Annotated in this window: 111 protein-coding genes and 2 tRNA genes (1 of these 113 running past the window's edge); 41 read left to right on the top strand and 72 right to left on the bottom strand. The window is 69.5% G+C overall.

The genetic code is table 11. The features are described 5' to 3' along the window. A protein-coding gene (locus H036_RS23170) for a Bcr/CflA family efflux MFS transporter (RefSeq protein ID WP_232421889.1) crosses the window boundary here: on the bottom strand, window positions 1–523 show its 5' portion. Its footprint begins 758 nt before the window's first position; 523 of the gene's 1,281 nt are visible here — the first part of the coding sequence; the start codon lies at window positions 521–523; its stop codon lies beyond the left edge, outside the window. Window positions 524–619: 96 nt separating this feature from the next. After that, entirely contained in the window at window positions 620–2,077 is a 1,458-nt protein-coding gene (gene miaB, locus H036_RS0116070; RefSeq protein WP_017935826.1) for a tRNA (N6-isopentenyl adenosine(37)-C2)-methylthiotransferase MiaB, read from the bottom strand. A gap of 57 nt (window positions 2,078–2,134) precedes the next feature. On the opposite strand from miaB, the gene H036_RS0116065 reads away from it, so the two are divergent. Further along, window positions 2,135–2,530: a hypothetical protein gene (locus H036_RS0116065; RefSeq protein ID WP_017935825.1), complete on the top strand. Its 396-nt coding sequence runs from the start codon at window positions 2,135–2,137 to the stop codon at window positions 2,528–2,530. A 4-nt stretch (window positions 2,531–2,534) separates the two neighbouring features. Here H036_RS0116065 and H036_RS0116060 read toward each other — a convergent pair whose 3' ends face one another. The 12 genes from H036_RS0116060 to H036_RS0116005 all read right to left on the bottom strand — a co-directional run bounded on the left by H036_RS0116060 (window position 2,535) and on the right by H036_RS0116005 (window position 15,877). After that, complete coding sequence (locus tag H036_RS0116060; RefSeq protein ID WP_017935824.1) at window positions 2,535–3,284, bottom strand: methyltransferase domain-containing protein; 750 nt, start codon at window positions 3,282–3,284, stop codon at window positions 2,535–2,537. A gap of 30 nt (window positions 3,285–3,314) precedes the next feature. Continuing rightward, the gene (locus H036_RS0116055; RefSeq protein WP_017935823.1) at window positions 3,315–4,166 is read right to left on the bottom strand and encodes a phosphate ABC transporter ATP-binding protein; all 852 of its coding nucleotides are present in this window, start codon (window positions 4,164–4,166) and stop codon (window positions 3,315–3,317) included. A gap of 76 nt (window positions 4,167–4,242) precedes the next feature. Beyond that, entirely contained in the window at window positions 4,243–5,193 is a 951-nt protein-coding gene (locus H036_RS0116050; RefSeq protein WP_017935822.1) for an Ig-like domain repeat protein, read from the bottom strand. 43 nt (window positions 5,194–5,236) lie between these two features. Continuing rightward, window positions 5,237–5,866, bottom strand: a complete 630-nt coding sequence (locus H036_RS25445; protein ID WP_017935821.1) for a hypothetical protein — start codon at window positions 5,864–5,866, stop codon at window positions 5,237–5,239. 73 nt (window positions 5,867–5,939) lie between these two features. Beyond that, window positions 5,940–7,190, bottom strand: coding sequence for a hypothetical protein (locus tag H036_RS0116040; RefSeq protein WP_157417472.1), 1,251 nt, complete (start codon window positions 7,188–7,190; stop codon window positions 5,940–5,942). A gap of 157 nt (window positions 7,191–7,347) precedes the next feature. Further along, a complete protein-coding gene (locus H036_RS0116035; protein ID WP_157417470.1) occupies window positions 7,348–8,277 on the bottom strand; it encodes a sortase domain-containing protein in 930 nt (309 codons plus the stop codon). After that, entirely contained in the window at window positions 8,274–11,099 is a 2,826-nt protein-coding gene (locus H036_RS0116030) for a hypothetical protein (RefSeq protein WP_020485881.1), read from the bottom strand. Before H036_RS0116030 ends, H036_RS0116035 begins: the two co-directional genes overlap by 4 nt. Further along, window positions 11,096–12,763 (bottom strand): substrate-binding domain-containing protein, encoded by a 1,668-nt coding sequence (locus H036_RS0116025; protein ID WP_017935818.1) that lies wholly within the window; start codon window positions 12,761–12,763, stop codon window positions 11,096–11,098. Before H036_RS0116025 ends, H036_RS0116030 begins: the two co-directional genes overlap by 4 nt. Further along, window positions 12,760–13,809, bottom strand: a complete 1,050-nt coding sequence (gene pstA / locus H036_RS23165; protein WP_157417468.1) for a phosphate ABC transporter permease PstA — start codon at window positions 13,807–13,809, stop codon at window positions 12,760–12,762. The genes H036_RS0116025 and pstA overlap by 4 nt, the downstream gene beginning before the upstream one ends. Next, on the bottom strand, window positions 13,806–14,897 hold the full coding sequence (gene pstC, locus H036_RS0116015; RefSeq protein ID WP_017935816.1) for a phosphate ABC transporter permease subunit PstC: 1,092 nt from the start codon (window positions 14,895–14,897) through the stop codon (window positions 13,806–13,808). Before pstC ends, pstA begins: the two co-directional genes overlap by 4 nt. 213 nt (window positions 14,898–15,110) lie before the next feature. Further along, window positions 15,111–15,584, bottom strand: a complete 474-nt coding sequence (locus tag H036_RS0116010; RefSeq protein ID WP_017935815.1) for a hotdog fold domain-containing protein — start codon at window positions 15,582–15,584, stop codon at window positions 15,111–15,113. Window positions 15,585–15,613: 29 nt separating this feature from the next. Then, window positions 15,614–15,877 (bottom strand): metal-sensitive transcriptional regulator, encoded by a 264-nt coding sequence (locus H036_RS0116005; RefSeq protein WP_017935814.1) that lies wholly within the window; start codon window positions 15,875–15,877, stop codon window positions 15,614–15,616. 108 nt (window positions 15,878–15,985) lie between these two features. On the opposite strand from H036_RS0116005, the gene H036_RS0116000 reads away from it, so the two are divergent. Next, a complete protein-coding gene (locus H036_RS0116000) occupies window positions 15,986–16,471 on the top strand; it encodes a MarR family winged helix-turn-helix transcriptional regulator (RefSeq protein WP_017935813.1) in 486 nt (161 codons plus the stop codon). A 75-nt stretch (window positions 16,472–16,546) separates the two neighbouring features. Here the strand turns inward: H036_RS0116000 and H036_RS0115995 are convergent, their stop codons facing one another. The 4 genes from H036_RS0115995 to H036_RS26095 are packed head-to-tail and all read right to left on the bottom strand — an operon-like array spanning window position 16,547 to window position 21,371. Continuing rightward, window positions 16,547–18,337: an ABC-F family ATP-binding cassette domain-containing protein gene (locus H036_RS0115995; RefSeq protein ID WP_017935812.1), complete on the bottom strand. Its 1,791-nt coding sequence runs from the start codon at window positions 18,335–18,337 to the stop codon at window positions 16,547–16,549. 49 nt (window positions 18,338–18,386) lie between these two features. Then, window positions 18,387–19,355, bottom strand: coding sequence for a 4-(cytidine 5'-diphospho)-2-C-methyl-D-erythritol kinase (locus H036_RS0115990; protein WP_017935811.1), 969 nt, complete (start codon window positions 19,353–19,355; stop codon window positions 18,387–18,389). Next, complete coding sequence (gene rsmA, locus H036_RS0115985) at window positions 19,345–20,199, bottom strand: 16S rRNA (adenine(1518)-N(6)/adenine(1519)-N(6))-dimethyltransferase RsmA (RefSeq protein ID WP_017935810.1); 855 nt, start codon at window positions 20,197–20,199, stop codon at window positions 19,345–19,347. Before rsmA ends, H036_RS0115990 begins: the two co-directional genes overlap by 11 nt. Before the next feature lie 50 nt (window positions 20,200–20,249). Next, window positions 20,250–21,371 (bottom strand): resuscitation-promoting factor, encoded by a 1,122-nt coding sequence (locus H036_RS26095; RefSeq protein ID WP_017935809.1) that lies wholly within the window; start codon window positions 21,369–21,371, stop codon window positions 20,250–20,252. 313 nt (window positions 21,372–21,684) lie between these two features. Here H036_RS26095 and H036_RS0115975 point away from each other — a divergent pair, with 313 nt between their 5' ends. After that, the gene (locus H036_RS0115975) at window positions 21,685–22,437 is read left to right on the top strand and encodes a TetR/AcrR family transcriptional regulator (RefSeq protein ID WP_017935808.1); all 753 of its coding nucleotides are present in this window, start codon (window positions 21,685–21,687) and stop codon (window positions 22,435–22,437) included. A 12-nt stretch (window positions 22,438–22,449) separates the two neighbouring features. Here the strand turns inward: H036_RS0115975 and H036_RS0115970 are convergent, their stop codons facing one another. Genes H036_RS0115970 through rsmI form a run of 3 tightly spaced genes read right to left on the bottom strand, consistent with a single transcriptional unit; the run spans window position 22,450 to window position 25,000 of the window. Continuing rightward, window positions 22,450–23,271 carry a TatD family hydrolase gene (locus tag H036_RS0115970; protein ID WP_026146105.1) on the bottom strand — a complete coding sequence of 274 codons (822 nt, stop codon included), beginning with the start codon at window positions 23,269–23,271 and terminating at the stop codon, window positions 22,450–22,452. Further along, on the bottom strand, window positions 23,268–24,125 hold the full coding sequence (locus tag H036_RS0115965) for an alpha/beta fold hydrolase (protein ID WP_017935806.1): 858 nt from the start codon (window positions 24,123–24,125) through the stop codon (window positions 23,268–23,270). The genes H036_RS0115970 and H036_RS0115965 overlap by 4 nt, the downstream gene beginning before the upstream one ends. Then, window positions 24,125–25,000 (bottom strand): 16S rRNA (cytidine(1402)-2'-O)-methyltransferase, encoded by an 876-nt coding sequence (rsmI, locus tag H036_RS0115960; protein ID WP_036488699.1) that lies wholly within the window; start codon window positions 24,998–25,000, stop codon window positions 24,125–24,127. Before rsmI ends, H036_RS0115965 begins: the two co-directional genes overlap by 1 nt. A gap of 24 nt (window positions 25,001–25,024) precedes the next feature. On the opposite strand from rsmI, the gene H036_RS0115955 reads away from it, so the two are divergent. Together H036_RS0115955 and H036_RS0115950 are read left to right on the top strand one after the other, a co-directional pair. Beyond that, window positions 25,025–26,815 carry a dolichyl-phosphate-mannose--protein mannosyltransferase gene (locus H036_RS0115955; protein WP_017935804.1) on the top strand — a complete coding sequence of 597 codons (1,791 nt, stop codon included), beginning with the start codon at window positions 25,025–25,027 and terminating at the stop codon, window positions 26,813–26,815. After that, complete coding sequence (locus H036_RS0115950) at window positions 26,815–27,189, top strand: DUF3054 domain-containing protein (RefSeq protein ID WP_017935803.1); 375 nt, start codon at window positions 26,815–26,817, stop codon at window positions 27,187–27,189. The genes H036_RS0115955 and H036_RS0115950 overlap by 1 nt, the downstream gene beginning before the upstream one ends. Here the strand turns inward: H036_RS0115950 and H036_RS0115945 are convergent. Next, entirely contained in the window at window positions 27,186–28,790 is a 1,605-nt protein-coding gene (locus H036_RS0115945; protein ID WP_017935802.1) for an amidohydrolase, read from the bottom strand. The genes H036_RS0115950 and H036_RS0115945 overlap by 4 nt on opposite strands. Next, entirely contained in the window at window positions 28,787–30,304 is a 1,518-nt protein-coding gene (locus H036_RS0115940) for a purine-cytosine permease family protein (RefSeq protein ID WP_017935801.1), read from the bottom strand. The genes H036_RS0115945 and H036_RS0115940 overlap by 4 nt, the downstream gene beginning before the upstream one ends. 114 nt (window positions 30,305–30,418) lie before the next feature. Here H036_RS0115940 and H036_RS0115935 point away from each other — a divergent pair, with 114 nt between their 5' ends. Further along, entirely contained in the window at window positions 30,419–31,453 is a 1,035-nt protein-coding gene (locus H036_RS0115935) for a LacI family DNA-binding transcriptional regulator (protein WP_017935800.1), read from the top strand. A gap of 6 nt (window positions 31,454–31,459) precedes the next feature. Here H036_RS0115935 and H036_RS0115930 read toward each other — a convergent pair whose 3' ends face one another. From H036_RS0115930 to H036_RS0115920, 3 genes are all read right to left on the bottom strand, one after another. Then, window positions 31,460–33,238, bottom strand: coding sequence for a DUF429 domain-containing protein (locus tag H036_RS0115930; RefSeq protein WP_026146103.1), 1,779 nt, complete (start codon window positions 33,236–33,238; stop codon window positions 31,460–31,462). Between the two features lie 99 nt (window positions 33,239–33,337). Continuing rightward, on the bottom strand, window positions 33,338–35,782 hold the full coding sequence (locus H036_RS0115925) for a glycoside hydrolase family 3 N-terminal domain-containing protein (RefSeq protein WP_017935798.1): 2,445 nt from the start codon (window positions 35,780–35,782) through the stop codon (window positions 33,338–33,340). 49 nt (window positions 35,783–35,831) lie between these two features. Beyond that, on the bottom strand, window positions 35,832–37,154 hold the full coding sequence (locus H036_RS0115920; protein WP_017935797.1) for an MFS transporter: 1,323 nt from the start codon (window positions 37,152–37,154) through the stop codon (window positions 35,832–35,834). A 62-nt stretch (window positions 37,155–37,216) separates the two neighbouring features. On the opposite strand from H036_RS0115920, the gene H036_RS0115915 reads away from it, so the two are divergent. Next, window positions 37,217–38,269 (top strand): LacI family DNA-binding transcriptional regulator, encoded by a 1,053-nt coding sequence (locus H036_RS0115915; protein ID WP_017935796.1) that lies wholly within the window; start codon window positions 37,217–37,219, stop codon window positions 38,267–38,269. A gap of 130 nt (window positions 38,270–38,399) precedes the next feature. Here the strand turns inward: H036_RS0115915 and H036_RS0115910 are convergent. The 7 genes from H036_RS0115910 to H036_RS0115880 all read right to left on the bottom strand — a co-directional run bounded on the left by H036_RS0115910 (window position 38,400) and on the right by H036_RS0115880 (window position 43,833). Further along, window positions 38,400–38,475, bottom strand: a tRNA-Ala gene (locus tag H036_RS0115910). Between the two features lie 65 nt (window positions 38,476–38,540). Then, window positions 38,541–39,419, bottom strand: a complete 879-nt coding sequence (gene sepX / locus H036_RS0115905; RefSeq protein ID WP_157417466.1) for a divisome protein SepX/GlpR — start codon at window positions 39,417–39,419, stop codon at window positions 38,541–38,543. Window positions 39,420–39,503: 84 nt separating this feature from the next. Continuing rightward, window positions 39,504–40,142 carry a GNAT family N-acetyltransferase gene (locus H036_RS0115900; protein ID WP_017935795.1) on the bottom strand — a complete coding sequence of 213 codons (639 nt, stop codon included), beginning with the start codon at window positions 40,140–40,142 and terminating at the stop codon, window positions 39,504–39,506. Then, window positions 40,142–40,660: a MogA/MoaB family molybdenum cofactor biosynthesis protein gene (locus H036_RS0115895; protein ID WP_017935794.1), complete on the bottom strand. Its 519-nt coding sequence runs from the start codon at window positions 40,658–40,660 to the stop codon at window positions 40,142–40,144. The genes H036_RS0115900 and H036_RS0115895 overlap by 1 nt, the downstream gene beginning before the upstream one ends. Then, window positions 40,657–41,166 (bottom strand): cyclic pyranopterin monophosphate synthase MoaC, encoded by a 510-nt coding sequence (moaC, locus tag H036_RS0115890; protein ID WP_017935793.1) that lies wholly within the window; start codon window positions 41,164–41,166, stop codon window positions 40,657–40,659. Before moaC ends, H036_RS0115895 begins: the two co-directional genes overlap by 4 nt. Continuing rightward, window positions 41,166–42,413: a molybdotransferase-like divisome protein Glp gene (glp, locus tag H036_RS0115885; RefSeq protein WP_017935792.1), complete on the bottom strand. Its 1,248-nt coding sequence runs from the start codon at window positions 42,411–42,413 to the stop codon at window positions 41,166–41,168. The genes moaC and glp overlap by 1 nt, the downstream gene beginning before the upstream one ends. A gap of 25 nt (window positions 42,414–42,438) precedes the next feature. Then, window positions 42,439–43,833, bottom strand: a complete 1,395-nt coding sequence (locus H036_RS0115880; RefSeq protein WP_017935791.1) for a UTP--glucose-1-phosphate uridylyltransferase — start codon at window positions 43,831–43,833, stop codon at window positions 42,439–42,441. Between the two features lie 23 nt (window positions 43,834–43,856). Here H036_RS0115880 and H036_RS23160 point away from each other — a divergent pair, with 23 nt between their 5' ends. The 4 genes from H036_RS23160 (at window position 43,857) to H036_RS0115855 (ending at window position 45,948) form a co-directional block, all read left to right on the top strand. Then, window positions 43,857–44,483 (top strand): 5-formyltetrahydrofolate cyclo-ligase, encoded by a 627-nt coding sequence (locus H036_RS23160; RefSeq protein ID WP_232421888.1) that lies wholly within the window; start codon window positions 43,857–43,859, stop codon window positions 44,481–44,483. A 39-nt stretch (window positions 44,484–44,522) separates the two neighbouring features. Then, complete coding sequence (locus H036_RS0115865; protein WP_017935788.1) at window positions 44,523–44,771, top strand: FmdB family zinc ribbon protein; 249 nt, start codon at window positions 44,523–44,525, stop codon at window positions 44,769–44,771. Window positions 44,772–44,869: 98 nt separating this feature from the next. Next, complete coding sequence (locus H036_RS0115860) at window positions 44,870–45,526, top strand: SAF domain-containing protein (RefSeq protein WP_017935787.1); 657 nt, start codon at window positions 44,870–44,872, stop codon at window positions 45,524–45,526. Between the two features lie 62 nt (window positions 45,527–45,588). Further along, window positions 45,589–45,948: an MscL family protein gene (locus tag H036_RS0115855; protein WP_017935786.1), complete on the top strand. Its 360-nt coding sequence runs from the start codon at window positions 45,589–45,591 to the stop codon at window positions 45,946–45,948. A gap of 50 nt (window positions 45,949–45,998) precedes the next feature. Here H036_RS0115855 and H036_RS0115850 read toward each other — a convergent pair whose 3' ends face one another. The 6 genes from H036_RS0115850 to H036_RS0115825 form a co-directional block, all read right to left on the bottom strand. Continuing rightward, complete coding sequence (locus H036_RS0115850) at window positions 45,999–46,226, bottom strand: hypothetical protein (protein ID WP_017935785.1); 228 nt, start codon at window positions 46,224–46,226, stop codon at window positions 45,999–46,001. Continuing rightward, a complete protein-coding gene (locus H036_RS23155) occupies window positions 46,223–47,566 on the bottom strand; it encodes an LCP family protein (protein ID WP_081615576.1) in 1,344 nt (447 codons plus the stop codon). The genes H036_RS0115850 and H036_RS23155 overlap by 4 nt, the downstream gene beginning before the upstream one ends. Before the next feature lie 181 nt (window positions 47,567–47,747). Continuing rightward, a tRNA-Arg gene (locus H036_RS0115840) sits at window positions 47,748–47,820 on the bottom strand. Between the two features lie 138 nt (window positions 47,821–47,958). Then, complete coding sequence (locus H036_RS0115835) at window positions 47,959–48,216, bottom strand: DUF7218 family protein (RefSeq protein ID WP_017935783.1); 258 nt, start codon at window positions 48,214–48,216, stop codon at window positions 47,959–47,961. Window positions 48,217–48,218: 2 nt separating this feature from the next. Further along, a complete protein-coding gene (locus H036_RS25440) occupies window positions 48,219–48,368 on the bottom strand; it encodes a hypothetical protein (protein ID WP_017935782.1) in 150 nt (49 codons plus the stop codon). Between the two features lie 329 nt (window positions 48,369–48,697). Next, window positions 48,698–49,885, bottom strand: coding sequence for a saccharopine dehydrogenase family protein (locus tag H036_RS0115825; protein ID WP_017935781.1), 1,188 nt, complete (start codon window positions 49,883–49,885; stop codon window positions 48,698–48,700). 139 nt (window positions 49,886–50,024) lie between these two features. Between H036_RS0115825 and H036_RS0115820 the strand changes: the two genes are divergently transcribed. Then, on the top strand, window positions 50,025–50,393 hold the full coding sequence (locus H036_RS0115820) for a hypothetical protein (RefSeq protein WP_017935780.1): 369 nt from the start codon (window positions 50,025–50,027) through the stop codon (window positions 50,391–50,393). 162 nt (window positions 50,394–50,555) lie between these two features. Continuing rightward, entirely contained in the window at window positions 50,556–51,263 is a 708-nt protein-coding gene (locus tag H036_RS0115815; RefSeq protein ID WP_017935779.1) for a response regulator, read from the top strand. A 216-nt stretch (window positions 51,264–51,479) separates the two neighbouring features. On the opposite strand, the gene H036_RS0115810 is transcribed toward H036_RS0115815, so the two are convergent. The 8 genes from H036_RS0115810 to H036_RS0115775 form a co-directional block, all read right to left on the bottom strand. After that, complete coding sequence (locus H036_RS0115810; RefSeq protein WP_157417463.1) at window positions 51,480–53,750, bottom strand: methyl-accepting chemotaxis protein; 2,271 nt, start codon at window positions 53,748–53,750, stop codon at window positions 51,480–51,482. After that, window positions 53,747–54,223 (bottom strand): chemotaxis protein CheW, encoded by a 477-nt coding sequence (locus H036_RS0115805; RefSeq protein ID WP_017935777.1) that lies wholly within the window; start codon window positions 54,221–54,223, stop codon window positions 53,747–53,749. The genes H036_RS0115810 and H036_RS0115805 overlap by 4 nt, the downstream gene beginning before the upstream one ends. Beyond that, window positions 54,220–56,517 carry a chemotaxis protein CheA gene (locus H036_RS23150; protein ID WP_017935776.1) on the bottom strand — a complete coding sequence of 766 codons (2,298 nt, stop codon included), beginning with the start codon at window positions 56,515–56,517 and terminating at the stop codon, window positions 54,220–54,222. Before H036_RS23150 ends, H036_RS0115805 begins: the two co-directional genes overlap by 4 nt. Window positions 56,518–56,666: 149 nt before the next feature. Then, a complete protein-coding gene (csrA, locus tag H036_RS0115795) occupies window positions 56,667–56,900 on the bottom strand; it encodes a carbon storage regulator CsrA (RefSeq protein WP_017935775.1) in 234 nt (77 codons plus the stop codon). Window positions 56,901–56,942: 42 nt separating this feature from the next. Next, entirely contained in the window at window positions 56,943–57,365 is a 423-nt protein-coding gene (gene fliW, locus H036_RS0115790; RefSeq protein ID WP_157417478.1) for a flagellar assembly protein FliW, read from the bottom strand. Then, a complete protein-coding gene (flgL, locus tag H036_RS0115785) occupies window positions 57,365–58,330 on the bottom strand; it encodes a flagellar hook-associated protein FlgL (protein WP_017935773.1) in 966 nt (321 codons plus the stop codon). Before flgL ends, fliW begins: the two co-directional genes overlap by 1 nt. 2 nt (window positions 58,331–58,332) lie before the next feature. Next, window positions 58,333–59,892, bottom strand: coding sequence for a flagellar hook-associated protein FlgK (flgK, locus tag H036_RS0115780; protein ID WP_017935772.1), 1,560 nt, complete (start codon window positions 59,890–59,892; stop codon window positions 58,333–58,335). Window positions 59,893–59,896: 4 nt separating this feature from the next. Further along, complete coding sequence (locus tag H036_RS0115775) at window positions 59,897–60,373, bottom strand: flagellar protein FlgN (protein ID WP_017935771.1); 477 nt, start codon at window positions 60,371–60,373, stop codon at window positions 59,897–59,899. A gap of 275 nt (window positions 60,374–60,648) precedes the next feature. Here H036_RS0115775 and H036_RS23145 point away from each other — a divergent pair, with 275 nt between their 5' ends. The 6 genes from H036_RS23145 to H036_RS0115745 all read left to right on the top strand — a co-directional run bounded on the left by H036_RS23145 (window position 60,649) and on the right by H036_RS0115745 (window position 66,020). After that, window positions 60,649–61,491, top strand: a complete 843-nt coding sequence (locus tag H036_RS23145; RefSeq protein WP_036488695.1) for a sigma-70 family RNA polymerase sigma factor — start codon at window positions 60,649–60,651, stop codon at window positions 61,489–61,491. Window positions 61,492–61,745: 254 nt separating this feature from the next. After that, a complete protein-coding gene (locus H036_RS0115765; protein ID WP_017935769.1) occupies window positions 61,746–62,588 on the top strand; it encodes a flagellin N-terminal helical domain-containing protein in 843 nt (280 codons plus the stop codon). Window positions 62,589–62,710: 122 nt separating this feature from the next. After that, complete coding sequence (fliD, locus tag H036_RS0115760; RefSeq protein WP_017935768.1) at window positions 62,711–64,159, top strand: flagellar filament capping protein FliD; 1,449 nt, start codon at window positions 62,711–62,713, stop codon at window positions 64,157–64,159. Between the two features lie 14 nt (window positions 64,160–64,173). Beyond that, on the top strand, window positions 64,174–64,563 hold the full coding sequence (gene fliS / locus H036_RS0115755; protein ID WP_026146097.1) for a flagellar export chaperone FliS: 390 nt from the start codon (window positions 64,174–64,176) through the stop codon (window positions 64,561–64,563). Beyond that, window positions 64,563–64,883, top strand: coding sequence for a hypothetical protein (locus tag H036_RS0115750; RefSeq protein ID WP_017935766.1), 321 nt, complete (start codon window positions 64,563–64,565; stop codon window positions 64,881–64,883). Before fliS ends, H036_RS0115750 begins: the two co-directional genes overlap by 1 nt. A 24-nt stretch (window positions 64,884–64,907) precedes the next feature. Further along, window positions 64,908–66,020 carry a glycosyltransferase gene (locus H036_RS0115745; protein ID WP_017935765.1) on the top strand — a complete coding sequence of 371 codons (1,113 nt, stop codon included), beginning with the start codon at window positions 64,908–64,910 and terminating at the stop codon, window positions 66,018–66,020. Here H036_RS0115745 and H036_RS0115740 read toward each other — a convergent pair. The 3 genes from H036_RS0115740 to H036_RS0115730 form a co-directional block, all read right to left on the bottom strand. Beyond that, window positions 65,996–67,234 (bottom strand): hypothetical protein, encoded by a 1,239-nt coding sequence (locus H036_RS0115740; protein ID WP_017935764.1) that lies wholly within the window; start codon window positions 67,232–67,234, stop codon window positions 65,996–65,998. The genes H036_RS0115745 and H036_RS0115740 overlap by 25 nt on opposite strands. Window positions 67,235–67,238: 4 nt before the next feature. Next, a complete protein-coding gene (locus tag H036_RS23140; RefSeq protein ID WP_157417461.1) occupies window positions 67,239–68,555 on the bottom strand; it encodes a hypothetical protein in 1,317 nt (438 codons plus the stop codon). 63 nt (window positions 68,556–68,618) lie between these two features. Next, window positions 68,619–71,435, bottom strand: coding sequence for a glycosyltransferase family 4 protein (locus H036_RS0115730; protein WP_017935762.1), 2,817 nt, complete (start codon window positions 71,433–71,435; stop codon window positions 68,619–68,621). A gap of 95 nt (window positions 71,436–71,530) precedes the next feature. Here H036_RS0115730 and H036_RS23135 point away from each other — a divergent pair, with 95 nt between their 5' ends. Continuing rightward, a complete protein-coding gene (locus H036_RS23135) occupies window positions 71,531–72,214 on the top strand; it encodes an acyltransferase (RefSeq protein WP_017935761.1) in 684 nt (227 codons plus the stop codon). On the opposite strand, the gene H036_RS0115720 is transcribed toward H036_RS23135, so the two are convergent. From H036_RS0115720 to H036_RS0115655, 14 genes are all read right to left on the bottom strand, one after another. Further along, on the bottom strand, window positions 72,211–73,539 hold the full coding sequence (locus H036_RS0115720; protein ID WP_157417460.1) for a hypothetical protein: 1,329 nt from the start codon (window positions 73,537–73,539) through the stop codon (window positions 72,211–72,213). The two genes, H036_RS23135 and H036_RS0115720, sit on opposite strands and share 4 nt — an antisense overlap. After that, window positions 73,532–74,008 carry a hypothetical protein gene (locus tag H036_RS0115715; RefSeq protein WP_017935759.1) on the bottom strand — a complete coding sequence of 159 codons (477 nt, stop codon included), beginning with the start codon at window positions 74,006–74,008 and terminating at the stop codon, window positions 73,532–73,534. The genes H036_RS0115720 and H036_RS0115715 overlap by 8 nt, the downstream gene beginning before the upstream one ends. Next, complete coding sequence (locus H036_RS0115710) at window positions 74,005–74,379, bottom strand: hypothetical protein (protein ID WP_017935758.1); 375 nt, start codon at window positions 74,377–74,379, stop codon at window positions 74,005–74,007. The genes H036_RS0115715 and H036_RS0115710 overlap by 4 nt, the downstream gene beginning before the upstream one ends. Further along, window positions 74,379–74,984 carry an SIS domain-containing protein gene (locus H036_RS0115705; protein ID WP_017935757.1) on the bottom strand — a complete coding sequence of 202 codons (606 nt, stop codon included), beginning with the start codon at window positions 74,982–74,984 and terminating at the stop codon, window positions 74,379–74,381. Before H036_RS0115705 ends, H036_RS0115710 begins: the two co-directional genes overlap by 1 nt. After that, a complete protein-coding gene (locus tag H036_RS0115700) occupies window positions 74,981–76,516 on the bottom strand; it encodes a phosphotransferase (protein WP_017935756.1) in 1,536 nt (511 codons plus the stop codon). Before H036_RS0115700 ends, H036_RS0115705 begins: the two co-directional genes overlap by 4 nt. Window positions 76,517–76,602: 86 nt before the next feature. After that, entirely contained in the window at window positions 76,603–77,304 is a 702-nt protein-coding gene (locus tag H036_RS0115695) for an acylneuraminate cytidylyltransferase family protein (protein WP_017935755.1), read from the bottom strand. After that, a complete protein-coding gene (locus H036_RS0115690) occupies window positions 77,301–78,356 on the bottom strand; it encodes a nucleotidyltransferase family protein (RefSeq protein ID WP_017935754.1) in 1,056 nt (351 codons plus the stop codon). Before H036_RS0115690 ends, H036_RS0115695 begins: the two co-directional genes overlap by 4 nt. Continuing rightward, window positions 78,353–79,438, bottom strand: coding sequence for an N-acetylneuraminate synthase (neuB, locus tag H036_RS0115685; protein WP_017935753.1), 1,086 nt, complete (start codon window positions 79,436–79,438; stop codon window positions 78,353–78,355). The genes H036_RS0115690 and neuB overlap by 4 nt, the downstream gene beginning before the upstream one ends. Next, window positions 79,438–80,106 (bottom strand): PIG-L deacetylase family protein, encoded by a 669-nt coding sequence (locus tag H036_RS0115680; protein WP_017935752.1) that lies wholly within the window; start codon window positions 80,104–80,106, stop codon window positions 79,438–79,440. Before H036_RS0115680 ends, neuB begins: the two co-directional genes overlap by 1 nt. Next, window positions 80,093–81,247, bottom strand: coding sequence for a UDP-N-acetylglucosamine 2-epimerase (neuC, locus tag H036_RS0115675; RefSeq protein WP_017935751.1), 1,155 nt, complete (start codon window positions 81,245–81,247; stop codon window positions 80,093–80,095). Before neuC ends, H036_RS0115680 begins: the two co-directional genes overlap by 14 nt. Continuing rightward, complete coding sequence (locus H036_RS0115670; RefSeq protein ID WP_017935750.1) at window positions 81,247–82,071, bottom strand: GNAT family N-acetyltransferase; 825 nt, start codon at window positions 82,069–82,071, stop codon at window positions 81,247–81,249. The genes neuC and H036_RS0115670 overlap by 1 nt, the downstream gene beginning before the upstream one ends. After that, window positions 82,068–83,225 carry a LegC family aminotransferase gene (locus tag H036_RS0115665; RefSeq protein WP_017935749.1) on the bottom strand — a complete coding sequence of 386 codons (1,158 nt, stop codon included), beginning with the start codon at window positions 83,223–83,225 and terminating at the stop codon, window positions 82,068–82,070. The genes H036_RS0115670 and H036_RS0115665 overlap by 4 nt, the downstream gene beginning before the upstream one ends. A 107-nt stretch (window positions 83,226–83,332) precedes the next feature. Further along, window positions 83,333–83,971, bottom strand: a complete 639-nt coding sequence (locus tag H036_RS0115660) for an acetyltransferase (RefSeq protein WP_017935748.1) — start codon at window positions 83,969–83,971, stop codon at window positions 83,333–83,335. A gap of 8 nt (window positions 83,972–83,979) precedes the next feature. Further along, the gene (locus H036_RS0115655) at window positions 83,980–85,176 is read right to left on the bottom strand and encodes a UDP-N-acetylglucosamine 4,6-dehydratase (RefSeq protein WP_017935747.1); all 1,197 of its coding nucleotides are present in this window, start codon (window positions 85,174–85,176) and stop codon (window positions 83,980–83,982) included. Between the two features lie 154 nt (window positions 85,177–85,330). On the opposite strand from H036_RS0115655, the gene H036_RS25770 reads away from it, so the two are divergent. Next, on the top strand, window positions 85,331–86,296 hold the full coding sequence (locus H036_RS25770; RefSeq protein WP_198289994.1) for a glycosyltransferase: 966 nt from the start codon (window positions 85,331–85,333) through the stop codon (window positions 86,294–86,296). Further along, window positions 86,226–86,498, top strand: a complete 273-nt coding sequence (locus tag H036_RS26190) for an integrase core domain-containing protein (RefSeq protein ID WP_442852444.1) — start codon at window positions 86,226–86,228, stop codon at window positions 86,496–86,498. The genes H036_RS25770 and H036_RS26190 overlap by 71 nt, the downstream gene beginning before the upstream one ends. A gap of 216 nt (window positions 86,499–86,714) precedes the next feature. Here the strand turns inward: H036_RS26190 and H036_RS0115640 are convergent, their stop codons facing one another. From H036_RS0115640 to H036_RS0115620, 5 genes are all read right to left on the bottom strand, one after another. Next, entirely contained in the window at window positions 86,715–87,062 is a 348-nt protein-coding gene (locus H036_RS0115640; RefSeq protein WP_198289993.1) for a type II toxin-antitoxin system PemK/MazF family toxin, read from the bottom strand. 2 nt (window positions 87,063–87,064) lie between these two features. Continuing rightward, window positions 87,065–87,304 carry a hypothetical protein gene (locus H036_RS0115635; RefSeq protein ID WP_017935743.1) on the bottom strand — a complete coding sequence of 80 codons (240 nt, stop codon included), beginning with the start codon at window positions 87,302–87,304 and terminating at the stop codon, window positions 87,065–87,067. A gap of 138 nt (window positions 87,305–87,442) precedes the next feature. Further along, window positions 87,443–88,498 (bottom strand): protein-glutamate methylesterase/protein-glutamine glutaminase, encoded by a 1,056-nt coding sequence (locus H036_RS23125; protein WP_157417458.1) that lies wholly within the window; start codon window positions 88,496–88,498, stop codon window positions 87,443–87,445. 119 nt (window positions 88,499–88,617) lie between these two features. After that, window positions 88,618–89,283 (bottom strand): class F sortase, encoded by a 666-nt coding sequence (locus H036_RS23120; RefSeq protein ID WP_017935741.1) that lies wholly within the window; start codon window positions 89,281–89,283, stop codon window positions 88,618–88,620. 7 nt (window positions 89,284–89,290) lie between these two features. After that, entirely contained in the window at window positions 89,291–90,622 is a 1,332-nt protein-coding gene (locus H036_RS0115620) for a hypothetical protein (protein WP_017935740.1), read from the bottom strand. Window positions 90,623–90,788: 166 nt separating this feature from the next. Between H036_RS0115620 and H036_RS0115615 the strand changes: the two genes are divergently transcribed. The 16 genes from H036_RS0115615 to H036_RS0115540 all read left to right on the top strand — a co-directional run bounded on the left by H036_RS0115615 (window position 90,789) and on the right by H036_RS0115540 (window position 106,030). After that, the gene (locus tag H036_RS0115615) at window positions 90,789–91,667 is read left to right on the top strand and encodes a CheR family methyltransferase (RefSeq protein ID WP_017935739.1); all 879 of its coding nucleotides are present in this window, start codon (window positions 90,789–90,791) and stop codon (window positions 91,665–91,667) included. Next, entirely contained in the window at window positions 91,664–92,068 is a 405-nt protein-coding gene (locus tag H036_RS0115610; protein WP_017935738.1) for a response regulator, read from the top strand. The genes H036_RS0115615 and H036_RS0115610 overlap by 4 nt, the downstream gene beginning before the upstream one ends. After that, entirely contained in the window at window positions 92,065–92,553 is a 489-nt protein-coding gene (locus tag H036_RS23115; protein ID WP_017935737.1) for a chemotaxis protein CheX, read from the top strand. Before H036_RS0115610 ends, H036_RS23115 begins: the two co-directional genes overlap by 4 nt. A 26-nt stretch (window positions 92,554–92,579) precedes the next feature. Next, entirely contained in the window at window positions 92,580–92,942 is a 363-nt protein-coding gene (locus tag H036_RS0115600; protein ID WP_017935736.1) for a response regulator, read from the top strand. After that, entirely contained in the window at window positions 92,942–93,424 is a 483-nt protein-coding gene (locus H036_RS0115595) for a hypothetical protein (RefSeq protein ID WP_017935735.1), read from the top strand. The genes H036_RS0115600 and H036_RS0115595 overlap by 1 nt, the downstream gene beginning before the upstream one ends. A gap of 208 nt (window positions 93,425–93,632) precedes the next feature. Further along, window positions 93,633–93,998 (top strand): flagellar basal body rod protein FlgB, encoded by a 366-nt coding sequence (gene flgB / locus H036_RS0115590; protein ID WP_017935734.1) that lies wholly within the window; start codon window positions 93,633–93,635, stop codon window positions 93,996–93,998. Next, the gene (locus H036_RS0115585) at window positions 93,998–94,393 is read left to right on the top strand and encodes a flagellar basal body rod protein FlgC (RefSeq protein WP_036488690.1); all 396 of its coding nucleotides are present in this window, start codon (window positions 93,998–94,000) and stop codon (window positions 94,391–94,393) included. The genes flgB and H036_RS0115585 overlap by 1 nt, the downstream gene beginning before the upstream one ends. A 4-nt stretch (window positions 94,394–94,397) precedes the next feature. Beyond that, window positions 94,398–94,805 carry a flagellar hook-basal body complex protein FliE gene (gene fliE, locus H036_RS0115580; protein ID WP_017935732.1) on the top strand — a complete coding sequence of 136 codons (408 nt, stop codon included), beginning with the start codon at window positions 94,398–94,400 and terminating at the stop codon, window positions 94,803–94,805. A 9-nt stretch (window positions 94,806–94,814) separates the two neighbouring features. After that, window positions 94,815–96,422, top strand: coding sequence for a flagellar basal-body MS-ring/collar protein FliF (fliF, locus tag H036_RS0115575; protein WP_017935731.1), 1,608 nt, complete (start codon window positions 94,815–94,817; stop codon window positions 96,420–96,422). 105 nt (window positions 96,423–96,527) lie between these two features. Next, window positions 96,528–97,562 (top strand): flagellar motor switch protein FliG, encoded by a 1,035-nt coding sequence (gene fliG, locus H036_RS0115570; RefSeq protein WP_232421886.1) that lies wholly within the window; start codon window positions 96,528–96,530, stop codon window positions 97,560–97,562. Beyond that, a complete protein-coding gene (locus tag H036_RS0115565; RefSeq protein WP_017935729.1) occupies window positions 97,546–98,358 on the top strand; it encodes a FliH/SctL family protein in 813 nt (270 codons plus the stop codon). Before fliG ends, H036_RS0115565 begins: the two co-directional genes overlap by 17 nt. Before the next feature lie 5 nt (window positions 98,359–98,363). Beyond that, the gene (locus H036_RS0115560) at window positions 98,364–99,719 is read left to right on the top strand and encodes a FliI/YscN family ATPase (RefSeq protein WP_036488744.1); all 1,356 of its coding nucleotides are present in this window, start codon (window positions 98,364–98,366) and stop codon (window positions 99,717–99,719) included. A 54-nt stretch (window positions 99,720–99,773) separates the two neighbouring features. Next, window positions 99,774–100,496: a type 1 glutamine amidotransferase gene (locus H036_RS0115555; protein WP_036488742.1), complete on the top strand. Its 723-nt coding sequence runs from the start codon at window positions 99,774–99,776 to the stop codon at window positions 100,494–100,496. A 60-nt stretch (window positions 100,497–100,556) separates the two neighbouring features. Continuing rightward, entirely contained in the window at window positions 100,557–101,528 is a 972-nt protein-coding gene (locus H036_RS0115550) for a PDR/VanB family oxidoreductase (RefSeq protein ID WP_017935726.1), read from the top strand. A 321-nt stretch (window positions 101,529–101,849) separates the two neighbouring features. Further along, a complete protein-coding gene (locus tag H036_RS23110) occupies window positions 101,850–103,649 on the top strand; it encodes an AIPR family protein (RefSeq protein WP_017935725.1) in 1,800 nt (599 codons plus the stop codon). An 89-nt stretch (window positions 103,650–103,738) separates the two neighbouring features. After that, on the top strand, window positions 103,739–106,030 hold the full coding sequence (locus tag H036_RS0115540; RefSeq protein ID WP_017935724.1) for a hypothetical protein: 2,292 nt from the start codon (window positions 103,739–103,741) through the stop codon (window positions 106,028–106,030). A 270-nt stretch (window positions 106,031–106,300) separates the two neighbouring features. Here H036_RS0115540 and H036_RS0115535 read toward each other — a convergent pair whose 3' ends face one another. Further along, window positions 106,301–108,073 (bottom strand): hypothetical protein, encoded by a 1,773-nt coding sequence (locus tag H036_RS0115535; RefSeq protein ID WP_157417456.1) that lies wholly within the window; start codon window positions 108,071–108,073, stop codon window positions 106,301–106,303. Between the two features lie 348 nt (window positions 108,074–108,421). Next, window positions 108,422–108,862 (bottom strand): hypothetical protein, encoded by a 441-nt coding sequence (locus tag H036_RS25425; RefSeq protein WP_157417454.1) that lies wholly within the window; start codon window positions 108,860–108,862, stop codon window positions 108,422–108,424. 86 nt (window positions 108,863–108,948) lie between these two features. Between H036_RS25425 and H036_RS0115530 the strand changes: the two genes are divergently transcribed. Together H036_RS0115530 and H036_RS0115525 are read left to right on the top strand one after the other, a co-directional pair. Next, complete coding sequence (locus H036_RS0115530; RefSeq protein ID WP_157417452.1) at window positions 108,949–110,178, top strand: hypothetical protein; 1,230 nt, start codon at window positions 108,949–108,951, stop codon at window positions 110,176–110,178. 226 nt (window positions 110,179–110,404) lie between these two features. Then, on the top strand, window positions 110,405–110,593 hold the full coding sequence (locus tag H036_RS0115525) for a DUF4177 domain-containing protein (RefSeq protein ID WP_017935721.1): 189 nt from the start codon (window positions 110,405–110,407) through the stop codon (window positions 110,591–110,593). Between the two features lie 472 nt (window positions 110,594–111,065). Here the strand turns inward: H036_RS0115525 and H036_RS23105 are convergent, their stop codons facing one another. Further along, the gene (locus H036_RS23105) at window positions 111,066–112,196 is read right to left on the bottom strand and encodes a hypothetical protein (RefSeq protein WP_157417450.1); all 1,131 of its coding nucleotides are present in this window, start codon (window positions 112,194–112,196) and stop codon (window positions 111,066–111,068) included. 276 nt (window positions 112,197–112,472) lie between these two features. On the opposite strand from H036_RS23105, the gene H036_RS0115510 reads away from it, so the two are divergent. Further along, window positions 112,473–113,060 (top strand): hypothetical protein, encoded by a 588-nt coding sequence (locus tag H036_RS0115510; RefSeq protein WP_017935718.1) that lies wholly within the window; start codon window positions 112,473–112,475, stop codon window positions 113,058–113,060. Window positions 113,061–113,119: the final 59 nt, after the last annotated feature.

Genomic DNA, 113,119 nt, shown 5'->3' with positions numbered 1-113,119 from the left:
GCAGGGTGAAGCCGCAGATGACGGCCAGGATGCCGCGCCACGGAATGGTCGAAGCGAGCACACCGCCGGCGACCGGCGCCACGATCGGGGCCACACCGATGATCGTGCCGAGCATGGTGACCGTGCGTGCCAGCGGGAACCCGCTCAGCCGGTCGGCTACCGACGCGCTGGCTGCGGTGACGCACGCACCGCCCGCGAACGCCTGGATCAGCCGGGCGGCGATGAGCACGCCGACGTCGGGCGCCAGCATCGCCGCCACGGAGGCGACCAGAGCGACCACCGCCCCGACGATCATCGGCCGGTAGCGCCCGAAGTGATCGGTGACCGGGCCCCAGAGCACCTGGCCGGCACCGATGCCGACCAGGAAGGCGGTCAGGGTCAGCTGCACCATCGAGGCGTCGGTGTGCAGCCCATGCGTCATCTCCGGGAACGACGCCAGGTAGAGGTCGGTGGAGATCGGTGCCGTCGCGCACAGCAGCGCCAACGTGGCGAGCAGCCGCCCAGGCATTCCGTCCTCACTCACTGGGACTTTTTATCACCGGAGGCCGAAGTCCGGCCTCGACGGGCCGAAGGGCGGACAGCTCCGCGCGGGGCGGCGTACGGACGCGGCGGCGCCGGATCAGCTGCAGGCAGGGGCGGCCGGGAGCGGCGCCGGGACGCCGATGGTCGGCAGCCCGAGGCCCACGGTGCGCGTCTCCTCGGCACGGCCCTGCCGCGCCTCCCAGGCGTCGCCCGAACGGGTACGCCGCACCGACACGACCCGGTCAGCGACCAGGTGGTGCGGCGCCGCGTAGGTGACCTCCGCTGTCACCATGTCGCCCGGACGGGCATCGGTGGCCGCGAAGTGGACCAGCCGGTTGTCCGGTGCGCGACCCGACATCCGCCGGGTCTCACCGTCCTTGCGGCCCTCGCCCTCGGCAACCATCAGCTCGACGGTGCGGCCGACCTGGGTCTTGTTCTCCTCCCAGGCCAGGTCGTTCACCAGGTCCACCAGCCGCTGGTAGCGGTCCTTGACCACGTCGGGCGCGATCTGGTCCGCCATCGTCGCCGCCGGCGTGCCGGGGCGCGGGGAGTACTGGAAGGTGAAGGCACTGGAGAAGCGGGCCTGGCGGACGACCTCCATGGTCGCCTGGAAGTCGTCCTCGGTCTCGCCCGGGAAACCGACGATGATGTCGGTGGTGATCGCGGCGTGCGGGATGGCTGCGCGGACCCGGTCGATGATCCCCAGGTACTTCTCCCGGCGGTAGGAGCGGCGCATCGAGCGCAGGATCCGGTCGGAGCCGGACTGCAGCGGCATGTGCAGCGAGGGCATCACGTTGGCGGTCTCGGCCATCGCCTCGATCACGTCGTCGGTGAACTCGGCCGGGTGCGGCGAGGTGAAGCGCACCCGCTCCAGGCCCTCGATCGCACCGCACGCGCGCAGCAGCTTGGAGAACGCCTGGCGATCGCCGAACTCGACGCCGTACGCGTTCACGTTCTGGCCGAGCAGGGTGACCTCCGAGACGCCCTCGGCGACCAGCGCCTCGATCTCGGCCAGGATCTCGCCGGGACGGCGGTCCTTCTCCTTGCCACGCAGGGAGGGGACGATGCAGAAGGTGCAGGTGTTGTTGCAGCCGACGCTGACCGAGACCCACGCGGCGTACGGCGACTCGCGGCGGGTGGGCAGCGTGGAGGGGAAGACCTCGAGCGACTCGAGGATCTCCACCTGAGCCTCCTCCTGGACCCGCGCACGCTCCAGCAGCACCGGCAGCGAGCCGATGTTGTGGGTGCCGAAGACGACGTCTACCCACGGTGCCCGCTCGACCACGGTGCTGCGGTCCTTCTGGGCCATGCAGCCGCCGACGGCGATCTGCATGCCCGGGTGCTCGCGCTTGACCGAGGCGAGGTGGCCCAGGTTGCCGTAGAGCTTGTTGTCGGCGTTCTCGCGCACCGCGCAGGTGTTGAACACGACCACGTCCGCCTGCTGCCCATCGGGTGCGGCCAGGTAGCCCGCGTCCTCCAGCAGCCCGGAGAGGCGCTCGGAGTCGTGGACGTTCATCTGGCACCCGTAGGTGCGGACCTCATACGTGCGAGCCATAACGGAAAGAGCGTACGGCGGAGCGCGGGCGGCGCCGGAATCTGCGAGGCTGGAGCCATGCCCCGCAGCAGGTCCAACGCCAGGTCCCGCACCCGGTCCCGCTGGTCGATCGGCTCCACCGACTCGGTCCTCTCCCTGTGGTCCCACGGCTCGGTGCTCTCGATCGCGAGCGTGGGATCCTTCGCCTCGCTGGGCAGCGTGGGGTCGTTCGCCTCGACGTTCTCGCTCGGATCATCGATGTCGGTGGCCTCGTGGGGCTCGAACCAGTCCGGTGGCTCGCTGCTCTCCCACCAGAGCGAGGGCTCGGTGCTCTCCGCCCAGGCCAGCCGTGCGGTCGCCGGCTACCGCACCGACGGACCGTTGCCGCGGGCAACACTGAGCGGCATCGCGCTCGGCGCGGCATCGGCGGCGATCGTCGCCCTGGCCCTTCGCAGGCGCCCGGCCGACCGCTGAGCCGCTAGCGCCGGCGGCCCACCACGAAGACCCGCTGGAACGGCATCACCACCACGCCGTCGCTCGCCGGGTAGGCGACCCGCAGCCGCGCCTTGACCTCGGTCACGAAGCGCTCACGCAGCTCAGCGGGCAGCGCCTGCAGGATCGGCCGCATCCCGGTCCCGCTGACCCAGTCGAAGACCGCGTCGGCACCCCGGAGCACGTGCAGGTACGTCGTCGTCCAGGCATCGACCTCGAAGTCGGCGCGCAGCACGTCGAGGTAGTCGAGCGCGGCGTGCGATCCCGGCAGCTCGACCGAGGCGGTGTGCTCGGCGTACTCCCCCGAGGCGGCGAGCTCGATCGGGATCGTGTGCGAGGGCTCGCCGAAGTTGGCCGGCACCTGGAAGGCCAGCCACTCGGTCGCCAGTGCGGCGATCGCCGGCAGCAGGTCGAGGTGGTCGGGCACCCACTGCAGCATCGCGTTGGAGATCAGTACGTCGGCAGGCTCGCGCCACTCCCGCACGTCGGCCTGGACCCACGACAGGTCCGGCTGATCGGTGCGCGCGCGCTCGATCATGTCGGACGAGCTGTCCACGCCGATCACCTCGGCCGCCGGCCAGCGCTCGGCCAGGAGTCGGGTCATGTTGCCGGGGCCGCAGCCGAGGTCGACGACGCGGCGCGGCGCGGTGGCGCCGACCCGGGCGAGCAGGTCGATGAACGGACGGCCGCGCTCATCGGCATAGGCGAGATAGTGCTGTGGGTCCCAGCTCGGCATGGGTCGAGTCTGACAGGCGGCTCGGCCTGCTCAGCCGAAGTGGCCGTGCACGTAGTCCGAGGTGCGCTGGTCGTGCGGCGCCTCGAACATCGCCTCGGTCTCGCCGTGCTCGATGATCACGCCGGGTTGGCCGTGCTCGGCCAGGAAGAAAGCGCACCGGTCCGAGACCCGGCGGGCCTGCTGCATGTTGTGGGTGACGATCACGACCGTCACCTGGTGGCCGATCTCCTTGATGGTCTCCTCGACCACGCGCGTCGAGGTCGGGTCCAGCGCGGAGCAGGGCTCGTCCATCAGCAGCACCTGAGGCCGGACCGCGAGCGAGCGGGCGATGCACAGCCGCTGCTGCTGACCTCCCGACAGTGCGCCACCTGGCTGGTCCAGCCGGTCCTTGACCTCGTTCCACAGGCCGGCCCGACTCAGCGATTCCTCCACCAGCTGCCCGCGCGTGGACCGCTGCACCTTCGTACCGGTCAGCGAGAGCCCGGCCAACACGTTGTCCCGGATCGACATCGCCGGGAACGGGTTGGGCTTCTGGAAGACCATCCCGATCGCCTTGCGCGCCTCGATGACCTGACGGTGCGGGTCGTAGATGTCCTCGCCGTCGAGCCGGACCTCCCCCGCCAGCGACGCCGACGGCACCAGCTCGTGCATCCGGTTGAGGATCCGGAGGAAGGTCGACTTGCCGCATCCCGACGGCCCGATCAGCGCCGTCACCTGGCCGGCCGGCATCTCCAGGGAGACCCGGTCGAGCACCTTGCGCCGGCCGAACCACGCCGAGACGTTCTCGGCGCTCAGCGCGGAGGTCGCAGACGGCCGCGTCTCCGTGCCGGTCGTCGTCGGTACGGCGACGGTCGCGGCCTGCTCGTCGACGAGTGTGGTCATGTCGTCTCCGGTGCTGGGAGGATGGCCGGCTGGCGGCGCGGGTGCTGCGCCACCAGCCGGCCGGTCTGGGGCACCGTCACTTGGAGGTGACGGTGATGGTCTTGCTGCTCGCGGCCGTGACGGTGGTCGAGCCGGCGTAGGTCGCCTTGATCTTGTGCTTGCCCTTCTTGAGCTTCTTCAGCTTGACCGAGGCCTTGCCAGCCTTGAGCGTCGCGCTGGCGAGCTTCTTGTTGCCGTCGAAGATCGTCACCGTGCCGGTGGGCGTCTTGCTCGCCTTGACGCTCACCGTCACCGGCACCTTCTTGGTGCGCTTGACCTTCTTCGCGACCTTGAGGGTCACCGTCGCGGCGACCTTCTTCACCACCGGCGGGGTGGTCGCGGACTTGGTCGGGGTCGAGGAGCCGGTGGTGCTCGGCGAGCTCGGGGCCGTGGTGGAAGGTGCACCTGTGGGCGAGGTCGGCGACGTCGTACCGGTGCTGGTGGTGCTCCACGTGCCGGCGGCGGTGTCGACGTAGATGTCGACGGCGTCGTAGGCGGCCGAGATCGCCGACCCGGGACTGATCGTCTTGAGCCGCAGCTCGACCAGACCGCCGCTGGCTGGCGTGTAGCCGCTCAGGAACTGCTGCAGCGTGACGCTGGAGCCGAGCGGGACGCTCAGGCCGTCGTTGTCCACCGCGGCGGTGAGCTGGGCGCCGGTCCAGGTGCCTTCCGCCGTCGGCTGGTAGGCAGACAGGTCGGCCGAGGTGGTGGGTCCGGCGTACGCGTAGCCCGCGTGGACGTAACCGAAGACGGCGGCCTTGGCGCCGGTCAGGGCATCGTTCGCGGCGCCGACAGCGGTGATCGCGTCGGTGAGGTGACCGGACGTGACGGTGTTCCCGGCGACCTGGAGCTTGATGGCGCCGACCCGGTTGGCGTCGGGGGCCGCGGTGGTGTCGCCCGAGGCCGAGACGACGACGATCCCGGCGCCGACGAGCGCGGCGGCGCCGACGGCGGTGACCGCTCCGGCGCGGATGGCCCGCTTGTTCATGGTTGTCCTCTCAAAACTGCAGTGTCGGTGGGATCGCTGGCGATCAGGAGCTCGGGCAGGTGGCGGTGCCGGGGTCGGCGGCGGTCCAGGTGGAGCCGTGGATGTGGAGGTCGAGCGCGGCGTACGACGACGTCTGCGGCGCCTGACCCGGAGCGCCCAGGACGACCCGCAGCTGGACCCAGCCGCCATCCTGCGCGGGATAGGCGTTCACGAACTGCGCCAAGGTGGTGTCTGTACCGGTGAGCATCGCGCCCGGCGCCTTGACGTCGGTGACGCTCGACGCGGCGCCGAGCTGGAGCCCGCTCCACGACTCCGGACCGACTCCTTGGCGGGGCTGATAGGCGTAGAGCGTCGCGGTGGTGCCGGTGGCCAAGCCGCCGGTGGCGGCCTGGCTGCTCACCACCGTCGTCACGAACGGCCGGTCGGTGGTGCTGCCTGAGGTCACGGCCGAGCCGTTGTGACACAGGGTGAGCGCCCCGACGGCCGCCGGATCCCTATACGGCGCCGCCCCGACCGCGCCGTGGTGACGGGCGACCGCCCAACCGGCGACGGCGAGAAGGACGACGATGACCACACCCGCCACCAGCCCTCGGCGCGCCGTCACCAGCGGGCCGCGGTGTCCCGTCCGCGTGGCCCGTCGGGGCTGGTCGATCTTCTCATCGGTCATCGTCATCGTCTCCTCCTCTCGTCTGTCGTCGCGGGCTCGGTTCGTCAAGGTCGATCGGGGTGCCCCCGGGGTCGACCGATCAGCCCTTGGTCGCCTCGCCCGGCTGGGTGGCGCTGAGGGCATTCGCGGTGACGCCCGGGTAGTACGGCGTCAGGCCCAGGCTGGTGAGCAGCTGCTGGCCGGCGGCGCTGACGATCCACGGGGCCGGCGCACCGGCGGCGTCGCTCGGGTCGTAGTCAGGGTTGTAGAACAGCGTCTTGACCCAGTTCAGCGTGCTGCCCGGCTGCCATGCCTTGGTGGAGTCGATCGCCGACTCGCGGAAGATCAGGTAGAAGGGCAGGTCCGCGACGTAGGCCCCGGCGTCGACACCGTTGGCACCCGGCACCTGGAGCGTGATGCCGGCGGCGCTGAGCGGCGTGGTCGTCTTCCCGTTGGAGCCGTTCGCGGTGCTACCGGTGTAGGCGGCGTTGGCCGGGTCGGGGAAGTAGTTCTGCTGGAGCAGCTTGTAGCGGCTCTGCGGGAAAGGCACGATCGCGTCGGGGTTGCCCGCCACGGTGCTCGGATCGTTCTGCTGGACGGCCTTGACGCTCGTCTTCCAGGTGCAGGCGGTGCCGCCGTTGCCGGTCTGGAGGACGGCCTGGAACTGCTTGAGCACGCCGGCACTGTCCTGCGGCCGCTCGGCGACGATGGTGCCGGAACCGGTCCCGCCCACCTGGTCCCAGGTGGTGTAGTTGTTCGCCGCGTTCGAGCAGTAGATCCCGGCCAGCTGCACCGGGTTGAGGCCTGCGGTCGGAGCGTTCGTCGTCGACGCCGTGGCGATGTACTGCTTGTCGTCCGCGAACTGGATCGTGTACAGCTTCGTGCTGAGGGCGTTGGTGGCAGCCGTCTGGTCGGCCGCCTTCGGAAGGTTGGGGCTACGGGCGAAGTCGATCGCGCCGGCGGTGTCCTTTTCCAGCGCGGTGATGCCGGCGCCGCCGCCGTTGGGCCGCAGCACAGGCGAGGTGCCCGCACGCAGCACGACCGAGGGGTTCAGTGCAGCCGAGGCGCCCAGGCCCGGATCGGTGAAGGCGTTGCGGCCGTTCGCGTCGGCCGAGGCATCAAAGTTGAAGAGCCGATTGACGTTGCCGGCCGAGTTGAAGCCCGGCAGACCGGTCGGTGAGCCGTCGGCGAGGAAGTCGACCGAGTTCTGGATCACGTCCGACCCGACGCCCACGACGTCCTGTGCCTGAGGGGCGATGTCGGCCGTTGCCGAGCCCTGCCCGAAGGAGAGGGCGCCAGCAGCCACGAGCCCGAGCAGGGAGGCGCCGACTGCCACATGCCGCTTCGACATGGATGTGCCTTTCTGGAGCAACGACCGGCCCCAGGATCGAGGACGGAGGAACGAGGTGGCGCGAGGCCACGGCCCGAACACTAACTTATTGATGATTGATTTAGGCGACTTTGTCCATTTTCACGACTATTGGTGCGCCGGAGCCGGTTTCAGCGCCTCAGATCAGGTTGGGCAGCAGCCGCGACGCCACGATCGAGACCAGCCAGAGCGCGGCGAGAAGCACCGGCACGCCGGCGATCCAGGCGCCCAACCGGGACCAGCGATGACGCGCCCAGGTGAACGCGACCAGCGCCCCGACCAGCAGCTCGAGCGCGATCGCCAGGATGGCGAGCGTGCCGGCGCTGGTGTCCCGGGCCATCGCCGCACCGCCGGGGTCGGACGCGGAGACGTCACTCGCCGGCTGGGCGGCACCCTGCAGGCTCGCGTCGACGTACACGGTCTGGGGGTGGGCCAGCCAGCCGGAGCTGTCGGCGGAGACCAGGACCAGCCGGCCCACGCCCGCCGCCGGAGCGGCCGGGACCGGGTCGCCCTTGGTGCGTACGTCGTCGACGCGGTAGGCGAAGGTGCCCTCAGCTGTCGTCACGGTGATGGCGGCGCCCGGCTTCAGCGAGCCCAGGTGCCGGAAGGGTGCGCCGTGGGAGACGGCACGCCCCATCAGCGTGCTGACCCCCGCCTGCCCCGGTAGGACGCCACCGAGCTTGTGGCCCGGGCCGTCCTGCAGCTGAGCGGGGCGGGTGCCCTCGACGACGACCACGTGATGCAGCCCGAGCGCCGGTACGTCGAGCAGCGCCACCGGCGCACCCGCGGCGATCGGCGCGCCGGTGGGAGCCGTGCCCTCCGCGAGCTGCTCGCGCAGCTGCCCGTAGAGCTGCTGCTGGACATGGCCCTGGCTGAACCCGCTGAGCACGTAGACGTAGAGGAACAGCCAAGCGATCAGGCCGACCAGCGTGAAGAGCACGTGCGAGAGGCCGAGCCGCAGCTGGGTGCCGTCAGGACGCGGCAGCGGGGTGACGTCGACCGGCTCGACCCGGACGGTCGTCCGGGCTGGCTCGGCGAGCTGGCTCGCGTCGGTCGTCGGGGCGCTCATCCGCGCCTCCTGCCGCGAGCCGGGCCGTAGCGTGCCCAGGTGCTGCTCAGCCACGGTCCCGTCCGAGGCCCGACGACCTTCGCCGCCGCCCACGCCTCGGCTCCCCACCGCAGGGCCAGCCCAGCGACCAGGAGGAGGAGCCCGACGATGAGTGTGATCGGCAGGCCCCACCGGCCGAGCCCGGAGTAGGCGCCCACCGTCTTCACGGCCGCCGAGGTGGTCGCCACCTCGGTCGGGGCCGGAGCGGAGGCAGCGGCCGAGGGCACCGGCGGCGCCACGACAGCACCGGTACTGCCGGCGGGCGGCGTCGAGGCGACGCTCGACGGCGTACTGCTCGAAGAGGCGGACGCGCTCTTGGTCGGCTTCGCCTTCGTCGGTACGGCGGGACAGGTGCCGGTCAGCGGTGGCACTACGCCCGTCTGGGCCTTCACCTGGCGGGCGACGCACAGGGTGTAGGCCGCCTCGGTGCCGAGGCCGTTGCCCGCGGTCAACGGCAGCGCGCCGGGCGCCAACTGCCCGTTCGCGGTGCCGGGCGTCTGGCCGCGGCCCGCCGCGAAGGTGAGCAGCTGCGCGACCCTGGCGGCGTCGTCGCTGCTCAGGCCCGACGTCGGAACGTCCGCATAGATCGGCATCAGACCGGGGTAGGCGCCGGTCTGGCTATCGATCTCGTTGTAGTCGAATGTCCAAGCGCCCGCGTCGGTGTCCGGGGAGAGCAGCTTCACGGCCGCTTTGAGCCCGGCGGTGTCCGGGGAGGCGAACGTCTTGCCCGCGGCATCGGTGAACTTGGTCTGAGGACCGACGTTCGAACTGGTCTCGAGCGCTGCCGGCCGGAGACCGTAGCGGTCGACTGCCGTCAGCGGCACGACTCCGATGACGAAGCGGTGACCGACCGGCTGCTGCCCCTCCGTCTTGGGCACCAGCTGGCTCGGGTCGTTGGCATCAGTGATCGTCTGGCACGTGGTCTGGCTGTTCGACAACGCGAACTCGATGTCCTCCTCGATCGTGGAGATCTGAGAGAGCGGATGTGCGATCTGGGCGAGATAGGGCACCCCCTTCACGCAGGCGTTGCTCCCGGTCCCGTCGAGGGCGAAGTCGTCGAGCAGCGGCCACGAGGTGACCGGCAGGCTCAGGTGCGGATCGCTCGCGTCCTGGCCGGCCGGCAGGTCGAGCTGGTAGTGCGGGTTGACCACCATCCCCCACGGGTCCGGCACGCCGTCGAGCCACTTGCGGGCGTCCGGGTCGGCTGCGATGTAGCTGCTCAGGGCGGTCAGCATGTCGGAATCGCTGGACAGGGAGATGAGGGCCGCCGCCGCATTCGCGACGCCGGGGATGCTGGTGTCCACGCCGGGATTCAGCGCATGGAACTCCGGATCGGCGAAGATCGTGCGCGGGTTGCCCGCCAGCGTCGGGTACGCCGTACGGCCCTGAAGATCACCGTTGTAGGACTCGGTCAGCAGCTTCGCCAGGAGTCGCGCGTTGAGCCTCAGGTCCGTTATCGGCTGACCGTCGGCCCCGTCGATGTTGTAGGCGATCGCGAACCCCGTCATCGCCACCGGCGCCTGCGCGACGGGCGCGCCGAAGCCGTCGTCCGGCGGCAACGAGCTCAACCCCACCTTGATGGCGGGGTTGTCGCCGCTCACCAGGCTCCGCGCCTGGGTATCCGTCGCCTGCACGTGCAGGAACGGCCGGTAGCCACTGGTTGTGCAGAACGTCGGCTGCCACTGCGCCGCGATGTCGGTCATCAGGATCGAGCCGTAGGCAAGCAGCGGCGCATCGTTGTTCACCAGCGAGCAGGTACTGCCGGAGACGGCGAAGTTGAGCGGTACCACGATCCGGTTGGCCCAGTTCGACGCTGACCACCACAGCCGTCCCGACGTCGCCAGGTTGAAGTTGGCACCGGAGCCGTCGGCGCGCTGACCCGGCTGGTAGGAGTCGGCCTTCTCGCACGTGCTCGCATAGCGCGCCTGCTGAGCGGCGGTCGGGATGATCGGATCGCCAGGCTGTACCTGCGTGAAGTCGGGGTCGCAGTCGACCCCGGTGACCGGGATCGCCACGAGCGAGCAGGCCACCGTCGAAGAGCACCCCAGGGTGGCGTTCTCATCAGCGGTCCACACCGCGAACTGGGCCGTGCCCTTGCCGTCGGTGCCGGTGATGCCGTACGTGGTGTTGTCGGGCACGCCCGTTGTCGGCTCGTCGGATCCCTCGGGAGCCAGGTCGTAACAGCCCACCCCACCGCCGTAATACGTCGTGCCGCTCGCGGCGACCAGCGGCAACCAGCGCTCGAATCTCTGCACGGTGCACGTGGCGGGCCGGTTGCCCGGCGGCTGGTCGACCTGGGCCGCGCGATCCGCCGACTTCGCTGCACCGTCGGCCCGCCACACCGGTGCGCTGGTGACGGTGCCCGCGGTCTGGACGCGCTCGGCTGAGGTCTGCGTCCAGCATGTCTCCGGCCTGACCGTCGTTGCCGTCCCTCGGCACTCCATCAGGACGAAGGGATACTCCTGCTCCGAGCCGTCGTAGCCATAGTTGGGGTCGTTGACGATCCCACCCGTCGGATGAGCGCCGCTCCAAGAGACGGTGATCGGCTGGTTGCCGCGCAGGTTCTGTGTCGCGGAGACGGTGACCTTGACGTGATAGCCGTCGGGGTGATCCGGGTCGGCCGGCGTCGTCGTGCCGTCGGCGTTGTAGAAGACCCGGTTGACGGTCTTGGTGAAGGTCGCGGTGTCACTCGCCTGTGCACTCGGCACCAGGGCGAAGCCGATCAGGGCGGTGGCGACGAGCACCGCTCCCACAGCGGCCAGGACCGACCAGCGCCGCCTCATCGGGCGCTCCGCAGCAGCCGCACCACGATCGGCGGTGCCACCAGGCCCAGCACGAAGAGCAGGATGACCAGTGCCGTCAGCGGTCGCGACGGACCGGCGTGGTCGTCGGCGGCGAGGGTCGTCGGTACGACGGTGCCGTCCGACGTGGTCCCGTCGGCCGCAGGGGCGGCGCCGCCCAGGTCCGCGTCCCCGGCCGCGACCGCCCCGGTCGAGGGTGGAGCGGCCACCGACCCGCCGGCGGCGGCCGCCGAGCCGGTGCTCCCCGGCGTACCGGTGGCGGCGGTGGTGCCCTTGGTCGAGGAGTTGTTCGCCGGCGCCTTGCCGCCGACCGGGTTGGAGTTGGCCGTGCCCTCGGTGCCCGTGCAGGGCCCGGCGCCACTCTTGTCGCACGCGACCGGCTGCGGGGCGATCTTGGCGAGGTAGTTCTGGTCGGGGTGGCCGGCGATGAAGGTGGGGTTGTGGCAGGTGCTCACGTTGCGGTCGGTCAGCACGACCTTGGGGTCAGCCGTCTTGAGCTTCGCGATCTGGGTGAAGCCCGCCTGCACGAGGTTGACCGGCAGCGACGAGTAGCCGATCGGGCCGATCTCCGACTGACCAGCACAGATCGAGTAGTAGAGGAAGTCGCCGACGGTCTGCCGGGCGGCCGTGGTGTTGGTCTTGGCGTCGTTCGCCGAGGTCGGGATGATCGCGTAGACGTACGACGAGAGCGGGTAGGTCCGCGGATCCGGATTCGTGTAGACGTCGTCCAGGTTCTGGGTGAGGTAGTCGGTCGAGTTCGGGTTCATGTTGATCTGCGCCTTGGTCAGTGCAACGGCGACGTTGTACTGGGTGGGCAGCGTGAAGTAGCCGGCTGAGTTGAGCAGCTTGGCCGAGGGATAATTCTTGCCGAGCGGATAGGAGTACTCCTCGATGGCGATCGCGCCGTTGGCGCCGCTGCTGGTGAGGAAGTTCATCACTCCGTCGGAGCCGGAGAACGCCTTCATCCCGCCGTTGCCGCCGCAGTTGACCGGGAAGTACTCGGTCGCGACCTTCTTGCCGCCGTTGCAGGCACCCCACAGGGCAGGGAACTCCTTGGCCAGGTAGCGGGTGAACTCGTAGGTGACGCCGGCACCCTCGGAGTGCACCACCGGGATGATCGGGATGGACGGCAGCGCGTGCCCGTTGTTGTCCTTGGTGATCGCCGCGTTGTTCCAGTTGGTGATCTTGCCAGTGAAGATCTGGGCCACGGTCTGCCCCGAGAGCCGCAGGTTGCGCACCAGCTTGCCGGCGACCTCGACGTGGTAGGGCAGCGCGGTGCCGCCGGCGGCGATCGGCAAGTACGCATAGCCGCGCCCCAGCGCGCTGTCCTGCTGACCCGTGCTCGGGTCGGTGCCCTGGTAGCCGATGTCCGAGACGCCGAAGTCGGTCAGGTTGTGCGCGAAGTCCGAGCGCCCGAGCGCGGCGCCGTTGGGGTTGAAGTCGACGTGCAGGCCGCCGTTGGTGGCCACGTCTGCCTGCCACTGCGCGATGGCGTTCGACGCCCAGCTCGAGCCGGAGCCCTTGATCGGCGCGTGGCTGACCGGGGCGTCGGCGGCGGTGGCTGTGCTCGCTGCACCGGTCGTCGCAGTCAGCCCGATCACGGCGACGGCGAGGACGGCGGCGAGGGCACGGAGGCGGCGGCTCATCGGGGGGACCTTTGCTTGGCGACGAAACGGGCGAGCAGGAACAGGATCAGGACCAGGAAGAGCAGCACCGTCGCGGCGGCGTACCCTCGCGTCTCGAAGGTGGGCTCGCCGGACTTGACCGCGGTGAACACGTAGAGCGGCAGCGAGGTCATCGGGTTGTGCAGCGGGTTGGTATTCATGAAATTGGTGGCGCCCGAGGTGAGCAGCAGGGGCGAGGTCTCCCCCACCATCCGGGCGATGCCGAGGATCAGCGCGGTCGCCAGTCCAGGCCGCGCGGTCGGCAGCACCACCCGCCAGACCGTCTGCCAGCGCCCGGCCCCCAGCGCGTACGACGCCTCGCGCAGGCCGCCCGGCACCACCCGGAGCACGACGTCGCTGGCGCGGGCCATGATCGGGAGCCCCATCACCGCCAGCGCGAGGCTCGCCGCCAGCCCGGAGGGCTGCATGTGCAGCCGGATGATCAGCACCGAGTAGATGAACAGGCCCGCCACGATCGAGGGCAGCGCCGTCATCGCCTCCACGACCGTGCGCACCACCCGGGCGCCCCGGCCGCCGACCTCGGACATGTAGACCGCGGCGATGACACCGAGCGGCAGCGCGATCGAGACCGAGATGGCGACCTCGATCAGGGTGCCGACGATGGCGTGCAGGATGCCGCCCATGTCGTAGGGGTCCGTCGGCCGGACACCGGACATGTCGTGGGTGTAGAAGTTCGGGTGCACCAGCACCTCGAGCCCCTTGAGGACCGTGGTGAGGATCATGTCGGCCAGCGCCAGGCCGACGATCGCCGGCGCCGCCACCACGATCGTGGTCATCAGCCGGTCGACCACCACCGCCCACGGCCGGGTCAGGGCGGTGAGTCCGGCGTAGAACAGCATGAAGACGACGTACGCCGCGACCACGAAGCCGACCGTCCCGCTGAACGGCAGCACCTGGCCGTAGAGCACCCAGGTGGTGGCCAGCGCCGCCAGCGCCGCACCCACCAGGGTCATGACGTCGTCGCGGTGACGTGCTCGGGTCGGGCGCGGTGTCTCCAGGGCGCTCACAGCTCGGTCCCCTGTCCGCTGCGGCTGCGCTTGACCACCTGCGCGGCGACGGTGTTGACCAGCAGGGTCATGCAGAACAGCACGAACCCGCAGGTCAGCAGCGCGGACAGCTGTGCCGGCGTGGCCTCGGCGTAGTTGGTCGCGATCAGCGCCGAGATCGTCGACGTACCCGACTCGAGGACGTTGACCTTGACCTGGAAGGCCTGGTTGATGATCAGCAGCACGCTGATGGTCTCGCCCAAGGCGCGACCGAGCGCGAGCATGGTGCCGCCGATGACGCCACTGCGGCCGAACGGGATCACGACCGTTCGGACCATCGCCCAGCGGGTCGCTCCCAGCGCGAGCGCCGCCTCCTTCTCCCCGGCCGGCGCCTCGCCGAAGACCTCGCGCATCACCGAGGTCGCCATCGGGAAGACCATCGCGGCCACCGCGATCGAGGCGATGAACGCGCTGCCGGCGTACGCCGCGTAGCCGGGCGACTGGTTCCAGATCGGGTAGTCGACGTCGGTGTGCACCTTGAAGATCGGGATCCAGCCGAAGTACTTGCTCAGCCAGTGTGCGATCTCGGCCGCGTGCGGCTGGATGTAGAAGAGCACCCACAGGCCGAAGACGATGCTCGGCACCGCCGCCATCAGGTCGACCGCGCGGATCAGGGCGGCCCGCAGCCGAGCGGGCGCCCAGTCGGTGATGAACAGGGCGGTGAAGAACGCCAGCGGGAAGGCGATCACCAGGGCGCAGGCCGCGACCTCGACGGTGCCGACGAGCACCGCCCGGATCCCGATGATGTCCTGACTGGGCAGCCAGCGTGACTCGGTGAAGAAGCGCCAGCCGTAGTGACTCAGGGTCGGCTTGGCCTGCAGCCCCAGGAAGAGGCCGATGGAGCCGACGATCACCAGGACCAGGAGGCCGACCGCGCGCACGCCCTCCAGGAACACCCGGTCCTGGCGCGAGTGCCGGGCGACGATCCGGCGCGGTACCGGAGCGACGCCGCCCTCGAGGCGGTCGGCCAGCGGCCGCACGGTGTTCGGCGGCGTCGCACGCCCGGGCTCGGGTACGACGGCGAGCGCCTGGGTCGGCTCAGCTGCCATCGGCGTCCTTCTCTCGGGTCGTGCGCGGCCCGAACCGACGCATGCACGAAGAGAGGGCAGGGAGGATCGCACCCTGCGGAGGACAGCACCCTTGCCCCCTCAATCCGGATCATATTAATCGAGATTGGCGAGTTCATGGGATTTGTTCAGTAAATTCGGACACCGCCCCGCGTCTGCGAGGCGGCGTACCGACCGTCGGCGGGGGCCGCCGGGCTACTTCTTCTTCGGCGTCACCCACAGCTTGATAACGCCCTCGGCGACGACGACACCGTCGTCGCGGGTCCCCTTGACGCGCACCTGCAGCTCGCCGTCGGCCTCGTCCCACTGCCGCTGGTCGGTCTCGGCGGTGCAGACGATGTCGCTGGTCGACTTGGCGGTGTACCGCACATCCATGCCCATCGGGATCCAGCGCTTGTCCCGCGGGATCGTCACCTCGGCCAGCGCGCCCATCGCCATCTCGAAGCCGTTGCAGACCGCGATCGCGTGCACGGTGCCGATGTGGTTGTGGTTGCTGCGCCGGTCGGGCACCACCACCTCGGCGTAGTTCGGCCGCAGCTCGGCGACCCGCGGGTGGATCGAGCCGAAGTACGGCGCCTTGCGGCTGAACGCGAAGGAGAAGACCCGCTTGCCGACGACCGGGATGGCAGAGGTGGTGTTCCAGAGCTTGTAGAGCTGCGACTGCGACATGCCGCAGATCCTACTTGCCAGTAACTTTGTTAGGCCAACGCGAGGAAGACCCGCTCCAGCTCCTCCATCTCCTCCGGCGGCGCGCCCTCGGCGGTCTTGCGGCGCAACTCCTCGACCAGCAGCGTGAAGGCGGCCTTGTCGAGCGCGCGCGTGACGGCCTTGAGCTGGGAGACGACCTCGCTCAGGCTCCGACCCTCCTCCATCATCCGCTGGACGCCGCCGAGCTGACCCTGGGCCCGGCGCACCCGGTTGAGGACGACGGGGTTCTTCGGCGGCCCTGCTTCGACGGTCATGACGTCCAGGTAACCCGCTGCGGCTCTCGCCGAACCCCCGTCCTGACCGACAGCGGTCGGCAGTTCTCTCGATGTCGAGAATCTCGACCGTCTGCTAGCGTCGGCCCCATGAGGGACGAGGTCGACGACCTTTCCGAGGAGTGGGCCCGCGAGCGGCCCGACCTCGACCTGTCCCCCGTCGCCGTCTTCTCCCGTCTCGGCAGGCTCTCCCGCCACCTCGACCTGGCCCGCCGCGATGCGTTCACCCGGCACGGCATCGAGTCCTGGGAGTTCGACGTGCTCGCCGCGCTGCGTCGCGCCGGCATGCCCTACGAGCTCTCGCCGGGCCGCCTGCTGCGCGAGACGCTGGTGACCAGCGGCACCATGACCAACCGGGTGGACCGGCTCGCGGCGCGGGGCTTCGTGGAGCGCAACCCCGACCCCGAGGACCGCCGCGGCGTACTCGTGCGGCTGACGCCGGAGGGCAAGCAAGCCGTCGACGGCGCATTCGAGGCGTTGTTGGAAGCCGAGGCGACGTTCCTCACCGAGCTCTCCGAGAGCGAGCAGCACCAGCTCGCGGACCTGTTGCGTCAGCTGCTCGTCCAGTTCAGCTGAGGACTCGAGAGGTCACCTTCCGCCGCTCGAGAGGTCACCTTCTACACGTCGAGAGGTCACCTTCCGCGGTCGAGTTCAGCCGAGGATCTCCGCGGCCTCCAGCCACTCCAGCTCCAGGTCGACCTTCTCCCCCGCGAGTACGTCGAGCTCGGCGCTGAGGTCGGCCAGCTTGGCGTAGTCAGCGGCGTGCTCCGCGATGGCCGCGTTGAGCTCCGCCTCACGAGCCGCGATCCGCTCCAGTCGCTTGTCGATCCGCGCCAGCGTCTTGCGGGCCTCCCGCTCCTCGGCGGAGCCGGCCTTGGCCTTCGACGGAGCGCCGGCGGCCGAGGCCGCAGAAAGTGACCCCTCGACCGGCGATTCCTGACCCTTCGACGGAACGGGGAGGCGTCGCTCCAGGTACTCGTCGACCCCGCGGGGCAGCATCGAGATCTGCCCGTCGCCGAGCAGCGCCCAGATCGAGTCGGTGACCCGCTCCAGGAAGTAGCGGTCGTGCGAGACCACGATGAGCGTGCCGGGCCAGCCGTCGAGGAAGTCCTCCAGCACGGTCAGCGTCTCGATGTCGAGGTCGTTGGTCGGCTCGTCGAGCAGCAGCACGTTCGGCTCGGTCAGCAGCAGCCGCAGCAGCTGGAAGCGGCGCCGTTCGCCACCGGAGAGGTCACCGATGCGGGTAACGAGCTTGTCGCCGGTGAACCCGAACCGCTCGAGCATCGAGGTTGCCGACAGCTCCTGGCCGTCCAACGTCTTCGACACCCGCCTGATGGACTCGACCGTGGGCAGCACCCGCGCCTCCGGGTCGAGGTCGTCGAGCTGCTGGGTCAGGTGCTGCAGCGCGATCGTGCGGCCGTGCTTGACCTTGCCGACCGCCGGCGGCAGCGAGCCGTCGAGCAGCGAGAGCACCGAGGTCTTGCCGGCGCCGTTCACGCCGACGATGCCGATCCGGTCGCCCGGACCGATCCGCCAGGTGGCGTGCGAGAGCAGCTGACGCTCGCCGCGGAACAGGTCGACGTCCTCGACATCGATCACGTCCTTGCCGAGCCGCTGGGTGGCGAAGCGCTGCAGCTCGAAGCGGTCGCGCGGTGCCGGCACGTCCTCGATCAGCTGGTTGGCGGCATCGATCCGGAACTTCGGCTTGGACGTCCGCGCGGGTGCGCCCCGGCGCAGCCAGGCGAGCTCCTTGCGGACCAGGTTCTGGCGGCGAACCTCCGAGGAGGCCGCCTGCCGCTGCCGCTCCGCCTTGGCGAGCACGAACGCGGCGTACCCGCCCTCGTAGGCGTCCACCTCGCCGTCGTGGACCTCCCAGGTGTACTGGCAGACCTCGTCGAGGAACCAGCGGTCGTGGGTCACCACGACCAGAGCCGAGGTCCGGGCGGCCAGGTGCGCGGCGAGCCAGGCGACCGCCTCGACGTCGAGGTGGTTGGTCGGCTCGTCGAGGACGATGAGGTCGTGCTCGCCCAGCAACAGCTGGGCCAGCGCACACCGCCGCCGCTCGCCGCCGGAGAGTCCGTCGACGACCCGCTCGAGGCTGATCCCGGCGAGCAGCACCTCCACGATCTCGCGGGTGCGCGACTCGGCCGCCCACTCGTGGTCGCTGCGGCCTTGCAGCACTGCCTCGCGGACGGTGTGGGAGTCGACCAGCTGGTCGCCCTGGTGGAGGTAGGCGATCTCGAGGCCCCGGGTGCGGGAGACCCGACCGGTGTCGGGCTCTTCGATCCCGGTCATCACCTCCAGCAGGGTGGTCTTGCCATCGCCGTTGCGGCCGACGATCCCGATCCGTTGGCCCGCACCGATGCCGAGGGAGACATCGGAGAGCAGCGGACGAACGCCGTAGGACTTGGAGACGTGTTCGAGATTGAGGAGGTTGGCCATCGCAGGTCCATTGTCTCAGGCGGGCGGCAAGACGCCGCAGTTCCCGCGGTCAGTCGTAGCTGACGACGTGGGCGCCGGCGACCGGCGCGGGCACCGGCCAGCAGTGCTCGTGCCCGCTCGCACGCATCGCGCCGGCGACCTCGCGGGCGTGCACGGCGTCGCGGCACAGCAGCAGCACCGTCGGTCCGGAGCCGGAGAGCAGCGTGGCCAGCGCGCCGGCCTCGGCGCCGTCAGAGAAGGTACGCCGCAGGTCGGGGCGCAGGTCCAGGGCAGGCTCCTGCAGGTCGTTGCCGATGCTGGCGGCGAGCAGGTCCACGTCGCCGGTCCGCAACGCCTCGACGAGTGCTTCGGGGATGGTCGGGTCACGCACCTCGACAGGCTCGGTGGGCGTGGGCTCGGTGGGCGTCAGCTCGGTGGGCGTGAGCTCGTCGAAGTGCCGGTAGACCGCCGGGGTGGACAGGCCGGTGTCGTTGCCGACCACCACCCACCACCAGACGCCGTTGTCCTGCAGCGGCTCGACGAGCTCGCCGCGGCCGTGCCCTGTCGCAGCGCCCCCGAGCAGTGCGAAGGGCACGTCGGAACCCAGCTCCCCGGCGATCCGCAACAGGTCGGCATCGCTCGTCTCCAGGGACCACAGCCGGTCCAGCGCGAGCAGCGTGGCGGCAGCATCGGCCGAGCCTCCGGCGAGCCCGCCGGCCACCGGGATGCCCTTGTGGATCTCGATCCGGGCCGCTTTCTCGAGGCCGTGGTGCGCGGCCAGTGTACGACCTGCGCGGACGGCGATGTTGGAGTCGTCCTGCGGGACCTCGGCCAGGGCGACGTGGTCCGCGCCCGTCACGGTCACCAGCCAGGCGTCGGCCTCGGCCACGAGGACATCGTCGTACAGGCCGACGGCCTGGTAGACGGTGGCGAGCGGGTGGAAGCCGTCGGAGCGCACGACTCCCACGCCGAGGTGCAGGTTGATCTTGGCGGCGGCTCGCACCGTCACCGATCTCGACGGCGCTCGATCACCGGTCATGGAGCCGCTCCGTGATCGCGATGAAGTCGTCGACGGTCAGCATCTCGCCGCGCACCATCGGGTCGATGCCGGCACCGGTCAGGGCGGCCTCCGCGGCCTCGGCCGAGCCGGCCAGCTCGCGCAGCGCGCCGCGCAGCGCCTTGCGCCGGTGGGCGAAGGCCGCGTCGATCACGGCGAAGACCTGCTGGCGGGTCGCGGTCGTGGGGCGCGGCGGCCGGTGCTCCCAGTAGACGAGGCCGGAGTCGACGTTCGGGGCAGGCCAGAAGACATTGCGCCCGATCGCACCCGCACGGCGGACGTCGGCGTACCAGGCCGCCTTGACGCTGGGCACGCCGTACACCTTGGACCCTGGGGGCGCCGCGAGCCGGTCGGCGACCTCGGCCTGCACCATCACCAGCCCCTTGCGCAGGCTCGGCAGCAGCGCCATCAGGTGCAGCAGCACCGGCACCGAGACGTTGTAGGGCAGGTTGGCCACCAGCGCGGTCGGCTCCGGCCCCGGTACGCCGGAGACGCGCAGGGCGTCCTCGTTCACCAGCCGGAACCGGTCCACGGCGGCCGGGGCGAAGTCTCCGATCGTCTGCGGCAGCCGGCCGGCCAGGAGCGGGTCGATCTCGATCGCCGTCACCTCGGCGCCCGCCTCCAGGATCGCCAGGGTCAGACTGCCCAGCCCGGGCCCGACCTCGACCACCACGTCGTCGGCACCGACACCTGACTCCCGCACGATGCGGCGCACGGTGTTGGCGTCGATGACGAAGTTCTGGCCACGCTGCTTGGTGGGTCGCAGATCCAGCTCCGCGGCGAGCGCGCGGACCTCGGTAGGGCCGAGCAGGCGGAGATCGGGCATGGGCGACAGGCTAGCGGGGAGGTCCGCAGAGCCTGTCGCCCGCCGAGCCACTAGGCCTGGCGGCCGCACACCGGCCAGGCGCCGTACCCGCCGGAGGCGTCGCGGACCTTGGTCGCGATCGCGATCTGCTCGCTGCGCGAGGCCTGCGAGGGCAGGCCGGTGCCGCCGTTGGCGTGCCACGTCCCGAGGTTGAACTGCAGACCACCGTAGTAGCCGTTGCCGGTGTTGGCGGCCCAGTTGCCGCCCGACTCGCACTGCGCGATCCGGTCCCAGACGGTGCTGCCACCGGCGTAGTTGGCGGTGACCGGGGCCTTGGTACCGACGGTGATCACCTCGGGAGTCGGCTGCTTCAGCACGCTCTGCGAGACGACGCGCTTCTTGACCAGGTCACCGTTGCGGAAGACCAGCCGGTAGACCACGTCGCGCTTGCCGGCCACGCCGGGCTTGGTGACCTTCCGGGTGCCCTGGGGCAGCGAGGCGTCCTTGTGCTCGATCGTCGGAGCGGCGACGGCCTCGTCGTCAACCGACTTCGTCTTGGTGGTGAAGTCGGTGAAGACGACCCGGTCGCCGTCCTCGAGCGGTCGACCGACGGCAGGGTGTACGACGTCGCGGCCGTGCGGGTCGTAACCGAGCTCGGTCAACGCCTCCCCGACGGTGCCGGCGGCGACGGTGCGCACCTCGGGCTTGGCGCCCGCGAGCTGCACGGTGATCTTCTTCGGGGTGGTGACCTCGAGTGCCAGGCCGGCGCGGCCGATGCTGGCGCCGCGACTGGTGGACAGGGCGGCGGCGCGGTAGTCGCGTCCGATCTCGCCGAGAGCCTCGTCCACGGTGTTCGAGGTGACCCAGTAGGTCTGCTTCTGGCCGTCGACGTCGAGGCTGAACGGCTTGCCGTACCGGACGTCGATCTCGCTGCCGTCGCCGACCTTCTCTGTCAGCCCGGGAGCGACCACGTCGTGCGGTCCGACGGTGACGTGCTGCGCCTTGAGGACGCCGGCGACGGTCGAGGACATCGTGTCGACGTGCTTGGTCTTGCCGTCGACGGTGAGGGTGACGTCGTGGTCCAGGGCGGCATAGCCGGCGGTCGTGCCAGCCACGGCGAAGGCGCCGACAGCGGCGAGAAGAATGAGGTTCCTACGAGTGTTGAAGCGCTGGGTGAGCGTGCTGAACTGCACGATTCTCCGATGTTCGAGCTCTCCGGGCCTCGGTGCCAGCACCCCATTCCCGAGAGACTCCGGGAGGGCAAGATCTCCGCACGGAGCCTCGGACGCTGGCGGCGAAATCACGTCTCCGATCCCGGCCGTCAGCGACCCAGGGCAACAAGGATCGGGGCGAAACTCAACTTGCCGGCACCCATTTGGCCGGAAAACGTGACAAGTGTCTCGAAAATTCGCCTCAGCCGTCACAGCAGCCCCAGACCGCCTCCATTGTCCACAGGCGCCCTCCTCGCCCTGGCCGGCGAGCTATGCCGCGCCTAGCGTCGAGGCCATGGACTTCTCCCTGCTGCGCGATTTCGAAGGCGAGGATGCGCGCGTCGCCCTCGGCACAGCCGTGTCCGGGCACGGGCTGGACAGCCCGAGCCTGCGGGAGATCGCCAGGACCGCGATGCGAAGCCCCTCGACGCTCCTGGCCTGGTTCGGCAGCAAGGCCGAGCTCCACCGCCGGGCGCTGCTGGCGCTCGGCGTCCGCTGGCACTGGCAGCTCCAGGAGCATCCGATCCCCGACGAGGACGGTGCCGACCTCGCCCGCCTCCGGCTCGCGTTCGAGGAGTTGGCGCGATCCGACGCCCAGGTCGCGGCGGTACTCGACGAGGTGATCCGCTTCGAGCGCGAGCGGCTGGCCGCCTGGGTGCAGCGCTACACGCCGATCCGATCCTGGGCCGAGCGCGACCACCCCAGGCCGATCGACGACCGCACCGTGACCGCGTTGCATGCGGTCGCGGTGGCGCTGTGGGACACCCGGCGCCATCCGGACCGCGACCTCGCTCGCCGCGACTTCGAGGCGCTCTGTGCGCTGGTGCTGCACGGCGCCGCACAGATGTTCGGCGTGGGCGTGCTCCCTCCGACCGTCGAACGATCGTCCGGCACACCGACGGTGCCCGCCGTCGTCGAACGATCGTCCGGCACACCGACGGTGCCCGCCGTCGCCGAACAAACGTCCAGCGCGGAGAAGACACCCTCGGAGCGCGAACGATCGTTCGAGGAGGCGACCCGGCCGCCCTACACGATCATCCGCAGCTGAGCTGGCCGACGATCACCACGAGCCGCCGTACGCCCGGTCGGTGTTCTCGTCGACGGTCATGCACAGCGCCTCGAGGTCCTCGTCCAGCACCTCGGCCATCACCCGCATCGTGGTTGGGACCATGTACGCCGCATTGGTCGCGCCGCGATGCGGGTGCGGCGTCAGGAACGGCGCGTCGGTCTCGACCAGGATGCGGTCGCGCGGGGCGATCGCGAGTGCCTCGCGCAGGTAGCCGGCGTTCTTGAAGGTGACGGTGCCGGAGAAGGACAGGTAGGCGCCCCTGTCCAGGCACTGCCGGGCGAAGGCGGCATCGCCGGAGAAGCAGTGCATCACCCAGCGCTCCGGCGCACCCTCCTCGTCGACCACGGCGAGCACGGCCTCGTGCGCGTCCCGGTCGTGGATCTGCAGGGTCTTCGCGTGCCGCTTGGCGATGTCGATGTGCCGGCGGAAGGACTCGGTCTGCAGCGCGCGGCCCTCCTCGCCGGTGCGGAAGAAGTCCAGCCCGGTCTCCCCCACCACCCGCATCTTCGGGTGCGCCGTCACCAGCCGCTCGATCTCGGCCAGTGCTGCCTCCAGATCCGGCTGCAGGGGCGCGTCGTTGGGGTGCAGCGCTGCCCCACCGATGACGTTCGCCCACTCCCGGGATGCCTCCTCGGCGAACCGCGCCGAGGGCAGGTCGCAGCCGATCTGCACGATCCTGGTCACGCCGACCGACGCCGCCTTGGCCAGCCCGTCGCTCACGGACAGCTCGTCGTCGCCTCGGACGATGTCGAAGTGGCAGTGGTTGTCAACGACCGGAGCCGGCAGCGGCTCAGGCAAGGGCGGAAAGCTCACGCGTCCCCGATCCTGGCCAGGATCGCCTCCGCGGCCTCCTGCGGCGCCTGCGTCGGGATCCAGTGCGAGACACCGACCAGTTCGACGAACTCATAGGGCCCGGTGCAGTACTTCGCGGTCTCCTCGGGCCCCTTGCGGTCGATCGCGGTGTCGCCGCTGCTCCACACCATGGTCGTGGGCAGCCGCACGGTCAGGTCCTCGCGCAGGCCGCCGAGCGAGAGCGGCAGCGCCCGGTAGTAGCCGAGCCCGCCGGGCAGGGCACCGTACTCGACGATCTCGGTCTGGAAGCGCGCCACGTCGCCCCGGGTCATCCCGGTGGAGCGCAGCGTCTTGGCCAGCACGCCGAGGTCCGCGAGCTTCTCGGGCAGGAACGGGATGTTGAACATCGCCATGTACCAGGACTTGAGCGCCTGCCGTCCGCGCAGGGCGCGGGCGTAGGCCTGCAGGTGAGGGACCGAGAAGGCGGTGTACGTCGCGACCAGGTCCGGATGCTTGGCGGCGAGGTGCCAGCCGACCACGGCCCCCCAGTCGTGACCGACGAGATGGACCGGCGACCCGTCGCTCTGGTGCTGCGCCAGCTCGATCAACGCAGCGACATCGGCCGCGAGCTCGGGCAGCACGTAGTCGCGGCGGCGGGGCGGCCGTGCGCCCGGGGAGTAGCCGCGCTGGTCGGGCGCGAGCGTGCGCAGACCGTGTGCGTGCAGCAGCGGCGCGACGTCACGCCAGCACGTGTTGCGCTCCGGGAAGCCGTGGAGCAGCACCACGACCGGGCCCTCCAGTGGGCCGCCGTCGCTGACGTCGAAGACCAGGCCGCTCCGCTCGAACTGCGTGATCCGCTCCGGATTGGCAGTCATCAGGAGTCCTCTCGGGTGTGACCAGCCTGTTTGTGCACCACGTCGTAGACCTGACGCTTGGGCAGCCCTGCCCGCTTGGCGACCTCGGCGATCGCCTCCTTGCGGGTCGACCCGCCGGCTTCCTCCTCGGCCACCGCGGCCCGCAGGCTGTCGGCGTCACCCGCCACCGTAGCGGCTCCTGCCACGGCACCCTGGACGACGATCGTGACCTCGCCCCGGATGCCCTCCTGGGCCCACGCGACCAGCTCGCCGAGCGGGCCGCGGCGTACTTCCTCGTGGGTCTTGGTCAGCTCGCGGCACACCGCTGCCGGCCGGTCCTCGCCGAGCGCATCGCGCATCGCCTCCAACGCGGCCAAGGTGCGGTGGGGCGCCTCGAAGAAGACCATCGTCCGCTCCTCGGCAGCCAACGAGGCCAGCCGGCGCGAGCGCTCGCCGCTCTTGCGGGGCAGGAAGCCCTCGAAGCAGAACCGGTCGACCGGCAGCCCGCTGACCGCAAGAGCCGTCAGTACGGCGGAGGGCCCGGGCACGGCCGTCACGTGCACGCCGGCCTCCACGCACGCAGCGACCAGTCGATAGCCCGGGTCGGAGACTGAGGGCATGCCCGCGTCGGTGACCAGCAGCACCCGGTCGCCGCCGAGCAGCGCCTCGAGGAGCTGCGGCGTACGTCCGGTCTCGTTGCCCTCGAAGTAGGAGATCACCCGGGCCGAGACCGTCACGCCGAGCTCGGTGGTGAGCCGCTTGAGGCGGCGGGTGTCCTCCGCGGCGATCACGTCGGCCCCGGCGAGCTCCTCGGCGAGACGCGGTGGCGCGTCCGAGACGCGGCCGATCGGGGTCGCTGCCAGCACCAACACGCCTGGACCATCTCCGGAGGACACGGCCCCATCGTAGAGTTCACGATCGTGACGACCGCGCCGCCTGCCTCCGCGCCCTCGCGCGAACCCCGACCGGACGCGACGCCCCGGCGCATCACGCTGAGCCGGACCGCGCTCGGCCGGCCGGTGCCGTCGGCCTGGCGCCGGGCGGCGGCGCGGATGTCCGACGAGGACCCGGTGATCAGCTGGGTCATCTCGATCGGCATCACGGTGATGTCGTTCCTGCTGCGGATCTGGCACCTGGGCACACCTCACGTCTTCGCCTTCGACGAGACCTACTACGCCAAGGACGCGTGGTCGCTGCTGCACTACGGCTACGCCCGCAACGCCGTCACCGACGCGGACAAGCTGATCCTGGCGGGCACCACCGACCCGTCGAAGGTGTTCAGCCCCGACGGCGCCGAGATGATCGTCCATCCCGAGATCGGCAAGTGGCTGATCGCGCTGGGCGAGAAGGCGTTCGGGATGGCCCCGTTCGGCTGGCGGATCGCCTCCGCGGTGATCGGCGCCCTGATGATCCTGGTGCTGATCCGGCTCGTACGCCGCCTGACCGGCTCCACCCTGCTCGGCGCCGTCGCCGGTCTGCTGATGTGCTTCGACGGCCTGCAGTTCGTGCTCTCCCGGCTGGCCCTGCTCGACATCTTCGGCGCGTTCTTCATCCTGCTCGCGGTGCACTTCATGGTGATGGACCGCGACTGGTACCGCGCCAAGCTGGCGCGGCTGGTCTCCGAGCAGGATGTGCTCGACCACCAGGCGAACGCGCGCGCGTTCGGCCCCGTACGGCGCCTGCTCTTCCGCCCCTGGTTGCTGGCCGCGGGCATCACCTGGGGCCTGGCGCTGGGCACGAAGTGGGATGCCGCCTACCCGCTGGCCTGCTTCTCGCTGCTCTACGTGGCCTGGTGCGCCGGCGCGCGCCGCATGTTCGGCATCTCCTATGCGCGCCTGAAGGCCCTCCCGGCCGACGGCCTGACGGCGTTCGTCCACCTCGTGGTGATCGCGGGGATCGTCTACGTGACCTCCTGGACCGGCTGGCTGATCCACCACCACGTCTACGAGCAGTCGCTCTCCTCGACGCAGTACACCCAGTACACCGGCAAGGGACACTGCGACAAGACCACCTACGTCTCGGACGATCCCGACACGAGCGCGAAGTGGTCGACCGCCGAGGAGCCGCTGCAGCACGGTCTGGCCGGGGTGAAGCAGGCACTGCACTCGCTCTGGTACTACCACCAGGACGTCTACACCTTCCACACCAACTTCCTGCAGTGCGCCACCCATCCCTATGCCTCGCAGCCGGCGGGCTGGCCGCTGCTCAACCGGCCGGTCGGGGTCGCCGCCGACAACGGCATCCAGCCCGGCGCCACCAACGGCGGCCAGACGTGTACGGCGCCCGAGGGCGACACGTGCCTGCGCCAGGTGCTGCTGCTCGGCACCCCCGTGCTGTGGTGGGGCGGCGCGATCGCGCTGATCGCCGCCGGGATCCTGTGGGTCGGCGCACGGGACTGGCGCTTCGGCATCGCCATCGTCGGCGCACTGTCGACCTGGCTGCCGTGGCTGCACTACGCCCACCGACCGATCTTCAGCTACTACGCGATCTCGATGCTGCCTTTCATCGTCCTGGCCATCGTGCTGTGCATGGGCCGGATGATCGGCACCGCGAGGGTGTCCACACCACAGCGCACCGTCGGCGTGATCGTCTCGGGCGCGTTCTTCCTGCTGGTGCTGGTGAACTTCGCCTACTTCTGGCCCATCTACACCGACGGCCTGCTCACCCACGCCCAGTGGCTCAACCGAATCTGGTTCCAGAGGTGGATCTGATGTACTCCCGTACCGTCTGGTGGGCCCTGGTGGCCGACCTCGTCTGCGTCGTCGCGTTCGCTGCCGGTGGCAAGTCGGCCCACGACGAGTCCTCGACGTGGTGGGTCATCGCCCGGATCGCCTGGCCGTTCGCGCTGGCCTGCCTGCTCGGCTGGGCGTACGTCGCGCGTCGCGGGTGGGACCCGCGGCAGGTCCGGCCGGCCGGCATCGCCGTGCTGGCGGCGACGTACGTGCTGGGGATGGTGCTGCGGCTGATCAGCGGTCGCGGCATCGCGATCGGCTTCCTGATCGTGGCCATCATCTTCCTCAGCCTGACGATGCTCGGCTGGCGCCTGGTCGCCGGTTGGGTGACCAGGCGCCGCGCCGCCGCTTAGGCGACCACCTCGCCGTCCAGCACCGTGCCGACGACCGGCAGCACGGCCAGCTCCTCGGGCGCGACCGCCAGCGGATCCTCGGACCAGACCGTGAGGTCGGCGTCGTAACCGGGGGCGAGCCGACCGCGGTGGGACTCCTCCCCCGAGGCCAACGCGGCGTGCGTGGTGTAGCCCTCCAGCGCCTGCAGCGCGGTCAGGGGCTTGCCCGCCAGCGGAGACAGCTCGCCGTCGAAGTGGCGGCGCAACTGCGCGTCCGCCATCGTCCACCGCGGGTCGTACGGCGCGATCGGCCAGTCGGTGCCGAGGGCCACCACGGCCCCGACATCACGCAGCTGCGCCCAGGGGAACCCGTCGTCGACGCGGTGATCGCCGAGCCGCTGCGACCAGTTGTCCGAGCGATCGGCACGGTTGAAGAAGGTGCAGTGCAGCGGCTGCATGCTCGCCGCCGCCACCCGGCTGCCGAAAAGCTCGACGTGCTCCTCGGGGAGGGTCTCGATGTGCTCGATGCGGTGTCGGGCCAGCGGTCCGTAGGTGGCGCGGAGCTCGGCGAAGATCAGCAGCGTCTCCCGCACGCCTCGGTCCCCGATGGCGTGCACCGCGCAGTTCACCCCAGCACGGTGGAGCGTGGTGAGGGCGTCCCGGAAGGCCGCGACGTCGCGCCAGAGCGGGTCGACGCTCTCCCCGTGAGCATCGGCGTACTCCAGCCAGGCGGTGCCACCGTCGATCGTCCCGTCGACGAACAGCTTCACCCCCTCGACCCGCCACCGGCGACCGCGCCGCCCCTGGACGTCCAGGACGCTGCGCACGTCATGACCAGGCATCAGCCAGGGGTTGAAGCCGATGCGCATCCGCAGGTCGCCGGTCTCCTCGACGCAGCGCACCAGGTCCTCGGAGGGGTGATCGAAGTCCATCGCGTGCATGCCGGTCAGACCGGCACCGGCCATCCCGCGCAGCAGTGCGTCGAAGCGCTCGGCGTACTCCTCGGCGCTCGGCGAGGGCAGTAGCGTCCGGACCAGCTCCGCGGCCTCCGACTCCAACAGGTAGCCGGTCGGCCTGCCGTCGGCGTCGCAGTCGATGCGCGAGACCGAGGTGAAGTCGCGAGGTCCGTCGATGCCCGCCCGCCGCAGCGCCTCGGGCGAGACGAGGGCGGAGTGGGCGTCGTACATCGAGATGTAGGCGGGCCGCTCCCCCAGCCCGAGGGCCGCTGCCGACGGTGTCGCGCCGGCGAAGACAACCGGGTTCAGGCCCCACCCGCGCAGCCACTGGCCCGGCGCCAGCTCCGCCTCGGCCGCTGCGAGCGCCTCCCGTACGTCGGAAAGCGTCCGTGCTCCGGTGAGCTCCACGCCGATGGTGCCGTCCAGGCCGTGGACCGGATGGGTGTGACCGTCGACCAGGCCAGGGGTGATGACGGCCTCGCCGTGGTCGATGACCCGGCCGGCCCGTGGGCGGAGGTCCGCCGCTTCGCCGACGGCCAGGATGCGACCCTGGCCGACCAGGACGCCGCTGGCGCGGGGTGTGCGGTCGTCGAGCGTGTGGACCAGTCGCGCGGTGTGCAGCGTGACCCGCTCGGTCGTGAGCGACGTCGTGAGCGGGGTGTTCATCGGGCTCCTTCGAAGGCGGCGTCGGTGAGGGCCGAGGGATTGCCCGAGGGGGCAACCGGGCGGTACCGGCGGGTGAGGGTCAGGTAGATCGCCGCGGGCACGAGGAGCCCGGTCGGCAGGGACAGGTCGATGCCGCCCAGGGCGGAGGAGATCGGGCCGGTGTAGATCGGCGTGGACGAGCACATCAGCGAGACCGCGAACCCGAGCAGCACCGCGGCGGCGCCGGCCAGGTTGAAGCCGCCGGTGAACCAGTACGGGCTGGTCACGCTCTCGTCGCTCAGCGCCACGCCGTCGTACCTGTTGCGGCGCCACCACATGTCGGAGACGTAGACGGACATGACCGGCGCGAGCACCGTGACGACGAGCTGCATCAGGTTGGAGACGCTGTCCAGGAAGTTCGAGACGAGCATCGCGTAGAGCGTGATGGCGGTGCCGAGGGTGCCGTCGAGGAGGACGCTGCGCGAGCGCCGCAACCGCAGACCGATCGACTGCAGCGCGAGGCCCGAGCTGTACGCCGTCATCGCGTTGTTGGCCACCGTGCCCACGATCACCGCGACCAGGAACACCGGGGTGAACCAGTCGGGCAGCAGGCTCTCGGCGGCGGCCTGGGGGTCGCTGGCGTCCACGGCCGTCGCGGCCAGCACGCCGACGGAGGTGATCACGGTGCCGGGAACGAACGATCCGACGAAGGTCCAGCCGACGATGGCGCGCATCGGCGTACGCCGGGGCAGGTAGCGGGTGAAGTCGGCACTGTTGGTGTAGGACAGCGGCCCCGAGGCGACCAGCGCGGTGCCGGCGGTCAGGGCGGCCCACAGGTCGCTCCCGTGCAGCCCCGCGGACGGTGCATAGCCCCAGTCCGCATGGCCGATGACGAAGGCGGCCATCACCGCGAAGACGATCGTGAGGAGCAGGGCGAGCAGCTGGTAGAACCGCATGATGAAGCCGTGGCCGTAGACGCTGATCGCCAGCGTCGCCGCCGCGATCAGCACGATCACCACCACCTTCACCGGCGTGGTCACGTCCACGCCGGCACGCCCCAGCAGGCTGTAGGCGACCAGCGCGGCCGCCGCCCAGTTGAGGGCGAGGTAGCAGACCGAGATCAGCCAGCCCGCCACCGCGACGTTGACCCGGTTGCCGCGCACGCCGTACATCGCCCGGGTGATCACCTCGCTGGGCGTCCCCGCCACCGGCCCGGTCGCCGCGATGACAGCGGCGAAGATGGTGAACAGCGAGCCCACCACGACCACGGCGAGCGCCTGCACGAGGCTCAGTCCCATCAGGATCAGGACGGTGCCCACGATGAAGCCGAGGAAGTTGACGTTGGGCGCGGCCCAGACCGCGAACAGCTCGCGGGCGCGGCCGTGACGCTCGCTGTCGGGGATGACGTCGATGCCGTGCGACTCCACCCGCAGCGACCCGTCGGCCCCGGCCGGCGACGAGGCCGGTGTGGCACCGGGTGGGATCGGCGACGCCGAGGAAGCCGCGGACTCTGCCGGCGGCGTGGGTGCGGACATGTGGTTCTCCCCTAAGGACGTGGCGCGGATCTGTGTGATCCAGAGCACCCCTGACTCGGATGATTGGGGAGCGTAGGAACCCAAATCGATTTGGGCAATGGCTAGTCTGCGCACATGGCCTCGGATCGACCCACACCACGTCGCGCGACCATCCAGGACGTGGCCCGCCGTGCCGGCGTCTCCTCGACGACGGTCTCGCACACCTTCAGCGGGAACGGCACGGTCGCCACCGCCACTCAGCAGCGCGTCCGCGCGGCCGCCGACGCGCTCGGCTACCGTCCCGATGCGCTGGCCCGCGGCCTGCGCAGCAGCCGGCTCGGCGTGATCGCGCTCGTGGAGCGCTCCGTCATCGACTTCGGCCCCCACGCCGTGTTGGGCGTGGACTACTTCCTGCGCTTCGCCGGGGCGGCGGCGCTCGCCGCCGTCGACCAGGGCTACGGCCTGATGTTCGTCCCGGATCCCTCCGAGGAGGACGCACCGATGGTGGCCTTCGCCTGCGACGGCTTCCTGGTCACCGAGCCGACAAGCAACGACCACCTGCTGACCACCCTGGAGCGGCACGGCATCCCGCACCTATCGGTGGGCCGTGACCCGGCGCGCGAGCGGCCCGACACGGTCGTCGACATCGCCACCGAGCTGATCACCGACCGTGTCCTCGACCACCTCGCCGACGGCGGCGCGAAGCGCGTCGCCGTCATCGTGGGCACGGATGAGAACGCATGGAACCTCGACACCGAGGCCGCCTACCGCGCGTGGGCCGTCCGGCTCGGCCATGAGCCGCTCGTCGTACGCCAGCCCGAGCGTTCGGACGAGGCCGGGGGCCGGGAGGCGGCCGAGCTGCTCAGCAGCGACGGTACGGTCGATGCGATCTACGCGCTCACCGCCGAGCACGCGCTCGGCGCCCTGGCGCTGCTGCGCGAGCGCGGCCTGCTCCCCCACGTGCAGCTGGTCTGCGGCTCCGACGCCGAGTCGCTCCGCGCCGCCACGCCCGCGATCTCCGCCGTCGACCTGCTGCCCGAGGCGCTGGCATGGGAGGCGACGATGCGCCTGCTGACCCTGGTGGACGGGATCGAGCGTCCCGCGCCCACGCCGGACCACGGCCGGATCAACGTACGCCGCACCAGCGGTCGCCGGGACCAGCGTGGGTGAGCGCGATCAGCCGTCGGCGCGCATCTTCGCGAGCCGCTCGCGCAGGGAATCAGCGCGGTGCGCGTTGCCGCCGAGGTCGACGTAGGCGTCGCCGTACGCCCACAGGAGCGCGTCGTCGAGCCGGCGCACCGCCCCTGGCGGATAGCGGTAGGCCATCCGCTGCTCGAGGGTCTCCTCGTCCACCGACCGCAGCCTGGCGGCGAGCTCGGTCAGGGAGACGATCCCCAGCTCCAGGATGAGGCTGGCGATCCAGGCGTAGTGGTCGATGCGCGACCAGCCGGCGTCGGCATACTGCCCGGCCAGGAACGCCGCCAGCTCGCGCGGGCTGATCCGCGGGTCGTCGTTCACCTCCTCCAGCGGCGCTCCGGTGAGCCCGACGCGGAGCCGGTCCCGGATCGTGGTGAACTCCCGGTCGGCGAGCTCGAGCAGGCCGGCCGCGAGGGTGAACCGGCGGTCGAACTCGGAGACGTGCTCGGGGGGGATCGTGCCCTTGTAGCGGATGTCGTGCTCGAACTCCGCCCAGGCGTGCTGCAGCACGGTCCGGATCTGGACCTGGGCCTGGCGGGTGGGCAGCAGGTCGTAGTCCGCCGGCGCCTCCGACGCGGGGTCGATCCCGACGAGCAGGTGCCGGCTGGCATAGCCGAAGCGGCCCTCGTCGGCTGTCTCCTGCCCCATGTCCCGATCGTCGTGGACCATGACCTCGTCACCGAGCAGGTCGACTACAGCCTGTACGTCGCTCTGCACGTACGTGATGACCCGGATCCCGATCTGGTCGGTGATGTCCTCGAGCGGCTTGCGGTAGATCCGTCGCCCGTCGACGGTGCGCGCGGCCTTGATGGCGAAGGAGGAGACCGACTTCGCCCGACCGGTCACCGTGAGGTAGTTGATGCCCGCGTCGTCGAGGATCGCGGTCACCAGCCGTACGAACTGCTCTGTCGCCCGCTGCCGCTCCGGCTGGGTCCGGGCATACTCGCGGACCGCGACGTCCGGGTCGGTCATCGACGCCGCTCGCCGACGCGGCGTGGGCGTCAGGTCCTCCGGCAACACGGGCGTGACGATGTAGCCGGTCTCGACGTCGCCGTACGTCGTGGTCTGCTCGGGTCGGCGCGTCGCGAACAGCCCGACGTAGGCGCACACCACGGCGTCGACCTGGTCCTCGACGACCCGCAGCTCGCTCTTGCGCTCAGCCGCCCTGACAGCGGTCGACAGCGCCCGCCACGAGCGCGCGCCTGCCTGGTCGGCTGCGGGTCCCTCGAGGATCAGTGGCGGCTCGGCGCTGGCGCGCGACTCCAGCAGATCCATCAGCAGCATCAGCTCGGTGCGCAGCTGCGCGAAGTCGCGCCCGGGCTTGTTCTTGTACTTCAGCGTCCGACCCAACCGGAACAGCGCGACCATCGCCGGGTGCGGATAGACCTCGATCGCCCGGCGGGCCCGGCGCGACCGCGGGTTGATGTCCAGCCCGAGCCGGCTGGCGATGCGCGCTCCGCGCGGCTGCTCGCTCAGCTCGGGCTTGCTCGTGTTCACCGGGTGGGCGCCGGCATCGAAGCGCGCGAAGTCGGCGTTGAGCAGCGCCTCGGCGGGCCGGTTGCCGGTCGCGTTCTTGACGATCAGGGGTGCGTCGACGGCGACCAGGCACTCGCCCCCGACGTACGGCGTCAGCTTCTCGACGATGTCGTCGTCGTCGGTCGCCTGGGACACGTGCACCAGCCGTCCCTCAGGGTCCAGCACGGCCAGTCCGGTCGGTCTGCGCTCGCCCCAGGCGAGATCGACCCCCACGAAGTACATGAGCACAGGGTGCCAGGTGGCCATGGGCCGGTCTCAGGGAGCCCTGACACGCGTCGCTTCCGCCGGACCGCCGCTACTGATCAGACGAGCCCGTGCGATTCACTCGACCCGCGACTCCGACAGGTAGGAACGTGCTCGACCGAGTTGGATCGTGGGACCGACGACCTCGAACCTCGCCCGGGCGCGGATGTCGTCGGAGCTGGAGCCGACGAGTACGTCGATGGGTCCCGGCTCGATGATGTAACTGGTCCGGTCGAGTCCGAGGTAGCAGAGCTGGTCCATCCGCACCGTGAAGGTGACGGTCCGGGCGGCTCCGGGCGCGAGACTGATCCTGCGGAATCCGACGAGCTCCTGGGCGGGTCGGGTGAGCCCGGTCGCGGTGTCGCCGACGTACAGCTGCACAACCTCGTCACCACCCATGGTCCCGGTGTTCTTCACGGTGACGCTGATCTCGACGGAACCGGTGCTCTCGACGGTGCTCGAGCTCAGCGTCGCGCCGCTGTATTCGAAGGACGTGTAGCTCAGGCCGTGTCCGAACGCGAACAGCGGTGTCCCAGGCATGTCGCGATAGCCCTTGTGCATGTCGGAGGCCGTGCGACGGTAGCCGCTGCCGTGGTGCTGACCCGCATAGATCGGAACCTGTCCGGTGTGCCTGGGCATGCTGTAGGGCAGCTTTCCGCCGGGGTTCGTGATGCCGAACAGTGCGTCCGCGACCGCACGGGTTCCCTGCTGGCCGCCGTAGTAGGCGTGCGCCAGAGCAGTCAGCGATGGGAGGGACTCCGCGATCGCCATCGGACGCCCGGTGGACAGTACGCCGACGACGGGCGTGCCCGTCGCTGCGACGGCAGCCAGCAGATCGCGCTGGATGCGAGGCAGCTCGATGTCGGCGGAGTCCGAGCCCTCGCCCTCCGTGGTCGCACCGAAGAACCAGCCACCGCGACCCCCGACCGCAGTGATCACGACGTCAGCGTCGGCGGCCGCTGCCACCGCCTCGTCGAGATCGTGCGGCTCCGAGTCGAGCACACCGCAGCCACGCGCGAGGGTGACCTGGGCGTCCGGCACCAGATCCCGGATCGCATCTGCGAGGCTGACCGCGCCGTAGCGCTGCCGGATGTAGTCCTCGGACGAGACCGTGAGCGCCCCGGCGAACTCTGCACCGACCGCTGCTGCCGCCTCGGCCGGCATCTCGCCACCTAGCGCGTCAAGACCGGCCATCGCGCCGTCGCCGCCACCCATCATGGCCCCCAACATCGCCAGACCGACCGGGTAGGTGTAGCCGGGGAACGCGAATCCGACCTCGTCAGCGTGCGGTCCCACGATCGCGATCCGTCGAAGGCGCGGGGACAGCGGCAGGATCGATCCCTCGTTCTTGAGCAGGGTCACCGACTCACCTGCCAGCCGACGGGCGAGGTCGACGCCCTGGCGGGCGGTCGCCGTCAGAACGATCGGGTCCTCATCGACGTAGGGACGCTCGAAGAGTCCGAGGGCGAACTTGTCGCGCAGCACTCGCCTCACCGCGGCGTCGAGATCCTCCTCGGCGACTGCGCCGGCGCGCACCTGGTCGGCGAGGGTGGGTCCGTAGCCCACGACGGCGGGCAACTCGACGTCCAGCCCGGCTGAAAGGGCGAGTGCACCGGCCTCGGCGAGGTCACGCGCGACGTTCTGACGCGAGTGCAGCATCGCGACGGTCTGGTAGTCCGAGACCACCGTGCCCTCGAAGCCCAGCTCACCGCGAAGAAGCCCCGTCAGGATCTCCTTCGACGCCCCCACGGGGATCCCGTCGACTTCGGAGTAGGAGTTCATGACCGAAGCGAGCCCGGCGAGCTCGATTGCGGCAGCGAAGGGACGTGCGTGCACCTCGCGCAGCTCCCGGGCAGTGGCCTGGGTCGCTGCCATGTTCTGGCCCCCTTCGGACATCGCGTAGCCCAGGAAGTGCTTCGCCGTAGCGATGACGCCGTCTCGCAGATCGTCTCCCTGCAGCCCCTTGGTGAATGCCACGCTCAGCGCGGAGACCAGGTAGGGATCCTCGCCGTAGGTCTCGTGGACCCGGCCCCACCGCGCGTCGCGGGCGACGTCCATGACGGGCGCGAGTGCCTGGAGGAGCCCGACGCTTCGCATCTGCCGGCGGATGAGGTCTGCCATCTCCCCGACAGTCTCAGGATTCCAGGTGGCGGCCAGGCCGATCGCCGTCGGGAAGACGGTGAATTCCGGTGCGAGGACGCCGTTGAGAGCCTCGTTGTGGAAGATGGCCGGGATGCCGAGGCGGGTGCGCTCGACGAGGAACCTCTGGATCGCGTTCACCGTCCGGGCGATGGTCGCCGGCTCCTTGTGCCCGAACAGCCCGATCGCCGAGACGTGCCCGATCCCCGAGCCGAGCAGCTTGGCCGCCTGTGACTCGAGCAGTCCGTCGGCCCCGAGCAAGGGGATGGGGATCGTCGCGGACAGCTGCATGACCTTCTCCTCGAGGGTCATCCGCTGGAGCAGGTCATCGGCGCGCTGAAGGGGCGCCTTGTCCGCGGCGGTCCACGGGGTGTTCGTGCTCATGCTCTTGGTTTCCTGTCGTGATCGAGGGTGAGCGTCGGGCCGTTGGCGTTCACTTGACGCCCTTGATGCGGTAGACGAGGACGGAACCGGCGAGGGCGACGAGCGCGCCGAACAGATACCAGGTGGTGTACCCGCCGAGCGCCGTGGTCGAGCCGAACGCGATGATCGCCGGCGCCATCGCGGGGGCGATCGCCTGGGGCAGTGCATTGGCGATGTTCAGCACGCCGAGGTCCTTCGCGATGTTCTGCGGGTTGGGCAGCACCTCGGTGGCAAGGGCAAGATCGACGGAGAAGAAGGAACCTGCGCCGAGGCCGATGATGGCCTGGGCCACGATGACGGCGGCGATGCTGGGTGCGAAGGCAAGCAAAACGAGCCCGACGACCATGATGGCTCCCGCAATCGCGACGAACGGGCGACGCTTGGCGATCCTGTCGGACAGGATTCCGCCGATCGGGCCAGAGACCATCATCGCCAGCACCGATGCGACATTCGCCAGAAGAATCGTCGAGATCGCGGCCTTCTCGGCGAGGCCGAACTTCTCAGTCAGGTAGAAGGGCAGGAACGTGGCGACGCCGGCGTATCCGAACACGACGCAGAACTTCGTCAGCCACGTCCACCCGAAGTCGCGGTGCGTGACCGGGTTGAACACGAACGAGCCGAAGAACTCGCGGGCCGTGAAGCGCTGCTCAGGCTTGTTCTCCAGACAGCGATCCTTCAGGACCAGCACGAACAGCACCGCCAACGCCGTACCGATGACACCGGGGACGACGAAGCGCGCGACGTCGTCGGAGAGGATCTTCACCAGGAAGGTGCCGGCCAGGATGCCAAGCGGCGTGGTGATGCCGACGACCCCGGACACCTTCCCTCGGCTGGCGGCGGGCACCTGGTCGGGCAACGTCGCGTTCGCGGCGGCAAGCACGGCGTTCATCGCGACCGAGACCAGGCACCAGGCCGCCAGCAGGACCCACACGGACTGTGCGACTCCCATCAAGGCAAGACCACCGGCGCCAACGATCGAGCCGCCGAGGATCCACGGGCGGCGCATGCCCCAGCGAGACGTCGTGCGGTCCGAGAGGCGACCCGCGAGCGGATTGGCCAGGAGCGCGAAGACCGAACCAACACCCATGACCAAACCCAGAGAACGGGTGGCCGCGTCAGACGTCGCCGAGATGTGTTGGACCTTGAAGGCCAACGACACCATGATCGGCGTCAACAAGGCGAGATAGATTCCGAAGTTCACTGCGGCAAGCGCAGGGACGTACCCCTTGAGGGCCGCGCCCGCGCCGTTGGCGACCTCGGCGGACGCGAGGGAGTCCGCGAGGCCGGCGGTTTCGGCACGGCTCGCGATGGCAGTCACTGACGACTCGGCCATGAAAGTTCCGTTCTGGCGACTTACGCGCGTCACTTACACGCATCAGTCGGTACGATACGTTCATGGACGCTCGCCCTGTCAACCCCTCCGACGACCGCGAAGCGGGTCCCGCGACCTTGCCGACGAGCGCCGACGTGGCCCGCCGCGCGAACGTCTCACGCGCGACCGTCAGCTATGTGCTGAACGGTGTGACCACGCAGAAGATCTCGGACAAGACCCGTGAGGCGGTCCGACGAGCGGCCGAAGAGCTCGGGTATCGACCCAACCGCGCAGCCCAGAGCCTCGCCGCCGGCGCCTCGAGGATCGCGATGTTCGTGGTGCCGAGCGTCCACCTCGGCGAGCTGTCTCTCGTGGTCAGCAGCCAGCTGACCGCCCGCGCCGCGGAGCGCGGCGTCACCCTCATCGCCCACTTCCAGGGGCCGACCAGCAGACCCGTCATCGACGTGGCTCAGGACCTGCGGCCCCGCGTCGTGTTCAGCATGTTCGGACTGGACGCCGACACCACCGACTGGCTCCAGGAGCACGGGATTCCCGTTGTGTCCCTGCTTCCGGACGGCGACCAAGCCGGGCCAGGCAACGACCGGTCGGGGTGGCTCCAGGTTGAGCATCTCGTCAGCCGTGGCCACGCCAGGATCGCTTATGCCGACACGACCGAGCCAGGCCTGGAGGCGGTGGCGAGGATGCGACGTCGAGGTGTCGTCGACGCCTGTGCACAGCACGGACTTGAAGAGCCGGTCTACGAGCGGTTCGACCTCACTGCCCACGGCGCCCAGGAGAAGGTCCGCAGCCTGGTTGGCGCGGGAATCACAGCTGTCGCTTCCTACAACGACGAGGTGGCGATCACCGTGCTCGCGGGCATCCGTCGAGCAGGCCTGCGGTGCCCCGAGGATCTCGCCGTGATCGGGGTTGACGAGATGGCCATCAACGGCTCGATGGAACCGCCCCTGTCCTCGATCGAGTTCGATGTCAGCGCGATCGCACTGCTCTACGCGGATGCACTCTCCGACATCCTCGATGGCGATCCGGCACGTCCGCGCGAGGCGAGCACGACGCGCTTCCTCGAAGGCGGCGACGAGGACGTCATGCGCGTGGTCGTCAGGGAGTCGACCGGCTGACCCTGACAGCGGTGTCAGCCTGCGCCCATAGTCTCGGCACCGGCCGCCGGACACCTCGAGGCAGCGCACCGAACCAGAAGACCCGGGCCCCAAGGGGCCCGGGTCTATCAACATCTCCGGAGAGATCAGATGGTGGAGCTGAGGGGATTCGAACCCCTGGCCTTCTCATTGCGAACGAGACGCGCTACCAACTGCGCCACAGCCCCAGTGCGTCGTCGCCGACGCGAGATGAAACTTAGCACCAGCCTCGGCCGGGCCGGAAATCAGGGTCTCAGGAGCCCGCCGCGCGGCGCTCGCCCTGATTGCCACCGGCATCACGTCGAGCGGCGTCGGCCTCGCGGGCCAGCGCGCTGTCGGACTCGCTGCGGCCCGAGCTCCACACGCCGGTGGAGTCCAGGTCGATGGTGTGCACCGTACGGCGCGCAGCAGGCGGCTTGGAGACATAGGTCGGCAGGGGTACGTCGACCGGGTCCCAGCTGCCCGCGACGGCGGGAATGCTGCTGGTGTCGTCGTCGATCTGGACGACGCCCTCGACAGCTGCCTCGAGGCCGCTGTCCGCGACGGGTACGGCCGCTGCGGACGCCGGGGACTCCTCAACGACGACCGGAGCCGCTGTCGGGCGCAGCGGCGCCGTCCGGCGTACGGACCGCTCGCGGCGGACCATCAGCCGGCAGGCGACCAGCCAGGCGACCAGCAGACCCGCCGGGACGCCTAGCCAGGCCCAGGCGATGACGCCGAAGCCTGCGGCAGCGGCGACGCCGGCGTTGGCCAGCACGAGTACGGCGAGGACGTTGCGGCGGCGCGCAGCGGCGGCGCGACCACGCTGCGGGCGCCTGCTCGGCGCAGCCTGAGTCGGCGCAGCCTGAGTCGGCGCAGCCTGGGCCGGCGCCGGTTCGACAGGCGCGGCAGGTGCCCCAGCAGCGGCAGTCTCGGCGGGCACCGAGGCACGACCGGCGGCCGGGGCGGGTGCGTTCGGGACCAGCCGCGTCGCACGGTCACTGACCGGCTCACGCCGCGCCAGCACCCGCATGGTGTGCGAGAAGGTCGAGACCGTCCGGTTGCGCAGACTCTCGTCATGGTGCTCGAGCGCCTTGGGAACGAGGTAGACAGCCCACGCCACGGCGACGGCTACGAAGATCAATGCGCTCACACCTCGAAGGTTAGGAGCGCTAGCGCAGCATGGGGCGCATGTCTACAGGTGTGTCGCAAAACCACTCCTGTGACTTCTGTGATTTCAGTGCTCCTCAGCCTGCAACCGGGTCAGCAGTCCCTCGGGGCACTCCTCCGCGGTGATCGCATAGATCCGGTGGTCGCGCCAGGCGCCGTCGATGTGCAGGAACCGCGGCGCGTACCCGATCTCGCGGATGCCGAGCTTCTCGACCACGCGCAACGAGTTGGAGTTCTCCGGCCGGATGCAGATCTCGATCCGGTGCAACCCCGCCGCGGCGAAGCAGTGGTCGATCACCAGTGCCACCGCCCGCGGCACCGCACCGCGGCCCGCCTGCTCCCGGTCGATCCAGTAGCCGATGGAGGCGAACTGCGCCGAGCCCCGCACGATGTTGTTGACGGTGATCTGGCCGGCGAAGCGGCCGTCCAGCTCGATCGCGAACGGGTACGTCGAGCCCGCCCGAGCGGCCCGGTGCAGGCGGCGTACGAGGGCCGGGAAGGTGGTCGGCCGCGCGTCGCCGCCGGGCGGGACGGTGGCGTCCCACGGGTGCAGCCAGGCCGCCGACCGCCGCCGAGCGTCGTACCAGGCTCGGCTGTCGCGGCGCGAGAGTGCACGCACGGTCAGGTCGCCGCCGTCGGGCAAGCGCGTGTGCAGCGTCGCCGGCCAAGCGCGGTCCGCTCCCCAGACCGCGCCGCCGAAGGCCATCAGTGGTCGCTCCCGACGGACTGCTCCACCGCGTGCTCCAGCACGGGCCGCAGCACCTCGATCGCGTCCTTCACGCCGCCCCGCGAGCCCGGCAGGTTGATCACCAGGCAGGTGCCGGCCAGGCCGGCGAGGCCACGGGAGAGCATCGCCGTCGGGACGCCCTTGGCGACCCCAGCGGCCCGGATCGCCTCAGCGATCCCGGGGATCTCCCGGTCGAGCAGCGGCCGGGTCGCCTCGGGCGTCAGGTCGGTCGGTGTGAGCCCGGTGCCACCTGTCGTGAGCACGACCCGCGCGCCGGCCGCGACGAAGGCGGCGATCGCCTCCCCCACGGGCTCGCCATCAGGTACGACGACGGGCGCTCCGACGGCGAACCCGAGCTCGTCGAGGAAGTCCGCGAGCAGCGGCCCGGTGGCGTCCTCGTAGACCCCCGCGGCCGCCCGGTTGGAGGCCACCACGACCCCGCCGCCGTATGCGACACGGCCGAGACCGGCGGGGTCGGGGCCGGCCTTCGCGCTCACCGGGCGCCGTCCTCGCGAACCCAGTCCCCCGAGTTGCCGCCACTCTTGGCCTCGACGCGGATGTCGGTGATCACGGCCGCCTTGTCGACCGCCTTGACCATGTCCACGATCGTCAGCGCGGCGACGGAGACCGCGGTGAGCGCCTCCATCTCCACACCGGTGCGGTCGGCGGTGCGCACGGTCGCACTGATCTGGACCGCGCCTCGTCCTGAGCCTGTCGAAGGATCGTCGACGACCGTCAGGTCGACCGTGACGCCGGAGAGTGCCAGCGGGTGGCACAGCGGGACCAGGTCGGGCGTGCGCTTGGCTCCCATGATCCCGGCGATCCTGGCGACCGCCAGCGCATCGCCCTTGGGCACCCCCTCGCCGCGCAGCAACGCCACCACCTCGGCCGAGACCAGCACCCGGCCCGATGCGGTCGCGACCCGCGCGGTCACGCCCTTGCCGGTGACGTCGACCATCCGGGCCGCGCCGCTCTCGTCCACGTGGGTCAGCCGGTCGGCCATCAACGCTGCCCCGTCTCGTGGCCGTGCTCGATCAGGAGCACGTCGACCTCCGCGCCGGCAGGCAGCGACGTGACGGCCTCGGGTACGACGAGGAGGCAGTTCGAGCTGGCCAGGCTGCCCAGCATGTGTGACGCCGGGCTGCCGACGGGCGTGACCACGCCGTCGTCGTACCGACCGCGCATGTACTGCCGCCGCCCCGCGGGCGAGCCCATCGGCTCGGCGAGGCGGGCCCTGAGGACGGGGCGACGGTAGGGCTCCTGACCCATCAGCCGGCGCAGTGCGGGGCGGACGAAGACCTCGAAGGAGACGAAGGAGGAGACCGGGTTGCCCGGCAGGCAGAAGATCGGCACCCGGTCCTCGCCGACCAGTCCGAAGCCCTGCGGCTTGCCCGGCTGCATCGCCACCGGGCCGAACCAGACGCCGTCGGGGGTCAGCGCCTCCTTGACCACGTCGTAGTCGCCCTGGCTGACCCCGCCGGAGGTGATCACCAGGTCCGCCCGGACGAGCTGGTCGTGCAGCGCCGTCCGGAATGCCTGCGGCTCGTCGGGCACGATCCCGACCCGGAAGGCGATCGCGCCGGCCTCGCGCGCGGCGGCGGCAAGCAGGTAGGAGTTGCTGTCGTAGATCGAGTCGTGGCCCAGCGGCTGCCCGGGCTCGCGCAGCTCGGAGCCGGTCGAGATGACCACCACGCGGGGCCGCGGCCGGACGGCCACGGTGGCGCTGCCGACGGCGGCCAGCAGACCGATGTGGCGGGCATCGAGGACGGTGCCGTGCTCGATGACCAGGTCGCCCTCTGCCACGTCCTCGCCGGCGCGGCGCACGTGCTGGCCCTCCTCGCGCGGAGCCCGCCGGATCAGCACCTGGCCCACGCCGCGGTCGGTCGCCTCGTAGGGCACGATCGTGTCGGCGCCGGTCGGCACCGGCGCCCCGGTCATGATCTTGACCGCGGTGCCAGGGGCCAGCGCGTGCACCCGCGCCGTACCTGCGCCGATCTCGCCGACGACGGGAAGCTCCAGCGGCCCCTCGGGGCTGGCGTCGGCGACGTCGTCGAACCGGACGGCGTAGCCGTCCATCGCGGAGTTGTCGAAGCTCGGCAGCGAGACGCTCGCATGCACCTCCTCGGCGCAGACGAGTCCGAGGGCGTCCATCAGCGGCTGCGGGAACGCCGCCATCGGCTCGATCGCGTCGAGGATCCGCTGGCAGTGGTCGTCGGGGCTGACCGGGGTGAGAGGCGAGGCTTCCGGCATGTGACGAGAGCCTACTGGGGCCGGGTCAGCCCTCGTTGACCTCGTCGTCTGCGAAGACCGTTCCGGCGTCGACCCGCTGCGCGGCATCGGTCTCCAGCGTCACCTCGCCGAGGATCTGCACGGACGGCCCGAAGGTCCAGTCGCCCTTGACCCGCAGCGCCGTGGCCTTGGTCAGCGACGGCGCTCCCTCGGGGAAGCGCTGCTCGAACTCGCTGACCAACTTGTAGTAGTCGCCGTCGAGATCGACGAACGGCACCTCGGCGGCGACCTGCTCCAGCGTGAAGCCGTCGCGGATCTCGTAGACGTCGGAGCGCAGCACCAGCAGGTCGTTGGTGGTCTTGACCGGGATGAAGCGGTCCCGGCCGACCTCGATCAGCTGGGCGCCCTCGAAGACCTCGATCGCGGAGCCCATCGCGGTCTCCACCTGGATCACCTTCTGCGTCGAGGCGTCGGAGGGGTCGACGGTCTTCTCGTTGCGGATCAGGGGCAGGCCGAGGATGCCGTCACGGGCGTCCAGGGCCTCCTTCATGGCACGCAGGTCGAACCAGATGTTGTTGGTCGAGCAATAGCGGTGCCGGCTCAGGTCCTGCAGCGCCTTCTGGTCCTCGGGCAGCGTCTGAGCGGTCTCGCGCAGCACGATCCGGCCGTCGGACTTGCGGCGGGCGAAGTGGCCGCCCTTGCGGTCGGAGGGCGTGCGCCGCACCGCCTCGATCGCGAAGGGCGCACCGGAGGAGGCGAACCAGCCCGCGACGTGGGCATCGGGGACGGCACCCAGGTTGTCGGAGTTGGAGACGAAGACCCGCTCGAAACCCTGCTCCAGGAGCTTGTCGAGCAGACCGGTGCCGCGCAGCGCCGTGTAGATGTCGCCGTGACCCGGCGGACACCACTCGAGGTCGGGGTCCTTGGGCCAGGTGACAGGCATCAGGCCGTCGGCGAGCAGCCGGGGCTCCATGTTCTGCCGGAACTCCAGCGGGAGGCCCTCGACCGGGAGGTCGGCGTAGCGCGCCAGCGCGTCGAGCGTGTCGGCCGAGGTGCGGAACGAGTTCATCACGATCAGCGGCAGCGGCGCGCCGTAGGTCTTCCTCAGGTGCAGGATCTGGCGGGCGATGATGTCGAGGAACGACATGCCGCGGCGTACGCACAGCAGCGACTTCGCGCGATCCATGCCCATCGAGGTGCCCAGACCGCCGTTGAGCTTGATCACCGCGGTCGTGCGGATCGCCGCAGCGGCCTCCTCGTCGGAGACCCGGGCGTCGGCCAGCGCCGGCATGTCGACCGGCTCGATCGAGTCCTCGGGGATCTTCCCGGTCTCGCCACGCTCGAGTTGGCGGTAGTAGTGCGCGAACGTCTGCACGGCGACCTCGTCGACGCCGGCGTCCCGCATCTTCGCGACCGCTGCGGCCAGGCCAGGGCTACCCATAGGGTCGATCGTAGGCTGGCGGTGTGGCTGATCCACAAACTCCTCCTCGTTCTGGTCCCCCGCACCACCACGGACTGGCAAAGCTCGCGCTACGGGATCAGCTGCTCACGGCACGTCACCGACTGGGTCTGGCCCAGATCGGCGAAGCCGCTCGGGACCTTGCCAGCCAGCTGCTCGCGCTCCCCGAGATCCATCGATCGGCCACCGTGGCGGCCTATGTCTCGGTCGGCAACGAGCCCGGTACTAGTTCCCTGATCGACGCACTTCAAACCTCGGGACGGCGCGTCCTGCTGCCTCGCGTGCTGCCCGACAACGACCTCGATTGGAGCGTGTACGCCGGACCCGCCTCGCTGCAGCGCGGCCCGCGCGGCATCCTCGAGCCCGACGGCCCACTGCTGGGCGTGAACGCAATCGCCGGTGCCGACGCCGTCCTCGTGCCGGGGCTGGCCGTCGACGCCCGGGGCTATCGGCTCGGCCGCGGTGGCGGCTCCTACGACCGAGCGCTCGGGCGGGTGCCGGTCGGCACCTTCACGTGCGTGCTGCTCTACGACGACGAGGTCGGCCTCAAGGTGCCCGTCGAGCCACACGACCGCCCGGTCGCGGCGGTGGCGTCACCCTCGGGAATCACACGGCTGCGCCGAACGCTGTAAACTGGCAGTCAGATACGTCGAGTGCTAACGGGGAGAGTCGTGCCCACCTACCAGTACGCCTGCACCGAGTGCGGCCACGCCTTCGAGCAGGTCCAGAGCTTCTCCGAGGAGTCCCTCACCGTCTGCCCCGAGTGCAGCGGCCGGCTGCGCAAGGTCTTCAGCGCAGCCGGCGTCGTGTTCAAGGGCTCCGGGTTCTACCGCACCGACAGCCGCTCCTCGAGCAGCTCGTCCAGCACGGCGGCGGGCAGCTCGTCGGCTGCTGCCGCGTCCCCCGCCAGCAGCGACTGAGCAACCGCGGGCCGTCCAGTGCCCGCACGCCGGCTCCTCACCGAGACGCCTGTGGATGACCGGACGCACGGTCCGGCGGATCGGCCTACCGTCCTCGGGTGACCTCATCTCTCGGGACCTTCTGCCGTGCCGGCCGACAGCTGCGCCGCCGCGTGCTGGCGCACCGTCGGCTCCTGGCCGGGGTGCTGGCGCTGTTGGCGGTCGTGCTCGGCCTGCAGGCCGCGCGCCCGCCCGCGCCGGTGACCGCGGCACTCACTGTCGCACGCCACGATCTTCCCGCCGGCGCGGTGCTGACCGCCGCCGACCTGACCACCGTCGCGGTGCCGCCCCGCGCGGTGCCCGCGGGCGTGGTGCGACGCCCGACGGGTCGGGTGCTCGCCGCCGGACTGCGGCGCGGCGAGCCGCTCACCGACCTGCAGCTGGTCGGCCCCGGCCTGACCGCTGGCCACCCCGACCTGGTGGCCCTGCCGGTGCGGTTGCCCGATGCCGGCATGGCGGCTCTGCTCCGCGTCGGCGACCACGTCAGGCTGCTCGCCACCGACGCCCAGCGCGGCACCACCACGACGGTCGCGCCCGATGCGTTGGTGCTCGCCCTCCCGTCCGACGACGACGCAACAGCCGCGAAAGTATCCTCGGCCGGCGTCACGAGCGCGCTCGGCGGACGTCTTGTCGTCATGGGTCTCCCCGAGAGCCTCGTCACTCTGGTCACCTCCGCATCGGTGAGGGACTTCCTCACCTACGCGTATCCAAACTAGGGTCGTGGCGTTTCTTCTCGGGGGAATCTCCCGTCACACCAACGATTTGGAGAGATTGAGAAATGAGCGGCTTCAAGAAGTTCCTGCTCCAGGGTGACCTGGTCGCGCTCGCCGTCGCGTTCGTCATCGGCGGCGCCTTCGCCACGGTCGTCAAGGCCCTGGTCACGGTGATCATGGATCTGATCGGCAAGGCCGGCGGGACGCCGAACTTCTCGTCCTATGCGCCCGGCGGTGTGCACATCGGCGACTTCATCACCGCGCTGATCTCCTTCGTCGTCCTGGCCGCGATCGTCTACTTCTTCGTCGTGGTCCCCTACACCAGGGCCAAGGAGCGTTTCTTCCCGACGCCCCCGGCCGCCGAAGGCGCCACGACCGAGTCCCTGCTCGCCGAGATCCGCGACCTGCTGGCCGCGAGGCAGTGATCGGCTGACCCAGGCTGACCCAGGCTGACCCAGCCCTCGCCGCTGCCGTCTCACCCGCCGTGGTGAGGCGGCACCTGTGATTTCAGCCAGTCGTCGGAGCTGCGCGGACGCTCGTCGCGCTCGTCGCCGGTGGTCTCGGGCAGTACGTCGCCGAAGATCTCGGCCAGCCGTCGCTTGCGCACCCACTCCGGCTCGGCGCCATCGGCGGCCGGCTCGGCAGCACCCTCGGCGACCTCGTGGCCGTCGGCCTCGCTCCGAGCCGGGTGCTGCTCGCTCACGTGCAGAGCCCGGCCTGCTCCAGCGCGGCGGTGTCCTCCGGGGACCGGGTCGGCGTGCTCGACGGCGTACCGGATCCGCTGGCACTGCCGCTCGGCGAGCTGCCGGCGCTGGGCGAGTCACTCGGGCTGCTGCTGGCGCCGCTCGTCGGCGAGGCCGTCGCCGCGCCGGGCAGGTTGCTCACGTTGATCGAGCCGGCGGTCAACGACCGTGACAGCGGCTTGTCGTGCCTGATCGCGTTCCAGACCTGGGCCGCCTCCGGGCGCCACACGACCCTGCCCGGGTAGGCGGTGTCGTAGGACCACGGGATGGTGACGAACTTGATCTTGTTCAGCCCGATGCCCTTGAACTCGGTCGCCAGACCGGCGATCTTCGACAGGTTCTTCAGGCCCGGGTCGACGGTCAGCGACTTGGTCGCGGCGTCGAGGAACTTGACCACCTTGACCGGGTTGGTCAGCGTGTTCGAGGAGAGCACCGCGTTGACCATCGAACCGACGAACGCCTGCTGGCGCTTGATCCGGCCGAGGTCGGTGCCGTCGCCGATGCCGTGCCGAATCCGGACGTACTCAAGCGCCTGGTTGCCGGAGATCTTGCGCGTGCCGGCCTTGAGGTAGATGCCGTGGGCGCGGTCGTCCCAGGTCTCGGGGATGCAGACCTTGACGCCACCGATGGCGTCGACCATCGACTTGAAGCCCTCGAAGTTGACCACCACGAAGTGATCGATCTTGATGCCGGTCAGGTGCTGGATCTGGGAGATCGTGCAGGCCGGGCCGCCGACCGAGAAGGCGGCGTTCCACATCTGCGCGGTCGCGGCCGGGCTGACCGAGCCGTCGGAGCGCTTGCACGCGGGCCGGTCGATGATCGAGTCACGCGGGATGCTGATGCCGTAGGCACGCTTCCGGTCCGCCGAGAGGTGGAGCAGGATCGTGGTGTCGGAGCGCTGGCCGCCCTTGGTGAGGCCGTCGACGTCGCAACCGGAGCAGTCCCGGCTGTCGGAGCCCATCACCAGGATGTTGATCGGCTTCCGCGGCCCGGCGACGGCGAGTGCGCTCGGCTGGTCGCCGATGATGTCCTTGCCCGCGTCGTACACGTGCAGGTTGCCGTTGAGGTGGCGATACAGGTACGCGGCCGACAGCCCGGTGACCAGCGCCAGCGCGATCACCGTCGAGATCAGCACCTTGAGCACGGTGTGCCGGGTGCGGGACTTCGCGCGACGCCTGCCGGCTGCGCTACGCCGTCGGGCGACGGGGCGAGTGGCGTCGGGGGCGACCGATTCGCGAGCCACAGGGTCGGGAGCAATGCCCGGGGCAGCAGTGGGTTCCAGCTGCTCTGCGTCGGACATTGATCACCGTCACTCGTCTCGGGATGGTCGCGGGGGCGCCGTTGACCCTACGTGCGACCCCCAAGTGTGCGGGCGAGCGCCGAGAAGCCAAAAATCCCGCGACCGCGCGTGACCCGGGCCACAGCGCCCCGGCCTTTCTCCACCACTCATCGCAGGACGGAGGAAGGCCAGGTGACGGTCGTGCCCCAGGCCAGAGTCGAACTGGCGACCTTTCGCTTAGGAGGCGGCTGCTCTATCCACTGAGCTACTGGGGCGTGCCTTGTCAGGCGCGCACATCTTGTCATCCCCGCGCGGGCATGGATAAACCCGGTGGCAGTGGGCCTGCCCCAGAGGGGGGTTCAGGGCCGCCCACTGCCACCGGTCCTCCCGCCAGGAAGGTGCAGGGGCAGAACTCAGTGGTTCCGCAGTGCGGAGATCAGCTCCGCCTTCTTCTTCGATGAGTAGCCGTGCAGGCCAAGCTCCTTGGCGCGCTTGCGCAGGTCGACGACCTTCCAGTCGTCGTAGGAGCCGGACGTGCCGCCCTTGCGCGCCACCGCCTTGCTGCCGCGCTGCGCGACGGCGTTGGAGATCCGGGCGGCCTTCTCCTTGGAGGCCCCGTCGTCGCGCAGGTCCTCGTAGAGCTTCTCGTTCTTGATGCTCGGGTTAGGCATGATCAGCGCCTTCCGTCCTCGGGGTGGATCCGACTCTCGTCGTTCTCGACCTCGCGGGCGCGGCGTCGGTCGGCCAGCGCGGCCAGCAACTGGACCGCCCCCACGCCCACGGCGAAGATCACGAAGACCAGCACGAAGATCCAAAGCGTCATCGCGCAGCCACCTCCTCTCGACGTGCGTCTCGCTCCCGTACGTCGGTCCGCACCTGGCCCGGTGCGCAGTCCTCGATGGAGGAGAGGTGTCCGGTGGTCGCCGTCATGACCTTGAGGTAACCGAGGCTGGTGGGGGCATGCGTCCCCGCTCGGACGCGATCATCGCGATCGGCGGCGACGGCGCGGCCATACCGACGTCATCCACAGCTGGACCCCACGCGCATGCCGAGCGCCGACAGGGGTTACTGATCGCGGCGTGATCCACCGCATCTCTCAGCAGACAAGGCTCTGGCTGGCTGCCCAACTCGTCCCCACGGACGAGCGAGCCCTCACAACACCTCGAACCGGATGCCGACCCGCTGCAGCCGCTCGGTCAACGCGGCACCCATCGCGACGCCGGTCGTGACCGAGCCCGCACTGGGCGGGTTGTCGTCGAGCGACAGGCACAGCCCGGCCTCGGCGAGCATCTTGGCCGTCTCCGTGTAGCCCGGGTCGCCCCCGGAGACACGGGTGTGGACCCTGCGGCCGTCACCCTCGGCGATGAAGTCGACCCGGAACCACGAGGTGGCCCGCCGAGCCTCGTCCGGCCCCTCCCCCTGCGGCACCTTCGCGCCCAGCCAGCGGCGTAGAGGGCCGATCTGGGCGGCTGCGACCAGACCGAGCAGCCCCGCCGCGCCGCCCACCGCGTAGCGCAGCGTCTTGGTGCCGGCGTAGTGCGAGTAGCTGAAGTCGGGGCCGTAGTCGGCCAGGGCCCTGCCGCTGCGCGCCACGATCGAGGGGTCGATGGTCGGCAACGGCACCAGCCAGTAGCCGAGCTCGGCGTCACGGGTGGGGCGACCCGCGACGGCGCGCGACCGGCGGCCCTCGGGCCGCGGCTCGACCCGCTTGCGCTCCGCTGCAGCCGAGCGCATCTGCTTGGCACGGCTGAACTGCCCCAGCGCGGAGTGGAAGGTGCCACCGGACAGCATGCCGCTCGCACGCACGACCCCGCGCACCGTCACCGGCCCGTTCGCGTCGAGCTGCCGGACGGCGAAGAGGGCGCCCAGGTCGTGCGGGATCGAGTCGAACCCGCAGGCGTGGACGATCCGTGCTCCGGTGCGCTGAGCGACCTCGTGGTAGCGCACGTACATCCGGTCGACGAACTCCGGCTCACCGGTGAGGTCGACGTAGTCGGTGCCGGCCTCGGCACAGGCCCGTACGACGGGCTCGCCGTACGCCAGATACGGACCCACCGTCGTGATGACGACCCGGGTGCGGGCGGCGACGGCGTCAAGGCTCGCCTGGTCGGTGACATCGGCACGCAGCAGCTCGACGCTCTCGAGGGCCTCGCCCCACCGCTCGACCAGCCCGTCGCGCATCTCCCTCAATTTGGTGAGATCACGGCCGGCCAGCCCCCAGCGCAGCCCGCGCGGACCATCGTCGGAAGAGACGGCCTCGGCAAGGTAGGAGGCCGTCAACGAGCCGGTGAAGCCGGTCGCACCGAAGAGGACCAGGTCGAGATCACGCTCCGCAGTCATGTGCCCACTCTGGCATGGCCCGGATGGCGATGGTCTAGACCTTCTCGGACATCACCGAGTGACTTCAGCGGGGATGTTTCGTTGGGCAGGCACAGGGGTAGGAGGCCTCCGGTCGGGGGCCAGCACAAGGGGGACACCAGTGAAGCGAGTAGACCTGGAGCTCAGTGAGTTCACGCGACGCGCGGGCTCACTGCTGATGTCGCACACGGACGCCGCGCTCGACCGTGGCCTGGAGCCGGGCGAGCAGCTACTGGTCCGCGACGGCGTCGAGCGATACCGGCTGGCGACGGTGCACGACATCAGCTTCGACCTGACCGACACGTTCTACCGGCTCGAGCTGGGCGCCGAGGTCGACGCCGATCGGGCCGAGATCCTGCTCGCCGAGGTGCCGGCCGCACACCCGACCCATCCCGCGACCGTCGGGATGAGCGACGTTCTCGCGCTGCTGCAGGAGGCGCGCGACATGGTCGCCGAGCGGTCCTACCTGGCCAACGCGCGGCGCCGCTGACGACACCTGGTCCACCGCTCCCCCGCGCCTGACCCGTCCGCCCATCCGATCGGGTAGATCGGCATGGCCCGATCGGGCCATGTGCTCTGGGCCCAAGCGGGCGTCGTCTCGTGACCATCAGCCTGGTCCCTCTCAGGCTTTGCTCAGGGGACAATGGTGCCCATGCAGGACGGTCTGATTCGCGTTTTCCTGGTCGACGATCACGAGATCGTGCGCCGCGGCGTACGCAGCATGCTCGAGGCTGAGGGGGACATCCGGATCGTCGGCGAGGCCAGTACGGCGGCCGAGGCGCTGCCGGCGATCCTGGAGCTCGCGCCCGACGTGTGCGTGCTGGACGCCCAGCTCCCGGACGGCTCCGGCATCGAGGTCTGCCGCGAGATGCGCGCCGTCAACCCCGACATCAAGGGGCTGATCCTGACCAGCTTCGACGACGAGGACGCGATCACCTCGGCGATCTTGGCCGGCGCCGCGGGCTACGTGCTCAAGCAGATCGAGAGCAACAGCCTCATCAGCGGGATCCGGCTGGTCGCCAGCGGCCACACCCTGATCGACCCGGTGATCGCCTCGCGGGTGGTGCAGCAGGTCCAGTTCCACCGCCGCGCGTTCGACGTACTCGCCGAGCTCACCCCGCAGCAGAGCAAGATCCTGTTCCTCATCGCGGAGGGCCTCACCAACCGGCAGATCGCGGAGAAGCTCTTCCTGGCCGAGAAGACGGTGAAGAACCATGTCACCGGCCTGCTGGCCCGCCTCGGCGTGCAGCACCGCACCCAGGCGGCCGTGCTGGCCCACCGGCTCCGCGACGGGAGCGCCCCCCGACTGCCCTCGCCGCGGCGCAGCGAGGCCCCGGTGGGGTCCGGCGCCCTGCGCTGACCCACCTCAGCGCACCTCGGGCCCATCTCAGGCCCATCTCAGGCCCATCTCGGGCCCATCTCAGGCGCCGGGGGCATCCCGTGCGTCCACCTCGACCGTCGCCGAGCGGCGCCAAGCGGTGCCGGTCCGCAATCCTGCAACGCCCTGGGGAGCGAGGAGAACGGGGAGGCACCCAGCGGCCTCCGCGTTCTCATGCTCTCGCCAGATCGGTGGACCTCAGAGCCGGAACTTCCCGACCAACGAGCGCAGCTCGACGGCGACGCCGGTCAGCTCGGTGGCCGACTGCAGGGTGTCGTGCGCGCCCTGGCGGGTGTCAGCAGCGGCGTTGGCAACCAGGGTGACGTCCTGGGCGATGCCGTTGGCACCACCCGCCGCCTCGGTCACCGACCGGGCGATCTCGTTGGTGGTGGCGGTCTGCTCCTCCACCGCCGAGGCGATCGTGGCCTGGATGTCATTGATCCGAGCGATCACCTCACTGATCCTGCTGATCGCCGCGACAGCACCCTGGGTGTCACTCTGGATCGCCTCGATCTTCTGCGAGATCTCCTCCGTCGCCCGAGCGGTCTCCTTGGCCAGCTCCTTGACCTCGTTCGCCACCACTGCGAAGCCCTTGCCCGCATCACCGGCCCGGGCCGCCTCGATGGTCGCGTTGAGCGCCAGCAGGTTCGTCTGCTGCGCGATCGAGGTGATCACCTTGATGACCTGACCGATCTCAGCACTCGACTCCCCCAGCGACGCCACCGTCGTCTGGGCACCACCCGCCACCGTGACCGCGTCGGTGGCGACCGTGGCCGCCTCGGTCGCATTCTTCGCGATCTCACGGATGCTGGCCGTCATCTCCTCGGCCGCCGTGGCGACCGTCTGGATCGAGGCCGAGACCTGCACCGAAGCACCCGACGCCGAAGCCGCCCGGTCCGAGGTGAGCGAGGCCCCCTCGCCCATCCCCTGCGCCAGCACGGTCAGCTGCTCGGCCGACACACCGAGGCTGTCCGCCGTACCGCCGATGTTGGTCAGGCTGACGCGGAACTGGGCGATCAGCGCGTCCAGCGCCCGCGAGACCTGGGCGACGGGATCCTCACCCTCCACCCCAAGGTGCTGGGTGAGGTCACCCTCGGCGGCCGCACGCACGGCGTCGAGGATGCGCTGCACCCCGGCGGTCGTCCGTGCGGCGGCGTCCCGGTCGCGAGAGTCACGCGCCATCGTCCCGAGTCGCTGGGAGACCATCCTGCCGACGTTGCGCAACGCCTCCAGGCGCTGCGGACTGGGCTCGAGCGTCTCGGTGGCGAAGAAGTCCATCGTGCCGACGACCCGGTCCTCGACCAGGATCGGGAAGCAGACCCCCGACTTCACCCCGACCCGCTGCGCGACCGGCGCGCGGACACAGTCGGTCATCTCGCCGATGTCCTGGGTGAAGTAGAGATCACGCTGGGCCCAGGCCCGCCCGGAAAGACCGACGCCCTCCGCGAATGTCGCGGAGAGCGTCACCTGGTGGAACTCGGGGCCGGCGTCACCGGACTCCATGCTGAAGTGGAGCAGCCGGTCGTCCTCGACCGTCCAGTAGGACCCGTAGGCCCACCCGAAGGCGCTGCGGACCGTGTCGAGCGCGACCCGCACCGCCTCGTCTGCGCTGGTCGCGTTCTGCAGGGAGACCAGCACCTCGTTGACCGCAGAGGTGTCCTCGGTCGCCTCGGCGCTGGCCCGCTCGGCACGGAGCCGGTCCGTGACGATCTCCCACGTCGCCATCGCGCCGACGTAGGCGCCCTCGTGGTCGCGGATCGCGCTGACGAGGAGGTCGAGTGTCTCCGGGCCGAGGAGGATGTTGGCGCGCCGCGGCAGCTGTCGCTCGTCGGCCAGGATGCCGCGCTGGTAGCCCGGGTCCCGGTGGAAGATGTCCAGGCTCGAGCCGACCACCTGGTCGGCCCTGACCGGAAGGTACGCCTCGAGCCGGCGCAGGGTGGCCAGTGAGGCGGGGTTCATGTACTGGACGACGAAGTCGCGGTCCGCGAACATCATGTTCGTCGGGCTGTTCTCCATCATCGACTGAAGCATCGAGCTGTGCGCCTCGAGCGCGAGCCGCTGAGTGATGCTCTCGACGGTGGCGACGGCACCGATCCGCTCGCCGCGCTCGTCGTGGAGGGGCTCAACCGTGAACTCGATGGTCTCGGAGCCGGTCGTCTCTCTTGTGGAGAGCGGGAGAGCGGCCCAGGGATTGCCCGGGCTCTTGGCCTCCAGGGCGTTTCCGAAGCAGGTGTTGAGTGGCATCCCCACGATCGCGTCGGGCGAGAAGGGCAGCTGTTCGCGAAGCTTCTCGAGCGCGGCTCGGGTCTGCGGATTGACGTAGCGGATGATCAGATCGGCGTCGGCGACCAGGAGCTGGGTCTTGACGCCGTCCAGGACGTGGCGGAAGCCCTCCACGTCGAAGGTGCTGCGGTGCGGACCGCCGGCTCCCGTGCTTGTTGGAGCCGGCGTCCTGAGTGGTCCGGTCATGTATTTCCCCCTGTGTTTTCTGCTACCGCGAAGATGTCCACCGCCCGGTCCGCGTCGAGGACCAGCAGGATCGCATCCGTCATCGGCCGTACGCCGAGCACGACGTCCTGCACCGTCACCGGCATGGTTGACGGCACGGGCTCGAGCTCGAGGCCGGCCGTGTCGATCACGTCACCGATGTCGTCGACGAGGAGGCTGACGACCTCCCCGCGGCTACGCACGATGACGTTCATGGGCAGTTCGCCCTCCGGCCGGGGCGGGAGCCCCAGCCGGACCCGAAGGTCCACGGCGGTCACGATCTGACCGCGAAGGTTGATCAGGCCGCGCACGGCCTCGTTCGCACGCGGCACCGGCGTCATCGGCTGGTGGCGCAGCACCTCCTGCACCTCGTTGACCGACACCCCGAAGAAGTGACCGGCCACCCAGAAGGTGCAGTACTGCTCGGCCGTCACGGTGGCTGCGGCGTTGGTCATGCGCTGACTCCTGTTCGGGCCACGACGGCCTCGAGGTCGACGAGGTCGGTGACGTGCTCCTGCACGACTGCGGAGCCGGTGACGCCGTACCGGCGCCCGACATCGCTGAGGACGACCGCTGTCTCGACGACGTCGAGCACCCGGTCGATGACGATGCCCACCGAGCGATCGGCGAGCTCGTGGACCACGACCGAGACCTGCTCGTTGCGGTCGGAGGTGTCCATCAGGCCGATGGCCGGAGCGAGCCGGACCAGCGGCAGGAGGCCGTCGCGGTACTGGACGACCTCGTTGCCACCGGTGCGCTCGACGCGGTCGCGGGGGAACTCCTCGAGCCGCGCGACCGCAGCCAGCGGGAGGGCGGCACGGCGACCGTCCGCCACCTCCAGCACCAGCAGCGCGGTGCGGTCCTCGTCGCCGGCGGCGCTGGTGGCGAGCAGGTCCTGCTCGACAGCGTCGACGCCCTGGTCGTGGGCCATCCCCGGAACGTCGAGGATCAGGGCCACCCGGCCATCGCCCATGATGGTCGCGCCGGCGTACATCGACAGGCCCTTGAGCTGGCGTCCGATCGGCTTGACGACGATCTCCTGCGTGTCGTGCACCTCGTTGACGCACAGCCCGAAGCGGACGTCGTCGGCCTGGACCACGACCACCGTCAGGTGGTCGCGCTGCTCCGGCTCGGTGCCGAGCGCCTCGGCCAGGTTGACCAGCGGGAGCAGCCGGCCGCGCAGTCGCAGCACCGGCGAGCCGGCCAGGTCCTCGACCTGGCGGTCGAGGTCGTCGCCCTCGATCCGGACCAGCTCGACCAGGTTGGCCTGCGGGATCGCGTAGCGCTCCTCGCCCTCGCCGACGACCAGCGCCGGGATGATGGCCAGGGTCAGCGGGATGCGGATGCGGAACGTGGAGCCCTTGCCGACCTCGCTGGTGAGATCCACGGATCCGCCGATCCGCTCGATGTTGGAGCGGACGACGTCCATGCCCACACCACGGCCGGAGACGTTGGTGACCTTCTCCGCGGTCGAGAAGCCCGGCCGGAAGATCAGGTTGAGGACGGCCTTGGTGTCCATCCGGGCGAGCTGCTCGCGGGTGATCACCCCGCGCTCCAGAGCCACGGCGGCGATCCGCTCGGGATCGATGCCCTTGCCGTCGTCGGCGATCTCGACGACCACCTGGCCGGACTCGTGGAACGCTCGCAAGGTGAGCTTGCCCGAGCGGGCCTTGCCTGCCTTGACCCGGTCCGCCGGGGTCTCGATGCCGTGGTCCATGGAGTTGCGCACCATGTGGGTGAGCGGGTCCTTGACCGCCTCGAGGACCGAACGGTCCATCTCGGTGTCGTGACCGTCCATCGACAGGTCGACCTCGCGGCCCAGCTGACGGGCCAGGTCACGGACGATACGCGGCATCTTCGACCAGACCTGGCCGATCGGCTGCATGCGGGTCTTCATGACCGACTCCTGCAGCTCGCTGGCGACCAGGTCGAGCCGCTGGCTGGCGCGGATCAGCTCGGGGTCGGACTGCGACTCGGTGCGCTGCAGGATCTGGTTGCGGGTCAGCACCAGCTCACCGACGAGCTGGACGAGGTTGTCCAGCAGCTCGACGTCGACACGGACACTGGAGTCGGCGACCGAGCGACGCTCCACGCCATCCCATTGCTCGGTCGGCTCGGCGCTCTGCTCCGGCTGCGGAGCGGCCCCGTGCTCGGGCATGAGGACCGGCTCCTCGGCTGCCGGTGCCTCGGCGATGGGCTGCCCGGTGTCGGGCTGCCCGGTGTCGGCGACCGGCGCCGCGGCCGTCGGCGTACCGTCCGGGTCGGTGGTGCTCGCATCCACCGCCGTCTCGGACACGACCGGCTCCTGCGCGGCAGCCTCGACCGCCGCCGCGACGGGCTGGCCCGGCAGCTGACCACCGTTGCCGAGCAGCAGCTCGATGGCCTCCTGGACCGGCACCACGTTGACCGCGGGGTCCTTGTCGTTGCCGACCCGCTCGATGCCGTCCAGCAGCGCGCGCACGGTGTCGACCATGCGCAGCAGTGCCTCGGCGATCGCGTCGTTCATGACGTATTCGCCGTCGCGCAGCTTCGAGAGCAGCGTCTCCCCGACGTGGGTCAGCTTCTCCAGCCGCCCGAACGCCAGGAACCCGCTGGTCCCCTTGATCGTGTGAATCGTGCGGAAGATGCTCGACAGCAGCTCCCGGCTCCCCGGGTGCTGTTCCAGCTCCACCAAGTCGCGATCGAGTTGGTCCAGGTTCTCGTGGCTCTCCACGAGGAACTCGGCAATGATCTCGGCATCGTCGTCCATCGACTACCCCTTCCTGCGAGGGGGGAATCGGCGGCGGAGTTCACCGGTTGACAAGTTCTCGGACCGGATGTTGAGAAAGAAGCAGGCATTCTGCTAGTCGGCGCGCGGGGTCGACGGATCCGCCGGCCTGAGGCCGGCAGAAGTGGGCCTCAGCGGCGCTTGCGCAGCGCCTCGGCCAGGGACGCGACGGCGTCCTGGCTGGGCGATGCCGACTCCTGGTTGGTGTCAGCGAGCTCCTTGAGGAGCTCCGCGCGGTGCACGCTCACCGATCTCGGCGCGTCGATGCCGATCCGCACGACATCGCCCCGCACCTCCAAGACGGTGATCGTGACGTCGTCGCCGATGACGACGCTCTCGCCGACTCGACGACTCAGCACCAGCATGGGGACACGCTATCGCTAGTGGTCACAGGTCCAGGTCGATGCTCAGCCGACGAGCGGCGCAGCGACCGCCAGGTCGGCGTCGTCGAGGATGACCTGGGCGGCCCTCAACGTGGCGGTGTTGACCAGCAGCGGCGCACGCAGGTTGACGGTGGTCGCCGCGAGCGTCTCGCCGGCGTGCACGACCAGCAGCACCAGGACGTCCTCGACAGCCGTGATGTCCAGCAGGGTGACGGTCTCATCGGAGACCACCGGCTCGTAGGCCGGGAAGAACTGCGCGGCCGGTACCACCAGGAACTGCAGCCCGTCGTGGTCGAGCGAGCGCAACGCGCCGAGCACGCCTGACTCGTCCACATGGCTCAGCTCGAACCGTCGGTCGTCCGGGAAGCCCGGCATCGGCTCGACCAGGTCGATGACCGGCAGGTCTGTGAACGCCTGCACCTCGTCGTCGCTCGCCACGGCCAGCATCATGCCAGGTAATCCAGGAGACTCTGCTGACTCGTCTTCGAGATCGCAGCCAGCGCGGCGTTGTAGGCGGTCGTCTGGGTCTCCAGGTTGATCGTCGCCTCGGCGATGTCGATGTCCTCGACATTCGACTGGACCGTCTGGAGGGCCAGCTTGTTGTCCCCCGCGACGTTGCTCGCAGCGGTGATCTGGTTCATCCGCGCACCCTCGTCGGCGGCGGCGCTGCTGATCCTCGTCCGCGCATCCTGCATCGCCTGGATGCCGGCCTGGATGCCGTCCTGGTCCGAGCTGCGCAGTGCGGTCGAGAGCTTGTCGAGCGCGTCGAAGACGCTGGTGCTCGGGCTGGTGCCATCCGAGGTGGACCCGAAGACGGACTGTCCGTTGGAGTCGACCCGGACCACCGTGTCGGGGCCGACCCGACGGTTCACCGAGCCGCTGTCGCCGACGTACTGCACCTGCTGGACCTGGTTGCCGTCGGCATCGAGCACCGGATTGCCGGAGGAATCGGTGACTCCGGCCTGGGCGAAGGCGCTACCGCCGGCAGTGGTGCCACCGAAGACCGGGCGCCCGAGGTACTGGCTGTTGGCCGTCGCCAGCAGCCCCTGCTTGATCTGGTCGATCTCGTCGGCCAGGGCGTTCTCGGCGGTCTGGCCGTTGGTGGCGGTGTTGGCGCCCTGGAGCGCCAGCGTGTACGCGCGAGTCACCTGGGTGTTGGCGCTCTGCAGCGCGGAGTCGATCGTCTGCAGCCAGGCCTGGCCGTCATCGGCGTTGCGCTGGAACTGCGTCTGCTGGGCGACACCGGCGCGGGCCTTGAGCGCCACGGTGGTGTCGGCCGGGCCGTCGGACGGCCTGCTGAGCTTCTTGCCCGTCGTCATCTGCTCTTGGGCATCCGCCATCCGGGTGGAGGCCTGCCCGAGCTGGGAGAGCTCGCGGCCGGTCATCATCCGCTGGGTGACACGAGTGATCATGATCAGGCTCCGGTGTGGTTGATGAGGGTGTCGAGGATCGAGTCCATCACCGTCAGGACGCGACTAGAGGCCTGGTAGGCGCGCTGCGCCTGCATCAGGTTGATGGTCTCCTCGTCGAGGCTGACGCCGGCTGTCTGCTCCAGCTGGTCGTTGACCTGGTTGGTCAGCAGCGTCTGGTTGGACGTCTGGGTGTTGACCATCGCCACCGTGGAGCCGAGACCCGACACGAGGGTCTGGTACTCGCTCTGGACGTTGAGCGGCTTGCCGCCGACGATGAGGGTGCCACCGCTCGGGTCCTTGCCGATCAGGGCCTGGTAGACCGCATCGGCGTTGTCGGTGTTGTTGCTGCCGCCCGTGGTCGGGTTGCCACTGGCATCTGTGGTCGCCGAACCCGACACGGCGAGCTTCCCCGAGTCGGCGACGAGCGTCGGGTCGACGGCGATCGAGCCGGCGAAGTCGCCGGTGCCGTCGTCGGTGAAGAAGGACTCGCCGGTCGCGAGGTTGCCGTTCTGGTCGTAGCCCTTGGCGTACTGGGTGTTCACCACCGAGATCAGGTCCGAGGCGACCTGGTTGAGGTCGGTGCGGTACTTGTTGAGCGTCTGGTTGAGCAGCGTCAGCGAGCCACCGAGCTCACCACCGGCGTCGCCGGGCTGGAGCGTCTGCGAGGTCGGGCTCCCAGCCGGGGTGACCTTCACCGACAGGGTGGCCACGGTGCCGTCGGCGTTGCGCACCAGGGTGCCGTCACTGTTCAGCGTCGTGACCGTGTCGGTGGGCGGCGTCGTCGAGGTGTCCGTCTGGGTCTGGTCGACCTCGATGGAGCCGGCGTTGCCGCCGCTGACGAGCGTGACACCCGCGATGGCGACCTGGTACTGACCCGTGGAGTCCGCGCTGCTGACCGCACCGAACTTCTGAGCCAGGTCGAGGGCGAGCTGGTCGCGCTGGTCCTGCAGGGATCCGACGTCGGCGCCGTTGGCCTGGGCGAGGTAGATGCTGTGGTTGAGCTGCGCCATCTGCTGCAGGTCGGCGTTGATGGTGCTGGTGTTCTGCGCCACCGCGGCGCCCTGCTCGTCGACCTCCGAGTCGACCGCCGTCGCCTGGGTCTTGATCGCAGCGGCCAGCGTCTGACCGGCGGCCACGACCGACTGACGGGCGGCAGTGCCGTCCGGTGCGGTGACGACGTCCTGCCAGGCCGAGGCGAACTCGGAGAGCGCGTTGGCGACGCCCTGGTCGCTGGGCTCGTCGATGGCCGACTCGAGCCGCTCGAGCGAGTTCTGCTGGACGGTCAGCGAGGAGAGGTTCGCATTCTCGCTGCGCGCCCGCTTGGCGAGTAGCAGGTCGGTGAGGCGCTGCACGCTCTGGGTGGTGACGCCGTCGCCGTGGCCGGTGTAGGTCGAATACATCGTCGGGCTCTCGTTGCCACCGAGCTCCGCCCCGACCGCGCGCCGACGGACGTAGCCGTCGGTGTCGACGTTGGCGATGTTGTTGTCCGCCACATCGATGTTGACCTGCTGGTACTGCAGGCTGGTCTTGGCGATGTTGAGACTGCCGAAGGTTCCGGTCATCAGGTCACAGGCTCCGATCCAGGAGGCGTCGACGCGGGGTGTCCATCACCGCGGTGCCGGTGGCCGAGTAGCTGTCGGCGCTGCCGCCCAGGGACATGAGGGTCTCGCGGGCAGAGCGGTAGCCGGCCGTGATCAGGCCGCGATTGGACTCCGAGAGCTCGGCGATCTCGCGGGTCGCGGTGATGAAGGCGGTGCGGTGGTCGTCGAAGATCCCGCGCCACGGCTCCGGGGCCGCCTCGGCGATCTCGGCCAGGGTGGGCGCGGGCGCCAGGCCGAGCTCCTCGGCCACCTCGTCGGAGGCGATCGCTCGCAGCACCTCGGTCTCGCGCAGCACCTCGAGCACCTCCTCCACCTCCTTGGTGGAGTGCGCGAGCCAGCGGGTACGACCGCTGGCCAGCACGAGCTGCTCCAGCTCCAGCTTGTAGGAGAGCCGCTCCAGCAGCTCGCGCTCACGCCAGAGGATCAGCGACAGCTTCTCCACAGGTCCACCTCTCAGGCCTCGGGTCGGGCGCAGCATTCCTGCGCCCGCACGATGGGTCCATCGCCCCGAACGGGGCGATCCTGAGCCGTTTGCCGGACCCAAGGAAACTCACAGACAAGGGCCCACAACGCCGACAGGTAGTCGGGGCAACGGGGGTAGGTAGTTGGCTCGGACTAGGGGCACCCGGGACCGAGGTCCTGATTTCTCCAGCGAGGGGGGCTTACCCGCCGGTTCGCCTCGCATTGTTGGTCACCTGACAGGCAATCTTCCTTCTCGTGACCGAGCAAGCAGGCGACCCCCGCGCCGACGAACTCATCACCAGCCACATGCCGCTGGTCGGACACATTGTCCGAGAAACGATGGGCCGGGTGCCATCCCACGTGAGCCGTGACGACCTGACCTCCGCAGGCCTCACCGCTCTTGTTCAGGCTGCGCAGGCGTACGACGCCGAGCGCGGCGTTCCCTTCGAGCGCTACGCCGCCACCCGTGTGCGCGGTGCGATCCTCGACGAGCTGCGCAGCGTCGACTGGGCCTCCCGGTCCGTCCGTCGCCGCGCACGTGACCTCGAGGAGACCCGCACCCGTCTGGCGGGCGCCCTGGGCCGCACCCCCACCGTGGCCGAGGTCGCCACCTCGTCGGGTCTCAGCATCGAGGAGGTGACAGCCAACGACGAGGACGTCTCCCGCGCGCAGGTGCTCTCCCTGCAGGGCTCGACGACCGCCTCGCTCGACGAGCTCGTCCCCACCCGCGCCCCCAGCCCGGAGCAGCTGCTCGAGCACCAGGAGCGGCTGACCTATCTCATGGAGGCGATCACCGAGCTTCCGGAGCGGCTGCGCACGGTGGTCCAGGACTACTTCTTCTCCGAGCGGCCGATGGCCGACATCGCCGCGGACCTCGGTGTCACCGACTCCCGGATCTCGCAGATGCGGGCCGAGGCGCTCGTGCTGCTGCGTGATGCGCTGAACAGCGCGCTCGACCCGGGCCTGGTCAAGCCGTCGAGCAAGCCGAACGGATGCGCGTCCCGCCGCCGCGAGGCCTACTTCGCTGCGGTCGCCGCCCGGCACGCCGATGCCTCCCGGCGTACGTCTGTGTCCCCCGCACTCGACGCCGCCGGCTGACATCCCCCACTTCTCACATCTTCCGCCAGGGCGAAGCCCGGTGCAGGCCGCTCGGTCACTGCACCGGGCTTCGTCATGTCCGCGGCCCGCGGCAGGTGTCGAGGGCGTACGCGTCCGCAGGCGACACGCCGCGGAAGACGTACCGAAAAATTCCGCGACAGCGGCTAAGGCGCCCCGCGTGCGCGCCGATGGGAGTGCTCGCAGGGCCCACGGACGGGCCATGACCCCAGGCTTGAATCCAGGAAGGAATCACCATGAGCCTCCGCATTAACACCAACGTCGACGCACTGACCGCGTACCGCAACCTCAACGCGACCCAGAGCTCGATGTCGTCGTCGATCGAGCGCCTGTCTTCGGGCCTGCGGATCAACAAGGCGGCGGATGACGCTGCCGGTCTGGCCATCAGCCAGGGCCTGACCGCTCAGATCAACGGCATCGGCCAGGCCGTCCGCAACGCTCAGGACGGCATCAACGTCGTCCAGACCGCTGACGGCGCCCTGACCGAGGTCCAGTCGATCCTGCAGCGCGCTCGCACCCTGGTCGTCCAGGGCGCGAACGACTCGAACGACTCGGTCGCGAAGTCCGCCATCACCACCGAGCTCAAGCAGCTCTCCTCCGAGCTCGACCGCATCTCGAACACCACCGAGTTCAACGGCAAGAAGCTGCTCGACGGCAAGGCGGACCTGTTCTTCCAGGTCGGCGCCAACTCGAAGACGGCCGACGCCGGCAACCAGATCGAGGTCAGCATCTCGACCAAGCTCGGTGGCACCGACCTGCTCGGCAGCGCCGGCTCCCTCAAGGGTGCCGACTCCGCCGGTCAGTGGTCGGACGCGCTGGACGACCTGGACACCGCTCTCCAGTCGGTCTCCACCCTGCGCGCCAACCTGGGTGCTCTGCAGAACCGCTTCCAGCACACCATCAACAACCTCTCGGTCACGCAGACCAACCTGCAGGCGTCCAACAGCTCCATCCAGGACACCGACATGGCTGCCGAGATGAGCAACTACACGCGTACCCAGATCCTTTCGCAGGCTGGTACGTCGATGCTCAAGCAGGCCAACTCGGCCGCGCAGAGCGTCCTCTCGCTGCTTCAGTGAGTGATGGCCTGAGCGATCAGGCCGCGTAGTAGCAACGCAACACCCCGCAACGGCGCCGGTGAGGCCTCTCCGGCCACACCGGCGCCGTTCGGCATCCACCGCCCCACCCGAAGGATCTCTTCATGACGAGCTCGATCCAGTTCAGCGGCATCGCCAGCGGCCTCGACACGGCCAGCATCATCAGCCAGCTGATGTCGATCGAGGCCCAGCCGCAGACCACGCTCAAGAACACCGTCACCAAGGAGACCTCGCAGGTCACCGAGCTGCGCAGCCTCAACACCACGATCCAGGGCCTGATCACCAGCGCGGCGAGCTTCTCCGGTGGCAGCACCTGGACCCAGATCAACGCCAGCTCGTCCAACACGGCGATCACCGCCTCCGCCGCCGCCGGCGCCAACACCGGCAGCTTCCAGGTCACCGCGCTGCAGAGCGCGACCGCTGCGGAGAACGACTACAAGGCGATCGCCTCCTCCGCCAGCGACGTCGTCATCACGCCGACGGGCGACCCGACGAAGGACGTCCTGAACATCACGCTGCCGGACAACACCACCGCTCAGGTGAGCATCGGTGACGGCAAGCTCTCGACCATCGTCGCCAACCTCAACGCGCTCAAGGACTCCAACGGCAACCGACTGCTCAACGCCAGCGCGATCAACGACGGTTCGGGCAGCTACAGCCTGATGGTGAGCTCGACCAACACCGGTTCGGGCAGCATCACGGTCACCGACGGCACCACCGGTTCGGCCCTCCTCGGCGGCCCGACCGAGCAGTACGCGGGCAAGAACGCACAGATCCAGATCGGCAGCAGCTCGACCGTGATCAGCTCGCGGACCAACACCTTCACCAACGTGCTCAACGGCGTGACCCTCACCGTCGCCGCCGGAGTCACCTCCGACAAGCCGCAGACGAGCCAGGTCACCCTGAGCGACACCGGGTCCTCGCGGGCGACGGCGATCTCGGCCTTCGTCTCGCAGATCAACACGATCCTCACCAAGATCGCCGCCGACACCACGTACGGCACCTATGACAGCACCAGCGCGAGCTTCTCGGGCGGCGGTGTCCTGGCCGGCGACTCCACCCTTCGCTCGGTGGCGACGGCGCTGACCAACACGATCTTCGGCTCCAACAACGTCGCGCTGGGCAACATGGGCATCTCGATCGACAACGACGGACAGATCACCTTCGACCAGACCGCCTTCACCACGGCGTACCAGAAGGACCCGCAGGGCGTCGCCGACGCCTTCACCGGCAAGGACGGCTTCGTCTCCCGGGTCATGGACGCCGCCGCGGCCGCCAGCGCCCCCAGCTATGGCCAGGTGGTGGGCACCGGCTCCGACACCAAGACCTACAAGAGCGAGGGCAGCCTGTCGATGCTGATCGACTCGCTGAACGCCCAGATCTCGCAGCAGAACGACGAGATCGCCCAGTGGGACGTGCGGCTGGCACAGAAGAGGCAGAACCTCGAGACCACCTACACCAACCTCGAGACCGCGATGTCCAACATGACCTCCCAGTCCAACTGGCTGAGCTCGCAGATCGCCGGCCTCGACAGCCTCGACAGCAGCAACTGATCGGATCATTCTCGATGACAACGATGCAGAACAACGCTCGCTCGGCCTACACGCAGAACGCGGTGGGTACCGCTTCCCCGGGCACCCTGCTGGTGATGCTCTTCGACCGGCTGGTGCTGGACTGCGAGCGCGGCCTGCGCGCGACGATGGCCCGCGACAACCTCGCGGCCAACACGCAGTACGTCCACGCCCAGTCGATCGTCTCGCACCTGCAGGGCTCGCTCGACACCGAGGGCTGGACGGGCGGCCGGGAGCTGATGGCGCTCTACGCCTACCTCCAGCGCCGCCTGATCCAGGCGAACGTGCGTCACGATCCCAAGGCAGGGCGCGAGGTCGTCGCTCTGACCCGCCACCTGCGCGACACCTGGAAGCGGGCCGCCCAGCTCGCCGACCAGGGCGCCTGATGAGCGACGCACTCGCCGCCTGGGAGCAGGCGCTCGATGCTCTCGAGGCGGATCTCGTCGCCGCCGAGGAGCTTGCGTCCACAGGTGTCGGCGCGACGCGCTCGGACTGGGTTCCCCCCACCCTGGACGAGCCGCTCCCTGAAGAGCTGCGTGCACGCGCGATCGAGCTGCACGAGCGCCAGCTGGACCTCCGGGGGCGGCTGCCCGGCCTGATCACCCGTACGGGCCGGCAGCTGGAGATGGCCCGCAAGGTCAGCACGCGTTCCGGCGCCCACTCGAGCACGTCCCGCTCGGCCATCTACATCGACACCACTGCCTGATCCGGCTCGAGGAGAACACCCGCCATGGCCAACCGTGCCCGACCCAAGCGCCGCTATCCGATCTCGGTGGCGATGATCGTGCGCGACGAAGAGGCCGTCATCGGCCGCTGCCTGGCCTCCCTCCAGGGACTCGTCGAGGAGATCGTCGTCGTCGACACCGGCTCGACCGACCGCACCATCGAGATCGCCCGGTCCTACGGCGCCACCATCCACCACTTCGACTGGATCGACGACTTCGGCGCCGCCCGCGCCTACTCCCTCGAACAGACCACCCACCCCTGGCGGCTCTGCATCGACGCCGACGAATGGATCGCCGACCGCGACGCCGCACGGGAGCTGCTCGACCAGGTGGGTCAGGCGACCCCTGACTTCCTCGGCCTCGTCGACGTGCTCCAGGCCGACGAGGACGGCCGGATCGACGACGCCACCCTCCCGGTCGAGATCGGCCGACTGCTCCCCCGCCACGTCAGCTTCACGGGCCGGGTCCACGAGCAACCGACTCCGGAGATCCCGGCCCAGCGGCTCCACCTGCTCCTGGGTCACTCCGGCTACAGCGCAGCGGCCCTCGAGGCGAAGGAGGGACGCAACCTGGCACTGCTCACCGCAGCCGTCACGGCTGATCCGACCAACGCCTACCTCTGGTACCAGCTCGGCTCGGAGTTCTCCGCCCGCGACCGGTACGAGGAGGCACTCCCCCACCTCGTCGAGGCGTTCAACCTGACCCATCCCGCCTCACCGGACGTGCCCGGGCCCGAGCCCCGTCCGTGGTGGCACCGACTCACCCTGCGCCTGATGATCGCCCTGACCGCACTCGGGCGGCACGACGAGTCGACGGCGGTCGGCGAGATGGAGGCCGGCCGCTGGTCGGCCTCGGCCGACTTCCAGGTCGTCTACGGTCGCGCCATCAGGGCCCTGGCGGTCAGCCTGCCCGACGAGCACGCCGGTGTGGCCGAGCAGCTGGTGCTGGCCTCGCTCGAGCTGTGGCGCGGTGCCGTCGAGCTTGGCGATCGGCCGGAGTACGCCGGAGTGCTCGCCCAGCGCGCCACCGTCGCCGCCGCGCTCCTGGTCGCCGACGACTACGAGACGCTCGGCCGCCCCGAGGAGGCGCAGCGCTACCGGGCGCTGGTCCCCGCCTGACGCACCGCATCCGGCCTGCCGATCGGGACGATGATCTCCTCCCACCCGGGCAGCGCGAAGAAGTCCGCCACCTTGTGCGAGGTGGTGCTGAAGTAGGCGTCCGGGTAGACCGCGACCTTGCGGGCCGCGGCGGTGTGGACCAGGTCGCACAGCCCACTGCGCAGGCCGATGAAGGTGCCGGCGTGCTCGACGGCCGCCACCATCTGCGCGAGCGGCACCCGCAGCGGCGTCGTACCCGGGAGCGGCTCCTCACCGCCCGCGACGTTGGTGTAGACCTGCTGGCCCTGGGCCCGGTAGGTCGCGACGATGCCGTCCCAGAACGTCTTCGGCGGCGCGATCACGCTCTTGGCGTAGGGCGCGACGATCACCGATCGACCCGCCGGGAGGTCATCGACGTTGTCGAACTCCTCCAGGTAGGCCGGCACGGCCGGGCGGACCGAGGCGTCGAGGCCGTAGACGACCGAGCGGTAGTAGTCGAAGAGGGTCAGTGACTCGCCCTGGTAGATCAGGGGCGAGCCCGACCGGTCGGGGGTGAATCCGATCGTGTACCGCTCGTCCTCGCTCAGCAGCACCGCGCGGATCAGGTCGTCCATCTCCTGGTAGGTCAGGACGGCGGCGACATCCACCCCCGCGGAGCGGACCACCTGCTCCGAGCCCCGGCCGGCCACCACGGCGGCCGCCTGCTCGATCCCGTTCTCCGTGCAGAAGGCCGAAAGATAGGACATCAGCCAGTAGACGTCGCCGAGACCGTCGAAGGGGCACAGCACCAGGTGGTGCTTGGGGAAGCGGGTGCGGATGTCGGTCAGCAACGAGCCGCCGTAGCTGGCCCGCGCCTTGACGACGTGCTCCTCCTCGGTGGAGGGCAGTGATACCTGCGCCTCCTTGCCGGCGATCCGGACGATCTCGCCCTCGAAGCCGAGCGCGCGCAGCTGGTCGCGCATCACGCCGAAGTGCGGCGAGGAGATGAGCACGACCGTGCGTACGCCGGCGAGCGTGGTGATGAAGTCGGGGCTGAGGACCGGGATGCCGTCGAAGGCGCTGCCCTGCTTCATCGGGTTGTTGTCCAGGTAGGCGCGCACCCCGATGCCGGCCTCGGCGAGCCGCTGCTGGATCGCGGCCGTGGCGTTGGAGTGTCCGAAGACGAGCACCGTCGCACCGTCGAGGAGATGGATGCGGACGAGCCGGTCGACGGCTTCGTGGAGCTGGGTCGTCATCTTCTCAGCCCTGGTAGGGCCCGATGCCCTGCTTCAGCAGGATCGAGCGCACGTAGCTCGCGATCGCCAGCCCGGCCTTCCCGTCCGCGTGCGTGGTGTTCTCCCCGAAGACCTGGATCCGCCGGTCGCGGGCCGCCAGGGCGCGCTCGTCGGACTCGTTCGCCGGGTCGGTGACGAAGTCGAGGAAGTCGACCATGTCGGCCTCCTCGGACTCGAAGGCGACGGTCTCCAGCGGCCCGTGCACGGTGTGCGGTGGCCGGAGGAAAGCCGAGCGGGCCGCGGTGGACCGGTCGGCGCTGCCCCGCGACCGCAGTCGGGCCTCGTCCGGCGAGACCTTCGGGTCGGCGATCATCATCGGCTTCCCGGTGGCCATGTACATCGCGATCAGGCTCGACCAGTCGCCGTAGTAGGCATCGCTCCAGGCGATCGCGCGGTGGACGTCGGGGCTGTCGTCGTACAGGCCCTTGACGTGGCGCTCGAAGACCATCTGGACCTCGGCGTACATCTCACGCAGGGCGGGCCGCATGCTCTTCAGGGTGGCGTCGGTCAGCGGGTGGGGCCGCCACCACACGAAGACGTCGTCGCGTCCGCTGAACGCGATCATCGCCGAGAGCAGCTTGCGCACCCAGTCCTGGTTGCCGGCGTAGAGCCCGCTGAGGGTCGTGTTGAGCAGCACGACCTTGCGCTCACCGATCTCGGCGATCAGCTCGGGGGGAACGTCGTCGAGACTCCGGCTGGCCTCGAGGACCTTGTCGAACTTCGGCGACCCGAGGGCGACGAACTTCTCGTTCACGTCGCCGAACCGGTTGCCGTACTCCTTGGCGAAGGCGGTGCGGTAGAGGTCGCGGACGCGAGGTGACTGCAGGACGACCAGGTCGGCGTAGGCGGACCCGGCCTGGAGGAAGAAGTGCTCCGACAGGTCGTCGACGGCGACGAAGTAGGGGACGTAGACGAGCAGCTTGGTGTGCTTCTTCAGCCGCTCGCAGTAGAAGTTCTGGTGCACGCGGGTGACGCGGTTGTTCGCGTCGTACGGGTTGAAGGTGAAGATGACGTCGGGACGGCGCTTGGCAAGGTCGAAGGTGCGCCAGTCGGTGCACTCGACCCAGTCCGGGTACATGTCCGGGCCGTCGAACCTCGTCTCGCCGAGCGAGCCGTCGGGACGCAGCTCGTAGTACGGGACCGGCATCCAGTAGACGTCCGCCTGCGGGTTCTTCTTCATCTCGCGGTAGATCGTCTCCAGCGCGTCCGACATGCTCGCGCTGTAGGTCACGAAGACGACCGAGAACCGCCGACCACTCACCGGCTTCGCCACAGATCTCACCACCGAACGCTATCTTCCGCCGCCTGGCGGACCATCTGGACCATCTGGACCCGCGGACCGGGATCAGTCCGCATAGTGCTCGAAGCTCTCTGCGAGGCGCCCCGCGAGGCGCTTGCCCCACACCCGTCGCTCCTCGCTCGGCTGCGCCTCCTCGACGGCAGCGGCCACGGCCTCGTGCAGCTGCCGGTCGAGGGCGCGCTGGCGCTCCGCACCGACCAGGTCCGCCCGGGCCTCGACCGCCAAGTACTCGCGCAGCGCCGGCTCCGCAGCCAGTCGAGCGAGCGCATCGGCCAGCTCCGTGGCGTCCTGAGCCGCGAAGGCGAGACCGGTGACCCCGTCGCGCATGTACTCGGCAGGGCCGGCCGCGTCGGCGTAGACGACCGGCACGTCGAAGGCCGCTGCCTCGAAGGGCACCCGCCCGAACGCCTCGGCCGACGACGCCACCACGACGGCGTCGAGGCTGGAGTACATCCGCAACCTGCTGGGCTCGAGCCCGGCCAGGTGGACCCGGTCGCTCACCCCGAGCCGGCGGGCGCTCTCCTCGAGCGCAGCGCGGTTGTGCGGCAGGCCGTTCCCGTAGAGCAGCACCCGTACGGCGACGCCACGCTCGCGCAGCAGCGCGGCCGCCTCGATCAGGGTGGCCTGCCCCTTGCCCGGCTCCAGGCTGGCCAGCACACCGACGGTGAGGACGCCGGGTGTGCGCTCGGACCAGCTGGTCCGCAGGGCGTGCGGCCCCGGGATCACCGGAGCCGGATGGATCACCGTCGCCGCATCGGGCCGACCGGGGAAGAAGTGCTCGCGCACGCACGCCGAGTTGGTCAGCACCCGGGTCGAGAGTGCCTCGATCATGCGGCCCACCTCGGGCGGTGTACCGGGAAGCCGGCAATCGAAGTCCAGGTCACCGAACTCGCGCAGGTACCAGACGTGCGGGATCCCCAGCAGGGCCGCCGCCATCGCACCGTCCGGGATCGGGCCGCACTGCGTCAGCAGCACGTCCGGACGACGGCGGTCCAGCTCGCGGACGAGGAGGGGCTGCGGCTCGCCGAGGTCGGTCAGCGTCGGCGTGCCCTCCGCCGCGACGGTGTCGGGTCGGACGTACCACCAGGTCAGCGGGCCGATGCTCGTCACGGAGCCACCCGCGCGGCCCAGCAGGTGGCCGAGGCCCTGGTCGACCGGCACGAGCGTGTCGACCATGTGACCCTGGCGGATGAGGCTGGTCACCATCTCCACGTGGGAGCGCTGGGCGCCCCGCCACTCCTCGCCGCCCCACTGGTTGAGGACGGCCACGGTGTGCGCGCCGGCCTTCCGTACGCCGTAGAGCAGGCCGACCTGCGCCTGCGCGCGGCGCACCTCCTCCCAGCCCGGCTGGTCGCTCTGGACCGCGTAGAGCCGGTAACCCGCGTCGAGCAGCTCCTGCTGGAGGGCCCGGTCGGCGTCCTCCCAGAAGACCCGGACGTCAGGGCACCCGTCGAGCGTCCTCACGTCGAGACCCAGGTCGAGGTCGAGCGAGCCGCCGCCGTAGACGACGACCTTGTCCCCCGCGATCGCGTCCGGCGAGTCGACCACTCGCACCTGGTGCGCCACCGCGTCGCCGAGCCAGGGCCGCCAGCGGTCCACGCCACCGGTCAGCCACAGGACGTCGGCGTCGCCGGTGACGGTGGCGAGCAGGGCGCTGAAGTAGGCAGGCCGAGCGAGGGACAGCTTGGCGTCGACCTCGCCGAGCGGGATCGCCAGCGGCGCAGCGCCGGGGTGCCACGCCAGGTCGACCCGGTGCTCGGCCCAGGCGCGGTCGAGCGGCAGCGGTGCCACCTCGACCCGGCCGAGGGTGTGCTGCGCCAGGAAGTCGAAGGCGGCTGCACGGGCGGAGGCTCGCGCCGGGTCGAACAGCTCCTCGGGCGGGCGCACGGCCAGCATCACGACCTCGGGGAAGTCGGCGTAGACCCGAGCGAGGTTCACCAGCAGCGAGGAGTGGAAGCCGACGACCGCGGCGGGCAGGGCGCCGAGCTCCAGCGGGGCCAGCTCGAAGGGGACCTCGAACTCGTGCACGTCGACCTCGGCGCGCAGGATGGCGAGCTTGGCCGCCTTCTCCCGGCGATGTGGCGCGTAGACCAGCCGCGCTCCGGGGAAGCGCTCCTTGGCGGTCCGGATGAGGTCGCGGGCGATCCTGAGGTCGGCGACCAGGGAGAGATCGACTCCTGGCTCGGTGAACGGCGAGCCCGCGACCACGACGAGCTCCGCGTCCACCTCCAGACCGGCCAGCCGGGAGCGCAGGAAGCCGTACTCGTTGGCGATCACCCGGTCCTCGGCTGCTGCCCGGACGGCGTCGGCGTAGGCGGTGAACAGGGTCAGGCCGCGGGGGGCCCGCTCGTCGGGGACCGCCTGCGACCAGGGCTGCTCGAGCGATCGCTCCCACGCCGATCCCTCGGTACGGTCGATCGCCAGGGTCGCCATCCCGTCGTCCAGGACGGTGATCTGCTCGGCCGCCAGCCCCAGCGCCCGAGCGAGCTGGAAGGCCGGCAGGAGGCGGATGTCGCCGACGAGGAGCCGCTCGACGGGCCGCCCGATCGACGACGTCCGGACGAGCAGCTCGCCGAACATCTCGCCCCACCACTGGGGGCCGCCCGCCGTCCGGATGTCGTGCCGGCGCAGGTGGACAGCAGCATCGGGGAGCTCGGCGAGCACGGCGCGGATCTGCGGGATGGTCTTCTCCAGGGAGACACCGTCGCCGACCAGGACCAGATCGATCCGGGCACCGGTCGCCTTCGCGTACTCGACGAGGTTCAACGCCTGGAGCGGTGAGGAGATCATCGCGATCGTCCCGGAGCCACGCTCACCCTCGCTCGCCGCGTCCGCCGGCGGGGTCTGCTGCGCCTGGGTCACCTGTCCACCTCGTTCATCGCCTCATCTATCGGCCCGCAGCCGATGCTGTCGAGCCATTCCCGGGACCGATCGCGGCGGGCGATTAGGATCCCCGGGTGGACCAGGAAGCGCGCATCGCAGCCGTGGAGGCACGGCTGCAGGACCTCACCGAGCGCCTGGAGCGCTCCCAGGACGAGGTGCGCGTGCTCAAGCGCATCGTCGCGATGACCTCCACCCGGCACCAGCGCTGGATCTGGCTCGAGGGCGCGGCCCGGGCGCAGGAGGAGGCCGGTGCCTGGCCGGCCTCGACCGCGGAGTGGAACGAGCGGCGTACGGCGTTCTGGACCGACGTCGCGGCCCAGGCGGGGGTGGTGACCGAGGGCAGCGCCCGGGTCAACGACGAGTCGTTGCTCGGCGGCAACGTCACCGTGGGCGACGACTTCCACACCAACGGGCTCGCCGTGCACGGCGGCGGCACCGTGCGGATCGGGCGGAGCTTCCACTCCGGTCCCCAGTGCCTCATCCTCACCGAGTCGCACCAGCACCAGGGTGACGCGCTCCCCTACAGCGCCGAGCGGATCATCACCACCGTGACCATCGGCGACTACGTCTGGCTGGGCAGCCGGGTGACCATCCTTCCCGGCGTCACCATCGGCGACGGCGCGATCATCCAGGCCGGCAGCGTCGTGGTCCGCGACATCCCCGCCCTGGCCATCGCCGGCGGCAGCCCGGCGGTTCCCTTCGCGCAGCGCGACGAGGAGCACTACCGCCGGGTGCGTGACTCCCTCGACGTGGGTTAGGCGAGCTCCTGCTCGATCCGGGCGATCAGCTCGGCCTGGGCTCCGCGGCGGTACTCCAGCTCGACCGCATCGGGGCTGAGGCCCATCGCCCGCAGGCTGAAGTACTCCAGGAACGATGCCTTGAAGAAGCGGCCGTCGGCGGCGTACAGGATCACCTTGCGGCAGGTCGAGTCGCTGATCACGTCACACAGCCCGCTGCGTACGCCGACGAAGGCTCCGGCCGCATCCATGAAGTCGACGAGCTCCTCGAACGGCACCGAGACGGCCACCGTGCCCGGCACCGGCTGCTCCGCGCCGACGCAGTTGGTGGCCACGCTCAGGCCGCGCTGCTGCAGGGTCTGGGCGACGCGCTCCCAGAACGAGTCGTCGGGGCGGTCGAAGAGGGTGTTGGCGTAGGGCGAGAGCACCACCGTGCGACCCGCCACCAGACCGTGCTGGTCCAGCAGCGCGTCGATGCCCGACCGGTCCGCGGCCCGCGCCGGCAACGCGAAAGGCACGTCGGTGTCGAGACCGAAGACGAAGTGCCGGAACATCTTCTCGAAGTCGAGGCCCCGATAGCCGCGCAGCCACTGCAGCCGCTCGGTCGGCCACCACTCGGTCGGCCAGCCGCCGTCGTTCAGCACCACCACGCGCGCGTCGCGACCGCGCACGAAGCGTGCGTAGCCGACGACGTCGTTCAGCACCGCAGCGTCCTGGACGACGATATTGCCGCGGCCGCCGGGGCCGCCGATGCCGGCCATCGCCGCGATCCGCCCGCACGCCCGCGTCGGGACGGCGAAGACGTACTCCTCGATACCGGCGCGACGCCGGTACTCCTCGAAGAAGAGCCCGATGAGGTAGAGGTCGCCGGTCCCGGCGTACGGCGCGACGAAGAGGGTCGCACCGCTCGACGATCGGGCCATCAGGCGGCGGTAGGCGCGACGACCGCGCCACAGTCGGCGCACCCGCGTGGCGAAGGTCCCGACCGAGCTGCCGACGCCGGGGGTCAGGACGTGGACCCGGTCCCGGCCGGCGTAGCCGAGGCCGGCCAGCTGCGCCACCATCTCCTCGGCGAACGCCGAGACGATCAGCACGACGATCGACGGATCGACCGGGAGCAGCACCGACTCCGGCGAGCCGACCATCACGCCGGCCCACGGCCGGCCGATCTTGTCGGGGCTGTTGTCGATCACCGCGTGCGGGGCCAGACCGGCGCGGCCGAGCTCGTCGGCGACGTGCTCGGACAGGAGCGCGGCACCGAAGATGACCACCGTGCGCCCCTCGAGCGCGCCACTGGCCACCAGCCGTCGCGTACGCCGCCGCGCATCCTCGACGTGGCTAGCCATCGACGGCCGCCTCCGAGGACCAGCCGCGGATCGTCAGCATGCACAGGCAGAGCACGTCCTCGACGGTGACCCCGTGCACGCCGACGGCAGCACGCAGGTCGGCACCGAACGGCCGGGTCCACGAGACCACCAGCAGCCGGACGGTGAAGTTGTAGAGCTCGGCCAAGGAGAGCAGGTCCTCGACCTGCCCGGCCGAGAGCTCGACGACGCCGAGGATGTGGGCGTCGTGGCGGCGGGCGGCCTCGGCGACCTCGGGCCGGTCGGTGAGGACGACCACGCCGGCCGCCTTGCGGTCCGTCACGAGGTCGTCGATGTGGCGCAGCGCCAGCTCGTTCAGCTCGGCGTCGTCCTCGATCATCAGGAGCGCGTAGGCGCCCGCGTCGAGCTGGTGCCGGTGGCAGAGCCGCCGCCACAGCGCACGTCCTCGCCACGCACGGAGAAGACGCGCACCGATCCGGTCGTGGCTCACAGGCTCTCGTCCACGGCGATGGAGAGGTCCGGAGCCGTGTCGCGAGGGGTGCTCACCGCCAGCGCCGTGACCAGGCCCGAGGGCTTGGCGTCGTTGACCACGATCCGCTCGCCGTACGGCGCACCGAAGACGATGTGGTCGAACCGGACGCCCTGCCCGTGCAGGAACGCCTCGGTGCTCTCGCGGTGCTGCTCGGAGCGTGCGGTCACGATCAGGATCATGTCACCGTCGGGGATCTGCGCCAGGAACGGCTTCGCGCCGTCCAGCAGGGTGTCCTCGCCGTCGACCAGGTGGCCGTTGTGCTTCACCAGGGTGCCGTCGAGGTCGAGGATCCAGGTGTGGCCCAGCGGCGAGAGCGTCAGCTCCGACATCAACGCGGACCGGGGATGCGGGCGTTGTCCAGGCGTACGCCGATCGCCCCTCCGGGGTGGTTCTGGTGCAGCGTCTCGACCGGCACGCACAGGGCTCCGACCAGGTCCATCGCCAGCTGCTGCAGCACCAGCAGGTTCAGCACGGTCGAGTTGTTCGGGAGGATGTCCCAGGCGTCGCCTTCGTGCTCGAGCTCGAGGATGAGCCGCTGCGGCACCTCGCGGTAGAGGGTGCTCGTCCGGCTGAAGGAGAGCAGCCAGGTCGAGCAGCGCCGCCCCTGGGCCTTGAGCAGGTCGACGAGGTGGACCGACTCCGAGGTCTCGCCGCTCTTGCTCAGCACGACCACGAGGTCGCCGTCACGGACGATGCCCAGGTCGCCGTGGACGGCGGAGTTGGTGTGCATGAAGGCGGCCGGGATGCCGACCGAGTTGAGCGTCCCGACGACCTTCTCGCAGATCGGGACGTTCTTGCCGAGGCCGGAGAAGACGAGCTTGCCGCCCGCGGCGACGGTCGCCAGCGCGTCCGCCTTCAGGCCCTCGTACTCGTCGTCGCGGACCGAGCGCAGGGCGTCGCCCAGCAGCCGGATCGTCTCGTCGAAGTGGTTCATCCCAGGGCCCCCTCAAGGTGGTACAGACCGTTGTAGAAGGCCCCGCAGACCGAGTCGTAGTCCTGCCACGCGTAGGTGGTCAGCGAGAGCCAGATCACCGCGTGCAGCAGCTTGATCGTGCGCCGATCGGCACCGCTGAGCGCGAAGAAGTCGTCCTCGAGCTCCTCCCAGCGGTTGGAGACGATCTCCAGGGAGACCTCGTCACCGATGCCGAGCCGGAACTCACGCAGGTTGAATCGGTCGTAGTTGCCGACGACTGAGTAATAGAGCTTCGCCCAGTCGTAGTTCGGGTCACCGAAGAGCTTGGTGTGGCCGAAGTAGCCCCGCGGGTCGATCAGCACCGGCTCGGTGCCGCCGCGCAGCATCAGGTTGGAGAAGGTGCAGTCGCCGTGGATGAAGGTGAAGCGCTCGCAGCGCAGGGCGTCGAGGGCGCGCTCGAGATCGCGCTGGTGGAAGTAGACGTTGCGACACTGCCGGCCGTTGACGGTGATGGTGCGCTGGTCGGCGAAGGGCACCAGGTCACGGATCCGGCTCAGCCGGTCCATCGTCTTGGAGAAGTACGCGTCCTTGAGGCTGAAGGAGTCGGCCGGCACCGTCTCGATCTCGTGCAGGCGGGTGAGCGCCTCGCTCAGATCGGTCAGGATGCCGCGCTTGGCGTCGCGGGAGAGGTCGCCGTACTCGTAGACGTTGCCGCCGTCGATGCGCTCCAGGACCAGCGGGTGGGTGTCGTGTACGACGGGGATCCCGGCGACTCCGTGAGCGGCGGCGTACTCGTACCAGGCGCGCTCGTCGGTGGCGAGCTTGCGGCCCTGCTCGTCGATCGCCTCCTTGATCACCCGGTCCCCCGCGACGGTCATCCGGTTGAAGGGGCGGACCTTCAGCTGCGGCAGCGCCCGGTACTCCGAGAGCAGCCCGAACTCGCGGGTGCCTGCCAGGCCTAGCTCGGTGAAGGTGAGGCCCTGCTGCTGCATCCAGCGGACCAGCTCGCCACTCTCCGGGACGTCCTTGAGCACCGCGGCGTCCCGCAGGACGAAGAGCCCGGCGACGCCGCGTTCGGTCGAGCGCTCCTCGACGAGCTCGCCGTCGCGGTAGCTCCAGCGGCACTCGAAGGTCTGCGAGATCCCGATGTAGTCCCCGGCCTCGGCGGGCAGCTCGAAGGTGGTGGGGAGGATGAGGTCGGACCAGACCAGCATGAACGGCGCGTCGGCGGGGATCAGCTCCAGCGCCTGGCCCACGCCGCCGCAGGTGCCGCCGCCGGAGGCGTCGACCACCTGGTAGTCCACCTCGGCGAAGCTGGCGAGGTACTCGCGGAGCACCTCGCGGTGATAGTCCGCGATGATGACGAACCTCTTGTCCGGGAACTGCCGGAACAGGTGGAAGAGCATCGGCAGGTTCTCCACCGGAACCAGCGCCTTGGGCTTATTCGCGGTCAGGTGCTCCAGCCGGGTGCCCTTGCCGCCCGCCTGGACGACGATGTAGTCGACCGCGGCCGAGGAGGCCGGGTGCTGAGGAGCGGTCGTCGCAGAGGTCACGACCTTCCATCGGCAGGGACGTCCCAGGGCTTGAGTCCTATCAGGGTCAAGACCTGCGCGAGTCGATCAGCGGATCGGCCAGCGGGTCAGCCAGCGCCGCCCTCGCCGGCGAGGATCGCCTCCGCGAGTCGCAGGTCGATCGGCTCGTCGATGTCGACGGCCCGCTCGCGGGGCACCTCGAAGGAGGCGACGGTGCCCTCGAAGTAGGCGTCGTGCGTCCGGATGAATCCGGGGGTGGTCGCGTAGACCGACCCGGCGACGACGAAGGCCACCGGCGCATCCTGACGCCGCGCCAACGGCGGATCCGGCTCGATCATGCGGCGTACGACGCCGTCGCCGTCGCGGACCACCATGTTGAAGTACGGATTGTCCGCGGCCCGGGCGACGGCGATGGCCACGCCGGCCGCCGGCGTACCCGCCAGCACCCTGAGCACGCCGGAGACGTCGCCGGGCACGCGCAGCGGAGTGGTCGCCGGCAGGCTGACGAACGTGTCGAACGCGCCGTAGCGGGCCTCGACCCAGTCGACGGCGTGCCGCCAGGAGAGCCACTCGGGAGCGGTGTCGCCGGCGAGCTCCGCCGGACGGTCGATCACCTCGGCTCCGCCGGCGCGAGCGACGGCAGCGATCTGGGCGTCGTCGGTCGAGACGAACACGCGCTCGATCTCGGGCGTCGCCAGCGCCGCCTCGATGGCGTAGTGCAGCAGCGGCTTGCCGGCGAGCGGGCGGATGTTCTTGCCCGGCAGGCCCTTGGAGCCGCCCCGGGCGAAGGTGAAGGCGTAGGTGCTCACGTCAGGCCCACGATCCCGATGTCCTGCTGAGCTCGTTCGTAGTCATCGAGCCGGCCGATGTCGAGCCAGTAGTCGAAGGAGCTGTAGATCCCGACCCCGCCGCCGTCCCCCACGACGTTCTCCAGGAGCGTCGGCATGTCGATGCGCGTCCCGGGCCGGACGCTCCGGACGACCTCCGGGTCGAGCACGTAGATGCCGGTGTTGACGTGATAGCGGTGCACCGGCTTCTCGACCATCCCGGTGACGACGTCCTCGGCGCTCTGCACCACGCCGTAGGGCACCTGGTACTCGTACTCCCGCACGCACATCGTCGCCAGCCGGCTGCTCCGCTCGTGATGGCGCAGCAGCCGGGTGAAGTCGACGTTGGTGAGCACGTCGCCGTTGATCATCAGCAGCGGCAGCTCCGGCAGACCGCCGGGAAGAAGGCCGAGCGCCCCACCGGTGCCGAGCGGCTGGTCCTCGTGGACGTAGGTGATCCGCGCGCCGTACGCCGATCCGTCGCCGAAGTGCTGCCGGATCTTCTCCGGCAGGTAGTGGGTGGAGACGTAGAAGCGGGTGAACCCCTGCCTGACGAACCGCTCGACGAGGTGCTGCAGCATCGGCTTGTCGCCGACCTTCAGCATCGGCTTCGGGGTGTCAGCGGTCAGCGGGTGCAGGCGGGTGCCGAACCCGCCTGCCATGATGAAGATCGGGTTGTCCAGCTGCGGACGCTCCAGGAGCTGGGTGAGGGTCCGAACCGCCTGCACCTGCCCGGCGGCGTCGACCAGGGGCATCAGCGTGACCCCGTGCCGACGCATGAGGTCGAGCAGCACGACCCGGTCCGTGCTCGCGTGCGCGACCCGCGGCCGCAGGTTGGCGACGTCGTACGCGCGGTCCGACATCTCCCGGTCGGCCAGCAGGGCCCGCCGGATGTCGCCGTCGGAGACCGTGCCGAGCAGTCGGTCGTCGTCGGCACAGATCAGCGCGATGCCGGCCGCGCCGGCGTCGATCACGCGCATCGCGTCGCGGATGGTGGCCTCGGGACAGAGCCGGATGGCGCGCCAGTCCTTCATCGCCGGCCCTCGCAGATCAGCTCACCGGCGGCGTAGTCGCGGCTCGCCTCGGCGCCGAGGAGATCCCAATAGGCGTACGGCGACATGCCGGTGCCCGGGCGCATCACGCCGAGCGTCTGCTCGGAGAAGGCCTCGCCGGCGGCGATCGGCCCGAGCGCGACGAGGCTCTTGCGGGCGATGCTGCGATGGGGCAGCTCCGCGGGCTGCGGCCGCTTCACCGGGTCGCCGAGGGCGACCTCGATCTCACGGATGCCGCTCACCATCGCGGCCAGCTGCGCCGGCTCCAGGGAGGCCTGGTGGTCGGGCCCCGGTAGGCTGCGGTCGAGGGTGAAGTGCTTCTCGACCACGGTGGCGCCGAGTGCCGCCGCCGCGATCGGCACCGCGATGCCCGCGGTGTGGTCCGAGTAGCCGTAGGCGAGCCCGAAGGCCGCACCCATCGCCGGCATCGCGGCGAGGTTCACCTGGTCGGGTGACGCCGGGTAGTCGCTGGTGCAGTGCAGCAGCGTCACCCGCTCGGTGAGGGCCAGGCGTCCGGCTTGGCCGGCATAGGCGGCTGCGAAGGCCTCCGGCGACGGCGACTCGTCGGCCGCGGCGGTGAGACCGAAGGCGAGCACGCCGAGCGCCGCCTCGATCTCACCCAGCGTCGCCATCCCGGTCGAGACGATCAGCCGCTGCGCAGCGCGTGCGTGGGCCAGCAGGAACGGGGCGTTGGTCAACTCCCCCGACGGGACCTTGAGGGTGGTGAGCCCGACCTCGCCGGTCAGGAACGCCAGGCTGGTGAAGTCGAAGGCGGTGGAGAGGAACGCGATGCCGACCTGGCGGCAGTGCTCGATGACGCGATGGTGCTCGGCGAAGCCGAGCTCGAGGCGACGCAGCATCTCCAGCTGCGACTCCGCCCCGCCGGTGTTGCGCTCCTGGTAGGTGGCCCGGGCCGCGCCCGGCGCGACGAGCTGGTCGGCGAGGAAGGTCTGGAACTTCACCACGTCGGCCCCGGCCTCCTTCGCCGCGTCGACGAGACGCAGCGCCAGGTCGGGGTCGCCGTTGTGGTTGACACCGGCCTCGGCGATCACTGTCACACCCATCAGCGGATCTCCTTCAGCGTCATGAACGCCTCGGCCGCCAGCACGCCCGCCTGTACGCCGCGAAGCGTTGCGAGCGCCGCCACGGCCTGAGGGCTGCGCGGGAACGGAAGGTCGCGGAGCTCGCCCTCGTAGAGGGCGAGGATCTGCTGCTTCCCCTCCAGGTGGTCGGTGACGTCGACGTACAGCGTGGGCCGGAAGGCGCCGTCGGGACGCAGCGCGAAGTCGGTCTCCGAGAGCGTCTCGTAGGCATGCAGCGCCCGCACTGACGGCGCCCGGAAGCTCTTCGTGGCGGCCACCGTCGCGTCGAAGACGACGGTGTGGTCGGAGTGAACGTCGTGGCGGTGCGGCAGGTAGACCGTGTCCGGCTCAACGGACGAGATCACGCCGGCGATCGCGCCGACGACGTCACCCGTCGGCAGGGTGTCGAGCTGGGTGGTCGGCAGGCCGAGACGATGGACGCCGGCGAAGCCGTAGCGGTCGGCGACCTGCACGATCTCCCGCTCCCGAGCGGCGATCCTCGCGGCGCCGTAGGAGGGGGTCATGTCGGTGACGATCAGCCAGTGCACCTCCGCGCCCTCGGCGCGATGGCGCAGCAGGGTGCCGCCGCAGCCGAGTGACTCGTCATCGGGGTGCGGCGCGACGACCAGGACGCGCTCAGACGTGCTCATCGAGAGGATCCTCCGACTTGGCCAGCAGGGACGGCAGGTCGAGCGAGTTCAGCAGGCGATGTACGCGCTCGGCCGAGCGTCCGTCGCCGTAGGGGTTGGACATGCCGGCCAGCGCGGCCCGGAACTCGGCGGAGGCCGCGTGCGCGATGCCCGTCCGGATCTCATCGCGCCCGGCGCCGACGAAGACGACGTTGGGACCGGCGAGGCGACCGCGCTGCCGAGCGCCGATGTTGACGGCGGGGATCGGGATGCTCGCCGCCTCGAGGAGCCCGGCCGAGGAGTTGCCGGCCATGATCTTGGCCGCCTTGAACAGAGCGACGAACTCGTCGTTCGCAAGGTTGCCGTAGGCCGTGCAGTGCCGTTGCGCCGCGGCCTGCTCGATCGCCGCCCGCACCGAGCGGTTCCCCGCGTCGGAGTTGGGCGCTCCCACGAAGACGTGGAAGCCCTCCCCCACGAGGGCCTCGATGGCGTCTGCGACGATGCGCTCGGCCCGCTGAGCCTCGTCCCCGATCGGGTGGTAGATGAACAGCGCGGCCGGCCTCTCGACGGGGTGGCCGGCGACCCGGTCGACGACGCCCGCGTCCGCGGTGGCGTCGGCGAAGCGATCCAGGGCGATGCTGCCGACGACGAAGATCCGGCCCTCCGGCTCCCCGATCGCACGCAGGCGGTCGTGATGCTCCTGGGTGCTGACCAGCTGGATCGTGGACAGCTTGGAGGCGGCGTGCCGCACGGGGTTGTCGATGTAGCCGTCGGCAGCGTGGTCTCCGGCGTAGAGATGGGCGGTCGGGATGCCGAGGTAGCCGCCCAGCATCGCGCCGATCAGGACCTCCTCGCGGTCGCCCGCATAGAGGATGAGGTCCGGGGCGAAGCCGCTCACCGCGTCGACGATCGAGAGCAACAGGACGGCTGCGCCCTTCAGCCGTGCCGACTTCGTGTCGGCGTCGATGAGGCTCTCCACCCGGAGCAGTACGTCGAAGCCGTCCGCCTCGACCTGCCGGTGGGTCGAACCGAAGCTCGGCGAGTTGTGCGCTCCGCCGACGATCAAGCGCAGCTCGACGTCCGCGTCGTCGCGCAGCCGGACGAGCAGCGGCGACATCAGGTCGTAGTCCGACCGGATCGAGGTGAGCGCCAGGACCTTCATCAGAACACGTCCGAGAGGCACATCTGCAAGGAGAAGTCGACCGGCTGGGCCAGCTGGAAGGCGCGATAGCCGAAGCGGTAGTCGAACGCCTCGCCATAGGAGCGATCCCCCAGCTGCGCACGGTCGAGCAAGACGTTGACGGGCCCGCTGACGCGGACGTCGGCCAGCGCAGCGGCGTCGCCGACGTACATGAGGTCGTGCCCGCCGGCGTGCGGCTTGAGCCCGATGCCGTCGCGCAGCGACCATGCCGGTCCCGGCTTGCCGGTGCGCCAACGGGCGACCTCCGGGGTGTCCATGTCGAGGAAGTAGGACGCGCTGGGCCGGCGCAGCACGGACGTCAGGTCGCGCAGCTCCTCACCGGCCACGGTGACCACGCGGACGTCGTCCAGGATGGTCCATCCGAGCTTGCGCTCGAAGCCGGGAGCCGAGGAGTCGTTCGGGAACCCGCACACGACGGCCGGGGCTCCCCTCTCCTCGATCCTGGCGTAGACCCGCTCGGCGAGCGTCTTGAACAGACCGAGCATGCGGAACTCCGCGTCAACCATCGTGGTCATCGAGAGATAGGCCCGGAGGCCACCCTCGTCATTGCGCAGCTCGAGCGGGATGACGGCGTAGTGGCCGATCAATCGGCCCTGGTGCATCGCGACGGAGACCATCGCATCGCCGAACGGGTTGCGCAGGTAGGCCCAGTCCCACAGCTCGGGGTCCAGCGGCTTGCCGAAGGCGCCGGCGAACAATGCTGCGATCCCGTCGCGATGCCTTGCGAGGTCCGCGGAGCGGTCGAGGTCCAGGATGTCGATCGTGACGTCGGTGTCGATGGTCATGCCGGGCTCTCTTCCGAGGGAGGACTGCTGGGCAGGTTCACGAGCCGGTCGGCGACACCCTCGGCGACCGGCAGGTCGCCGCGCAGCGCGGCGCTGAGCATCGGCAAGCGGTGCATCAGCTGCCAGGCGGGGCGGGTCATGACGCCGTTGGCGTTGGTCGTCTCGAGCAGCTCGTCGCGCTGCGCGCGGTCGGCGCACAGCACGGCGTTGAGCCAGTAGTTGGAGCGGGCGTAGTCGGGCTCGACCACGAATTCGTAGGCGCTGTCGGCGAAGAGCTCGCGGTAGCGTCCGGCCAGCCGCCGCTTCGCGCTCAGTCGCGCCTCGAGGGTCTCCATCTGGGCGCAGCCCAGCGCGGCGTTGAGGTTGGGCATCCGGTAGTTGAAGCCCGGCTCGTCGTGGACGAACTCATAAGCATGGGCGACCTTGGCCGTCGTGGTGACGTGCTTGAGCCGCCGGCCGTCCGCCTCCTCGCGGCACAGCACCATGCCTCCGCCGCCGGTCGTCAGGATCTTGTTGCCGTTGAAGCTGAGCGCGCCGAACCGGCCCAAGGTGCCGGTGTGCCGCCCCCGGTAGAGGGAGCCGAGGCTCTCCGCGGCGTCCTCGACCAGGCACAGGCCCCACCGCTCGCACACCGCCATCAGCTCGGTGAGCCGCACCGGGTGGCCGTAGGTGTGCATCGGGACGACCGCGCGGATCGGGCGGCCGGTGTCGCGGTGGCGGCAGCCGGCACCGTCGCGGACGGCGTTGTCGACCAGCCAGGCCTCGACCGCGTCGGGGTCCAGGCCGAGCGAGACGCGCTCGATGTCGACGAAGACGGGTGCGGCGCCCAGCTGGAGCAGGGCGTTGCAGGTGGCGACGAAGGTCAGCGGCTGGGTGATCACGAGGTCGCCGTAGGTGACGCCGGCGACGTGCAGCGCGGCGTGCAGCGCGGCGGTGCCGTTCACGGTGGCGACGGCATGCGCGCTCCCGGTGTGGCGCGCCACGCTCTCCTCGAAGCGGTCGACGAAGGCACCGACGCTGGAGACGAACGTCGAGTCGAGCGTCTCCAGGACGTAGGCACGCTCGTTGCCCTCGAAGGACGGTGCGTGCAGCGGGACGAACTCGGTCGTGCGGTAGCAGTCACGAACGAAATCGATCACTGCCTGGCTGTCCACTGCTGCCTTCCCTCGGGTCTCTTCGTGGTCTCATCGGTCAGACGGACGCCGCTGTGAGCCGTCACGGGCAAAGTCTGACCGATCGCCCTGCCCGGGCCGGGGTCGGATCAGCGTGGGCGAGCCGGTACGCCGACCACCGTCGTACCGTCCGCGACGTCGGCGAGGACAGCGGCTCCCATGCCCACGACCGCGTCCGTTCCCACGCGTACGCCCTGCCGGACCGTGCACCCGGACCCGAGCATCGCCCGCTCGGCGACGGTGACGTTGCCCGACACCGCGGCCGACGGACCGACCAGAACGTGATCGCCCAGCACGACGTCGTGCCCGATGGTGGCGTTGCGGTTGACGTGGGTGTGCCGTCCAAGCCGCACGTGGTTGGTGATGCTCACGAACGGGAAGACCACGCTGCCCGGCGCCAGCTCGACGGCGCGCCCGAGCGAGGAGGTCGGGTGCAGCAGCACCGGCGCGGGCCGGTGCCCGTAGGCGGCGTCCAGACGTGCCCGGATCTGCGGGGAGCCGATGCCGAGCAGGACGCCCACCCCCTTGGGCAGATCAGCCAGGACCTCGTCGCCGCCCAGGTAGGGCACGCCGTACGCCTCCAGGGGGTCGCCGGCGGCCGGTGGTTGGCTGGCGACCACGCCGATCGCCTCGATCCGGCCGCCGTCGGCGCGGACGGCCTCGATCACGTCGAGGACCTCGCGCGCGTGGCCGCCTGCGCCGACGACCACCACCTGCACCGTGCTCATCGCAGGCGTCACATCTTCTGGTCGAGGTAGGTGCCGGTCTCCAGGTGCGCGAACTCCGGGACCATGGCGGTGAACAGCTCCACCAGCTCCTGCTTGGTCCACGTGCCGCGCGAGCGCAGATCGGCGATCCGCTCCTCGAACCAGCCGACCTTCGCCTCGTCCGCGTCGAGGAGAGCGTTCTTGATCACGCCGAGGTTGGCGAAGCGGTCCCAGTCGATGTCGTCGCCGGCGGCGTGGAACTCCTCGAACGCCTTCTCACCGGTCGTGTCGCTGTGCGAGAACAGGCAGGGCCAGCGACCCTGCTCGGGGAGCGTCGCGGCGAGGCTCCGGGCCTCGTCCTCGCTCTCGCACACGACCGGCTCGTAGCCGCGGGCGCGCAGGTAGTTCAGCGCGATCTCGGCGAAGGTGATCAGGTGCAGGTCGTCGCTGAGCCTGGGGAAGAAGATGTCGCCGTTCTCGCCGAGGAGGCACGACATCAGGCACAGCTCACCCGACTCCTTCGGCGTCACGAAATAGCGGCGTACGTCGTCGGGCGCCACGATCGGCTGGCGCTTTGCAAGCCGGCGCTCGAAGCCCTGCAGCAACGACCCGTCCGAGAAGGCGACGTTGGCGAACCGGGCGGTGGAGACGTCGATGTCGCGGCTGCGCCGAGCGAGGAAGAGCTCCATGATCCGCTTCGAGGCGCCCATCATGTTGACCGGGTTGGTGGCCTTGTCGGTCGAGACGCAGAAGTACTTGCGGGCGCCGCGCTCGGCCGCTGCCCGCGCCGTACGGTCGGTGTTGATGACGTTGACCTGGATCATCCGCATCAGCGTGAACGGGTCCCGCTCGCTGCGCACGTGCTTGAGCGCCGACAGGTTGAGCACGTAGTCGTACTCGCCGTCGTGGCGCAGGAACGCGTCGTACTCCGGTGAGCCGATGTCGAGCGCCGCGGTCTGGAAGTCGCCGGCGATGTAGCCGAGGCTGCTGCGCAGGTCGCGAACCACCTCGACGAGATTGTTCTCGCTCAGGTCCACCACGTGGAGCTTGCGCGGACCGCGGCGGAAGAGCTCCTTGACCACCGCCTGTCCGATCGAGCCGGCGCCGCCCAGCACGAGGAAGCGCGACCCCGCGACCAGCTCGCTCAGGGCCGCCTCGTGGGCCGCGACGTCGTCGGCGAGCAGCTCACGCTCACGGCCGATCAGGCTGAGCAGATCTCGTTCCATCACTCCTCCTCCGTGAACAGCGGCAGTCTTCCACAGCAGATCGGCAGGAGAAGCCCGCACCGGAGCGGCCGCCGACCGGAGCATCGGACCGGCTCGACGTCCCTCAGATCGCCGGCGCGACGGCCGATGGACGTCGGTGATCACCCTGTCTGCCGTGATCGTCGCGCGCGACGAGTCCCGCTCGATCGCTCGTTGTCTCGACTCTCTGCGCGACCATGTCGACGAGCTGCTGGTGCTCGACACCGGCTCGATCGACGGTACGACCGGGATCGCGCTCGCACACGGGGCTCGGGTGGAGCACTTCACCTGGGTCGACGACTTCGCCGCAGCCCGCAACGCCGCGCTGGAGGCCGCTACCGGTGACTGGCGCCTGGTCGTCGACGCCGACGAGTGGCTGGCCGACGGTGCCGAGGAGCTGGCCCAGCTGCGGGCCGGCAGGGCGCCGACGACCACCGGCGCCGTCGCCCAGCTCAACGACCAGTCCAACGGCCAGCAGAGCATCTCCTGGATCCCCCGTCTCCTGCCGCGCGGCGTGCGGTACGAGGGCCGGATCCACGAGCAGCCCGTCCTGAAGGCGCCTGCGGCCCGCACGGGGATCCGGCTCGGCCACGACGGCTACCTCCGTGAGCAGCTCGAGACGAAGGCCGAGCGCAACCGTGTCCTCCTGGAGGCGGCGCTGGTGGCGGACCCGGACGACGTCTACCTGCGCTACCAGCTCGGCAAGGACCACGAGGTCCACCGCCACTATGCCGAGGCTGCCCAGCACTACGACCAGGCCTACGCGGCCGCCGCTCTCGATCTGCCCTGGCGGCACGACCTGGTGGTGCGCCACCTGTTCACGCTCAGCCAGGTCGGACGCAGCGCCGACGCCCTCGACATCGCCGACGTGGAGCTGCCCCGGTGGACCCACTCGGCCGACTTCTTCTTCGTGGTCGGCGACGTGCTGCTCACCCACGCCACCGAGAACCCGACGCACGCGGCCCAGCTGCTCGCGCTGGCGGAGGACGCGTGGAGCCGGTGCCTCGAGCTCGGCGACACCCCCGACCTCCCTGGCGCGGTGGCCGGCCGAGGCTCACACCTGGCCGAGCACAACCTCAAGGTGCTGCGCGGCGAGATCTGAGTGGCGGGGACCGGTTGCGAAGGCCAGCCCGCAGCAGAGCGGGTACATCGAACGGTTCAACGGCTCGATGCGCGACGAGTTGTTGAACCGGGAGTCGTTCCACTCCCTGACCGAGGCGCGAAACGTGATCGGACAGTGGGTCCGGCACTACAACGAGGAACGGCCGCGTTCGGGGATCGGAATGCATACCCCCGCGGCGTAGGCCGCGTACTGTGCAGCGCAGCCATCGACGACAGATGCGGCGGCAGATGAGAGGGCGAGTGTCGTTGACTACCAACACTCTTGCTGGACCAGAACACGACGTCTCTTCGTCCCTCATCAACAACCAGGAGCTAGACAACGGTCGGACCAAAACCTGAGGGCCGAACAGCCCCATTTGGAGTCCCCCGACTGCCCCGCGGGAGGACGTCAGCTGTCGTCAGCCTCGCAGATCAAGAAAGTCACTCAGCCAGGAGCGGATCTCGTGCAGGGCCTCTTGGCCGACGTCGCCGAGGGTTTTGGTGATGCGCTTGCGGTCGATGGTGCGCGGCTGTTCGGTCATGGCGAAGCAGTCTTGGTCGACCAGGCCGGGAACGCCGCCGAACCGAACATGGTTCGGGATGCCTCGGTCTCGGGTGGTGACGGGCACGACGATGACGACGTTGGGCACGCTGGTCAGGTAGTCGTTGCTGGCGACGATCACTGCGGGCCGGTGGCCGGCCTGCTCGGATCCGACAACGGGGCTGAGGTTGACCCACACGACTTGGCCGCAGAAGAGGTCGGGCACGCTCACGCCTCTTCGAGGGCGTCTGCGTTGGTGGCGTCCCACTCGGCCGTCTCTGCGTGGTAGTCGTCCTCGGCTGCGAGGGCCGCGTAGGCGGCGCGCACGGCTACGAACCGTTGGGCGCGGTCGTACTCATCGACCAGGGCCTCTACGAACGTCGCGGGCGTGACGCCGTTGGCGCGGGCTCGTTCGTTGATCCGGTCGCGCGCGTGAGGTGTGACCTTGATGGTGGTGGTAGCGGCCATGCACTCATGGTAGCCCGCTCCGGGGCTATTCAGCGCTACCAAAATGGCTACGTTTTAGTAGCCGATACCTAGACTAGGTCGGGCTGGAGTCTGCGTGTCGTATAGATGAGTCGTCCACCCCGAGATCAACCATCGCGCTCAGCGCCGTACGGCGACGCTCAGCTTCGTCGGGATGGAGGCCAGCGGCACGATCTCGGTGGCCAGACCGGCCTGCGCGACGGCGCCGGGCATCCCCCAGACCACCGAGGTGGCCTCGTCCTGGACGTAGATCGGCGCGCCGGCCTCGGCCAGCAGCCGCACTCCCTCCAGGCCGTCCTGGCCCATGCCGGTGAGGATCGCCGCGACACAGCGTCCGCCGTACACGGCCGCGGCGGAGCGGAAGAGCACGTCCACGGCCGGGCGGCAGAAGTTCTCCTGCGGGCCCTGGTCGAGGGCGACCTGCACCCGGCCGGCGCGGGTCTCGACCCGCATGTGCCAGTCGCCCGGCGCGATCAGCACCTCGCCGGCCTGCGGTACGTCGCCGACGGCCGCCTCGCGCACCGTCAACGGCGAGAGCTTGTCGAGTCGCTGCGCCAGCATCGCGGTGAAGACCGGCGGCATGTGCTGCACCACCAGGACGGGTACGGCGAGGTTCGCCGGCATCTCCGCCAGCACCTTGGCCAGCGCGTCCGGGCCACCGGTGGAGCAGCCGATCAGCAGGATCTCCGCGGGACCGGCGGGCCGGGCCGTGCGGCGTACGGGTGCTGCTGCCTCGCGGGGCCGCTCCGGCCGGGGCGTCGGTGCGAGGCGCCGCATGCCGGCCAGCGCCCGGATCCGTGGCACCAACTGGTCGCGGACCGAGGCGAGCCCCTCAGCGACCGACCCGGTGTTGGACGGCTTGGTGACGTAGTCCGACGCGCCCCGGGAGAGCGCCTCGAGGGTGGCGGCCGCGCCCCGCTCGGTCAGCGTGGAGAACATGATGACCGGCAGCCGGGGGTGGCGACCGCGGATCTCCCCGAGCGCGCCGAGCCCGTCCAGCCGCGGCATCTCCACGTCGAGGGTCACCACGTCGGGCGTCAGCTCGTCGACCTTCTCGATCGCATCGATGCCGTCCCGGGCCATCCCGACCACCTCGATGTCGACGGCCTCGGCCAACGCCGTCACGATGAGGCGACGCACGAGCGCCGAGTCGTCCACCACGAGCACTCGAATCACGCGGGGACAATCGGCGCGCCGGCCCCGGGTCTGAGGGCTGCGGACAGGGACAGCGACGGACCCGCAACCCGATTCGCGCAAGCCGATTCGCGCGGACCTCAGGCCACGGGCCGCGGACTTCAGGCCGGCTGAGGCGCCGTCGGGATCGACTTCACCGGCTTGGCGTAGACGAAGACGTTGGTCAGGTACTCCCGACCGGTCCAGTCGCCGCAGGTGATGAGCACCAGCCGGTTCTTCGCCCGTGCCTGGCCGAAGAGCTGCTGGGCCCGCGTCGAGACCTGCTGCTTGGAGAGCTTGAAGACCTTGGTCGCCACGTAGTACTCGGTGTGCCGCTTGCGCACGATCTGGATCCGAGCGCCCTTCTTCATCGTGCCGAGGTGGTCGAACTGACCGCCGCCGGTGTGCACCGTGTGACCGGTGATGATCGTCTGGCCGGCCGAGGCGCCGGGCTTCGCGCTCGCGCTCCACCAGCCGACGTCGCGTGGGTTCGACGGCGGGGTGAGCACCCGCTGGCGCGACATCGCGATGGAGACGATCGGCGCATCGATCCCGAGCGAGTCCACCACGATGTGGTAGGTCGTCGGCTTGAACGCCGTCGTCGTACCGGGCGATGCCTGGCTCGCGTCGTCACCACCCGGCGAGGCGATCAGGAAGAAGAGCGCCGCCGCGAGCAGTGCCAGCACCGTGGCGACGGCGACGCTCCCCCACCTCGCCCGGGTCGTCGCCTGGGGCGACGACCCGGGCGACGGCTCGGGCGAGGCGGGCGTGGGGTCGACCTCGGTCACGCGAGGATCACTTCGTGAACAGCCGGCGGCGGTAGCCGAAGGCGGTCCCGGCCGCGCTGGCGGCGATCAGGCCGCCGAGAGCGGCGTAGAGCGCGGTGTGGCTGTGCGGTTCGCCGGAGAGGCCTGCGTCGACAGCCGTAGGCACGGCGTCGCCGCTGGCACTGCCGTCGCCGCTCGTGTCCTCGTTCGCTGGGGCCGTCGACGCCTGCGGCCGAGTCACCTCGCGGCCGGCGTTGGCGCCACAGGTCACCTCGCCCACCTGGCCGGAGACCAGCGAGCTGCCGGTGAAGGCCGACGCCGCCGGCAGCACCTGCAGGTCCATCGCGGTGACGTCGAGCCTGTGGCCGCCCTCCGAGCTGACCTGCTTGTTCAGCGTCACGTCAAGGACGTTCTTCTCCAAGGGCTGCAGCAGCGGCTGGAGCTGCTTGACCAGCTGGTCGACCACGGCGGTCTGCAGCGTGTCCAGCGTCGTGCCCAGCGGACCGACCAGCGGCTGCAGGGCCGATCCGACCACGGAGCTGTTGAGCTCGGTCTTGAGCGCGCTGACGAGGGTCGCGCTGACCGTGTCGAGGTTCGTCAGCAGGTGGGTGTTGGGCGGCGGGTTGGCCGGCAGGTCGAGCAGGGTCACCGTCTGACCGGCGATGGTGGCCTTGATCGGCGTGCTCGCGCTGCCACCGTGGGAGTCGACCAGGTGGGCGGCACCGGTGACACGGGTCGGGGTGGCGGTGCAGGTCGCCTCGACGGCGCTCAGCGTGCCACCGAGCGAGATGTTGAGCGGCGTGCTCGAGATCGCGCTGGTGACGGGAGCGACCAGCGAGGACTGGACCGTCGAGATCAGCGTGTTGAGGCCTGAGACCAGCGGGCCGCCGTACTGCGCCAGAGCGGCGCCCAGCGCGCTGGCCGGGTCGAGCGCCACGGTGCCGAGGTTGAGGCTGCCGAGGGTGAGCGTCAGCGGAGCCCCGTTGATGTTGCAGGACGAGTGACCGGTGTGAGCGATGCCACCGCCGGTGCCCGCGATGCCTGCACAGGCGTACGACGTCCCGTCCGCGTTCGCGCCCGCGTCCTGGGGAGCGACCCCGGCGCCGAGGGCGTTGTTGCCTGGCAGCAGCCCGGCGATGGTGGGGATCGTGCTCGCGTCGTTCTTGGACTGCGAGGTGCCGTTGTTGGTGGCGGTGACGATCTGGGAGATGCCCGACTGACCGGCGACGGTCAGGTGGAGCGACTGCGCAGTGGCCTGCGAGTCGGGATCTGCGGCGAACGCGGGTGCTGCAGCGAGCGCGGCGAGTGAGGCTGCGCCGATCACGGCACCGGCACGAAGTCCGAGACGGGTCGTCTGCACGGAGGGTCCTTCCAAGCGGGGGTGGTGGCGCTGGCGAGAGCGCGCGTACCGGTCAGAACGAGCCGTCGGGCATTTGGTTAGGGGTAGAACCGGTAACAGTTCGGTGTCGAGTCCTCGACCAATTGCTCAGGCGGTCGCACCCACGGCCGATCCGATTCCCGTGACCATGGCACCCGCGAGCTTCCAGCTGATCGCCGCCCTGGTGCTCCGCGAGACCTCGATCATCTACGAGCCTCGCAAGGAGTACCTGGTGGAGGCGCGGCTGCATCCCCTCGCGGCTCAGGCGGGCTGTGCCAGCGTCGACGCCTACGTGCAGATGCTCTCGATCAACCCGGTCGAACGGCGCAAGGCGATCGACGCGCTGACGATCAACGAGACCAGCTGGTTCCGCGACAACGCGCCGTACCAGGCCTTCACCGAGACGATGCTGCCGGCGCTGATGGCCAACCGCACCGAGCGCCGTCACCTCTCGATCTGGTCGGCGGCGTGCTCGAGCGGCCAGGAGGCCTACTCGATCGCGATGCTGCTCGACCAGCACCTGCCGGCCGGCTGGACCGCCGACATCCTCGCCACCGACGTGTCGACCGCGATGCTGACGCGGGTGGAGAACGGTCGCTACAGCCAGGTCGAGATGAACCGCGGCCTGCCGGCGACCAGCCTGGTGAAGTACTTCACCCGGGCTGGCAGCGAGTGGGAGATCGTGCCGGCGCTGCGCAAGATGGTGCGCACCCGCCACCTCAACCTCGCCGAGCCGTTCCCGGTGATCGGCACCTTCGACCTGGTGCTCCTGCGCAACGTCCTCATCTACTTCGACCAGCCCACCAAGCACGGCATCCTGCGACGCATGCACCAGCACGTCGCATCGGACGGCTACCTGCTGCTGGGCTCCTCGGAGACCACGCTCGACCTGCCTGCCGACCTTCATGCCATGTGGGACCGCGAGCAGATCGGCCGGGTCCAGGCCCACCGTCCGGCCGGCGGCCTCACCGTTCCGCGGCCTTCCTCAACCACCTTCTCGGCCGCCCTGACAGGAGCCCGACCATGACCGAGAGCCCGATGACTCAGCGCGCCATGATCATCGACGACTCGAAGGCGATGCGCAGCATCTTGCGACGCATCGTCTCGGGGTTGTCCTTCGAGACCGCCGAGGCCGCCCACGGCCAGGAGGCGCTCGACCAGATGGAGGCCGGCTTCATGCCCGACCTCTGCCTGATCGACTGGAACATGCCGGTGATGGACGGCTACACGTTCATCACCGAGGTCCGCAAGCGACCCGAGTGGCGCAACATCACGCTGATGATGGTCACCACGGAGTCCGAGCAGGGCCAGATCGTCAAGGCGCTCGCCGCCGGAGCACACGAATACGTGATCAAGCCGTTCACGCCCGACGCCATCGTGGAGAAGCTCGAGCTGCTCGGTCTTGTCAGCAAGGGAGTCCTCGCATGACCGTCACCACCCAGCCCAGCGGCCCCGAGCTGGCCGACGTACACGCGATCGTCGAGCAGGTCTGGAGCAGCTTCCTCGGGGACGAGGAGCCGCTGCTGCCGCGCTACGCGGATGCCGCCGAGGAGGGCACTCCGGCCTTCCCGGCCGAGCACGTCTGGTCCGCGGCGGTCAGCGTGCACGGTGGCTGGACGGGCACCGTCACCGTCGAGCTCTCCTCCTCGGTCGCCCAGTCGCTGACCCGCCTCATGCTGGCGATGGAGGACGAGCCCCTCGACGACGCCGAGGTGGCCGACGCCGTCGGCGAGCTGGTCAACATGATCGGCGGCAACATCAAGAGCCTCATGCCCGGACCCTCCGCGCTCACCCTCCCGGTCGTCGCCGCCGGTCGCGCCGCCCACAGCAGCGAGCTGGCGGAGGTGGCGCGGTTCGACGCCATGTGGAACGGCGAACCCGTACGCATCAGCGTGCACGCACCTCAGTCCTGACGAACTCAGCTAGAAGGTCTCTCCCCATGTCGAAGATTCTCGTTGCCGACGACAGCAAGGTCATGCGCCAGATCGTGGTGCGCACCCTCCGTCAGGCGGGTTACTCAGGTCATGACGTCATCGAGGCCGAGAACGGCCGCGTCTGCCTGGAGAAGGCGCTGGCCGAGTCGCCGGACCTGATCCTCTCGGACTGGAACATGCCGGAGATGAACGGCATCGACTGCCTCAGTGCGCTGCGCGGTAGCGGCAACCAGACGCCGTTCGGCTTCGTCACCTCCGAGGGCTCGGAGGAGATGCGGGCCCGTGCGGCCTCGGCCGGCGCGCTGTTCCTGATCGCGAAGCCGTTCACGGCCGAGACGTTCCAGGAGCACCTGGGTGGCCTCCTCTGATGCCCACCCATCTGCCTCTCCCCAAGCAGATCCGCGACCTCTTCGGTGACCTCCTCGACCGCGAGATCACGCTCACCCCGGCCGCTCCCCAGGCGCCGGGACCGAAGACGCCGACGACCATCGCGACCTACGTCGACGACTACCTGCGGATCAGCGCGTTGATGATCTGCGACCTCGACCTGTCGGCGTACGCCGGCGCAGCGCTCGGTCTGGTGCCCGTCGCCGGTGCTGAGACCGCGATCGAGGAGGGCGTGCTGACCGAGGTGCTCAAGGAGAACCTCTTCGAGGTGCTCAACATCGCCGCGTCGATGTTCAACGCGCCCGGTGCCGACCACCTGCGACTGCACGAGGTGCACGCCGCCGGTCAGCCGCTGCCGCCGCAGGTGTGGTCGATGGCGCTCACCCTCGGCCGCCGCGAGGACTTCCACATCGACATCGCCGGGTACGGCGCCGGCCACGTCTCGGTGGTGCTCGTGGCCTGACGCCACCCCCTCGCAGCTCCAGGAACTGGCAGCGAAGCGCCTCTCCGACCATCGGGTCGGGGCGCTCCGTTGCCAGTTTCTGGCATTTCATGCCATGAGGCTCAGGTCCCCTCCGGGACAGCCGAAGGACTAGGCGAGCAAGGACAGCTCAGCCCCTGCCGACGGATCGGCATCGTTTCCTGCAGTACTCCCCCGACTGGAGGCTCCAGTGTCCTTCGCCGTATCCGATGCTGTCAGCGAGGCGCTTCACACCGCGCTCAACGGCCTCACGATGCGCCAGAACGTCACGGCCAACAACATCGCGAACGTCGACACCCCGAACTTCCGGGCGTCGAGTATCGACTTCGAGACCTCGCTGCGCGAGGCCATCGACTCTGGCCAGGTGACGGACAACACGATGCCCTCGATCGACGTCGCGACGACGCCGACCGACACGCCCGTGGGTGCCAACAACAACAACGTCGACCTCCGCAAGGAGGAGGTGGCGATGATCCAGACCCAGTACCAGTACCAGGTGCTCGGCCAGGCGATCAGCAACCACTACCAGCTGATGCAGAGTGCGGCGGCGATGTGATGAGTGGCGCTTTTAACCTCTTGCGGATCTCCGACGAGGCCATGGGTGCCCACCAGACCTGGATGGACGCCGTCGGCAACAACATCGCGAACGTGAACACCTACGAGCCGACCAGCGGCAACGCGTTCCAGGCGCAGTACCCGATCTTCCAGTCGGACCCGTCCGGCGGCGTACGTGTCGCCAGCGTCGCCGAGGGCGACCCTCAGGGTCGCGAGGTCTCCATGCCCGACAGCCCGCTCGCCGACGCCAACGGCTACGTGCGCGCCCCCGACATCGACATGTCCAGCGAGATGGGCCAGCTGATCATGGCCCAGCGCGGCTACGAGGCTTCGGTGCAGGTCACCAAGTCCGCCCAGGACATCTACACCGCCGCCCTCTCGATCGGACAGAAGTGATCTCATGAGCGTCTCGGGAATCGAAGCGATCGGCTCCGCCCTTCCGGCGATGCCGGCCATGCCCAGCACGGGCGCCACCGACCTGACGGGCGCCACCGGCGACCTCACCGGTACGGCGAGCAGCGCCGCGGCCGGCGCCGTCTCCGGCGCGACCGACACCACCGCAGCCACCGGCGCCCAGAGCGCGAACGGCGTGGAGTTCGGCAACCTGCTCTCCGACGGGATCGACCGGCTGCAGGGCCTGCAGAACACCAGCGACAACCTGTCGGTGCAGGCGGCGACGGGCGACTCGACGGCCATCCACGACTACACGATCGCAGCCGCCGAGGCCTCGACCGCGACCCAGCTCGCGGTCTCGCTGCGCAACACCGGCCTCCAGGCGTTCAACTCGATCATGAACATGCAGCTCTGAGGCTGAGCGGTGAGAGAGAACCTGACGCATCTGCTGACGCGCTACCGACGGGCGTTCAGTGAGTTCAGCAACGGCCAGAAGGCGGTGGCGATCGTCGGCACCGGCGCGCTGCTGCTGGCTGCCTTCCTCGTCTTCCGGTGGGTGTCGGCGCCGACGTACGCGCCGCTGTACACCAACCTCCAGAGCTCGGACGCCTCCTCGGTGATCGACGAGCTCAACAAGGAGGGCATCAAGTACAAGCTGGCCGCCAACGGCTCCACCATCGAGGTGCCGCAGAACGCCGTCTACTCCACCCGCATCTCACTCTCGGGCAAGAACCTGCCGGCCGGCAACAGCGCCGAGGACGGTGGCTACACGCTGCTGGACAACCAGAGCCTGTCGACCAGCGACTTCCAGGAGCAGACGAATTTCAAGCGCGCGATGGAGGGCGAGCTCGACAAGACCCTCGAGGCGATGACCGGCGTGCAGACCGCCGTCGTGCACCTCGCGATCCCGGAGAAGCAGGTCTTCTCCGACGAGCAGGACCCGACCACCGCGGCCGTGCTGCTGCAGCTGGACACCGGCACCACGCTGAGTGCCCAGCAGGTCCAGGCGGTCGTCCACCTGGTCGCCTCCAGCATCGACGGCCTGGACCCGGGCGACGTCACGGTCACGGACCAGAACGGCAACGTGCTCAGTGCGCCGGCCAACGCCGACGGCACCAGCGCCGCCAGCACCCAGTCGCAGCAGACCGAGGACTTCGAGAACGACATGAAGACCGAGGTCCAGCAGGTCCTCGACAAGGTCGTCGGCGCGGGCAACGCCACCGCCAACGTGACCGCGAACCTCAACTTCGACCAGAAGACGACCGACACCCTGACCTACGGCAAGGCGACCACGGTCCCCTCGCTGTCGGACACGAAGTCGACGGAGAAGTACCAGGGTCCGGCCAGTGGTGCGAGTGCTGTCGGTGGCGTCGTCGGGCCCGACGGTCAGATGGACTCCACCACGACCGGCGGTAGCGGCAACTCGACGTACACCAAGAACAACGTCACCTCGGACAACGGCGTCGACCAGACCCGCCAGCACACCGTGACGGCTCCGGGCGCGGTGCAGAACATCCACATCGGCGCGGTGATCGACTCGGCCGCGATCGGGGCGATCTCGCCGGCGCAGGTCAAGCAGCTCATCGCCTCCTCGCTCGGCATCAACGCGGCCCGCGGCGACACCATCGACGTGACCACGATGCCGTTCAACAAGACGGCCGCCCAGGCTGCCGCCAAGGAGCTGGCCACCGCTCAGGCAGCGGCCGACCACGCCAAGCGGATGAAGCTGATCCGCGACCTCGGCCTCGGCGCCATCGTGGCCCTGATCATCCTGCTGGCCTGGCTGCGGGCACGTCGCCGCACCAAGGCCCGCGAGGACGCCACGTCGTACGTCGTCGAGCAGCTCCGGGCGGACGCGGAGGCCAGGGCGGCTGCCCTGGAGGCCGTCTCCAACCCGGCCCTCGCCGCCCTGGAGGCGGCCGAGGAGAGCGAGGCCGAGAACCTGCGCCAGGAGCTCAACGAGCTCGTGGACCAGCAGCCTGAGGACGTCGCCACGCTGCTGCGCGGCTGGCTGGTGGAGCGACCCCGATGAGCGACCGTAGCGAGCGAGTAGGCCGATGAGCGAGCGTAGCGAGCGAACAATCCAGCGCAGTCCCGCGTGTGTGTCATCGGCGCACGGAGCGAAGCGAGTAGGTCGATGACCTCGATGATGATGCCGACTCCGGGCGCGCTCGGACAGATCGGCGTACGCAAGGCCGCGATCGTGCTGATCCAGCTCGGCAAGGAGCGCGCCGCCCAGGTGATGGAGCACCTCACCGACGGCGAGGTCGAGATGATCTCGGCCGAGATCGCCCGGCTGGACCGGATCTCGTCGACCGAGACCGAGCAGGTGCTGACCGAGTTCCGCGACCTGGCCACGGCGCACGCGCACATCAGCCAGGGTGGCTTCGCCTTCGCCCAGTCGCTGCTGGAGAAGTCGCTGGGTGCTGACCGGGCCAAGGAGATCATGGAGCGGCTGCACGCCGCAGCTGTCCAGATGCCCTTCCAGTTCCTGCACCGTGCCGACCCGGCCCAGCTGCGCGGCTTCATCGCCGACGAGCATCCGCAGGTGATCGCCCTGGTGCTGGCGCACATGACGCCGGACAAGGCTTCGCTGCTGCTCTCGGGACTGCCGTCCTACCAGCAGGCGATCGTCGCGCACCGGATCGCGGTGATGGACCGCACCAACCCGGACATCATCCGCACGGTCGAGTCGATCCTGGAGCGCAAGCTCTCCTCGATGCTGCAGCCGGCCGAGATGTCGCGCGTCGGCGGCGTGGACTCACTGGTCAACGTGATCAACCGCTCCGACCGTCCGACCGAGCGTCAGATCGTCGAGGGCCTCGAGGGTCTCGACCCGGAGCTGGCCGACGAGGTCAAGAGCCGGATGTTCATGTTCGAGGACATCATCGGCCTCGACGACCGGTCCGTGCAGCAGGTGCTGCGCCAGGTCGACGCGGGCGACCTCGCCCTCGCCCTCAAGGGCGTCTCCGAGGCGGTCCGCAACAAGATCACCTCGAACCTCTCGGCGCGTGCCGCGGAGAACCTCATCGAGGAGGTCGAGATGCTCGGCGCCGTCCGCCTGGCTCAGGTCGAGGAGGCCCAGCAGTCGGTCATCCGCACCATCCGCCAGCTCGAGGAGCAGGGCCAGATCATGGTCCGGCGCGGGAATGAAGATGAGTTCGTCGTCTGAGGCCGGCCTCGCGCGAGTCCCCTCGGGCGAGGCGTGGGCTGTCGAGGGTGCGTCAGCCCGAGGACCGGAGGCGACCGAGCTCCGTTCGCTCGCGTACGTCGCGGGCACGGCGCTCGGTGCCACCCACCAAGGTGCCGTGCTCTCGCGGCACGAGGTGGGCGACCTCAGCCTGCTGCCCACGCCGGAGCTGCGCTCCGGCGAGTGGACCAGCCACGGTGACCAGGTGACTGAGTCGCTGCTGGGCCAGGTCGCCGCCGAGGCCCGCGCGCACGCGCAGGCCCAGGGCTACTCGGTCGGCTGGGCGCAGGGCAGTCGCGCCGCCCATGCCGCGGCCGCCGAGCAGGCTGAGCTGGCGGCCCTCGAGGCCGCCGCGCGCGCCACCGAGGCAGAGGCGCGCCGTGCCGAGGAGCACGCTGCAGCGATCGCGGCGCTGACCAAGGCTGCCGACGACGTACGCGCTCTGCTCGGCCGGCTCTCCGAGCGGGTCGAGGAGCAGGCGACGACGCTCGCCTGGGAGCTCACCTCCACGCTGGTCGAGCGCGAGATCGCCGTGGCCGACGACGCCGACGTGGTCCGCCGTGTGCTCCAGGTGTTGCCCAACGACGGTGTCGCGGTGGTTCGGCTGCACCCCGCCACGACCACCTCCGATGCCGTCGCCGCGCTGGGCGGGGCCGGACTGACAGTCGTCGCCGACCCCACCCTCGGCCGGGCCGACGCGCTCGTCGAGTGCGACGGCTCCGTCGCAGACCTGCGCATCTCCGAGGCGATCAAGCGGGTCCGCCAGGTGCTGGCGTGACGCTGATGCTCTCCCCCGAGCTGCGCGAGCGGGCCCTGGCCGCCGCCCGGCCGCACACGCTCGGCACCGTGGTCGAGCTGGCCGGCCTCCACCTGATCGTGACCGGGCTGCCGGTCGCCGTCGGTGACCTGGTCGAGGTGCGGCGCACCCCGGACCGAACCGGGGCGTTCTCCGGCGGGTCGCCCACGACTTCGTCCGGGGCGCGCAGCCTGCTCGCCGAGGTGGTGGCACTGCGCACCGAGGGCGCCGTCTGCCTGCCGCTCGGCACCCTGCACGGCGTCCGGATCGGCGACCACGTCCGGCACACCGGCGGCCCGCTGCGGGTCCTGGTCGGCGAGGCGCTGCGCGGCCGGGTGCTCGACGGGCTCGGCCGGCCGATCGACGGCGGTCCGCCGCTGGAGACGCTCGGTCTGGAGTCGGTGAGCGTGGACGCGGAGACGCCCAACGCACTACAGCGACCGTTGATCACCGAGCCGCTGGGCCTCGGCGTACGGGCGCTGGACGCGCTCGTCCCCTGTGGCCGCGGCCAGCGCATCGGCATCATGGCCGGATCCGGTGTCGGCAAGTCGTCGCTGCTCTCGATGATCGCGCGCGGCACCGAGGCCGAGGTCTCGGTGATCGCGCTGGTCGGCGAGCGCGGCCGCGAGCTGCGCGAGTTCCTGGAGAACGACCTCGGACCCGAGGGCCTGGCCCGCTCCGTCGTGGTGGTGGCCACCTCGGACGCACCCGCGGTCGAGCGACTGCGCTCGGCGTTCGTGGCGACCCGGATCGCGGAGTGGTTCCGCGACTCGGGCAAGCACGTCGTGCTGATGATGGACTCGCTGACTCGTGTCGCGATGGCGCAGCGCGAGATCGGTCTCTCCGCGGGCGAGCCGCCCGCGACCCGCGGCTACCCGCCGTCGGTGTTCGGGCTGATGCCGCGGCTGCTCGAGCGCGCCGGCACCTCGCCGGACGGATCGATCACCGGTCTCTACACCGTGCTCGTCGAGGGTGATGACATGCAGGATCCGATCGGCGACACCGCCCGCTCGATCCTGGACGGCCACGTGGTGCTCTCCCGCGAGTTGGCCACCTCGGGGCACTTCCCCTCGATCGACGTGCTGGAGTCGATCTCCCGGCTCACCTCCGCGGTCTGCACGGCCGAGCAGCAGCAGGACGCGCGCTCGCTGCGCCGGATGCTCGCGGCGTACCGGGGCGTGAAGGAGCTGGTCGAGATCGGCGCCTACGTGAGCGGCTCGGACCCGGTGGCGGACGCGGCGATCGCCCGGATGATGCACATCGAACGGTTCCTGCAGCAGCGGATGGACGAGGCCTCCCCCACCGAGCGGACCTGGGCCGAGCTCGCCTCGATCGCGCGCTGATCTCTTTCGCCCAGCCTCTCGTTTGGATCCAAACGAAGCGTTAGCATGACGAGCATGCGCGCTCTCGTCGTTGCCCACGACCACGTCTCCCCCATCGGCCCGATCGGCGATCAGCTCGAACGCCGCGGCTACGAGCTCGAGCACTTCCTCGTCGTGCCCGAGGATCACTTCGAGACGCCTGCCGTCACCACGACGCTGCCGGACTTCACCTCCTACGACGCCGTGGTCGTGCTCGGTGCCGTGTGGTCGGTGTACGACGACGCCAGCATCGGCACCTGGATCCACGACGAGGTCAAGCAGGTGCAGGCCGCCGATGCCGCCGGCGTACCGGTGCTCGGGATCTGCTTCGGCGGGCAGGTGCTCGCCCAGGCGCACGGCGGGTCCGTCGAGCGGGCGCAGCGGCCGGAGATCGGCTGGACCGACGTGGCCAGCGTCGATGAGGGCGTGGTGGCGTCGGGACCGTGGTTCCAGTGGCACTTCGACCGCTGGGTCACACCGCCCGAGGCGCGGCTGGTGGCCAGCAACGCGGTCGGGCCGCAGGCCTTCGTGCTGCGACGCAACCTGGCGGTGCAGTTCCACCCCGAGCTGACGCCCTCCTCGCTCGCCGGCTGGCTGGAGAACGGCGGCGAGGCCGGCGCCCGCACGGCCGGCTTCGACCCCGAGCGGCTCGTCGAGGAGACCGACCTGCTGGCCGAGCGCAACCGGGCGCGGGCCGCCGCACTGGTGGACGCGTTCCTGGACCAGGTCGCTGCCGTCGATCTCTCGGCCGACCTCTAGACCTCCGCCGGATTTCGACATATCGTTCGGGTACAAACGATCTCTTCGGAAGGCATCTCCATGAGCCAGGCAATCGCCGAACCCCACACCCTCACCGAGGTGGACATCGACGCTGTCGTCCTCTCCGCCCAGCGGGTGGCCGAGGACGTCGTCCTGCTCACGCTCGGGGCACGCGACGGCTCCGACCTGCCCGCCTGGGCACCCGGTGCGCACATCGACCTCCTGCTCGGGGACGACCTCGTCCGGCAGTACTCGCTGTGCGGCGACCCGTCCGACCTGAGCTCCTACCAGGTCGGCGTGCTGCTCGCGCCGGACAGCCGCGGCGGCTCCATCGCCGCCCACGCCCTGGACGTCGGCCACGAGGTCGCCATCCGCGGGCCGCGCAACCACTTCGCGCTCAAGCCGAGCACCCGCTACGTCTTCCTCGCCGGCGGCATCGGCATCACCCCGATCGTTCCGATGATCGCCGCGGCCGAGGCGCGCGGCGCCGACTGGACGCTGCACTACGGCGGTCGCACGGTCTCCTCGATGGCCTTCACCGAGCTGCTCGCGGCGTACGGCGACCGGGTGCAGCTCGTCCCCCAGGACGAGCAGGGCCTGCTCGACCTGGCGCGCATCCTCAGCACGCCCGCCGGCGGCACTCTCGTCTACTGCTGCGGCCCCGAGCCGCTGCTCAAGGCCGTGGAGGCGCAGTGCGAGCGCTGGCCCGTCGGCGCGCTGCACCTGGAGCGCTTCGACGCCCTGGACATCGACACCTCCGGCGACACCGCCTTCGAGCTGGTGCTGGAGCGCTCCGGCAAGACCCTCACCGTCGGTGCCGACCAGACCGTCCTCGAGGTGATGCGGGAGGCCGGCATCCACGTGCTGAGCTCGTGCCAGGAGGGCACCTGCGGCACCTGCGAGCAGATGGTCGTCGAGGGCGACGTCGACCACCGCGACAGCGTCCTGGACGCCGAGGAGAAGGCCGCCAACGACTGCATGATGGTCTGCGTCTCGCGCTGCAAGGGCCCGCGACTGGTGCTCGACGCCTGAGGATTGCTTCTTGCTGCTGACAGCGCCCCGGCCGGGTCGGTCGGGGCGCTGTCAGCGTCTGCGGCGGGCGGATGGGCGGTGTCCAGGGGAGTGACGCCCTGCGCGTTGATCGTGGCACGAATCGTCCGCACCAGCGTCGAACCGCCCAGATTGACGCACGCACGATTTGCGGCCCGCACTTCACCGCGGCCTCGAAGTGGCGCACTCAGAGCGGGAACCCGTCGGGGTGCGAGTCGCGACGGAAGCACCCTCGCCTGCCCATGTTCGGTCGGCGCTCACCGTATGGTTGCGCTGGCACCGTGTGACTCCGGAGGACAAGGCATGGCACAGCAGGACGGCTCGACGCAGGGGAACTCAGCCGAGAACGCGCCAGGATACGCAGCGTTCGAGAGTCGCGACGACTTGCAGGCTTACGGCGACAACGCACTGCTGCTCTTCGTCGCGCAGATGCGGCTCGGCTTCGACGACGTGGACACCTTCGCGTCGAACAGCCTGACCGACGGCAGCAACGACAAGAAGTGTGACCTCGTCGCTGTTTCGTCTGACAAGCAGCGCATCGTGCTAGCCCAGGGTTACATGACCTCGAAGACCGGCCCTGGGGAGGCACCCGCGAACAAGGCAAGCGACCTGAACACCGGCGTCAGTTGGCTGCTTGCCGGGGACCTCAACGGGCTTCCCGAAACCTTGCGCGGGGCAGCGGAGGAGGTCCGGGATGCGCTCGCCGGCGGTGAGATCCGCGAACTGCAGCTCTGGTACGTCCACAACCGCGAGGAGTCCAAGAACGTCGCCGACGAGTTGGTGCAGGCCGCAAGAACGGCGGACGGGATCATCAAGAGTAGCTTTCCAGACCTCGACATCGACGTGTCGGCGGTGGAGATCGGGCGGACCGCGCTAGAAGACGAGTACGCCCGGCTGCAGGCCCCCATCCTCGTCTCCGAGGAGTACACCTTCGAGGTGCCCGGTGGGTTCGAGATGACGGCGCAGGACTGGAGCGCGTTCTCGACCGCGGTGGGGGTCGCCGACCTGCGAGCCCTGTGGGCGGCTCACAAGACCAACCTGATGTCGCCCAACATCCGCGACTACTTGGGCGTGGTGAGGTCGAGCGGCAACATCAACTTCGGCATCAAAGAGACGGCGAAGGGCCAGCCGGACAATTTCGCGATCTTCAACAACGGCATCACGGTGCTTGTCAACGACTACGAGCACAAGGTCGACGACGCAGGAAGGCAGACTCTCCGCGTCGAGGGCGTGGGCATCGTCAACGGGGGCCAGACGACCGGGGCACTTGGCAGCCTGGACGCGACGGAGGCCGGGGCCACAGCGGGAGCGAGGGTGATGGCGCGCTTCGTAAAGTGCACCAACACGTCCGTCCTCGGTGACATCGTCAAGTACAACAACACCCAGAACAAGGTGGAGGCGACCGACTTCCGGAGCAAGGACGCTGTGCAGGACAGGCTGCGGAAGGAGTTCGAGTCGATCCCTGACGCCGACTACCGCGGAGGCCGACGCGGCGGCACCACTGACGCGATTCAGCGGGTGAAGACGCTTGTGCCGGACTCGTCCGTCGCGCAGTCTCTGGCCGCATTCCATGGTGAGCCGAACCTCGCCTATAACGAGACCCGAAGCATTTGGGACAACGACGCCGTGTACTCGCGCGTGTTCCGCGACACGGTCACTGCGCGCCATATCGTCTACGCCTATGGGCTGTTGAAGGCGATCGAGCAGGCGAAGTTGAAGATTCTCGCGATTCCGGAGGGCTCCCGGACGGAGGCGCAGAAGCGACATGCGGCCTTCTTCAGCGCCCGTGGATCGAACTACTTGCTTGTGGCGGCGCTCGGTGCGTGCATCGAGACGGTCCTAGGTGTGGCGGTCGCGGACCGCCACACCCTGCGCTTCAAGAAGAAGCTCTCGCCTGCCGAAGCGACCGCGGCTTGGCAGCCAGTCGTCGAGTTGGCTATGGCCTTTTCGTCGCAGTTGATGCCCGCGACGGATCGGGGGTTGAAGGCACAGGATCGAGTCAAGAAGGCGATTGAGGACTTCAGTTCCATGCTGGAAGCCGTAAGGTCCGCGAACCCCAGCCCGTTCGACTTACTTGCCGCGTCGACTGAGACGGGATCCTGACGGCGAGGGCGGCGCCACTCCCCAGACCGAGTCTGGCCAGACACCGGTCCTACGGGAATGGGTCTGCCCTCTGCTTGGATGACTGAACCATGACCTTGGACTACGACCTGCACAAGCTCGGCTGGCGAGCCTTCCAAGACTTGTGCGCCGTTGTCCTCCAACAAGTGCTCGGACAGACCTTCACCACATTCGCCGACTCCAACGACGTCGGCCAAGACGGCGCGTTCCACGGTGCCTGGCAGACACCGGCAGACACATCCGACACCGCCCTCGAGCCCCTCGTCGGCCCCGGAATGGCGGTCGTCGCCCAATGCAAGTTTTCCACACGCGCATCAGGAACGCTCACCCCGAGTGAGCTCACCAATGAGCTCGACAAGATTCAAGCCCTTTACGCACGCGGTCAATGCGACGGCTACCTCCTCCTGACCAACCTTGAGGTCACTGGCCGGACGAAGGCGTGGCTTATCGACGAAGTCCGAGCCCTCGGCCCGCAACATGTCCATGTACTACCCGGCGCCTGGATCTGCTCCCAGATCGAACGGAACTGGAACCTGCGACGCTACGTCCCGCGGGTCTACGGCCTCGGCGACCTCGGCCGCATCCTCGACGATCGACGCATCCGACAGGCACGCGCCCTCCTCACCGGACTCCAACGCGAACTCGCGACCTTTGTCCCCACCGACGCCTACCGGCAAGCAAGCGACGCCATCTCCGAGCATGGCTTCGTCCTCCTCCTCGGTGAACCAGCCAGCGGAAAGTCGACCATCGCCGCCACCCTGTGCATGACCGCTTTGGACCACTGGAACGCCAACGTCAAACGGGTCGACGGGCCCGACGAGCTCATCGCGAACTGGGACGCCGATGACCCCAGCCAGGTCTTCTGGGTCGACGACGCCTTCGGAAGCATTCGGCACGACCCCACGCTGACCGACGCCTGGACACGGCGGATGGACCAGGTCATGGCCGCCGTTTCCGATGGAGCACGCATCCTGCTCACCAGTCGCGACTACATTTACCGCGAAGCCAAGCCGCTGCTCAAGGAGTACGCCTACCCGCGTCTCCAAGAGCACAAGGTAGTCGTCGACGTCACCGACCTCAGCACCGATGAGAAGAGCCAGATCCTCTACAACCACCTCAAAGCGGGCGACCAGCCCGCAGCCGCCCTCGCCCTCTGGCGACCCACCCTGCCTGACATCGCGCGACTCGAACGTTTCCAGCCTGAGGTCGCCCGCCGGCTCTCCATGCGCGCCTTTACCCCTTCCGGCACTCTCACTGACGCACGCAGCCTGATCGAATTCTTCGAACACCCGCGCCGGTTCCTAGTCGACGTCCTCAACGGACTGACTGCAGCGCAAAAGGCAGCTCTCGCCACTGTCTACCTCACCGGCGACGAACTCCCAGCCCCGGTCACCCCCAGCCCTCAAGTCGAGGACGCCATCCATAGACTGGGCGCCACCACCGCTGAGGCCCTGGCCGCATTCACGGCGGTGCGCGACACTTTCCTCAGCCTCGACCATGACACTCACGGAAACTCAATCTGGCGCTTTCGGCACCCGACTATCCGCGAAGGATTCGCTGCCTACGTCGCCGAAGACATCTCAACCATGGCCGTCTACATCGACGGCATGACGGATGCCGAACTCGTACGCCAATTGGACTGCGGCGGCCCCGCCGCACCCGGCACCTTCGTCCACGTGCCGCCCGCGCTGTACGACCGCATAGTTCCCCGCGTCCCGCTTCCCGTGCGGCGCAAAGACGACTTCATGACACCGGCCGCGGCTTGGTTTCTGATTCGGCGATGCTCCGATGAGTTCCTCCGTGCATGGGCTCAGCACCACGACGCCTCCCTCGGTCCGCTCCTCTCATTCGGGATGTACCTGGACGCCTACTGGGAACCCAAGCTGCTCGGCAGGCTCGCAGGGGCGGCCGCCCTGCCCGAGCATCTGCGCGTCCGCGCCGCCAACCAGGTATCGGACTGCGCTCTCGATCTGGACTCCGGCTATGCGGATCCGTACGTCGTCGAGGTCTTCAACGCCGAGGAACGTCAGACGCTGCTAGACCGTCTCCGAGACGAGCTTGTCCCACGCCTGGAGTCTGCTATCGATGACTCCGCCGACGGATGGGACTCCACCACTGATCCGGAAGAACGTTATGCGCCGGCACGCCACGCGGTCGAGGCCCTCAAAGCGGCGTTTCCGACCGACCCTGATGTTCTAGCTGCGTGCGAGGAAGCCGAGCACCACATCGAGTTCAGCGTCCTGCGCAGCGACCGCGAATACGATCCGCCCGCGGGACGAGACTCCCTTGCCGCGCTGCTCCGGGAAACAAGCGACGAACGCGGGGGCCGCGATCCCTTCGAAGATGTGCACGACGGTCACTAAGCTGCGACGTATCCCCAGCAGGTGCTGACCGTCCCGGGTCGCGCCCGGACACGCCGAGCGCCGAAGAGTCCTCCCCGGCAACACATATCCGAACTTCTCGGTCGGCTAACGGGCACCGTGCCGGGAACTGGATTCCTGGTCCCGCGCGACTGCGGGCATTGCCGTGGGGCCGACATTCGCGTCGACGTTCTTGTCGATCCCCCGCCATGGGAGAGACCTCGATCTCTGATCCGGTTCGGGCCGGTTGGGAAACCGAGGTGGGGATCGGCGTTATTCAGCCCCCGTGTCATCGGTGGCCGCTCCCTCACGAAGCAGCCTGATCGCAGTGTTCAGCCACTCTGGCCAGGCCCTATCAACCCGAGTCGGAACCGGGGCTGGTTGACCGAGCTTGTGGGCGAGGAATTCTCGCATCGGCACGAGCGGCCGCTCGACGCTGGACTTCTCGGCGAGTAGGTCGAGGAAGCTATATCCATGTCGCTCGCACGCTCCCTCGACGGCGAGCAGATCTTCGAGCTCGAACACCTCTAGCGGCGCGCAGTCCGCGGCCTGCAATACGCCCGTTGCCCTCAAGCGAGCGTTCAGCATCGTGAACGTGATCGGGTTGCCGGCGAATCGTGATGCGACAACGACCACTGGGAAGAACCTCCGGGCGCCCAGTGGCGTCGTCGCACCGGTCAGTGCCTTCTCGTCGCGGCGGATGTTGTCGATTGTCGCCTCGGCTTGGCGCGCCTTGCGAATGACATGATCGAGATCCTGGGTCAGTGCCTCCTCAGAGACGCCGGCCGCAGTCTTCAGCTGAAACCCCCGGGCCGATACTTCTACGACGACCCACGCGGGACCGTACGCGAACGCGGCGTCCGCAACGCTGCTCTTCTTGCCATACGCACGCCGTATCGCGTCGTCTCGGTAGACCAGGCCGGGCCGTGCCAGGTCCTCTAATACCTCAAGCGTGTAGTGCTCGTAGGCGTGTTCGATCGACCCCGAGACACGACTGATCTCGGAGCTTGCCCCGCGCGCCTCGAGTACACGCCTGACGTCGTACAAGGGCCACGCGCCCGTCGATCTGTTGACGATCCAGGAAGGGCGCAGAACGGTCAGGTAGTTCTCCCACCTAACGACTGGAAACTGGTCGAACGTCTTCGTTGACCACAGCAGCCCTAGTTCGGACGCGTCCTCTCGCAATGCCTCGCGGAGGAATTCCGGGCTTGCTGCAATAAGGTCAAGCACGGCAGCCAGACGAGCTGGCTCCCATCTGAGCGGCTCGAAGTAGTCCAATGGGAGCGTGGGGTTGTCGTTGATCGCGCGCGCCCAAAGGACCGCACAAACCGTAATTAGGTCATCGAGCGGAACGGCGGTCGCATCTAGATAGGCGGCTTCGAAGTCGATCACGCGCGAGTGGTTGCCGAGTTCACGTGGGATCTCACGCAGGCACCTGTAGTACACAGCCCACGCCGTGCGCCAGTCGGCCGGGTTGTTAAACATCTGGTTCGCCACCATGTACTGCGCCATCCGTCCCCCGTCGACGTCGACGACGAGCTCGGGCTCGGTAAGGTCCTCGACGTCGTGTGAGAGGTGCGTTGGCACAGCGAGGACGGCTTTCGCAAGGGGTGAGACGTCGGCCTCGGAGGGCGGCGGGCCTTCTCTCCGGCAGTGCTCGAGCGCGATCTTCATCATTACGCTGAATGTCTGCGGGTTCAGCAGAACCCGCTTCGGCTGTCTCAAGAGAGCCAGGATCCGTGACCTGAGGACGCCACGGAAATGGACATCCACGAATTCCCGGTCCACGTCCTCGTGAGAAGTAGTCGGGCTTTCAAGCTTCGCCACCCACTGAGCGCACCAAGACAGCGCCAACTCCAACGACACCTTGCTGATCTGGAGGGCGATGGAGGCCATCGACAACTCGACCCCTGGCCCGAATATGTCCTCCGCCGTTAGGTACACGAGCCAGTGGTCGCTTGGATGGCCGGCCGCCTCGTCATGCTCGCGCCTGCCTAGCCGGTCCGCTTGCCTTTTCAGGTAGCGCTGACGTTTACGGGACGGCACGGTTGGCAGACTAGCCCGGCTCGAACGAGCGCCTCCCGCGGAAGCGGTACGCAGATGCAGTGACAGGCAAGGTCATCGATCCTTGCGGCGGCCCGCTGGCTATTGAGGACGCCGTCTCCTCGTGATGCGTCGGCCCGAACTTGATGCCGGAGCGGAGTCCGAGGGCACGTCGCGGGTTGACGAGCTTCTCAGCGACGAGCAGTGCCTGTCCTGGCGCTGCCCAATCCGATTGGGCGGGTGTGCGGAATACATGCACAAGTGGTCGTCGCACGAGACTGGGACATCGGACGGCAGCGCGGGCCGAACTGGTTCGTCCTCCGATCGCACTGAGGTGCGTCTAATCGCCGCTTACGGCGGCACGAGTCGATGGAGCCGTACTTTGAGAGCTCGGCGGTTGCCGCTTGGCCCGGTTACGTAGATGACGAACCGCTTGCGAACCGGTTGGATGACGGCCGCCACGAGTCCTTTGTCGACGGCCACGCTCTTCTCGATGACTGCGGCCTCGGGTGGGGAGAAGGTGACTTCAGCACCGACGGAGCAATGGTGCGTCAGCGCCAGGTCGATCCCTCCGACTGTCTCCTGGGTGATGGTTTTCCCCATGGGCCAACGGGATACGTCGATCACGGCCGGCCCGGCTGCGCTGTCGATCAGAACGCGGCCGCACACCTTCCACGGCGGTGCCGCTGACGACAACTGCGGCCCGGAGGCCCCGCAAGCGCTGAGTAGCGTTGAAGACCCGACGAGGACAGCCACGACCGGCCGCCGCAGCCCGGTCCGCTTTCCGCTCACGCCCTCAGTCTGCTCGTGATTGCAGAGGAGCGGCTTGTTTTCGGGTCTGCAGGTATGACGACATCGTCGAACCGAACCGGAAAGAGGTGACCCAAGGCAGCCTGTCGTCTCCACTGATCGGGATGTGCGTCACACCGCCGCCTGTCGGCGCCACCGATACAGCTGAAGAGGGCGGCGATCGGCGTCCCCGTCGACACCAGTTCGGCATACTCACACATGTGCCCGGGATCAATCAGCATCGTGCCATCGTCGATGCGGCTCTCAAGGCACTCGGCAAGGACTGGGATGCGTGGCCGGGCGTTCTCACAGCCTCTCGACTGGACCCGTCAACCCGATTGTCGGGCGTCCTTGTGCTGCTCGCGGCAGTGGAGACCTTCGCAGCCCGTCCACAGATCGTGACGATCGACCCCTCCGACGAGACCCTCGACTGGCTCGGTCGAGCACGCGAGCCCTGGGCAAGCGTGGCGCGGATGCGACTTCCTTGGACAACGACTACCGCCACCACGGCGGTCTGGGCGGTGACCAACCGCGGCCTTTATGACGATCGACGGATCGCAATCGCACTTCGCGGCGCCCGACAGATCTGCTCCGAGGGGAAGGCAGATGTCGGCCTACTCGACGCCCTTGCGGAGTGCATCGCGTATTTGCAGGCGATCGAGCGCACCGCACTCTGGGAGCCACAGCTAAGAGAGCTGCTCAGCCTCGCAACACGGGTCATCACATCAGCCACGCCGCCCGAGATCCTCGACCTCTCGATGCTGGTCGACGGGGACACATGGGTAGACCCGGCGCGAGAGGCAGCTCGCTCGTTGTCGGCCGAGGACATCGCTCCCCTCGTCCGCCTGCTCAGCGACCTCGGACCTCGACGGCCGCCGCGACGATGGCTACGCGACGTCGAGACCACGCTAGATCGACCGTCCGCGCGGCAGCTCCTGCACCGCTGGACCGAGCTGGCCAGCGCGGCGGACATCGTCCCCGAGTGGCCCGGCTCGATCACCGGCGATTGCCGCGGCACCCTCTTCGTCGGAAGCAACGCCGACATCGTTCGGGCAGCCGTCTGGGCCACCAGTGTCCTGCGAGACGAAAGTTGGCCTGTCGAGCACCTCGTCGTGCTGGCCACGCGCGGCGAGCTTCACAACGGTGCCCCGCAACTGCCCGAGCCGCTGGCTCTCAAGGTGGCAGCCGCGGCCGTCGACGCGCTCGCCGCCCGCGGCACCCTTGCCGACCGCATCGCCCTCATGGGGCTCCTGACCGCACTACGGCGCCGCGATCTCACGAGGAAGGTCACCAACGCGCTGGGCGGCTCTCCCACCTGAGCGCGTGCGCGAGCTGAGCCCCGTAGCAGAGCCGTCGAGCTACGGGTCCTCCCCTGCGCGGTATCGATATGCGGCATACCGCCGCGTACCGTCCGGGTCCGCGCCACACCCCCGCCTGTGGGGCACCTGTCTACCTGCCTTTACCAATCGCCAGACGGCGGCCACCGAGCTGAGAGATCCTCTTCCTCGGTGGCGCCTCCGCCATCAACGACGCGAAAGGGCTCCCATGGCCACGTACAAGGTCATCACTCAGAAGGACCGGTTTTTCTCGGGCAAGTTCAGCCCCGAGAAGCTTGAGGCGGCGATCAACTCCTACGCCGAGCAGGGCTGGCGCGTGGTGTCCATGGCGACTGCCTCCATCCCGGGCTTCGGTAACGCCCGCGAGGAGCTTGTCGTACTGATGGAACGCGCCTAGATGGATCAGCATGCTGGCGTCACGGGCCTTTGGCACGACGGTGTGTTCTTCACCGAGACCCCCTGCGACGAGTTCCGGAGCTCACCGGATCCGGTCTCTGTCGAGATTTCACGTCAAAACGCGGACCTCCGACAGGTCCGAAGCCGCTTGGCACAGGAGGTGACGAAGCGCGGCGGCAACGCCTTGGTCGGATTCGAATATGGCCAGCGCTCCCACTCGATCTGGCAGCAACTGTTTACGTTCAAGTGGGACACGGAGTCTTGGCACGGGCGCGGATACGTCGCCCGGCTCCAGTGAACGCTGCCCGATTGAAGCTCGACTGGTCCGCCGCAGCTGCGGCAACCACCGTGCGTGACTTCGCCGCCAGTCCGCGCGCTTCCCAGACGCCGAATCTTGAGCTACGGCCTACCGGATGGTGAAAGTATCGCGATCCGCTCTTCGGCGCCCAAGCGCCCTGTATGAACGTGGGCCGCTACTCCTGCAACGCCTCTGGGATAACCGAGGCTCGGCGCAGCTCACGAATGTACTGGTGCGGCAGCTCTTCGCCGAGGACCGCGCGGAGCCCCGTGCCGGCAAGCGGGTCAGGCGTGGCAGCGGCGACATCCCCGTCTGCTGGCGGCCCGCTGATCTTGTGCAACAGACCTCGGCTCGTGCTTGTCACGGCGTCGCCCAGATGAGAGGTGACCAGCTCCGTGTACGGCTTGCCGTACCAGGTCCACCACGGCGGGATCGGCGGCAGACCCATCCATCCCTGCCAGGCCTGGTTGAGCGAGAGCATCTTCTCGGTGTTGCGATCCACCATCAGTTCGCGGCCGTTCCAGATGTGGTCGCGTTTCACGACGGCCGTCGCCAGGAACGCCGGCAGCGCGTCTGCCAGTTCCACAAAGAGACGCTCCAGGGGGTCCTGCCATCGCTGTTCGCGAAACGGATCTGCCAGGAGATGCAGGCCTAGGTGCCAGACTTTCCGCGGTCGCGCCTCAGGTTTGCCACCGCTGAGAGAAAACGACGTCACCGGAACGGTCGCCCTACCGAATAGCCATTCATCCTCGCGCCAAGCCTCGATGAAGCCTTCATCTCCGCTTTCTTCGAACTTGCCCCGCAGAGGCTCATAGCTACCGAACCTCCGCGGCAAGGCCTCTGGCAGGTACCGGCGCGCCGCATGGAGAAAGGCACGCACCGCATCGTCTGTCACCGCGTCGCGCCAGCAGAACCAGTCCAAGTCCAGCGCCGCTACGCGGGTCTTGGGCTCGGGCTTCGCGACAGTACGGCCACCCTTGCGAGCCCACACTTCATCGGTCTGGCGGTCGTGGACTGCGCCGGCGCCCGCCGCAGCCAGACGATGAGCAAACCGAACCGCCGACGCAACATGGCCGTCAAGAACGCCTTCGACGTTGATCTCGTACAAGAGCGAAGCACCAAGGACGCGCTCATTCACTGCATGGGGTACATCTTCAGGCGCGAGCATCTCGGGGCCTGTCACCGTGAACGCGTGCCTACGTCGCGCGCCTTGCAGCACAACCACCTGACGCGCGCCCGCAGATCGCTCATCGACCGCCAGCCCGCTCGTCTCTGCGACCGCAGAGACAACGTCATCCAACGTCAACGGAGTGACAAGGTAAACGTCCAAGTCATACGACAAGCGCCTCGGTCCAATCCATCTCGGTCACGTCGCCCACAGCGGTCGCGCGTTGTCGAACACGCGACATCTATGTTGGCATCCCGGGGCCGGACTCGTCGCTTCGCGATCGGCGAAACGGTGCCGGGTGACAGTGCGTCGATCCGCCGCGAGTCCTTCTGGTCTCGCCCCCGCGGGCTTCTATCCCACATCGCCGTACGCGTTTGCACGGCACGGTCCCGGTGCGACCCGTACGGTTGCCACATGTCCGGAGATGGGGCGAGCGCCAAGGGCGACCTGATCCCTGATCCTGGTCACCTCGGACCACCGACCTCTTGGGACACCTACGGCCTCGGCGCCGCCGGCATCATCGTGCTCGTTCTCGGGTGGACGGCGAGTTCTTACCTGGGCGGTGTCGCTCGGGTCATTTGTCGAGTCGTAGCTGTGGTCGGCGGCCTTTACGGCGTCTACCTCATCCTCATCTGTGTCGGGATGACCGTGCTCGTTCGGGTTCTTGGCCACTGGGCTGATCGGATGCGGCGCGACGAGGCACGGGCCTCAGGCGAAGTGCTGTTGGAGTTACGGTTCGGACGCCCCGGAGACGAGCCGCCCGAATTCGAACTGACGGAACCGCTTACTGACGAGCTCAGCGGTGGCGGCGCGTGCGGCGAAAGCACCACCACCGGCGGCGCCGTCACCTGCTACCTCCACGGCCGGGAGCTGGATCATTTAGTGACCAGCGCGAGGGCGGTTGCCGCGCGCTACGGCCTACCCTCAAACGCCTATCTGTGGGTACCAAGTCAGGCACGGCGCGGGTATGGGACCAGGCTTCCCATCACGACTGCCTCCTGACCCCTGACTTCTGCTCCCCCCGGGCTGCCGGCGCCGGTCGACAGGCAAAGCAAGTGCGT

Origin of the sequence: Nocardioides sp. Iso805N (genome assembly GCF_000364605.1) — a bacterium.
Classification (GTDB): domain Bacteria; phylum Actinomycetota; class Actinomycetes; order Propionibacteriales; family Nocardioidaceae; genus Nocardioides.
The sequence above is the reverse complement of the archived record's forward strand: the minus strand, read 5'-3'. Positions and strand labels throughout refer to the sequence as shown.

Bases quoted from the DNA above. Each gene is read 5' to 3' on its own strand.
- miaB (WP_017935826.1), bottom strand. From the start codon at position 2,077: ATGGCTCGCACGTATGAGGTCCGCACCTACGGGTGCCAGATGAACGTC.
- H036_RS0116065 (WP_017935825.1), top strand. From the start codon at position 2,135: ATGCCCCGCAGCAGGTCCAACGCCAGGTCCCGCACCCGGTCCCGCTGG.
- H036_RS0116060 (WP_017935824.1), bottom strand. From the start codon at position 3,284: ATGCCGAGCTGGGACCCACAGCACTATCTCGCCTATGCCGATGAGCGC.
- H036_RS0116055 (WP_017935823.1), bottom strand. From the start codon at position 4,166: ATGACCACACTCGTCGACGAGCAGGCCGCGACCGTCGCCGTACCGACG.
- H036_RS0116050 (WP_017935822.1), bottom strand. From the start codon at position 5,193: ATGAACAAGCGGGCCATCCGCGCCGGAGCGGTCACCGCCGTCGGCGCC.
- H036_RS25445 (WP_017935821.1), bottom strand. From the start codon at position 5,866: ATGACGATGACCGATGAGAAGATCGACCAGCCCCGACGGGCCACGCGG.
- H036_RS0116040 (WP_157417472.1), bottom strand. From the start codon at position 7,190: ATGTCGAAGCGGCATGTGGCAGTCGGCGCCTCCCTGCTCGGGCTCGTG.
- H036_RS0116035 (WP_157417470.1), bottom strand. From the start codon at position 8,277: ATGAGCGCCCCGACGACCGACGCGAGCCAGCTCGCCGAGCCAGCCCGG.
- H036_RS0116030 (WP_020485881.1), bottom strand. From the start codon at position 11,099: ATGAGGCGGCGCTGGTCGGTCCTGGCCGCTGTGGGAGCGGTGCTCGTC.
- H036_RS0116025 (WP_017935818.1), bottom strand. From the start codon at position 12,763: ATGAGCCGCCGCCTCCGTGCCCTCGCCGCCGTCCTCGCCGTCGCCGTG.
- pstC (WP_017935816.1), bottom strand. From the start codon at position 14,897: ATGGCAGCTGAGCCGACCCAGGCGCTCGCCGTCGTACCCGAGCCCGGG.
- H036_RS0116010 (WP_017935815.1), bottom strand. From the start codon at position 15,584: ATGTCGCAGTCGCAGCTCTACAAGCTCTGGAACACCACCTCTGCCATC.
- H036_RS0116005 (WP_017935814.1), bottom strand. From the start codon at position 15,877: ATGACCGTCGAAGCAGGGCCGCCGAAGAACCCCGTCGTCCTCAACCGG.
- H036_RS0116000 (WP_017935813.1), top strand. From the start codon at position 15,986: ATGAGGGACGAGGTCGACGACCTTTCCGAGGAGTGGGCCCGCGAGCGG.
- H036_RS0115995 (WP_017935812.1), bottom strand. From the start codon at position 18,337: ATGGCCAACCTCCTCAATCTCGAACACGTCTCCAAGTCCTACGGCGTT.
- H036_RS0115990 (WP_017935811.1), bottom strand. From the start codon at position 19,355: ATGACCGGTGATCGAGCGCCGTCGAGATCGGTGACGGTGCGAGCCGCC.
- rsmA (WP_017935810.1), bottom strand. From the start codon at position 20,199: ATGCCCGATCTCCGCCTGCTCGGCCCTACCGAGGTCCGCGCGCTCGCC.
- H036_RS0115975 (WP_017935808.1), top strand. From the start codon at position 21,685: ATGGACTTCTCCCTGCTGCGCGATTTCGAAGGCGAGGATGCGCGCGTC.
- H036_RS0115965 (WP_017935806.1), bottom strand. From the start codon at position 24,125: ATGACTGCCAATCCGGAGCGGATCACGCAGTTCGAGCGGAGCGGCCTG.
- H036_RS0115950 (WP_017935803.1), top strand. From the start codon at position 26,815: ATGTACTCCCGTACCGTCTGGTGGGCCCTGGTGGCCGACCTCGTCTGC.
- H036_RS0115945 (WP_017935802.1), bottom strand. From the start codon at position 28,790: ATGAACACCCCGCTCACGACGTCGCTCACGACCGAGCGGGTCACGCTG.
- H036_RS0115940 (WP_017935801.1), bottom strand. From the start codon at position 30,304: ATGTCCGCACCCACGCCGCCGGCAGAGTCCGCGGCTTCCTCGGCGTCG.
- H036_RS0115935 (WP_017935800.1), top strand. From the start codon at position 30,419: ATGGCCTCGGATCGACCCACACCACGTCGCGCGACCATCCAGGACGTG.
- H036_RS0115930 (WP_026146103.1), bottom strand. From the start codon at position 33,238: ATGTACTTCGTGGGGGTCGATCTCGCCTGGGGCGAGCGCAGACCGACC.
- H036_RS0115925 (WP_017935798.1), bottom strand. From the start codon at position 35,782: ATGAGCACGAACACCCCGTGGACCGCCGCGGACAAGGCGCCCCTTCAG.
- H036_RS0115920 (WP_017935797.1), bottom strand. From the start codon at position 37,154: ATGGCCGAGTCGTCAGTGACTGCCATCGCGAGCCGTGCCGAAACCGCC.
- H036_RS0115915 (WP_017935796.1), top strand. From the start codon at position 37,217: ATGGACGCTCGCCCTGTCAACCCCTCCGACGACCGCGAAGCGGGTCCC.
- H036_RS0115900 (WP_017935795.1), bottom strand. From the start codon at position 40,142: ATGGCCTTCGGCGGCGCGGTCTGGGGAGCGGACCGCGCTTGGCCGGCG.
- moaC (WP_017935793.1), bottom strand. From the start codon at position 41,166: ATGGCCGACCGGCTGACCCACGTGGACGAGAGCGGCGCGGCCCGGATG.
- glp (WP_017935792.1), bottom strand. From the start codon at position 42,413: ATGCCGGAAGCCTCGCCTCTCACCCCGGTCAGCCCCGACGACCACTGC.
- H036_RS0115880 (WP_017935791.1), bottom strand. From the start codon at position 43,833: ATGGGTAGCCCTGGCCTGGCCGCAGCGGTCGCGAAGATGCGGGACGCC.
- H036_RS0115855 (WP_017935786.1), top strand. From the start codon at position 45,589: ATGAGCGGCTTCAAGAAGTTCCTGCTCCAGGGTGACCTGGTCGCGCTC.
- H036_RS23155 (WP_081615576.1), bottom strand. From the start codon at position 47,566: ATGTCCGACGCAGAGCAGCTGGAACCCACTGCTGCCCCGGGCATTGCT.
- H036_RS0115835 (WP_017935783.1), bottom strand. From the start codon at position 48,216: ATGCCTAACCCGAGCATCAAGAACGAGAAGCTCTACGAGGACCTGCGC.
- H036_RS25440 (WP_017935782.1), bottom strand. From the start codon at position 48,368: ATGACGCTTTGGATCTTCGTGCTGGTCTTCGTGATCTTCGCCGTGGGC.
- H036_RS0115825 (WP_017935781.1), bottom strand. From the start codon at position 49,885: ATGACTGCGGAGCGTGATCTCGACCTGGTCCTCTTCGGTGCGACCGGC.
- H036_RS0115815 (WP_017935779.1), top strand. From the start codon at position 50,556: ATGCAGGACGGTCTGATTCGCGTTTTCCTGGTCGACGATCACGAGATC.
- H036_RS0115810 (WP_157417463.1), bottom strand. From the start codon at position 53,750: ATGACCGGACCACTCAGGACGCCGGCTCCAACAAGCACGGGAGCCGGC.
- H036_RS0115805 (WP_017935777.1), bottom strand. From the start codon at position 54,223: ATGACCAACGCCGCAGCCACCGTGACGGCCGAGCAGTACTGCACCTTC.
- H036_RS23150 (WP_017935776.1), bottom strand. From the start codon at position 56,517: ATGGACGACGATGCCGAGATCATTGCCGAGTTCCTCGTGGAGAGCCAC.
- csrA (WP_017935775.1), bottom strand. From the start codon at position 56,900: ATGCTGGTGCTGAGTCGTCGAGTCGGCGAGAGCGTCGTCATCGGCGAC.
- fliW (WP_157417478.1), bottom strand. From the start codon at position 57,365: ATGCTGGCCGTGGCGAGCGACGACGAGGTGCAGGCGTTCACAGACCTG.
- flgL (WP_017935773.1), bottom strand. From the start codon at position 58,330: ATGATCACTCGTGTCACCCAGCGGATGATGACCGGCCGCGAGCTCTCC.
- flgK (WP_017935772.1), bottom strand. From the start codon at position 59,892: ATGACCGGAACCTTCGGCAGTCTCAACATCGCCAAGACCAGCCTGCAG.
- H036_RS0115765 (WP_017935769.1), top strand. From the start codon at position 61,746: ATGAGCCTCCGCATTAACACCAACGTCGACGCACTGACCGCGTACCGC.
- fliD (WP_017935768.1), top strand. From the start codon at position 62,711: ATGACGAGCTCGATCCAGTTCAGCGGCATCGCCAGCGGCCTCGACACG.
- fliS (WP_026146097.1), top strand. From the start codon at position 64,174: ATGACAACGATGCAGAACAACGCTCGCTCGGCCTACACGCAGAACGCG.
- H036_RS0115750 (WP_017935766.1), top strand. From the start codon at position 64,563: ATGAGCGACGCACTCGCCGCCTGGGAGCAGGCGCTCGATGCTCTCGAG.
- H036_RS0115745 (WP_017935765.1), top strand. From the start codon at position 64,908: ATGGCCAACCGTGCCCGACCCAAGCGCCGCTATCCGATCTCGGTGGCG.
- H036_RS0115740 (WP_017935764.1), bottom strand. From the start codon at position 67,234: ATGACGACCCAGCTCCACGAAGCCGTCGACCGGCTCGTCCGCATCCAT.
- H036_RS0115720 (WP_157417460.1), bottom strand. From the start codon at position 73,539: ATGGCTAGCCACGTCGAGGATGCGCGGCGGCGTACGCGACGGCTGGTG.
- H036_RS0115710 (WP_017935758.1), bottom strand. From the start codon at position 74,379: ATGTCGGAGCTGACGCTCTCGCCGCTGGGCCACACCTGGATCCTCGAC.
- H036_RS0115705 (WP_017935757.1), bottom strand. From the start codon at position 74,984: ATGAACCACTTCGACGAGACGATCCGGCTGCTGGGCGACGCCCTGCGC.
- H036_RS0115690 (WP_017935754.1), bottom strand. From the start codon at position 78,356: ATGAAGGACTGGCGCGCCATCCGGCTCTGTCCCGAGGCCACCATCCGC.
- neuB (WP_017935753.1), bottom strand. From the start codon at position 79,438: ATGGGTGTGACAGTGATCGCCGAGGCCGGTGTCAACCACAACGGCGAC.
- H036_RS0115680 (WP_017935752.1), bottom strand. From the start codon at position 80,106: ATGAGCACGTCTGAGCGCGTCCTGGTCGTCGCGCCGCACCCCGATGAC.
- neuC (WP_017935751.1), bottom strand. From the start codon at position 81,247: ATGAAGGTCCTGGCGCTCACCTCGATCCGGTCGGACTACGACCTGATG.
- H036_RS0115670 (WP_017935750.1), bottom strand. From the start codon at position 82,071: ATGACCATCGACACCGACGTCACGATCGACATCCTGGACCTCGACCGC.
- H036_RS0115660 (WP_017935748.1), bottom strand. From the start codon at position 83,971: ATGAGCACGGTGCAGGTGGTGGTCGTCGGCGCAGGCGGCCACGCGCGC.
- H036_RS0115655 (WP_017935747.1), bottom strand. From the start codon at position 85,176: ATGGAACGAGATCTGCTCAGCCTGATCGGCCGTGAGCGTGAGCTGCTC.
- H036_RS0115635 (WP_017935743.1), bottom strand. From the start codon at position 87,304: ATGGCCGCTACCACCACCATCAAGGTCACACCTCACGCGCGCGACCGG.
- H036_RS0115615 (WP_017935739.1), top strand. From the start codon at position 90,789: ATGGCACCCGCGAGCTTCCAGCTGATCGCCGCCCTGGTGCTCCGCGAG.
- H036_RS0115610 (WP_017935738.1), top strand. From the start codon at position 91,664: ATGACCGAGAGCCCGATGACTCAGCGCGCCATGATCATCGACGACTCG.
- H036_RS23115 (WP_017935737.1), top strand. From the start codon at position 92,065: ATGACCGTCACCACCCAGCCCAGCGGCCCCGAGCTGGCCGACGTACAC.
- H036_RS0115600 (WP_017935736.1), top strand. From the start codon at position 92,580: ATGTCGAAGATTCTCGTTGCCGACGACAGCAAGGTCATGCGCCAGATC.
- H036_RS0115595 (WP_017935735.1), top strand. From the start codon at position 92,942: ATGCCCACCCATCTGCCTCTCCCCAAGCAGATCCGCGACCTCTTCGGT.
- H036_RS0115585 (WP_036488690.1), top strand. From the start codon at position 93,998: ATGAGTGGCGCTTTTAACCTCTTGCGGATCTCCGACGAGGCCATGGGT.
- fliE (WP_017935732.1), top strand. From the start codon at position 94,398: ATGAGCGTCTCGGGAATCGAAGCGATCGGCTCCGCCCTTCCGGCGATG.
- fliG (WP_232421886.1), top strand. From the start codon at position 96,528: ATGACCTCGATGATGATGCCGACTCCGGGCGCGCTCGGACAGATCGGC.
- H036_RS0115565 (WP_017935729.1), top strand. From the start codon at position 97,546: ATGAGTTCGTCGTCTGAGGCCGGCCTCGCGCGAGTCCCCTCGGGCGAG.
- H036_RS0115560 (WP_036488744.1), top strand. From the start codon at position 98,364: ATGCTCTCCCCCGAGCTGCGCGAGCGGGCCCTGGCCGCCGCCCGGCCG.
- H036_RS0115555 (WP_036488742.1), top strand. From the start codon at position 99,774: ATGCGCGCTCTCGTCGTTGCCCACGACCACGTCTCCCCCATCGGCCCG.
- H036_RS0115550 (WP_017935726.1), top strand. From the start codon at position 100,557: ATGAGCCAGGCAATCGCCGAACCCCACACCCTCACCGAGGTGGACATC.
- H036_RS23110 (WP_017935725.1), top strand. From the start codon at position 101,850: ATGGCACAGCAGGACGGCTCGACGCAGGGGAACTCAGCCGAGAACGCG.
- H036_RS0115540 (WP_017935724.1), top strand. From the start codon at position 103,739: ATGACCTTGGACTACGACCTGCACAAGCTCGGCTGGCGAGCCTTCCAA.
- H036_RS0115525 (WP_017935721.1), top strand. From the start codon at position 110,405: ATGGCCACGTACAAGGTCATCACTCAGAAGGACCGGTTTTTCTCGGGC.
- H036_RS0115510 (WP_017935718.1), top strand. From the start codon at position 112,473: ATGTCCGGAGATGGGGCGAGCGCCAAGGGCGACCTGATCCCTGATCCT.